Origin of the sequence: Staphylococcus equorum (assembly GCF_029531845.1) — a bacterium.
GTDB classification, from domain to species: Bacteria; Bacillota; Bacilli; order Staphylococcales; family Staphylococcaceae; genus Staphylococcus; species Staphylococcus equorum_C.
This window is the reverse complement of sequence record NZ_JAMBPV010000002.1, coordinates 115,344-230,686: the sequence shown is the minus strand read 5'-3', so window position 1 is coordinate 230,686 and position 115,343 is coordinate 115,344. Positions and strand designations below refer to the sequence as shown.

Sequence of the window (115,343 nt, the reverse complement as noted above, 5' to 3'; positions counted from 1 at the left end):
TTTATGGGCGCAGCACAAAGTTAAGTCTAATTATGAAAAATATTCACAAGTAAGATCGACAAGTGGTAAGACAGGTCAAGAAGTTGCTATAGAAATACTTCATGCAAACGGTATTTATGATGTTGATGTCGTTGAAGGAAAAGGGTTCTTAACAGATCATTACGACCCTAGAAAAAAGGTCCTTGTGTTATCACCAGCTAACTTCAGTAGACCTTCAGTTGCTGGTACAGCAATCGCAGCGCACGAAGTTGGACATGCGATACAACACGCAGAAGGTTATTTCTTCTTAAGATTCAGAACATCTTTAGTACCACTAGCTAACGTAGGTAGTTCAGTTGGCTACTTAGCAGTATTTGCAGGTATTATTTTAACTACTATGCAAAGTACTTTAGGTTCTACAGCGTTATGGATTGGAATTGCATTCATGTCTCTTGCAGTATTATTCTCTATTGTTACGCTACCCGTTGAATTTAACGCAAGTAGTAGAGCAATGAAACAAATAAAAAGCTTAGACATTGTTAATGAAAAAGAACATCGCCATGCTAAAAAAGTACTTACAGCGGCAGCAATGACTTATGTTGCTTCAACTGCAGTTGCATTAGCAGAACTTGCCAGATTTATTCTTATTGCTAGATCAAGTGAATAATAATATAAATACCCTAACATTGTTATAATGCTAGGGTACTTTTTTGTTCAAAATGACTTCCTTAGCATTTTTCATTTGAACCTCATATTAAAAAACGCTCCAAAGCCAAAATATTGCTTTCCTCACTTTTTCCAAAAAAACATGCACTACTTAATCACGCGTAATAATGAAATAAACTAATAAAACGTCCATAGTCAAATAGTAAATAATATAACGCTTAACTATTGCAGGAATAATGCATGAAGCCTAAAATTAGTCTATACTATATAAGAAACCGTTAGAATGTGAGGCGTATATGATGAAGACTATGAAAAATATGCAAACTGAAGTGGATGACTATATTGGTCAATTTAAAACAGGGTATTTCTCGCCCTTAGCTAATCTTGCGCGACTAACTGAAGAAGTTGGTGAACTAGCTAGAGAGATTAATCACTACCACGGTGAGAAAAAGAAAAAAGAGTCAGAAGCTGAAAACACAATTAAGGCAGAATTAGGCGATAATTTATTCGTTTTATTATGTATTGCTAATTCTTTAGATATAGATATGACGGAAAGTTTTGATGAAACGATGAATAAATTTAACACACGTGATAAAGATCGTTTTGAACGAAAATAATTTAACTTGAAATAGAGAGGGTGTCACACCTTATGAAAATTGGCATTACTTGTTACCCATCTATGGGTGGTTCTGGAATTATCGCCACTGAATTAGGCATAAAACTTGCCGAACGTGGTCATGACATCCATTTTATTACATCTAATATACCTTTTAGAATACGAAAACCATTACCAAACATCACGTTTCACCAAGTTGAAGTCAATCAGTATGCTGTTTTCCAGTATGCCCCTTATGATATAACCTTAAGTACTAAAATTGCAGAGGTCATCAATGAGTATGATTTAGATTTATTACATATGCACTACGCAGTACCTCATGCAGTTTGTGGTATTTTAGCAAAACATATGTCTAAAAAAGACATTAAAATCATGACTACATTACATGGGACTGATATAACTGTACTTGGTTATGATCATTCTTTAAAAAATGCAATTAAGTTTGGTATAGAAGAAAGTGATGTTGTGACGAGCGTAAGCAAGTCACTCGCGAAACAAACGAATGATATCATTGAAACGAATAAAGAAATTATTCCTATATATAATTTTGTTCGAGAAAATGAGTTTCCAACAAAACCTGATGTACAAACTGAAGAAGATCAACGATTAAAAACCTGTTATGGTATTAAACCAGACGAGAAAGTTTTAATTCATGTTTCAAACTTCAGAAGTGTAAAACGTATCGACACAATTATCGATACATTTGCAAAGGTCCATAAATCTATGCCTTCAAAATTATTATTATTAGGCGATGGTCCGGAATTAATGGATATGAAACAAAAAGCACGTGATCTAAATATTGAAGATGAAGTTCTTTTTTTAGGAAAGCAAAATTGGGTTAGTGAATTCTATCAAATTTCAGACTTAGTGTTACTATTAAGTGAAAAAGAAAGTTTTGGCCTAACATTACTTGAAGCAATGAAATCTGGTATAGTGCCAATTGGTTCAACTGCTGGCGGTATTAAAGAAGTCATTAAACATGAAGATACCGGTTTTTTAGTTGATGTAGGTGATAGTACAAGCGCAAGCGAGTATGCCTTGAAATTACTCACTGACACAAAACTTTATAAAGCAATGCAAACACGAATGCTAGCAGATGTCTCAGAACGCTTTTCTTCTGATTTAATCGCAGACCAATATGAGTATTACTACAAAAAAATGTTAGAGGATAACAATGACTAAAACATTATTCGAAGCGGCAAAGCCGATTTTAGAAACTTTACAAAACCATAACTACCAAGCATTTTATGTTGGTGGGGCAGTTAGAGATTATTTAATGCAAAAACCAATTCATGATATCGATATTACGACGAGCGCCACACCAGATGAAATTGAAACAGTATTTGATAAGACCATTCCTATTGGTAAGGAGCATGGTACGATTAATGTCGTCTATAACGGAAATCAATATGAAGTGACAACTTTTCGTGCCGAAGGTGAGTATGACGATCATCGTAGACCTAATGAAGTCTTTTTCGTAAGAGACTTATACGAAGACGTAAAACGTAGAGATTTTACAATGAATGCCATTGCTATGGATATGAATTATCAAATACATGATTACTTTAATGGTCTGCAAGATATAGAACAGCGGTTAATCAAGACAGTTGGAGATCCAGCAGAACGATTTAACGAGGATGCGTTACGTATTATTAGAGGCTTACGCTTTCAGTCACAACTGGGTTTTACTTTGGAAGCAGCCACATTTAATGGTATGCATACTCATATAGCTGATATTGCACAGTTGTCTATTGAGCGGATTGTAATTGAACTTAAGAAATTAACGTTAGGTCAATATGTAGCTCATAGTTTTAATAATTTAAAGTATTTTAATGCATTTAATTATATCCCATTTTTTAACCATTTTGACTTATCAAAATTCATATTAGAAGACTCAATGTCATTATCAATGTTTATTGCATTCTTAAAAGTACAACAACCAGATGTTAACGCACAGTTGTCAGATTTAAAAATTAGCAACAATGAAAAGAAATATATTACTAGACTTGAACGAATGATACAACAGATGCCAGAAGTCCAAAGCAAACAAAGTTTGAACTTATTTGTTTATGATTACGGAGCAGAAGATATATTACAAGTATTAAGTTATGAACGCATGCTTAATGACAACAATATTATGAAGGTGTCTCCATTTATTTTTAACAATGCTGCCATCAATGAAGTTAGCCGAAACTTACCGATTTCATCAAGAAAAGAAATGGATATAAATGGCAAAGATATATTACAAGCATTAGATAAACCAAGTGGCGCATGGCTTAAATGCACATTACGTCAGGTTGAATGTGCCATTGTGTCAGGTGAGGTCAAAAACTTTAAGCCAGAACTACTAAAGTGGGTGAAAACACATGTCTAAGTATAGTAAAGATGTTGTGCAAATGTTGTATCAACACCAACCTGATTATATATCGGGTCAGTTTATAGCGGAACAATTAACCATTTCACGTACAGCAGTTAAAAAAGTAATAGATCAACTTAAATTAGAGGGGTGTCAGATTGAATCAGTAAATCATAAAGGGCATCGCTTAATCCAATTACCTGATAAATGGTATAGTGGCATTGTCCTACCAATATTAAAAGCACAAAATGTATTTGATCATGTTGAAATATTGGAAAGTATTGATTCAACTCAACTACTAGCTAAGCAAAAATTAGTAGGTAATACAAATACGTTTCTCATTTTAAGTGATGAACAAACACAAGGTAAAGGCCGATTCAATAGACCTTGGTCATCCTCCAAAGGTAAAGGCTTGTGGATGTCTATTGTTTTACGACCTGATGTACCTTTTGAAATGATAACAAAATTCAATCTATTTATGGCGCTGGGTATAAGAGATGCAATACAACAGTTCAGTATCGATCCGGTTACCATTAAATGGCCTAATGATATTTATATAGATAAACAAAAAGTTTGTGGTTTTTTAACAGAAATGGTTGCGAATAGCGATGGCATTGAAGCGGTAATTTGTGGCATTGGTATTAACATGAATCACTTACAAGAAGATTTTAATGATGAACTACAACAAAAAGCTACAAGCGTCCGTATTCATGCAGACGAAAAAATTAACCGCTACTATTTTTTACAATCACTTGTAAGTCATATTGAATATCGATATACGCAATTTCTTACAGAACCATTTTCAACTATTCGAGAAGAATACATAGTAGCATCGAATATTTGGAATAAAACATTAAGATTTACAGAGAATGGTAAACAATTCCACGGAGAAGCACTAGATATTGATGAAGATGGGTTTTTAGTTGTTTTAGATGAGACAAACAATCAACATCGCTTAATCAGTGCAGATATAGAATTTTAACCTCGTTGAAAGGAGGAATGACAATGACAAAACCGTGTTATGCCGTTATGGATTTAGAAACAACAGGAAACCAATTAGACTATGATGAAATTATTCAAATAGGTATTACTTTTGTTCGTGAAAATAAAATAATCGGCACGTACCATTCAATGATTAAAACAGATTTAGAAATTCCTCCTTTTATACAAGCCTTAACATCAATAGAAGAAGCAATGTTAAATCAAGCACCCTATTTCCATGAAATAGCTGAAGATATCTATAAACAAATAGATGGATGTATCTTTGTGGCACACAATGTTGCTTTCGATTTGAATTTCATAAAAAAATCTTTTAAAAACTGCGATATCAAATATCGACCAAAAAAAGTAATGGATACTTTAGAATTATTTAAAGTCGCTTTTCCGACTGATAAAAGTTACCAGTTAAGTGAGCTAGCAGAAGCACATGGCATTGTTTTAAACAACGCCCACCGTGCTGACGAAGATGCTGCTACAACAGCGCAACTCATGATACTCGCATTTGAGAAATTTGAAACATTACCTTTAGATACTTTGAAACAACTATATTATTTAAGTAAAAACTTAAAATATGACTTACATGATATTTTATTTGAAATGGTACGTCATCATCAAGATAAAGCTTTAGGGGACGTATACGACCAATTCGAACAAATTATTTATAAAAAACAAAAAGATTTTAAAGCGCCTACAGTAGATTTTGATGGCACTTTGAAAGATTTATATACCTTAATTACTAAAGAACTTGATTTGACCTATCGTCCACAACAATTGTATCTATCTGAAATTATATTAGAACAGTTAATGAATAGTGAAAAGGCAATGATTGAAGCACCTCTTGGAAGCGGCAAGTCGTTTGCTTATTTACTTGCATCGTTAATGTATAATATTGAAACAGGTAAACACGTAATGATTTCAACTAATACTAAATTATTACAAAACCAATTGTTGGAAAAAGACATACCTGCGCTCAAACAAGCTTTAGATTTCAAAATAAATGCTACTTTAATAAAAAGTAAACGTGATTATATTTCACTAGGCTTAATCAGCCAAATTTTGAAAGAAGAAGCCAGTAATTATGAAGTCGGTATATTAAAAATGCAATTACTTATTTGGATTACCGAAACAGACACAGGGGACATCCAAGAATTAGATTTAAAAGGTGGACAAAAAATGTATTTCGAACAAAAACTAGAGACTTATGTGCCTGTTCGTAACGATATACATTACTTCAATTTCATTAAACGAAATGCTCAAAATATTCAAATTGGTATTACAAACCATGCGCATTTAATACATGCTGCACATGATAATTCAATTTATCAATTATTTGATGATTGTATTATCGACGAAGCACATCGTTTGCCTGACTATGCATTAAGCCAAGTAACTAATGAATTGAGTTATTCTGATATTAAATATCAACTCGGCTTAATTGGTAAGACAGAAAATGAAAAGCTCCTTAAATCTATCGATCATTTAGAACAACAAAGAATTCTTGAAAAATTAGATATACCGCCTATAGATGTTTTTGGGTTAAAAACAACAGTCAATGAGATACATGATTTAAATGAGCAATTATTTACTACCATTTTTGATATCATTCAAAGTTCTGAAGTCCATGATGATGAAGTTCATAAGCTCCATTTTGTCTATCATTTTGACGTTGCACCAATTTTAAACGATTTACATTCAATTATTCATAAACTCAATATGACATTAGAATTCTTCAATGGCATGAGTCATAAAACAATCAAGTCTGTGCGCAAACAATTACTTTATATTAATAATCGTTTTAAAGAAATTGAACATAGTTTAAAAAATAATCACACAAGTTATTTATCAATTAAAAATATAAATCAAAAATCGACGATTAGACTTAACGTGAAAGATTATGATGTTAAAGAAATATTGACGACACAAGTATTAGATAAATTTAAATCACTTACATTTATTTCAGGTACATTAACGTTTAACCATTCATTTGAAAACTTCAAACATTGGTTTAATAAGGATATTGTCTTTAATACGTATGAGATTGATTCGAAGGTAATGTCACCAAATCAAACTACCGTATTCATACCTAATGATGTCGCTTCGTATAATTATAAAAGTATTGATGATTATGTGAGTTCTATCGTTAATTATGTAATTGAGTATATTAACATTGTAGAATCTAAATGTTTAATACTATTTACAAGCTATAAAATGATGCATATGGTCCAAGAGTTATTAAATGAATTACCTGAATTTGAAGATTATGTCGTTTTAACACAACAGCAAAATCAAAATTATAAGATTGTTCAACAATTTAATAGTTTTAATAAAGCAATTTTACTTGGTACTGGTACATTTTTTGAGGGCTTTGACTTTCAATCTAATGGCATCAAATGTGTCATGATTGCTAAGTTGCCTTTTATGAATCAAAACAATACAAAATATTGGCTAATGGAATCTGAATTTGCTTCTACATTCAAAGATTATGTCTTACCTGATGCTGTAACACGTTTCAGACAGGGTCTCGGTAGATTGATACGTAGCGAAAATGATAAGGGGATTATTGTATCCTTTGATGATCGTTTAATTCGAAGTAATTATAAACAATTTTTTGAACAATCATTAGAAAGTTATCGTCAAAATAAAGGCGATATCAAACAATTTTCAAGCATACTCAAGAAATTAAAAAAAGAAGACAAACGTAATCAATAAACTCAGCACACGCAACTAGAACTTATACATCGATTTTGTTAAAATATATAAGGATAAAGAAAAGAAGACTACAATATTATTAGGAGACTGGCTATGAAGACAACGATTAAAGAAGCTAAACAATATCTTAACCAAGAAGTGACTATTGGCGCTTGGTTAACTAATAAACGTTCAAGTGGGAAAATAGCATTCCTACAATTAAGAGATGGTACGGGCTTTATGCAAGGTGTCGTAGCAAAAGCAGAAGTAGCAGAGGAAATATTTAAATTAGCTAAAGAATTAACACAAGAATCCTCCATTTATATTACTGGTGTTATATCTGAAGATGATCGTTCTGATATTGGTTACGAAATGCAAGTGAAATCAATAGCTGTAATCTCAGAAGCTCATGATTACCCAATAACACCAAAAGACCATGGTACAGAATTTTTAATGGACCATCGTCATTTATGGTTACGCTCTAAAAAACAACATGCTGTAATGAAAATCAGAAACGAAATTATTCGTGCTACTTATGAATTCTTTAATGACAATGGTTTCACAAAAATCGATCCGCCTATTTTAACAGCAAGTGCACCTGAAGGCACAAGTGAGCTATTCCATACAAAATACTTTGATGAAGATGCATTCTTATCTCAAAGTGGGCAACTTTATATGGAAGCAGCTGCAATGGCACACGGTAGAGTATTTTCCTTTGGTCCAACATTCCGTGCTGAAAAATCTAAAACACGTCGTCATTTAATTGAATTCTGGATGATTGAACCTGAAATGGCTTTTTGTGAGCATGCACAAAGTTTAGAAGTTCAAGAACAATATGTAACACATGTGATTCAATCTGTATTGACTAATTGTAAACTTGAACTTAATGTATTAGAACGTGATACATCTAAACTTGAAAAAGTAACTACCCCATTCCCACGTATCACATACGATGATGCTGTAGTATTCTTAAAAGAACAAGGTTTTGACGATATAGAATGGGGCGAAGATTTCGGTTCTCCACATGAAACTGCTATCGCTAATCATTATGATTTACCAGTGTTTATCACTAACTATCCAACAAAAATCAAGCCTTTCTATATGCAACCGAATCCAGAAAATGAAAATACTGTACTGTGTGCAGATTTAATTGCACCTGAAGGTTATGGTGAAATTATAGGTGGGTCTGAACGTATAAACGACCTTGACTTACTAGAGCAACGTATTAATGAATATGGCTTAGACGCTGAAAGTTATAGCTATTATTTAGATTTACGTCGTTACGGCAGTGTGCCTCATAGTGGTTTTGGTTTAGGCTTAGAAAGAACTGTGGCTTGGTTATCCGGCGTTGATCATGTCCGTGAAACAGCACCATTCCCACGCTTACTTAATCGATTATATCCATAATATTTAAAATAAGATAATAAGATTCACAAACAGCGTCCAGTCCACAAATAATGGCTGGACGTTTTTATAGCAATATCAAAGATGGGAGGGGTTAATTTGGATAGAGAACAATTAAAAACGAGACCTGTTGTAATTCGAAAAGAACTACTTGATCATTACAATGAATTAGGTTTAAATGAAACAGAGTTAGTGATTTTAATCAAATTATTACATGCATCTGAAACGTCTAATAAACAACCTTCAATTGAATCTTTACAGCAAGGATCTGCACTAGACTCAAGAGAAATCACTTCAATCATTCAAACTTTAATACAACATGGTTTACTAGAACTTAATGTCAATAAGGACGAAGAAGGCAAGTTTACTGAATATATGAACCTTAATCAGTTCTATGATCGATTAAGTGAAATTATGCAACAAATGAATGTAAAACAAGACGAACATGAATCGGAACTAGAGTTCAATACACTATTTCAAAAAATTGAACAAGCGTTTGGAAGACCATTATCTCCATATGAGATAGAAACATTAAATCAATGGTTAGATATAGATAAACATGATTTAAGTGTCATACAAGCTGCTTTAAACGAAGCAGAGAGCCAAAATAAAATGAGTTTTAAATATATAGATCGTATTTTACTAAATTGGAAAAAAAATAATGTGAAAACGATTGAAGATTCGAAAAAAATTAGCCGCCAATTTAACCAACCTAAAATGAAACATACAGTTAGTAAGGTCCCTAAATTTGATTGGCTGAATGGGGAGAATCCAAATGGTAAGTAATAAAAAAGCACTTGAAATGGTTGATGTCATAGCTGAGATGTTTCCAAATGCTGAATGTGAACTTGTCCATGACAATGCATTTGAACTTACAATTGCTGTACTCTTATCTGCACAAACAACTGATATTTCTGTAAATAAACTCACAAAACCTTTATTTGAAAAATATAAAACACCAGAAGATTATTTAAGTGTAGATATTTCAGAATTAGAAAATGATATACGTACAATTGGTTTATATAGAAATAAAGCCAAAAATATTCAAAAATTAAGTCAATCGCTTTTAGATAAATTTGATGGTAAGATTCCTCGAACACACAATGAGTTAGAAAGCTTAGCAGGTGTAGGTAGAAAAACAGCGAACGTTGTTATGAGCGTAGCTTTTGGTGAACCTTCGTTAGCTGTAGATACACATGTAGAACGTATCTCAAAACGTTTAGGCATATGCCGATGGAAAGATAATGTACGTCAGGTAGAGGATAAATTGTGTAAAGTAGTTCCTAGAGAAAGATGGAATAAAACACACCATCAACTCATATTTTTCGGTCGTTATCATTGCTTAGCCCGTAAACCGAAATGCGATGTTTGTCCATTATTCGAAGAATGTAGAGAAGGTCAAAAACGCTATAAAGCAAGTTTGAAAGAGGCATGAACAAAATGATTACAAAAGAAGATTTTACTAAGTTAGAACATCAATTAGATGCATTTGCGAAGGTCAAAAAACTAAAATCACCAGAAGCAAAACAATTATTAGATCAATACTTTAATATGATTCAACATTACTTTCAACAAATTAATGCTATAGAAGTCATTGATTTTAAATACTTAGATGAATATGCTGTCGTTCCAATGAACTTTGAAGAAAGATATAATTATATGATAGCTCGTAAATATCATTTTATGGGCTACAGCCAAATGAAAACATTAAAAACAGAACTTATTAAAATGAATGCATCTTATCAAATTCGTCTAAAAAATAAACGTTAAACACTAAAAACAGCGTAAGCGCCTAAACTTAGGAGGCTCACGCTGTTTTTTATACATAATTGTATATGTATACTGAATAAAAACAAAGACCCAATTTCCAATTAATATGGAAACCGGGTCTTTTAAATTTGAAATCTTGTTATTGTGTGCTATTTGAAGTAGCTGTTCCACTGCTATTTGCACTGTTAGTATTTGTACCGTTTGCATTCGTAGTGTTTGTACCACTTGTATTATTGGTATTTGTATTACCAGTGTTGTTGCTGTTCGAACTGTTACTGTTTGATGAACTATTACTTTCTGAATCAGAATCACTATCTGAATCACTGTCTGAATCACTGTCACTGCCTTGACCTTTAGGATCATTATCAGTTGTATTGTCATCAGGTTCACCTTTAACTGATAAATTATCTTTACTGTCTCCGCTAACAGAATCTGGTTTCGTGAAGTCTTTACCATCACGCGGTGAAATAGTAGACATCACATCTTCTAATAGGAATTGAGGATATTCTTGTTCATCACTTCCTACAAATGAGTTTGTTCCGCCTTGTTTAACTTCATTGAATCCCATCCATACAGACATACTGTATTTAGGTGTGAAACCGTTGACCCAAACATCTTTAGCAGCATCATCAGGTAAATTATATTGTTGGTAAGTTTGTTGTCCATACGTACCTGTACCTGTTTTAGCCCCTATGTTTACTCCAGAGACGCCGTGTCCATACGCAGAACCATAAGCATCAAATGTGCCTTTAAGCACTTCAGCTAACATATAAGAAGTAGAATCCTTCATAGCTTTTTTACTTGTATGCTCATATTCGATGACTTCGCCATCTTGTTTTTCAACTTTTTCAATTGAATGTGCATTGTTGTATTCGCCGCCATTTGCAATTGCTGCAAATGCTGATGCTAATTGTGTAGGAGAGAACTCAGATGCAGAACCACCTAGTACTTCAGAAGGTCCAATATCTCCTTCATAGTCTAATCCTACTTTTTCAGCGAATTTCTTCGGTGCGTCGTTTCCAGCATTTTCTTTAGTTGATTCCCAAGCTTTTAAGGCAGGGATGTTGAAACTTTGACGTAATGCATCATAAAGTTTAACTGTTCCGTGACTTTCCATGTCATAGTTTCTGAACGTAACACCGTCAACTTGGTATTCCTCTTCATCTTTCATAGCATGGTCAGTTGCCCAAGACATGTTTTCAATTGCTGGACCATAAGATAAGAATGGTTTTAATGACGATCCGGTAGGGTGTGCGTCTGTTGCTAAGTTTCTATCAACGACATCTTTATACTCTCTACCACCAGATATTGCAACAAGTTCACCTGTTTCACTATCTACAATAGATGAACCAACTTGTTGATCTTCATTTTTATAGTAGCTACCATTATTAATACGTTCTTGCAACGTTTCTTGAACATCTTTGTCCATATTCGTATGAATCTTAATGCCACTATTTAATACAGATCCTAAATCTTCATCTTTGAACTCTTTATTATTCATAAGTTCTGATTTTACAAAGTTAATATATGAATCATATTCTTGTTTAGAATTATCTTTGCTTACTTGTCGCTCTTCTGTAGTTCGTTGAACAAGTGTATCTTGTATTTTAGTATCTTGTGCTTTTTCTTTCTCTTCTTTAGAAATTCTACCATGATATTCCATTAGATAAAGCACAGTGTTTTTACGTGATTCCGCTTCTTTAGGATTATCATACGCATTATACGTATTTGGTACTTGTGGTAAACCAGCAAGATATGCTTCTTCAGTTAAAGTTAAATCTTTCAATTCTTTATCGAAGTAATATTTAGCTGCGGCTTTCACACCATAAACACCATCAGAATAATAGATCTTATTCAAATACATTTCGAATATTTCATCTTTACTGTACTCTTGTTCTAATCTGTATGATAAGTATGCTTCTTGTGCTTTACGTGCAATAGATTTTTTATCTGTCAAGAATGAACGTTTAACAACTTGTTGTGTTAAAGTCGATGCACCTTGTGAACCAAATCCACCAGTAACATTTTTGGCAACAGCGCCGAATAGACGTTTATAGTCAAGTGCACCATGACTGTAGAAGCGATTATCTTCTGTAGCTAATACAGCATCTTTCATTCCTTTAGGCACTTCATCTAATTCAACATGTTCCCGTCGTTGCCCGTTATCAATTGTTTTTACCAATTCTCCATCTTTATCATAAATCTTAGCTGGGATTGGGTCTTGTAATTTTGACTCAGTAAATGCTGGAGCTTTCCAAGCATAATAAGCAAATAACAAGATTCCTATTAAGGCTAAGACAATGAAGGCAATGATTAGAAAGCCAATTATCTTGATTATCGTTCGTTTAATATTCCTATTCTTTTTTTGCTCGGACTTGTCTTTCTTGTTAGATTGAGAAGCCCTTTTTTTCTCCGTCATACGCGGTCCTCACTTTCATCTAATATCAACTTATCAACAGCTTTGAGGTAATTCAATCGTGGTTGATACTGATAAGGAATATAGTAACCATTTTTTCTTACTTCTTCAACCGTTACCGACTTTTTAATGTTATTTGTATGTCTTTCCCAAAAATATTCAAATTTGGAATAGGGAAGAAGATACACTTCATCAAGCGTTTTAAATCGAATTAATAGAAATACAATTCCATTTTGTTTAAAACAAGACGCCATATGTGAAACTTGGTGTTCATGCATATTACTTAATGGAAAAGAAGTTTTATTTTTCGTTTCTTTCGCTTCAAAGTCAAGGTAATGTCCATTATAAATACCATTATAATCAGTTGTAGACGGCGTTCGGAAATAAGCCTCATTAATTACAGCCTTACTTCTCATTGGATAATGAACATTTACGATTTGAACAGGCGTTGGTTTTTTATGTATAACCGCCATTCCATGGTTCAAATAATACGTGTTCGACAGTTCGATATCACTTTCAAGTGACATACCTCTGCCACCATAGTCTATTTTACTCGTTTGACCCTTATGAGTTCGTCCGACTTGAGACTTATTTCTATTAAATGGTTTCCCATTAGGGTAATTCATTGTTTTCACCACTTTAGTTTGGAAATCAAAAACTTTTTCCATTATACCCGACTTTGGCAGATTTTTCCAAACCTTGAAATATGAATCAATGTATTTACAAATACATCAAGTACATTTTAACGTGCTTTGCTTAATTAAACAATATTTGAAACTAATTAAGGCGCTAGTATAACATAAATGTAAGTTGACGCTTTAGAAATGACGCATATTATCTTTTATGGTAAATTTATTGTGTAGGAGGAAACTTCATGCAACAGTTAATTACGAAATTATTAGATGATGTACAGCTTATGCAAGACAAATATGAATCCGTAAAAGCATCTGGCGAAGATTACGATTTTTATTCCGTTGTCGTCCCATTTACTAACAATATTGATGAATTGCTCACATCCTTTGTTCAATTTGAAACTCAAATACTTCAATTGCAATATATGAACAAACAAAAATTTGATTTATTAGTTTCTAATATAGAAGAATTATCTGTGGAGTGTCATTTCAAACGCTCAAGCAGAAAGTTATTCACAGAAAAAATAAAGGCTGTTCAATATGATTTAAGCTATATTCAAAGAAGTGGGTCATGTCTATGATAAAAACAGTTTATGTTACAGGTTATAAATCTTATGAACTTAATATTTTCAAAGACGATGCTCCAGAAGTTTCCTATTTAAAAAAATTTATCGCACATAAATTAAAACAATTGATTGAAGAAGGCTTAGAATGGGTATTAATACAAGGACAGATGGGTATAGAATTATGGACAGCAGAAGTAGTACTTGATTTGAAGGCATCACATCCAAATCTTAAATTGGGTATTATAACGCCGTTTTATGGTCACAGCGATAGATGGAATGAACAAAATCAAGCTAAATATCAAAACATTACGCAAAAAGCTGATTTTGTAGATAGTGTGTTTCATTCCCCGTACGAAGGACCTCATCAATTTAAACAGACAGATCAGTTCATGTTAGATCACACAGATCAAACACTATTAATATATGATGAGGAGCAAGAAGCCAGTCCAAAATTCTTCAAGCAAATGTTAGTTGATTTTATGGAAAAAACAAATTATACTTGTGACATTGTGACGTTCGATGAATTAACTGAGTTCATCAATGATTTACAGTGGTCTCAAGAACAAAGTTTCGAATGAGGTGGGTAAAAATGGCAGATATTTCATTGAAATTATCAGCAAAGGATATTTATGAAAAAGATTTTGAAAAAACTATGACGCGTGGTTATAGAAGGGAAGAAGTCGATGCCTTCTTAGACGACATCATAGCGGATTATCAAAAAATGTCAGACTTAGATAGTGAAGTTGTTAAGCTTTCTGAAGAAAACAACAAACTAAAAAAAGAACTTGAAGAACTTAGATTACGTGTAGCAACGTCAAGACCACAAGAAAACAAGAATTTCTCTTCCAATAGCAGTGCTGCAACTAAGAGCAATACCAACAATAACAACAACAATAATGTTGATATTCTAAAAAGAATTTCTAACTTAGAAAAAGCAGTATTTGGAAAATAGCTTGATATTAAATAATTATAGCGTGTGTTAATCGTAGATATAGTTTCATCTACATAGAACCAAGTTTTGATTTCATTCAAAACTTGGTTTATTTTGTTTGTTTAGCCATCTAAAGCATGGTATACTTTCAAAGATGGTGTTTTGGGTGATCGCTATAGCAATATAGAGGAAAGTCCATGCTCACACAATCTGAGATGATTGTAGTGTTCGTGCTTGATGAAACAATAAGTCAAGGCATTAATTTGACGGCAATGAAATAACCTAAGTCTTTTAGATACGGTTAAAATAGTTTGAAAGTGCCACAGTGACGTAGCTTTTATAGAAATATAAAAGGTGGAACGCGGTAAACCCCTCGAGTGAGCAATCCAAATTAGGTAGGAGCACTTATTTAACGGAATTCAACGTATAAATAAGACATGCTTTTTAAAAGTATGTAGACAGATGGTTACCACCAGCGTACGAGTGTCTCTAGTACACGATGGCAGTACAACGGTACAAAACATGGCTTACAGAAATATCATCACTAGACCCAAGCTCTCCCACATAGGAGAGCTTTTTTAATTTCTAAAGTTATAGATGGTATTCATTAAACTTAGTTAGGTTTATAACTTAGTACAATGTCATATCTATTTAAAAATTTTTTTGATAAAATATAAGTAAATCTTGATTTAAGAAGGAGCAAACCAATGTATCAATTATTAGCCGTATGCCCTATGGGATTAGAAGCAGTTGTGGCAAAAGAAGTTCAAGAATTAGGTTATGAAACAACTGTCGAAAATGGCAGAATATTTTTTGAAGGTGACGAATCTGCAATTGTTAAGTGTAATTTATGGTTACGCACAGCCGATAGAATTAAAATTGTAGTAGGTCAATTTAAAGCCACTACATTTGATGAGTTATTTGAAAAAACAAAGGCTTTACCATGGGAAGCAATTGTTGAACAAGATGGTAACTTCCCAGTCCAAGGCCGCAGTGTAAAATCAACATTATTTAGTGTTCCTGATTGCCAAGCAATTGTAAAAAAAGCAATTGTCGAACGTTTAAGACGTGCTTACCAAGAACGTGGTTGGTTAAATGAAACAGGTGCAAAATATCCAGTAGAAGTATCAATATTAAAAGATAATGCACTTCTTACGATAGACACTTCAGGTTCAGGATTGAATAAACGTGGTTACCGTTTAGCTCAAGGTGAAGCACCAATTAAAGAAACACTTGCAGCAAGTTTAATTCGTTTAGCGAATTGGACAGGTGATACGCCTTTAATAGATCCATTCTGCGGTTCAGGCACAATAGCGATAGAAGCTTGTTTAATCGCGCAAAACATTGCTCCTGGTTTTAATCGTGATTTTGTTTCTGAAAAGTGGGACATGATGCCTGACAATTTATATGACGAAATGAGAGACGAAGCAGACCAACAAGCTAATTACGATAGAAAGCTTGAAATTTATGCTTCGGATATCGATCCAGAAATGATAGATATTGCACGCAGAAACGCTGAAGAAGTTGGATTAGCAGATATTATTCAATTTAGCGTTAAAGATGTTAATACACTGACAATAGATACAGACGAGCCAATCGCACTTATAGGCAACCCGCCATATGGCGAACGTATTGGTGACCGTGATGAAGTAGAAGTTATGTATCGCTATATAGGAGAACTAATGCAACAGCATCCTCATCTATCAACTTATATCTTGACGAGTAGTACAGAGTTTGAACATTTAGTTAACCAGAAGGCAACTAAACGTAGAAAGTTATTTAACGGCTACATTGAATGTACGTATTATCAGTATTGGGGTAAAAGAAAACCTCAGAAATAATATTTAATGGATTGAATAAGTAGAAAGAGGTGCATCTTTTGAATACTGAATTTAAAAAGGGTATTGCATTCGCTTTTGGTGCATATATATTATGGGGCGTCCTACCCATATATTGGAATTTAATTAGAGAATTAGGCGCATTTGAAATATTAGCATATAGAATTGTGCTTTCTATGATATTTATGCTATTTGTTGTAGTGTTCACTAAAAACACTGGACCCTTTAAACGAGATGTTCATCAACTCTTTACAAATCCAATTCAACTCGTTGCTATTATTGCAGCTGGTTATGTAATTACAATTAACTGGGGCACATTCATATGGGCGGTAGCAAATGGCCATGTACTGCAAACCAGTTTGGGATATTATATTAATCCACTTGTAAGTATAATACTCGCGCTTATTTTCTTGAAAGAACGTTTTAATAAATTAGAGTGGATTGCAATCGCCTTAGCAGTTGTAGGTGTGCTTTATATGACGTTGAAAATGGGCGTCTTCCCAGGTATATCATTATTATTAGCAAGTTCGTTTGGCTTATATGGATTAATAAAAAAACTAGTGCCGATCGATGCCATCAGTAGTATTACTATAGAATGTATTGCTACTGCTCCAGCAGGCTTTATATATCTATGGTATATATGGCAACAAGGGAGTTCTTCTCTAGGAGTCAATAGTTCGTCATTTTGGTTATTGTTCTCAGGGGCGATTACAGCGATCCCGTTAATATTATTTTCAGCAGGCGCCCGTAGAATTCCATTGTCATTAACTGGCTTCATACAATACATTGCTCCAACATTGATGTTTATATTAGGGATATTCTTATTTAAAGAACCGTTTAATATTGACCAATTAGTAACATTTATATTTATTTGGATTGGCATTATCGTCTATAGTATTTCTCAATATTTTAAAATTAAGAAAGATAAAAACCCGGCAATTCGTTAACCATTAAATCTCTAGATGTTAAAAACGGTGTTAAGTAGGTACTTAATAACTGTTTAACACATCCGGGGATTTTTTTAATTTAAAACACTAGATGATATGTGTACTATCGTTCATTGCTAATACAGTAGTTAAATATAAATACATTATAGTAATCGATTAAGCACTCAGATTGTAATCGAGTATGTTTTAAGTTTAATATAAGGATAAAGAGGTTAACTATAGTACTGTGAGGATTAAGAGGGTATATGTAAAAATTTTGCTTTAGATTTTTGAAAATAGCAAGAGAGCCAAAAAATGTTTTTGATTATATAGCATGATTATTAAAACGATAAAATGATATTGGAGTGATTGGATGACAAGAGTATTAATTGTAGGGGCAAATGGTGCAGTTTCTAAAGCAGCTATTAATTCTTTTTTAGAAAACACATCCTATACCTTAAGATTATTTCTAAGAGATGCAAATAGACTACCTGATTTTGCATCAGATAGAATTCGTGTGCGAGAAGGTGACGCTACTAACTTTGATGATGTTAATCGTGCAATGGACGATGTAGATATCGTCATAGCTAGTCTATCAGGAGACCTTGATAAAGAAGCAGCAACTATTGTAAAGGCAATGCAAGCAAATGACGTGAAACGTTTAATCTTCGTAACTTCTTTAGGTATATACAATGAAGTCCCAGGAGAATTTGGTGAATGGGTTCAACAACAAATAGGTGATAGACTACCTATATATAAAGAAGCAGCTGACATTATTGAAAGTTCAGGACTAGATTATACGATTTTTAGACCAGCATGGTTAACACATACAAACGAAATTGATTATGAAATCACTAAAAAAGATGAATCCTTCAAGGGGACAGAAGTATCCAGAAAAAGTGTAGCAGCTGTAGTTGTTAATATCGCTAAAGATCCAAATCTTTATTTAAAAGAAAACATTGGTATCAATAAGCCAAATACAGATTACAGTATACCTAAAGAGAGTTAATAATAAGTAGGTGTATAATAGTTGTGAGTTAAAGAATAGACAAACTATAAATACTGAAGCGGATATATATTAAAGCATTATAAACTTTCTTATGCCGTTGTCATTCCAAATTTGTTTGGAGTGACTTTTTTATTACATGCATTTTATATTATAACAACGTATTTCAATAATCATCCTAAGTCATTAGCGTATAGTACATACGTAACATCACAATAAGTTTGATTATTGTTAATATACGATTAAAAGAAATTTAATTTCACTTACTACCTTTAGACAAACAATAATTTGTTATACAATAAGATTAATTACATATAAGTAATCAAAGGGGATACATACAATGTCTAATACTGAGCAACTCGATATTTTATATAAACTAAAAAAAGAAGTTGAAAAATCAAATAATGGACGTCTTGTCCACATTATCAATCAAGTTATTAAAAAGGTATACTTAGAACAATACACTGCAACTTTTGTAGGTCACTTCTCAGCAGGTAAATCTACATTAATCAATTCACTCTTAGAAGAAAGCATTTTGCCAAGTTCACCTGTACCAACAACAAGTAATACTGCTATCGTCTCTGTATCAGACGAACCAGGAATTATTGCAAATTTGAGTAATCAACAATATACATTATTAAATAATTACAATGAAGTTAAGCAAATGAACCGTGAAAACATAGATGTAGAATCCGTAGAAATTAAATTTCCATCAGACAAATTTAAAAAAGGATTCACGTTACAAGATACACCCGGGGTAGACTCTAATGTTGCAACGCATCAATCAAGCACAGAGGAATTTATGTATACGAGTAATGTGCTTTTTTATACAGTAGATTATAACCACGTGCAGTCAGCTTTAAATTTCCAATTTATGAAACAGTTAAATGCAGCAAATGTGCCTGTTGTATTTGTAATTAATCAGATAGATAAACATAGCGAAGAAGAAATTACATTCGAGACATTTAAAGATCGAGTAGAGAAATCAATCGCTGAATGGGAAATCGAATTAGATCAAATATTTTATGTATCAAAATATGATCATGAACATAATGAAATTAACTCACTTTCTAATTATCTAATTGAAAAAGATACACATAGAGAATCTATTGAGCATTATGTGGAACGAATTGTTAAATTCATTACCGATGAACAATTATCATATGTTCAATATGAAATTCAAGATATTTTAGAACAACTTGATATTTTTGAAGCGGATTTTGATCAAGCTTATCTTAATTTCCAACAAAATCAAGAAGTTAGTGAAGAAGCCAAGTTATTAAATAACCCTGATGAATTATATGACTTTTTAAAACAAAAGCGCAAAGATATTTTAGATAACGCATATATCATGACGCATGATACTAGAGAAAAAGTTAAAATTTATCTAGAAAGCCGCACAAAAGACTTTAAAGTGGGCGGTTTATTTAATAAAAAACAAAAGACTTTTGAAGAACAGCAAAAAAGACTCACAGCAGTTGTTGAACAACTGCAAGACAAAGTTAATCAAGAAGTCCGACAACCACTAAGAGAAGACATGTCATTTTTAACACGCTTTATAAATTCTTCAGAGGTAAATGAAGAAATTCTAAATCAGCATTATACAATACACCCAGAACTCATAACTGATTTGTACCAAATGCAGATAACGATTAGTAATCAATATGTATTAACATTTGCTGATGATTTGATGGCTTCGCTCAAAAAATTCATTGCAAAAGAATCTGATCCATTATTTAAAAAAGCAATTAACCATTCACAAGCAAATGATATCGGAACAGAACAAGAAGACGATTATAATGATTATGTGAAATTTATGGAAATGCGTAATTTGAGAGAGTCACTCGAAACACAAAACTACATGCATTATTATATTCATATGGATGACTCTTTAGATAAATTAATAGATCGAACAGAAATCAAATACACGGCACAAGACAATACTGATACTGTAAAGATGAGTAAGAGAAACACCGTTGAAACACATTACGATAACCAAGATAATACCCAAAACATCAAAAATGCACTAGAATTGATTCAAGATATCCCATTATTCGAACAAACAAAACAAGACATTGATGATACATTAACCCGATTAGAGAATAAAGTTGTTAAAATAGGGGTCTTTGGTACATTTAGTGCAGGCAAGAGCAGTTTGATTAATGCATTATTAGGTGGTTCGCACTTAGTTAGTTCACCTAATCCAACCACTGCAGCGATGACTGAATTAACTTATGGACATGAAAGTCAAATTACACTTAAATCATCTGAGCAACTTTTAGATGAATTAAATCAAGTCTTCGAAATTGAAAATAAAACATTTGATAGTATTGATACATTTTTAAGTAAAAATACAGATAAAATCAAAGCAACTTTGGAAAAGAACCAATTAGCTTTTGTAAACGCTGTTGAAAAACATTACAGCATGTATAAAAACATGTTAGAAGAAGGGCAAACGCATACTATTCCACAAGACGACATTAAAAAGTGGAGTGCAGAAGATGAGTATGCAACGTTCGTAAATACAGTACATCTTAAACTGCCAATCGATTGGTTAAAAGATAAAATTATCGTTGATTCTCTAGGCTTACATTCCAATAATCAACGTCATACGAACGAAACTGAGAAAATACTGACATCTTCAGATTTAATCTTATATGTTAGTTATTTTAATCATTCGTTTACAAACAATGACAAACGCTTTATTGAACATATGAAAGAAATGAATCAATTAAACGAAAATCAAGCCTTCAAAATGATTATAAATGCGACTGACTTAGCAGAAACTGACGAAGATTTAAATGCTGTGATAGAATATGTTGGTGATGCTTTAACTCAAGTCAACATGGATTCAGACATTTTTGCTGTTTCTAGTAGAGAAGCACTTAAGTCTAGCGATAAAGGAATCGATAAATTACAAGAGAGTATTCAACATTTTACACAAGTTGAATCTAAATATATACTCCAGCAACAAATGTTAAAACAACTCACACATATTTCTGAAGCATTTGAGCAAATGATTGAAGAAACAACGAACAATAAAGCTCAAATTGAACAACGTAAGCAAAAACTAAAAACTTATGAACAATCAACTGTGTTGAGTTATAACATATTGCAATCTGCAGAACAACGTGCGTCAAATGAAGTAGAAGATCAAATCTATCACTTAAATGAACGCTTGAAATTACAATTACAGGATGAAGTCAAATCTATTTATAATGGGCAAATGACTAAAAACAGCAATTTCAACGAAGAAAAACGACTATCTACTAAAATTTATTTAGACCAAATCCATCAACGCTTGTATTTGGAGCAATCATTACTTGTTGAACGCGTCAAAAAATATTTCCACGAACAATTGCATAATGAAATTGCACCCTTGAAACAAAAACTTGAACAATTGCATGTCTTTATCGAACCAGAATTTGATAAAAACACTATAGAATTAGATGAACCTTATTTAAAAGTTGAGTTAAGTCATATGATTGATGCATTACCTAAGTCACTTTCTAAAAAGAATATCTTGCAACCTAAAACACAAAGTGAATTACAAGAACAAATCACACAAGAAACAATCAAGTTGCTTGCACCTTGTATTGCAGATCTTAGAAAAGCTTTAAATGAAATCGTCTTGGTTATGGATGAAAATGCTGAATCAAAATTCAAGCAATTTGAAAGTGAAATTCATCGTCAAATCAAAGAATTATTATCGTTTGAAATCGATGATGTATTGATTAAGCAACTACAAGAAACGAACGCACAATTAAAAGTATTATTGTAAATAAGAAAGAGGTACACAAAATGTCTAATAAAATATTACTTATAGATGGCATGGCTTTATTATTCCGCCATTTTTATGCTACAAGTCTTCACAAGCAATTTATGCGTAATTCCACGGGTACACCTACAAATGGTATACAAGGATTCGTGCGTCACGTTTTTAGTGCAATCAATGACATACAGCCAACACATGTAGCTGTATGTTGGGATATGGGTAAATCCACATTTAGAAATGACATGTTTGATGGATATAAACAAAATAGACCTGCACCCCCTGAAGAACTTATCCCTCAATTTGATTATGTGAAAGAGGTCTCCAATCAATTTGGTTTTGTAAATATTGGCGTTCAGAATTATGAAGCTGATGACGTTATCGGAACGCTAGCACATCAATATTCTGGCGAAAACCAAATTTATGTAGTAACTGGGGATAAAGACATACTACAATGTATCAATCCAAATGTAGAAATTTGGTTAACTAAAAAGGGGTTTAGTATATATAATCGCTATACGCTTGATAGATTCCAAAGTGAATATGGTCTGGACCCTTTACAACTCATTGATGTAAAAGCATTTATGGGTGATAGTGCAGATGGTTATCCTGGCGTAAAAGGCATAGGAGAAAAGACTGCAATTAAATTGATTCAAAATTATGGTTCTGTGGAATCTGTCGTTGATGCAATAGATGAATTAACACCTGGCCAACAAAATAAAATAAATAATGATATGCAAAACTTAAAAGTTTCCAAGTCTTTAGCTAAAATACACACTGAAGTCCCATTAGATACAACAACGTTATTACAAGATATGAAATTTGGTGCTGATATCACTAAGATATTAAATATCTGTAACGAACATGAGTTATACGTATCAGGAAAATACTTGTCTACTCATTTCAGTTAAACATACCAAAAGTGGCTATTAGCAATCCATCTGGAAAGCTAGCAGCCACTTTTTGTATATTATTTTCCTTTTTTATTTTTAGTGATTTTATACAACGCATTTTTAGCATGATGATTTGCTTCCTTATTTTGATTTCTAGGAACCCATCTTATAAATAGTAAATCAAACTGTTGTTCTAATTTTAACATTTCACTGTAATAAGATTTGAATTTATTATTTTTCACGCGTCCCTTATTCAAACTATCTTCTATTAATTTTGAATCTGTATAAACTATCGCCGTCGTCACTTCGTGTTTTACAGCACATTCCAAAGCGAACACCAATGAGGCCCATTCAGCACTATGATTATCCATTATACCCAAACTAGCATCATACTGAAACCGTTCATTGTCTGTTACTATGACAACTGCACAAGCGCTTTCACCTGGATTACCGGCAGTAGCTGCATCAAAATATATTTTCGCCATAAATTCACCCACATTATTTAAGTTACTCTAATCTTATCAAAACTATTTCATTTATACTATATATGCACTAATCATATCAGTTGGAAATCCAATATTTTTCTCGTATCCTGTGTATATATTGATTTTATACTGGTCGGAATTACACGAGAAAGGTCTGATACTTTGAAAAACATGTTTATTGTACATGGTTATCAAGCACACACTCACAGTCATTGGTTTCAATGGTTAGCTAATAAAATGAAAGCGTCTGATTATGAAGTTGAAGTCATATATTTACCAGATTCAAATCATCCGGATATAGACCGTTGGCATACAGCATTACACAATAGTATGACACATAAATTGAATTCTGAAACGCTTATTGTCGCCCATAGTCTTGGAGTAGTATCCGTACTTAATTATTTATCTCAACTTTCTCAATGTCCATATATTAAAGGGTTATTTTTAGTTTCAGGCTTTAATGAAACTTTAGAGAATTTACCAGAATTAGATTATTATATTAATCAAACTGACGTCCAACTAGATCGTATTAATGCGCAACATATTGTTACAATTGGTAGTGATTATGATTCAGTTGTAGATATTAAAGCAACAGATCGATTATCTAATGCTTTAGGGACTCAAACAATTCACGTTACACATCATGGTCATTTTCTAGCTAGCGATGGGTATGAAACGTTTGAACTTTTAAGAGAACAGATTACTACTATTTTAAATCAAAAAAACTCTGAAATTGGTATTTAACCAATTTCAGAGTTTTTTTAGTAACCTTCATCTAATTTTTGTATTTTACCTTTTCGATACATAGATTTTGCCCAATAACCGAATGGCACGTTAAATATTGTAGAAATAATTTTCAACAAGTATGTTGTTATAAAGATTTCAAATACTGCTTCATTTGGCATTGTACCTAAAAACGCTATAGCTACGAATAATGCTGTATCTATAATATTACTAATGATTGTACTTCCATACGCCCTAATAATAAATGTTCTATCGGAACTAAAGACCTTTTTAATCAATGAAAATAGCAATACATCTAAATGCTGTCCAATGATATATGCGATAACAGAACCTAATGCAATTCTAGGTACAAGATTAAATATTGTATCTAATGCACCCTGAGTAGTGTCGACGGGAGATGGGGTGAAGTGTAACGATAATTGCATGACAATAATCATGACTAACGTTGAACTAAAACCTAACCAAACCGCACGCTTTGCAATTTTTCTACCATATATCTCATTCAAAATGTCAGTAGCTAAATATATCGATGCAAACATTACATTACCTAACGTTGCAGAAATAGTGAAAATATCTACTGTTTTTATTACTTGTATATTAGCGATAATTGTACCAATTGCAATCCATGCAATTAATCCTTGTTTTCCAAAAAAGCGATACATTGCGACTAATAATAAAAATGTGATTAAAAACGTTAATACACCAAAAATTTCATTAAACAATTTATATTCCTCCTAAATTTTGATGATGCGGGTGTTTAGAAACCGCATATTTAACAACTGCATTATCTTATCAGATAAATTAAAAATTGCAAGTATACTTTAAAAATTAATACACCTTATTTCTACATTAATCTCAATTGTGAATTTAATATTAAACAATCATAGTTACAAATGATATAATACCTTCAAGCGTCAAATCTTAATTTAATTAAATACTTTTATTTACAGAAACACAGGAGAGTGAAGATTATTCTAACTTATTCTGAAAAAGAAGCAATTGATGCGATAGATCATTTAATGAACACCTACTGCAATGAATGCTTGCTTAAAAATCATATCAGAAAGACTGAAGGAAAAACACAAGCACATCACTTTTGTATAAATGAGTGTTCAATTGGAAAACAAATCAAACAAATAGGAAATGAATTACAATAAGGAGGATTTATAATGGAAATTTTAAATGTAGAAGCAACACCAAACCCAAATACTATGAAATTTGTCTATAGCGTACAAGGTGGGGACACAAAACCTAATACGTATACTAAAGTAAAAGAAGGGCAACCTGAGTTTATAAATGCAGTATTAGAAGTAGAAGGCGTTAAATCTATATTCCAAGCTATGGATTTCATTTCAGTGGATAAACAAGCCGATGTTGAGTGGGATGATGTATTACCAAATATATTATCCACGTTAGAAAGAATATAAATATAATAAGGAGGTTCCTTGATGGAAATTGTTCGTGTTGAACCTACACCAAGCCCAAATACAATGAAAATTGTCTTGAGTGAGAAAAGAGAAGATAATAAATCAAATACGTATACTGCAGTTGCAGAGGGACAACCTCATTTTATTAATGATGTATTAGCAATCGAAGGCGTTAAGTCTATATTCTATGTAATGGATTTTTTAGCAGTGGACAAAAAGCCGAAATTTGATTGGGAAGATGTTTTACCTAACGTAACTGCAACGTTAAATAAAGACCAAGAAGAAATAAGTGAACCTTTGCCAGATGAGCACTATGGAGAGGTTAAGGCTGAAGTATTAAAATTTAAAGGAATCCCTTATCAAATTAAACTTACTACAAGCTCTGAAGAAAAACGCAAACAATTACCAGAAATTTATATAGATAGTATGTTAGCTGCACAAAAAGATAATGATAATATCGTCTTTCTACGTAAATGGGATGATTTAGGTGTGCGCTATGGCGATTTAGACGAGATCATTTCTGAAGTATTTGAAGAAATTACTGCTATTTATCCTGAGGTACGATTAAAAACACTTGTGCAAGAAGCATTAGCTACAGATATTGTTGTTCCAGAAAAACAATATCAACATGTTACACTTGAAGCTTATCAAGCTGCTAATGACTGGAAAGAACGGTTAAGAATGTTAAAATCCTTCCCAACACCAACTGTACAGGATTTCCCTTTATTAGGTGAAGCAGTGAGTGATGAGCAAAAAATACCATTGAGACGTGAAGCAATTGTGCTGCTTGGAATGGTGGAAGATAAAGCGGTACTACCTTATCTGTTCAAAGGACTAAATGACAAAAGTCCTGCAGTAAGACGTACAGCAGGAGATTGTTTAAGCGATTTAGGGTTTAAACAAGCGTTGCCAGAAATGGAAAAAGCGTTAAATGATCCGCAAAAAATCGTAAGATGGAGAGCTGCAATGTTTATCTTTGACGAAGGTGGCCCTGAACAACTCGAATCATTAAGAGCGCATGCAGATGACCCAGCATATGAAGTAAAACTTCAAATAGAGATGGCAATTTCTAGAATTGAAAATGGTGACGAAGCTTTAGGATCCGTTTGGAAACAAATTGCCAATAGAAACAAGTAATTTTTAATAAAAAACGAATTTAAAGTTAAATTTGAGGAGTGTTATCAATGAATGCATATGATGCTTATATGAATGAATTATCTACACAAATGCGTAGTGAATTAACAGAACATGATTTTGAAAGTTTAGAATCTGCTGAAGCAGTATCTGATTATATGAATAATGTCGCAAAAGAAGAAACGACTTTTGTAGTTATTAACTCTACATGTGGCTGTGCAGCTGGGCTTGCAAGACCTGCAGCTGTAACTGTTGTAGAACAAAATGATAAAACACCTAGTAATATAGTCACAGTTTTTGCAGGACAAGACAAGGAAGCTACTGAAGAAATGAGATCATTTATTCAGCAAGTACCATCAAGTCCATCATACGCTTTATTTAAAGGTCAGGAATTAAAACATTTTATTCCACGTGAACATATTGAAGGTAGAGATATCCAAGATATTTGTATGGATATCAAAGATGCTTTCGATGAATATTGCTAATTTCTTAATTTAATATAATCTATTGTTTTATATTAAATGATAATAGTAATTGAATCTGGATAAATGTTTCTCTAAACCAACTTACCATATCTAACTTATTATTTAAGATATGGTAAGTTGGTTTTTTAATTTTAAAAATAATGCTACTTTTTAAACGTTTTCAAAGAAATAATGTATACTTTATACAAAGTGAATTATTTTTCACACAATTAATAGTAAACTCTTTTAATTGTCGGTATTTTCCAATAAGATAAATATAAATAATAGAAAGGAGTGTGGTTGTTATGCTTAATAGTTTTGACCAATCATATCACAATCTATGCGAAGAAATTTTAGACATCGGTAAACAAAAAAATGATCGCACAAATACAGGCACAATTTCAAAATTCGGACATCAATTAAGATTTGATCTCTCGAAAGGATTCCCTTTATTAACAACCAAAAAAGTATCCTTTAAATTAATTGCAACGGAGTTATTGTGGTTTATCAAAGGTGATACGAACATTAAATATTTACTCCAATATAATAACAATATTTGGAATGAATGGGCGTTTGAGAATTATGTAAACTCGTCAGATTATAAAGGACCAGATATGACTGATTTTGGACATAGAGCACAAGCTGATGAATCTTTTAATATAATATATAAAGAACAAATGAAAAAGTTCAAACAACAGATTTTAAATAATGATGCCTTTGCCAAAAAATTTGGCGACTTAGGAAATGTCTATGGTAAACAATGGCGTGACTGGGAAGATAAAGACGGTAACCATTTCGATCAACTTAAGACTGTTATAGAACAAATCAAAAATAATCCTAATTCTCGACGTCATATTGTGTCCGCTTGGAATCCAACTGAAATAGATACGATGGCTTTACCACCATGTCATACGATGTTTCAATTTTATGTACAAGAGGGTAAATTAAGTTGTCAGCTTTATCAAAGAAGTGCAGACATATTTCTAGGTGTGCCTTTTAATATTGCTAGTTATAGTTTGTTAACGCATTTAATTGCTAAGGAATGCGGACTAGAGGTTGGTGAATTTGTGCATACATTTGGTGATGCACACATTTACTCTAATCATATCGACGCTATAGAAACACAACTGACACGTGATAGTTTTGAACCACCTCAATTAAAAATCAACAGTGATGCTTCTATTTTCGATATCAATTATGAGGATTTGGAAATTGTAGATTATGATTCTCATCCAGCAATAAAAGCACCGATAGCAGTGTAATCTACAAAAGGATTAAAATTAATCAATAGATTATTAATATTAAAAATTCAAGTTAACATTTTGGTATATTAACAATAGGGAGGAAAATTATGACACTTTCAATACTTGTGGCGCATGACCAACAACGTGTTATCGGCGTAGATAACAAATTACCTTGGCATTTACCGAATGACCTTAAACACGTAAAAAAATTAAGTACCAACAATACACTAGTCATGGGGCGCGCAACATTTGACTCTATAGGTAAACCACTTCCTAACAGGCAAAACGTCGTATTAACTAGAAATAAATCGTTTCAACACGAAGGTGTTGATGTTATTCATTCTATGGAAGATATATTTGATTTACCCGGCCATGTTTTCGTTTTCGGTGGCCAATCACTATTCGAGGAAATGATTGATAAAGTTGACGATATGTATATCACAGTAATTGAAGATAAATATAATGGGGATACCTTTTTCCCAGCTTATACATTCGAAGATTGGGAAGTCGAATCATCAGTTAAAGGGGAATTAGATGAAAAAAATACAATTCCTCATACTTTTTTACATTTAGTTCGTAAGAAAAATTCATAGGAGGACATTATGATTAAAAAGAAAATTGTAACCGATTCAACTTCAGATTTATCACATGACTATTTAGTTGAAAATGATATCCATGTTGTGCCACTTAACTTAACAATTGATGGAAAATCATATATAGATCAAGTCGATATCACTTCTGAAGCATATATACAAAAAATTCAGGATGATGCTGATGTTAAAACTAGTCAGCCAGCTATTGGTAAATTCATTGAAATGTATGATGAATTAGGCGCTGATGGTTCTGAAATCATTAGTATTCATATCACTTCGGGATTAAGTGGTACTTATCAAACTGCATTACAAGCCAGTCAAATTACTGAGAGCAATGTTACGGTAATAGACTCTAAATCTATTTCTTTTGGTTTAGGTTATCAAATTCAGCACATTGTAGATTGGAATAATGAAGGTATTGCAACTGAAAAAATAATTGAAAAATTGAATGAATTGCAAAAAAACATTAAACTTTATGTCGTTATAGGTCAACTTAATCAACTTATTAAGGGCGGACGTATTAGTAAAACAAAAGGTTTAATTGGGAATATGATGAAAATTAAGCCAATCGGAACAATTGTTGATGGAAAACTTGAAATGTTACACAATTCACGTACGCAAAATGCAAGTGTTCAATTTTTAAAGAAAGAAATAAGTCACTTTATAGGTGATAAAAATATAAAATCTATTGGTATTGCTCATGCCAATGTCATCGACTTTGTAGATAAGGTTAAAAAGCAATTTTCTGAAGAATTTAATTTCCATCATTTCGATACAAATGTAACAACACCTGTTATCTCAACGCATGCAGGTCAAGGCGCAATTGGATTAATTGTTTTAAAATCTTAATATCATCATGCCCCATATGCATTGTTACTATTATTAAGAAAATTTACAGTCATTATATTATTTATAAACAATTTGATAGCATATCTCTTAAAATAATGGTAACTTTATGACAAAATAGATATAGGAGGTATATTATGGCTTATGCGACATTAGCTGGTGGCTGTTTTTGGTGTTTAGTTAAACCTTTTACTTCTTATCCAGGTATCGAAAATGTTGTTTCTGGTTATAGCGGTGGCCATTTTGATAACCCTACTTACGAAAGTGTAAGTACGAATCAAACTGGACATGTAGAGGCAGTACAAATCACATATAACTCAGAAATTACTTCCTTCGAAAATATTTTAGATGTTTATTTCAAAACATTTGACCCAACTGATAATGGTGGCCAATTTTTTGATCGTGGTGAACACTATGAACCAGTCATTTTTTATCACACTGAGGAACAAAAGAAAGCTGCAGAAGCAAAAATACAACAATTAAATGAACAGGCTATTTTTAATAAGCCTGTAATAACACCCATTAAACCATATAAAAACTTTTATCCTGCTGAATCGCATCACCAAGATTATTATAAAAAAAATCCATTGCACTATGAACAATATCAACGTGGATCAGGACGTAAAGCATTTATAGAAAAACATTGGGGGGAACAAAATGATTAAAAAAAGCAAAGATAATTTAAATGAAATGGAATACCTAGTCACTCAAGAAAATGGAACAGAACCTCCATTCCAAAATGAGTACTGGAACCATTATGAAAAAGGCATTTATGTCGATAAAATTTCAGGAAAACCTTTATTCACCTCAGAAGAAAAATTTGAATCAGATTGTGGTTGGCCTAGTTTCTCTAAAGCACTAGATGATGAAGAAGTTGTTGAACTTGTAGATAAAACTTTCGGCATGGTACGTACAGAAGTACGTTCAGAAGATGCTAATAGTCATCTAGGTCATGTATTTAATGATGGACCGAAAGAGAGTGGCGGTTTAAGATATTGTATTAATTCCGCAGCAGTACAATTTATTCCTTTCGAAAAACTTGAAGAGTTAGGCTATGAGGATTTAATATCACATTTTGAAAAATAAGGAGCGAACAAGATATGTTTAAAAAATTATTCGGTAAAGGTAAAGAAGTCAATAAGGATAGTGCTATTTATGCGCCAATTACAGGGGAATATGTAAAAATCGAAGATATTCCAGATCCAGTTTTCGCACAAAAAATGATGGGTGAAGGTTTTGGTGTTAACCCAACAGATGGTGAAGTTGTATCACCTATCGACGGAAAAGTAGATAATGTATTTCCAACTAAACATGCTATCGGCCTAAAAGCTGACAACGGTTTAGAATTACTTGTTCATATTGGTTTAGACACAGTTCAATTGGATGGTAAAGGATTTGAAGTCTTAGTTGAAAGTGGTGATACAGTAAGCGTTGGAGATCCATTATTACGTTTTGACTTAGATTATATTAAGGAAAATGCAAAATCTGTGATATCACCAATCATTATAACAAATTCTGATAATACATCATCTCTTAATGTTGCAGATGTAAATTCTATTACTAAAGGCGAGACAAAAATCGTTGATGTGACAATGAACTAATGAAAGATCATTCATTTTATCAATTTGTGCTAACAGCAAGAGGTCGTAAAAGTGAAAAAGGTGAATTAGCAGAAGAAATTTTTGATGATTTATCTTTTCCAAGACAAGAGAAAGATTTTCATATTATATCTGATTATATAGAAACACAAGGCAATTATCCCATTTCAATGGCTGTGTTCGATGATTTATATGAAGAATATACAGAATGGCTAAAATTTTAAATCACTTAATATTTGTGTATATAGATTCAAATATATTAAAATATTATAGTGTCATATAAGTAGCTGGGATTAATCGAATATGGTTCAATCCTAGCTTTTTTATTTTAGTTGAACTTTAATAGGAATTTTTACATATGTAGTAGGAAGTGATTAAATGTCAGATCATAAAGACATACATGAGGAAAATAATAACGACAGTAATAACGATAATAATCACCAAAATAAATCTAAATTCTTAAATTTCAAACGCGGGCATTTCATTTTACTGATAATAGCTACTGTGATTATCACAACATTAATTGCTGTATTTGCAACAATCGGCGTTACTAATTGGAAAAGCGGACTAAATAGTGATCAAAGAACAGAAATGAATAAGATTCAAGAAGTTTATAAAACTTTAAACAATGAATATTATAAAGAAACAAATTCCGAAAAATTATCTGAAGCTGCTATTGATGGAATGGTTAAAGAATTAGATGACCCATATTCTGACTATATGACTAAAAAAGAAACAAAATCTTTTAATGAAGATGTTTCTGGCGACTTTGTAGGTATCGGCGCAGAAATGCAAAAGAAAGGCAATAAAATTGAAATCACCAGTCCGATGAAAAGTTCACCAGCTGAAAAAGCAGGCATACAACCTAAAGATGTTGTGACTAAAGTTGATGGAGAATCTATCAAAGGACAACCATTGGAAGCTATCGTAAATAAAGTGCGTGGTAAAAAGGGAACGAATGTTACTCTGACAATTGAAAGAGCTAATCAAGCGCACGACATTACAATTAAACGAGATAAAATACACGTGAAAAGTGTTGAATATGAAAAACAAAATGACATAGGTGTTTTTACTATCAACAAATTCCAAGATAGTACTGCAGGTGAATTAAAATCTGCTATTATCAAAGCACATAAAGATGGCGTGCGTAATATTGTTTTAGACTTACGTAATAACCCAGGTGGTTTATTAAATGAAGCTATTAAAATGGCTAATATTTTTATAGATAAAGGTGAAACCGTCGTACAACTTCAAAAAGGCGATCACAAAGAAGAGATCACAGCTTCTAATGACTCGTTAAAAGAAGCTAAGGACATGGAAGTATCAATTCTTGTTAATAAAGGCTCTGCAAGTGCTTCTGAGGTGTTTACAGGCGCTATGAAAGACTATGGCAAGGCCAAGGTTTATGGTTCTAAAACTTTTGGTAAAGGAATTGTTCAAACAACAAATGAATTCGATGACGGTTCATTATTAAAATTCACCAACATGAAATGGCTAACACCAAAATCACATTACATTCACGGCAAGGGCATTAAGCCGGATGTAAAAATTAGTGAACCAGAATACCAAACTTTAAATGTTATACCTAATGATAAAACATATGAGTTGGGTGATAATGATAAAAATGTTAAAACAATGAAGGTAGGATTATCTGCATTGGGTCATAAAGTAAATAATAACTCTAATGAATTTGATAATGCTTTGCAATCTGCTATTGAATCATTCCAAAAAGAAAATAATTTGGAAGTAAATGGCATATTCGACAAAAAAACAAATGAAAAGTTCACCCAAGAGCTTGTCAACAAAGCAAATAAAGAGGATACCGTTTTACAAAATCTTCTTAAAAAATTAAATTAACTATAGAGAGGTACTATATCTATGATTAGAATTGCTAACAAAAACGATTTATCAAGTGTACTAAAAATTGTACAAGAAGCTAAAGCAATTATGCAACAGGATAATAATAATCAATGGGATGAACATTACCCTTTGGAACAACATTTCAAAGAAGATATACAAAAAGAAACACTTTATGTACTAGAAGAAAATTCTATAATTTATGCTTTTATAGTTGTCGACCAACAACAATCAGAGTGGTATGATGAACTAGAATGGCCAATTGACAGAAGTGGTGCATATGTAATCCACAGACTTGCTGGATCATCAGCATATAAAGGCGCCGCTACTCAGTTGTTTGACTTTGCCGTCAATCTTGCACTTGACCATAATATTCACGTTATGGTGACAGATACATTTGCATTAAACAAACGTGCACAAGGTCTATTTAATAAATTTGGCTTTAATAAAGTAGGCGAGGCAGAAATTGATTATCCTCCATTTAATAAAGGAGAACCCTTTTATGCCTATTATAAAAAATTAGAAGAATAGAGGTTATAATATGACGAAAATCGCATTTACTGGGGGAGGCACTGTTGGACATGTCTCAGTCAATTTAAGTTTAATACCCACTGCCTTGGAAGCAGGTTATGAAGCCTTTTACATTGGTTCAAAAAAAGGAATTGAACGCGAGATGATTGAATCTCAATTACCTGAAATTAAATATCATTCAATTTCTAGTGGTAAATTAAGACGCTATATTTCTTGGGACAATATAAAAGACGTATTCAAAGTACTTAAAGGTATATTAGATGCGAGAAAGATATTAAAAAAAGAAAAACCTGATTTATTATTTTCAAAAGGTGGTTTTGTATCTGTGCCTGTAGTTATGGCTGCAAAATCTTTGAAAATACCAACAATAATTCACGAATCAGATTTAACGCCTGGCTTAGCTAATAAGATTTCGCTCAAATTTGCTAAGAAAATCTACACTACTTTTGAAGATACATTGCAATATCTCCCTAAGGATAAAGCAGATTTTGTCGGTGCTACAGTACGTGAAGATTTGAAAACTGGAGATAAAAACAGAGGTTATCAACTCACTGAATTTACTAATAATAAAAGAGTATTACTCGTTATGGGCGGCAGTCTAGGCAGTAAAAAATTAAATGAAATCATTCGACAAAATTTAGATGCACTTAACGAAAACTATCAAGTTGTACATTTAACTGGTAAAGGTTTGTTAGAAAAACAATTTTTAGATAAAGCAGGCTATATTCAATTTGAATTTGTGAAAGATGATTTAACAGATCTTTTAGCAATCACTGATACGGTTATTAGTCGTGCCGGCTCAAACGCTATTTATGAATTTTTAGCACTTAGAATTCCTATGTTATTAATTCCACTTGGTCTAGACCAGTCCCGTGGTGATCAAATTGATAATGCAAAGAATTTTGAATCTAAAGGTTTTGGTAAAACATTACCAGAAGATACGTTAACTGAAACACAATTAATCACACTGCTCAATGATATTGAAACAAATCGTGAATCGATAATTAAACAAATGCAAACATATAAAGAAAGCTATACGCGTCAAGATTTATTCAATAAAATTATTAATGACGCGCTAAACTAATGGGAGGTCATATGCAATGAGTCGATGGAAACGAATATCATTACTAATCATTTTCACATTAATATTTGGCATCATTGCATTCTTTCATGAATCTAGATTAGGAAAATGGATTGATAATGAAGTATACGAATTTATCTATTCTTCTGAAAGTTTTATTACGACTACTTTCTTCTTAGGCGTAACTAAGATTGGTGAAGTATGGGCGATGGTCTGTTTATCACTATTATTAATTGCTTATTTAATGCTAAAACGATTAAATATCGAGGCTTTATTTTTTGCTATTGCAATGAGTTTAACAGGCACTTTAAATCCTTTGCTAAAAAACCTCTTTGATAGAGAACGTCCAACATTGCTAAGGCTCATTGATATTTCAGGCTTTAGTTTCCCAAGTGGGCATGCTATGGGATCTGCCACATTCTTTGGCAGTACCATGTATATAGCTAATCGAGTGCTACAAGGCAAATCTAGAGCATTTATGATTGGATTATCTGCATTATTTATCATTTTAATTTCATCATCTCGTGTATATCTTGGTGTACACTATCCAACTGATATCATTGCTGGTGTTATTGGTGGCGCATTCTGTGTGGTACTATCGACGCTTATTTTAAGACATAAACTACAAGTTTAGTTTAGTGTTAATGGGCATTTATTGATAATATAGCAACAATAAGACAGCTAGTTTTATATTGTATCTCGTTTGACAGGCTACCGAAAAGTCAATGACTTTTCAGTAGGTTTTTATGGATGATTTTGTAAATAGCTTTCATAAATCTAATAGCAAAAAAACAAGCCAAACGTCAATGTTAACGTTTGGCTTGTTTTTTTGCTATTAGATTTATAACGTATCTTGTTGCCTTTTTGTGTCAAAATTTATTATAAAAACCGATTTTACAAAGTAAAACCGGTTTCTATATTCACGTTGTCTCGCAACGTTAGTCTTTTACGGGCATATAAAAGGGGATATTTCTGAAAATGATCAATCCAATAAGATCGAAATTCGTGTGGGGGGAATGTCTTATGTTTGGAATTGATAATCATTTTCAATTACATTATACAACACTGAGAATTATTGTCAATTAGAATTGTTATTTTTTTATATCTTCTTATATTCATCAAAACTCAACAACCTTCAAAACGGCCAAATGGCAGGATATAATCTGACTTATCATTTTAAATATCTCTCGTATATAAGCAACAAATATTATACAATTATTAGTAATAACTTCCTACATTGTGTATTTTCATTTAAAATATAATTTGAGGTGCAACTTATGACAAAAATATTAATAGTAGAAGATGAACAAAATCTTGCTCGCTTTATAGAACTTGAACTTCAACACGAAAATTACACTGTAGATATAGAATACGATGGACGTCCTGGTTTAGAAAAAGCATTATCAAATAACTATGATCTTATACTTTTGGATTTGATGCTACCAAATATCAATGGCTTAGAAATCTGTCGTCAAATTCGTCAAAAGCAAACTACGCCAATTATTATTATTACTGCTAAAAGTGATACATACGATAAAGTCGCAGGATTAGATTATGGCGCTGACGATTATATTGTTAAACCATTTGATATAGAGGAATTGCTGGCTAGAATACGTGCTATGCTACGTAGACAACCACAAAAGAATGTCATTGATATCAAAGGTATCATTATAGACAAAGACGCTTTTAAAGTCACTGTAGAGGGCGAATCATTAGATTTAACGAAAACAGAATATGATTTATTATATTTACTTGCTGTTAATAAAAATCATGTTTTACAAAGAGAACAAATTATCACTGATGTCTGGGGATATGATACTGAAGTTGAAACGAATGTTGTGGATGTTTATATTCGTTATTTAAGAAACAAGCTCAAACCCTATGGTAAAGATAAATACATCGAAACAGTTCGTGGCGTAGGCTATGTGGTTAGACAATGAAGCAAAGAAAATTAAAAACAAAATGGATGATGATTACAACAACAATAACGTTTTCAACGATATTTATTTTTAGTTTGATTATTATATTCTTTTTAAGCAATAGTTTACGTCACAATGAATTTACTGAGGCAGAACGAAGTGCCTCAGATATCGTGAACCTTTTTGAAACCAAGCAAATTGAAGATATTACGCCCTTAGATTTAAATGCTTCTTTAGGCAACTTTCAGAAGGTGATACTTTACAATGACAACGGGCACAAATTAATGGAGACTTCAAATGATAATACGATAGGTTATACACCGAATTTTGCGCCTAAAGATGCGAATCAAGCTTCAATTAAAAATCATCATAATACGGAATATTTAACTATTACGCAACACATCGATTCTCAAAGCTTCAAAGGGTATAGTGTCATCGTCCATTCATTAGAAGACTATAATACACTCGTAAACTCTTTATATTTTATTGCGCTTATTTTCGGCATCATTGCAACGTTTATCACTGCGGCTGTAAGTTACTTTTTTTCTTCACAAATTACAAAACCATTAATATTGATGTCTAACAAAATGCAACAAATACGTAGAGATGGTTTCCAAGAAAAAGTAGAGTTAAGTACAAACTACGAAGAAACAGATAATTTAATCGTTACTTTTAACGAAATGATGTTCCAATTAGAAGAATCTTTTAATCAACAAAGACAATTCGTTGAAGACGCTTCTCATGAATTACGTACCCCATTGCAAATTATCCAAGGTCACTTAAATTTAATTCAACGTTGGGGGAAAAAGGATGCAGCAATACTCGAAGAATCTTTAGATATTTCCTTAGAAGAAATGATGAGAATTACAAAATTAGTAGAAGAGCTTCTCTTACTCACTAAAGATAATAACAATAGTCGAGATGGAGAAATCGAAAATGTGGACATAAATCAAGAGATTACTTCTCGTATTAAATCTTTAAAACAATTACATCAGGACTATAAATTTGAATTTGAGGCTTATCCTAAGCCACTTAACATTAAAATAAACCGTTACCAATTAGAACAAATATTAATTATTTTCATTGATAACGCTATGAAATATGATCAGCATAACAAACATATTCATATTCAAACCAATCTTAGAAACAAACAAATTTCTATTGAGATAACAGACCATGGCGTTGGTATTCCAAAAGAAGACATTGAATTTATCTTTGACCGTTTCTATAGAGTCGATAAATCACGTTCACGTAAATTAGGTGGAAATGGACTCGGCCTATCTATTGCTAAAAAAATAATTGAATTGAATCATGGCACCATTCAAGTTGAAAGTGAAATAGGTGAATATACAACTTTTAAAATCACTTTTTAACACGTAAAATCTAGCATTTAAAAAGTTTAAATTTAGCAAAATATGCGCTACATTATTATATGTATTACAAAAGTAACAGAATCTATTTAATTTAGGTTCTGTTTTTTCATATAAGTAGGCTATTGGTACTTTAATTTGCGCCTGTTTAATGCTATTATTGATTTGTAAGCGTTTCAACTATTTTGTGGAGGGTGTAATATGAGCAACGAAAGACAGGTTTCCGAGGCACCTGTAAATTTCGGGGCAAATCTTGGATATGTTTTAGATTTATATGACGTATATCTAAATGATCCGACTTCAGTCCCTGAAGATTTGCAAGTCCTATTTAGTACTATCAAAAACGGTGAAGCTAACATCGTAACAAATACTGAAGGTCAAAGTAATGTGACTAAAGGTGATAGCACAATCAAACGTGTTATGCGCTTAATAGATAATATCCGCCAATATGGGCATTTATTAGCAGATATTTATCCAGTCAATAGACCTGTAAGAGAAAATGTTCCAAAGTTAAACTTTGAAGATTTCAATTTAGACAAAGAAACACTTGAATCTATTTCTGCAGGTATTGTATCAGAGCATTTCAAAGATATTTATGACAATGCTTATGAAGCTATTGTACGTATGGAAAAACGTTACAAAGGACCAATCGCCTTTGAATACACGCATATCAACAACAATAGAGAACGTGTATGGTTAAAACGCAGAATTGAAACACCGTACAAAGCAACTTTAAATGACAATCAAAAAATTGAACTTTTTAAAAATTTAGCCCATGTTGAAGGTTTTGAAAAATATCTACATAAAAACTTTGTAGGTGCAAAGCGCTTTTCAATTGAAGGTGTAGATACATTAGTCCCAATGTTACAGCAAACTTTAAAACTTGCGAGTGACGAGGGTATTCAAAACATTCAAATTGGTATGGCTCACCGTGGGAGATTAAACGTACTCACACATGTTTTAGAAAAGCCATATGAAATGATGATTTCTGAATTTATGCACACAGATCCAATGAAGTTTTTACCAGAGGATGGAAGCTTAAAATTAACTTCTGGTTGGTCTGGTGATGTTAAATATCACCTTGGTGGCGTGAAAACGACAAGTTCCTATGGTAGTGAACAACGCATTTCATTAGCTAACAACCCAAGTCATTTAGAAATCGTAGCACCTGTTGTTTTAGGTAAAACACGTGCAACACAAGACAATACAGATAAACCCGGCGCAGTAACAACTGAATTTGAAAAATCTATGCCAATATTAATTCACGGTGATGCAGCTTATCCTGGTCAAGGCATCAACTTTGAAGCAATGAACCTAGGTAGTCTTGATGGTTATTCTACTGGCGGAACATTACATGTTATTACAAATAACCGTATTGGCTTTACAACAGAACCTGAAGAAGGGCGTTCTACAACATACTCTTCAGATGTTGCTAAAGGTTATGATGTGCCGATTATGCATGTTAACGCAGACAATGTTGAAGCAACAATCGAAGCAATTGAAATTGCTATGGCTTTCAGAAAAGAATTTCATAAAGATGTTGTTATTGACTTAGTTGGTTACCGTCGATATGGTCATAATGAAATGGATGAACCATCAATCACAAACCCACTACAATATCATGAAATACGTAAACATGACTCCGTTGAACTTTTATACGGAAGACAACTCGTAGATGAAAATATTATTACAGAAGACCAAATGAATAATATTATGGATGAAGTACAGAAATCATTACGAGCTGCTCATGACAAAATTGATAAAGACGATAAAATGGATAATCCAAATATGCAAAAACCAGATGATTTGGCAGAACCAATTCAAAGCCAAGATACAGAATTGAGTTTTGAACATCTAAAAGAAATTAATGATGCGCTACTTACGTACCCTTCAGATTTCAATGTCTTGAAGAAACTTAATAAAGTATTAGACAAACGTAGAGAGCCATTTGAAAAAGAAGATGGATTAGTTGACTGGGCTCAAGCAGAACAATTAGCTTTTGCGACAATCACTCAAAATGGCAATCCAATACGCTTAACAGGACAAGATAGCGAACGTGGTACTTTCAGTCATCGTCATGCAGTATTACATGACTCAGAGACTGGTGAGAAGTATACACCGTTACATCATGTACCTGATCAAAAAGCGACGTTTGAAGTACGTAATTCACCGTTATCAGAAGCTGCAGTAGTTGGCTTTGAATATGGTTATAACGTTCAAAACAAATCATGTATGACAATTTGGGAAGCACAATATGGTGATTTTTCAAATATGTCTCAAATGATTTTTGATAACTTCTTATTTAGTTCAAGAGCTAAATGGGGCGAACGTTCTGCTTTAACATTATTGTTACCTCATTCATTTGAAGGACAAGGACCAGAACATTCATCTGCACGTTTAGAAAGATTCTTGCAGCTCGCAGGAGAAAATAATGCGACAATCGTTAATTTATCTAGTTCAAGTAACTATTTCCATTTATTACGCGCACAAGCTGCTACATTAGGTACAGAATCTATGAGACCTTTAGTAGTAATGTCACCGAAAAGCTTATTACGTAATAAAACAGTAGCAGATCCTATTAGTAAATTTACTACGGGCAAATTTGAAGCGATTTTACCAGAAGAACATAAAAAAGACGCTGTAAGAAAAGTTATTTTAGCTTCAGGAAAAATGTTTATTGATTTAAAAGAATATTTGGCTAAAAATCCAAACGATTCTATATTAGTTGTTGCAGTAGAAAGACTTTATCCATTCCCTGTAACAGAAATCGAAGCATTGTTAAATGAATTGCCGAATTTAGAAAACGTAGCTTGGGTACAAGAAGAACCGAAGAACCAAGGCGCATGGTCATTTGTTTATCCATATCTAAAAGAATTAACTACAGATAAATACGATTTAAGTTATCATGGTCGTATACAACGTTCGGCACCAGCTGAAGGTGATGGTGAAATCCACAAACTCGTTCAAAATATGATACTCGAACAAAGTACAAAAATTAACTAGGGGGAAGTCAAGCATGCCAGAGGTAAAAGTTCCAGAATTAGCAGAATCCATAACAGAAGGTACCATTGCAGAATGGTTAAAACAAGTAGGCGATAACGTAGATAAAGGTGAAGCTATCGTTGAATTAGAAACAGATAAAGTAAACGTTGAAGTTGTTTCAGAAGAAGCAGGTGTTCTTCAAGAATTACTTGCAAATGAAGGCGATACAGTTGAAGTAGGTCAATCTATCGCTGTCGTTGGAGAAGGTAGCGGAAGCAACGCTTCTGAAACACCAGCTAAACAAGATGACGCTAAAGACGATTCAGCATCAGAAAAAGCTCAACCACAACAATCTGAAACGCAAAATGATAAATCAGAAGAAAAAGAACAAGATAACGGACAACGTGTTAATGCAACACCATCAGCACGCAAATATGCTCGTGAAAAAGGTATCGACTTATCTGAAGTAGCAGCACAATCAAATGATGTTGTAAGAAAAGAACATGTTGATCAAAACCAAAATCAAGCAAGCTCAAAACAAGCAGCACCAGCCGCTAAAGAAGAAGCTAAAAAACCGGCACAACAAAACCCATCAAAACCAGTAGTTAGAGAAAAAATGTCTCGTCGTAAGAAAACAGCTGCTAAAAAATTATTAGAAGTTTCTAATAATACAGCTATGTTAACAACATTTAACGAAATCGATATGACGAATGTGATGAATTTACGTAAACGTAAAAAAGAACAATTCATTAAAGACCATGATGGTACTAAACTTGGTTTCATGTCATTCTTCACAAAAGCAGCTGTTGCAGCTCTGAAAAAATTCCCGGGTGTAAATGCTGAGATTGACGGCGACGATATGATCACTAAACAATTCTATGATATCGGCGTTGCAGTATCTACTGATGACGGTTTACTTGTTCCTTTCGTAAGAGACTGTGACAAGAAAAACTTTGCTGAAATCGAAGAAGAAATTGGTAATTTAGCTAAAAAGGCACGCGATAAAAAACTCGGCTTAGACGATATGGTAAATGGTTCATTTACAATTACTAATGGTGGTATCTTTGGTTCAATGATGTCTACACCAATCATCAATGGTAGCCAAGCTGCTATTCTAGGCATGCACTCAATTATTACACGCCCGATTGCTGTCGATGCAGATACAATTGAAAACCGCCCAATGATGTACATTGCATTAAGCTATGACCACAGAATCATTGATGGTAAAGAAGCAGTAGGATTCTTAAAAATGATCAAAGATTTAATTGAAAATCCAGAAGATTTATTATTAGAATCATAATCCACAACACAAAATAGTTTATTAATCCCAATACAACGGCGTTTAATGTCGTTGTATTTTTTTGAGATTTAAATTGCGCTAAAAATAAGGACACCATGTAACATAACTAGCTGTAGCGTGTCGACAAAGTCTCTGACTTTGTTGGCATTTTTTTGTGAACACTTTCCACGGGCGCAGTCGCATCTTAATCAAACACATAAAAATATCGAGTTTAGTCTCAATATCTAAAATGTACTTTCTTCAATAAAAAAACCGCTCATTAATCGCCACTGTCAAAAATCAATTGACCTTTGATAATAAGAAATAGGATCAGCATTTGACCAACTATATACTTACGCAGAAAACCTTGAAATAGAATACTATGATTTAAAAAGTGGATTAGAAGTAAAAAGCGCATTGAGCAATTAGAGTTAAATACAGACTTAAATAAAAAAATATACAGGATATGCTAGAAAAAGTGTTTAATATCTATAACATTATTTCATCTACACTATTAAAAACAGAAACTAAGAACACAGGCAATAAAATAAATAATCATGGCATCACGTATGTTGCATTAGATAATTGGTTAATTTTAATGGTTTGTATCGTTTTATGTATATTTGTTTCTACAAAAGCTAGCAATAAATTGTAAAAAACATCTTACATTTAAGAAAAAACAAGCGTTTAAACAGTAGATTTCTGATAACTAAATGCACTTTTTCACATTTCACTTATCTAGCCAGTTTTGCGGGGTCCGAGAATGAGTATTGAGACCTATTTAGTATCAAACAAGAAAACGCCCTAAAAACATGCTTAAAATGGAATATGCGCACTGTATTATCTCTCATTGATTTGATTTAACTTATAAGTGTCTCTGAAGATAGCGATGTATGTTGTTAGATTAATAATGAATAATCATGTTAAATCGAACTGGTAAATTATTTTCATTTGAGTAAAAATGGAACATATTAGCGTTAAATTTAATAGATTCGTCTTTATGAACCGTATAGTTATCTCCGTCCAATTTAAGTGTAAGTGTACCTTCATAAACTGTTATGTACTCTATAGATCCAGAACCATGAGGTGAATCTTTCATAAGCCCTTCAGGGTCTATAATCACCATATGACTCTCAAATTTTTTCTCAATATCAAATTTAAAAAATGGATATACTTTATATTTATTATCTTCTGAAGTTAGAGGATTTAACTCATTTATTGATATTTTTTTAATGTTGTCTATATTTTCTTGTGTAAGTTCTGAGAACGAAACTTTTAAACCGTTAGCAATTTTCCATAATGTTGTAATCGATGGAATAGATTCTTTACGTTCAATTTGTCCAAGCATCGTTTTACTTACTTCAGTTAAAAATGATAAATGTTCCAATGAATAACTATTTTGTTTTCTATATAACTTAAGATTTTCAGCAATAATATCATTAATTTCTTTCATAGATCTTTCCACCTTTATTTTCTAATATAACGCAAGAAATATTCATAAAAAATGATAATACGTTATAACGTCATTATACACGTTATAACGTATTATGCGAGAGGGGAGGCAGTAAAATGCTTTCATATCAGCATCATTCTCACTATTGAGTAATTTAAATAATTGGGGTTTTAAAACATAAAACAGTAAATTTCATGTTTTTAAGCTGTAGTAACTACGATACTTATATTTATTTAAATGACTACAACTCATTATCCTGTTCCAACAACCAACTTATTATATTAACTTTTGTTCATTCAAATCATCATTTTCAACAATTAAATATTGTTTGTGCATAATCCTAATTAATTAAAATTAAAAGTTTTTTCGTGATTCTTCTTGCCATTAAAAGTCCTCCTTAAATAGATTTACAATCTAAGAAACTTCTATATTAAGAGGAACTCTCTACTACATAAACACTTTAATTTTTGACATGTTTTTGATAATAATCACGTGGACTGCATCCATAAGACGTTTTAAATCGTCGATAAAAGTTAGAATAATCACTAAAACCACATAGGTTGGCAACTTGTTGTGGGCTCTCTCCATTTTTCAACATACGTTGCGCATTTTGCAATCGTTTTTGCAATAAGTAACGATAAGGTGGATAACCTACAAGGCGGGTGAAATGCTGATTAATTTTATAACGACTTACATAAAATTTCTTTTCAAGATCTTCTAATGAAATAGGGTTTGCGTAGTGTAACTCCATATAATCTAATACTTGTCTTACTAACTCTGATTCCGGATCATCTATTACTGATACTTGTTCATTAGCAATAGATACTCTATTTAAAAGTATGAAAAATTGGGTGAGTAATGCTTCTTCCGCTAATTTCTTCCCAAACTTTTGACTATCTTGTTCGTTAATTAAACCCTGTAACAAATAATATAATTCTCTTTTTTGTGATTCTGACAATTGCAGTAAATTTTTAAAGTTTGGTGATTTCGTCTCAAAGCATGCACTTAAATCACATGTATCTGTAGACAACGATTCTAATAAATGTGCATCAAACCTTAATCCAATACGTTCAGCATGTCCGTCCATTTGTTCATTTAATTGATGAAACTCATATGGTGTAATCAACAATAAAGAACCTACGTCTAGCTGATATTTTCTACCTTCAATGGTATATAACATATTACCTGACAGTGAAAAGAAAATTTCATAATGGTCGTGATAATGTAATTCATTGCCAAAGTGACCATCACTTATCCTATGCCATGCTGCATACTCTCCGTCAAAAGGTAACGATATAGAATCAAATTTAAACTTAATATCTTCATTATCTTTCATTTAAATACCTCCCACTCAAAAAACAATCTTTTTCCCTTTATTTACAATGTTGTTAATTTCCACTCATTATATAATTAAATTATAACACTAAAGTAATATTAAATTGAAAGGATGATTTATATGACTGAACCACAAATTGGAGTTCAAATGATGATGCTTAAAGATAAGGTAGCTGAAGAAGGGATATACAACGTTTTAAATAAAGTAAATGAACTTGGATATCATGCTGTTGAAGTATCTCAAATAGAAATGACAGCACATAATATTACTGAAATGCAACGTGCGATTAAGGATTTTGGTATGAATATCGCTGCAATGTCTTGTGGTGTTGAAGATATTTCTGCAGAACAAAAATATCCAGGTGATACATTGCAAAATGATTTCGATAAAATTGTAGCAGATTGTAAAGCAGTAGATTGTACAATTCTACGTATTGGTATGCTTCCAATAAATTATATGGGTTCTAAAGAAAGTACCCTTAAATTTGCTGAAATATGTGAAGACTATGCTAAACGCTTGAAGGAACATGGCATTGATCTTTACTATCATGCACATAACGTAGAATTTGTTCGTTATAATGGAGAACTCATGTTAGATTTAATGCGTGATAATACTGAACATTTAGGGTTTGAATTAGATATACATTGGATTTGGCGCGCTGGTATAGATCCAGCTAAATTTATACCAACATATGCAAACCGAATTCGTGCCATTCACTTAAAAGATTATCGCATTGGAGAAATTGACTGGAACCAATATCCTGGAGAAGGTGTTGAGAAGGTATATTATATGTTGCATATGATTACACAATTCGCTGAGCTTGGTGAAGGAACTTTACCTTTAAGAGAGATTATAGAATCTGGTCTTGAAAGTGGCAGTGAATACTTCTTTGTTGAACAAGACGAATTATACGGTGCCGATCCATATGATTGTTTAATCACAAGTCGTGACCACTTATTTGATTTAGGTTATAAAACATGGTTTTAATTTAAATTATTAGTCTATTTACACCTCGATAGGTGCTTTTTAAAGAAGATAAATGAAAGCGATTGCAATTCATTAATTTTATAAAACTAAAATTATATTTATTAAAAATGGAGGTATTTTTATAATGAAAAACATCGCAATATCAGGGTTTGCTGATGAAATATCATCAGAATTAGAAACCCAGTTAAAAACTGTCAGTGAATTAGGCATGCGCTACATCTCACTCCGAGGCGTTGATGGTGAAAACATTAGCAAATACTCTGTGGAAAGCATACAAAAAGATGTGTTACCAAGGTTGAAAAAATGGAACATTAGTATATCATCTATTGGCTCGCCAATAGGTAAAATTTATATTAATGATGATGATGCTTTTGAAGCACAATTAAAAACATTAAAGACATTATGTGAAATATCAAACACTTTAGATTGTAAATACATTAGAATATTTAGTTTTTATATACCAAAAGAAGATGATTTTGATGCTTATGAAAAAGAAGTCATTGCTAAGTTAAAGCAATTTGCTGAAATTGCTGAACAACATAACGTAATTTTACTTCATGAAAATGAAAAAGATATCTTTGGAGATATTGCTCGACGTTGTAATGTCATTTTAAATGAAGTGGGTTCAGAACATTTTAAAGCAATCTTTGATTTTGCAAATTTTGTTCAGTGTGACGAGGATCCACAAGCATGTTATGAATTATTGACCCCACATATTGAATATATTCACATTAAGGATGCTATATATGAAGATAGTATCAATGTATTGTGTGGCACAGGCGATGGTCAAATTGAATCGATACTTAAACAAGCAATCAACAGTGGCTACGAAGGATTTTTAACACTAGAACCTCATCTCGTTGTATTTGACTCACTTAAAGATTTAGAGCTTGAGCATTCAACAGAAACAATCCAAAATACAGTAGCTAAAGACGGCGCTGAAGGATACAAAATGCAATATGAAGCATTACTAGAAATACTGTCTAATATTGAACAAGAGGAGAATGTATAATGGAAAAAGTTCGCTTGGGAATAATTGGTTTAGGTGCACAAGGAGGCACTTATGCAGGTTTTATTAATAGTGGAAAAGTAGACAAAATAGAAATTGGCGCAATTTGTGACATTGATCCTGAGAAAAAGGCGTTAAGTGCTGAAAAATATCCAAATGTGACATTTTATGAGAACTATATTGATATGTTAGAAAGTGGCGATGTAGATGCTGTCGTAACAACAGTGCCGCATTACCTACATACAGAAATAGGAAAAGAAGCATTATCTAGAGATATTCATGCACTTTTAGAAAAGCCTGCAGATATCTATGCTGAAAAAGTTAAAGAAATCAGTGATTTAGCAGCCTCTAAACCGCAATTAACGTTTGGTATTTTCTTTAATCAAAGAACCAATCCTTTATACCAAAAAGTTAAAGCATTAATTGATGATGGTGAAATTGGTAATATTCGTCGTACAAATTGGATTATTACTACTTGGTGGCGTCCACAAGCATATTATGATCAAAGTTCTTGGAAGGCAACTTGGGATGGAGAAGGCGGCGGTGTTTTAGTAAATCAAGCGCCACACCAAATTGATTTACTCCAATGGTTATGTGGATTACCTGAAAAAGTATTTTCAAATGTTAAATATGGTTATCAAAGAGATTTAAATGTCGATGACGATGTAACAACTATATTAGATTATGGCAACGGCGCAACGGGTGTATTTATTACATGTACACATGACATTATCGGAACAGATCGCTTAGAAATCACCGGAGACAAAGGAAAAATATTAGTAGAAGATAGTAAAAAAATTACACTGACTCGCTTAAAAGAATCAGAAACCGATATGAACCGTAATATGTCTTGGGAAGATGCTGCCAAAATTTTCACAGGTAATGGTTTTGACGATATCTATGATCAAGAAACGTTTGAATTTGAAAGCGTTTGGGGTCAACAACACATTAGCGTATTAGAAAACTTTGCCGCTAATATAATTGATGACACACCATTAATTGCTCCAGGCAGTGACGGCATTAACGGAGTTAACTTTGTGAATGCTATTTATCTTTCAAGTTGGTTAGGTAAAGAGGTAGCGCTTCCAGTAGATCCAGCAGAATTTGAAAATGCATTACAAGAAAAAATTCAATCTGAAAAATAAATTAACTCATAAATGCAGAAATAAACGGAGATGGTCATGTGCTTAAAATTGGAATTATTGGACTAGGTGATATCGCTCAAGTACATATTCAAGCGATTAAAGATAATCCAGATGCTCAATTAGTAGCAATTTGTGATGAAAATGAATTATTTAAAGATAAAGTACCTCATATTCATTTTTATAAAGATTTAAACGAAATGTTAGATTCAGAAACATTAGATTGTGTTCATATTTGTTTACCACACTATTTACATCTATCAGCAACAACGACTTGTGTCGAAAAAGGCGTTCATGTGCTTCAAGAGAAACCACTTGCAATTAATGCCAAAGAAGGTCTTGAATTAGTGAAATTAGAACGCAGGTACCCAGAAATAAAAATTGGCATTTGCTTTCAAAATCGTTATAATGATACCTTTCAAACACTACAACAAATCGTCGAAAGTGGTAAATATGGCAAAGTCATTGGCGTAAAAGGACTAGTAACTTGGTTTAGACCCGAATCTTATTATACAGAGAAACCTTGGCGCGGTAAGATGGATACTGCTGGTGGTGGCGTGTTAATCAATCAGGCCATCCATACACTAGATTTAATGCAATTACTTTGTGGCAAAATCTCTTCTATTAAAGGCAATGTCTCGCAACTATTAGATTACGATATTGAAGTAGAGGATACCGCAGCCGCCCATATGGAGTTTGAAAATAAAGCGAATGGTATGTTTTTCGCTACAAATGCCAGCATTGGAAATTCTAGTGTTGAGCTTCAAGTCATCTTCGAAAAAGAAAAATTCACAATTAAAGATAATATTCTGACACGTGTGAATGAAGATGGTTATAAAATACAAGTTATAGAAGATTCTAAAGCACCTAAAACAAAATCATATTATGGGCCAAGTCATGGTAAGCTGATCAATCAATTTTATGACTGCATACACTACGATACACACAATTATGTACATGCTGAAGATGCTCTTGCATCAATTGCTATGATAGATGCAATTCAAATGTCTTCTGAATCAAATCATACCGTACAATTTACAAGTGATTAAACTTTCACTTTCATAAAGATGAAGTGGATAATATATTAAGAGCAAGAGACATAAATACAACATGTTATTTAGTAAATATGAATTAGATATTACACGCTAGCTGTCTGATATCTAGTCATACTTGGGAGTGGAAAGACGGAATCAAATTTAATTTCGTCTTTCCACTTCTTTTTGACGTACAATATTTCGAAAAAATCTAATTTATCATTACACATATTAATTGTTTTTTTAATTACGTTTCACTACAATCAGTATATATCCTAATGAATGAAGGTGCATTTTATCAACAATAATAGCAAAATATTATTAGATTTAGCTGTAACTTTAGATGGGTTTATAGAAGGACCGAATGGTGAAATTGATTGGTGTATTATGGATCCAGAAATGAATTTCAATACATTTTTAAATCAAATCGATGCTATTATTTATGGAAGAAAAAGCTATGATTTATGGGGAAGGTTTCAACCTCAATCAGCTGACAATAACAGTGAAGAGCAGTTCATGTGGGAAAGTATTCATCGCAAAAGTAAATATGTATTTACACATCAGCATATTCCAAATCAAACTACTACTGAATTTATTAATAATACTGACATGACCAGAGCAGTAGAACAAATCAAATTAGCTCATACGAATGACATTTGGTTATATGGTGGATCTAGTATTATCACCTCATTTATAGAAAATAATCTAATTGATGAGTATCGTTTATCTATTCATCCTGTAGTGTTAGGTGCTGGAAAACCATTATTTGAAAATATTAATCAGAGATTGAACTTGTCATTGTTAAAAACGAATACTTTTCAAAGTGGGGTCGTACAGCTCATTTATGGCAAAGTTAACTAATGAACTAATTAAAAAATTGATTTAGCTACAAAACAAGGGATATCCCAATACATTGGAGTATCCCTTGTTTTAATAAGCATGTTCTAATATAAAGAAGTTTACTTATACAGTATTAATAAACTATCCGATATTTTGTATTTAATTATCAATTCTTTAAGCTATATACACGAAAAGCTCGATAATAGCGATAATTAAAAATACTAAGAAAACTACGCCATAGATATTATTTTTCTTAACACTTTTAGCATCAGCATTTTTTTGCTTTGCTTTATTATTTATATTCGAAAAGAAAGTAATTCCAGAATACACTGCTATAAGTACAGTGATACCAAATACTACCCATACAGTTAACATTTTAAAACCTCCTTCTAATTCAATAAATCTATTTTCTAATTTGTCATGAAAAATAATAAATCACGATATATATACATTTTAATACATTTTCCTTATTCGTCCAATGTATAATCGTTATAATTTTGTAAAACCATTATTCATCATACAAATAATACTTAAAGTAAGTTATAATTAGTTGAAAAGATATGAATAGAGGGGTTAATATAATGAATGGTCTTAGAAGTGTTACTACAGGGACAAATGATTTAGAAAAAACTAAAACTTTATTTAATGGTATACTCGGACTCAATGTAGTAAACAAAGGGCAAGCGCTACGTTTTGGAGATGCTGAACTTAATTCTGGAACACGTTTACATTTTGTAGAAATACCTAACTATATTAACAATAATAATCATATAGAAAATATTGGCTTGCGTGTACCCAGTGATGAAGGCCTGGATGAGTATAAATCAGTATTAGACAATCATCAAATTAACCACGGTGGCATAACCGATTTAAATGGTCATAAATATTTTGATTTTAAAGACCAAAATAATCAAACTTTTAATATTTATTCCAATGAGCATAATACTGGAGCACCATTAGGTATGCCTACATTTGAAAGTACTGTGAATCCATTACACCAAATCCAAGGATTAGGGCCTGTCATCTTGAAAGTTAATGAACTCATATTAACGCAATCTATTTTAACAAAAGTTTTTGGTCTCATACATTTTGCTGAATATGCACCGACAGATGATGCCGATTATAAAGTGCAGGTCTTTCGTATAGGTGACGGCGGGCTAGGTGGCGAACTACATATCTATGCTGCAAAAGATGAAGTGAAAGTGCCTGAACATGGTATAGTTGAACAAATTGAATTTGCTACTGAAACAAAAGCACATTTTCAAAATGCATTGCAACAACTTGAAGTCATTGGGATTCCTTATCAAACATTAGATCAAGATGGCGAACGTTCTTTAAGAATTAGTGAAAAAAGCGGCTTCACATTTATATTAACTTTAGAAACAAAACAATAAAGAGAGGTTTTTACAATTATGTTACATGAAACTTGGAAAACAAATACACCTATAAAAAAAGTCGAAGTTGAACATGCGGAAGCGAAAAAATTCACAGTATCTGATATGCTAACAGTAGGGAAACAATATGACGTTATCAATGAAACAGAAGAATATTATCAAATCGTAGATAACTCTGGTTTAGTTGGCGGATATTTTAAAGAATATTTTAAAGAAGTATAACCTTTTAATTATATCGTATTGAACCATTAAAACAACGCACAATTCCTCGCAATCTATTGTGAGTTTATAAATTTACTTATTAAAATAGGGCTAGGGCAAAATATGATAACGTATTCTTGCCCCAGTCTATTTTTAATGATTTTTAATAATTATCAGACAAACATGTAAATGCAAAAGGAGACGTAATAAATGACAAACGCACAATATTTCAATAAAGACGAAACTGTCTTTAATGATGCCAAATCATTAATGCAATTAAATAAAAATATACTATTAAAAGGGCCAACTGGTTCTGGTAAAACAAAGCTCGCTGAAACGTTAAGTGAAACTTTAAATAGACCGATGCACCAAATTAACTGTTCAGTCGATTTAGATGCAGAAAGTTTATTAGGTTTTAAAACAATACAAACAAATGACAATGGATCACAAGAAATTGTTTTTATAGACGGACCTGTCATACAAGCTATGAAAGAAGGGAATATTCTTTATATCGATGAGATCAACATGGCGAAACCAGAAACGCTTCCTATACTGAATGGTGTATTAGACTATCGTAGAAAATTAACAAATCCATTTACCGGAGAAGTTGTAAGTGCAGCACCTGGTTTTAATGTGATTGCAGCTATAAACGTAGGATACATTGGCACCTTACCAATGAACGAAGCATTGAAAAACCGTTTCGTTGTTATTGAAGTAGATTATATTGATGGTGATATTTTAAGTGATGTTATTAAAACCCAAAGCCAGTTAAAAGACGATGCTGTTATCCAGAACATTATAAAATTCAATGAAGATTTGAGAACAATGACAAAACAAGGTCAAATTTCTGAAGAAGCAGCAAGTATTCGAGCACTTATAGATTTGAGTGATTTAGCAACAATCATGCCAATAGAACGTGCGATACAACGTACGATTATAGATAAATTAGAAGACGAACGTGAACAACAAGCAATTAAAAACGCAGTAGAATTAAACTTTTAGTGAGGGATAATCATGAGTGATCGTTTTATAAAATTTAATGACGAACAACTTGATGCAAAGCAAGTCATGATGCTACAAGATTTAGCTCGTCTTTTACTGAAAAATGAACAAGCACATGTTAAAATTCAAAAATTTCCATATTATGATCCAATCAATCATACGTTAATTACAAGTTCATTTTGGTCACACAGAAGTAAAGAAATAGAATCCACAGGATTAAAATCAGATGTATTACTTGCTACTTATGGTTATCAAATGATGGATGAGAAGATTGTAAATGAAGTCATTCATAATCGTGAGTTTCAACACCCTAAATTCTTCCAGCAACTTTTCAAATTATTAGAGGACAAACGTGTCTTAAATACCATAGTACAATTACGTCCATCGACAAAGCCTACGATTCAAATACGTAATGAAATCAGATTGAATTATACTCAGACACAAATCAAAGTTTATAAAACCAAAACAACTTTTACAGACTTACTATTTTTATATTTAGAAGCATCTTTTTTAACAGAAAATTTTTATGATGTGCCACAAATCCACCCTCAAATTGATGATGTTTTAAATCACATGTATCAATATTTGCCTAATTTCTTCTATAATGAAACGTCTGAAGATAACATGTATTTAGCTGAACGTATCATGTATCAAATTGATGATATTTTAAAAGAAGATATGTTGAACGAATATTATCATTTACCGAAAAAAGTTTATGAAGCCATACAAGAACTTAACTTTGAGGATTTAACGAGAACTGATGCAAGTAACTCAGATGGACAGTCTGAAGAACAAAATGATGAAGAAGTTGTAAGCGAAGATATGGAGTCTAATAACCAAGATAGTGCGTCAAAAGGTGGCGCTTATTTAGAAATGGAATTGCATGAAGGTGAGAATAGCGATGTCATGGGTGATAATGATACTGCACGCGAAGGTGATGCGAGCGATGACATGACTGATATGCAAACTAAAAAAGGTAAAGGGTCTACTGATAATGTGGAAGATGATGAAGGTGGTTCTGTCGGCCATAATCAAGTGTTTGCACTCAAAGGTATCAATCAAAATGTGGAGATTAAATGGAATGTTCCAGACATAGAACCACAATATATCAATGATTACCATGATGTTGAATCTGAAGTACAATTTGAAACAAAAGATTTAATTCAAATTATAAAGAAAACAATCGATAGGGAATATCAAGATGAACGTCGTAATTTAACTAAAGGAAGACTACAGAAGAATCTACTTAATTGGTTTATTGATGATCAATATAAGTTGTTTTATAAGAAACAAGACTTAAGTCAATCCTTTGACGCTACATTTACATTGTTAGTGGATGCATCTGCAAGTATGGAAGATAAGATGGAAGAGACTATCAAGGGTGTTGTACTATTCCATGAAACTTTGAAATCATTAAATGTTAAACATGAGATACTTGCATTTAACGAAGACGCGTTCGACGCTGATGACGCAAATCAACCTAATATTATTGACGAAATCATTCCATACGACCGCTCAATTTTAGAAAAAGATGGACCAAGAATTATGGCCTTAGAACCTCAAGATGATAATAGAGATGGCGTAGCAATTAGAATAGGAAGTGAACGATTAATGCGTCGTTCTCATAATCAGCGCTTTCTAATTGTATTTTCAGACGGCGAACCTTCAGCATATAATTATAGTCAAGATGGTATCTTAGACACTTATGAAGCTGTCGAAACTGCTAGAAAAATGGGAATTGAAGTATTCAACGTGTTTTTAAGTCAAGATTCAATTACAGAAGACATCGAGCAAACGATTCACAATATTTATGGTCAGTATGCCATTTTCGTAGAAGGTGTTGAAAATTTACCGAGTCATTTGTCACCATTATTAAAAAAACTTTTATTAAAATCTTTTTAGCTAGACTAATTTTTATAAATAAATCGCTATATATTTAAATATTCTGAAATTTATATAGACGGCATCTAATTAAACGTGATAGAATAGGTAATATTATTTTATTGGATTAAAAGGAGAACGTCATATGAATAAAAATACATGGATTATAGGCTTCACATTGTTTGCAATGTTCTTTGGCGCTGGCAACCTTATTTTCCCACCTAATTTAGGTTTAGATAGCGGAGAATATTTCTGGCCATCCATTCTAGCATTTGCATTAACTGGGATTGGACTACCGTTATTAGGCGTGGTTGTGGGCGCATTAGATAAACAAGGCTACATCGGTTCCTTAAATAAAATATCACCGAAGTTTTCAGTTGTATTCTTAGTAATAATATACCTAACAATAGGCCCATTATTTGCGATTCCACGTACAGCATCAACATCATTTGAGATGACTGTTACACCGATTGCACATACAAATAGTAATTTAGCATTATTTATATTTACAGTTATTTATTTCTTCATTGTATTATATTTATGTATCAATCCTAGTAAAATGGTTGATCGTATCGGCTCATTGCTAACACCATTGCTACTTGTTACTATTTTAGCGATGATTATAAAAGGATTTATAGATTTTGGTGGTAATGCACCAAGTCAATCTGCAGAAGCGTTTACTTCTGGCTTTGCTGGATTTTCACAAGGGTTTACGAACGGTTATTTGACGATGGACGCTATTGCGGCAATTGCCTTTTCAATGATTGTAGTTAACGCTGTGAAAGCAACAGGCGTTACAAACGCGAATAAAATCTTTAAACAAACATTGCTAGCTGGTCTAATCGCTGCGATTGCTTTAATGTTTATCTATATTTCTTTAGGTTTTATAGGTAATCACATGGATGTATCACAAGAAAAAATTGCTAGTTTAACAGCAAAAGATCAAAATATAGGTACATACTTATTAACTACAATGGCAGACGTAGGCTTTGGAACTTTTGGTAAATATTTATTAGGTATCATTGTTGCACTTGCGTGTTTAACTACTGCATGTGGTTTAATCGTTTCAGTGTCAGAGTATTTCCATAGAATTTTACCAAAAATTTCTTATAAAATTTATGTAATTGGATTTACACTAATTAGTTTTATATTAGCAAACCAAGGTCTAAATTCAGTAATTACAATGTCTGTACCAGTACTTAGTATTGTATATCCAGTAGCAATTACTTCAGTATTTCTGATATTGATTGCACGTTTTGTACCAACTAAACCAATTGCACAACAAATTCCAGTTGCGATTGTTTCTATTGTTTCAATATTAAGTGTAGTACATACACAAGGTTGGGTAAAAATGAGCTTTATTGATAGCTTACCACTAAAAGACTATTCATTAGAATGGTTCCCAATTGCTGTAGTCACTACAATCATAGGTTATATTGTAGCTACTATGGTTAAAAATCAAAAGCCTATCGTTTATGAAAAAGATTAAAAGTTCATTTAAGTATATTCTGCTCAATGTTTAAATGCATCGTTTTTGTAATGATAAAAACCCTTCAAAGTAGTCACTTAAAAGTGATAGCTTTGAAGGTTTTTTTTATGTGTAAAACTTTTATTTTGCTGTTGAAAATCTTTATTTAAATAAAAAATCATTAAAAATATCTTTTTTAAGATATAGAATTTTCCAAGTACGTTATTAATATAAAATAATTTAATCTTAAAAATTATAACTATTTTGCAAAGTACAATTGATTACTAAGAAAAAGTGGGATATAATCTTAACTTCAAGTGTTTCGTCAGTGGCAATAGTAAGTCTCTTGTCACTATCATAAATAGACTTACATATTTTTATTAAAGGTGTTAGGTATACGTATTCATTTTCATACTTATCATCCTGAACTCTAAAACAGTATTCACTGATATTGGTAAACCATTCGATGAATACTGAAAAAGCTAAACTATTTATTATAAAAGACTTAATATAGAAAAAAAGAGAGAACGTAAAAAGAGGAGTAGAATAACATTAAATTTTCTTATTGGAAAGATAAACTAGATTGGCCGGTGTTTCTTATTAGCGGTGGCGTACTTGTATTATTTGTAATTATGTCATCACTATTTACAACAGCAACTTCGGATTTCGTGCAAACAGGCTTTGAACTTTCTATTAAATATTTTGGTGCATTTTGGCAAGTTTTATTATTAGCAACATTTGCGGTAGGTGCTGTTTTAGCTTTTTCAAAGTATGGTCGTGTGAGACTTGGAAATGCTTCTAAACCTGAAATGGGTTACTTCAGATGGGCAGCAATTGTAATTACTTCAGGATTAGGCGCAGGTGCTATATTTTGGGCCGCTGCTGAACCTATGTATTATTTTATTGATGTCCCACCAACTATGGATCCAAGTATCAAAGATAGTAGTGCAGCTGCTATACCTGCAGCAATGGCACAAAGTTTCACATCGTGGGGCTTCACGGCATGGGCTGTTTATGGTGCTGTAAGTGGTATTATTATCATGTATGCACATTATAATAAAGGCATGAAAATGCGTCCACGAACAATTTTATACCCAATATTTGGTGAAAAGATTGAACATACAAAGACTGGCTCAATGATAGATGTCTTTTGTATTTTAGGCGCTGTAGCTGGGACAATTGGCACAATAGGATTTTTTGGTTTTCAATTTAGTTACTGGTTACATAGTATTTTTGGTGTTCCAGATAATATCATAACTCAAGTCTTATCAGTTGCGGGACTTATGATCATTGTATCTATTTCTGCTACTACAGGTATAGATAAAGGCATACAATTTCTTAGCAAGCTAAATATATGGTTAGCCATTGCGCTTGCTGTATTTATATTATTAATTGGCCCAGGTGGTTTTATTATTGATACATTCATTTCTTCTTATGGTACGTATATCACTAATTTCTTAGAAATCAGTACATTTAGAGGTGATAATCAATGGGCCGGTGCATGGATGCTTTTCTTCTTTGGTTGGTTTATAGGTTATGGTCCTTTAATGGCTATGTTAGTAGCCCGTGTATCCAAAGGTCGTACAATCAGAGAAATTTTCATACTTGTTTCAGTCGTAGCAGCTGTCGTTTCTCATTTTTGGTTTTCTATTTTAGGTGGAAGTGGTTTGTTTTATGAATCTAAAAATAATGGTTCAATTAGTGGTCCTTTATCTGAAAATGGTTTACCAGCAGCAGTTATTTCAATCGCTACACAATTACCTTTAGGCAATGTGTTAGTTATAGCTTTACTCATTTTAACGCTTATATTTGTTATAACAACTGCCGATACAATGTCATATTCAATTTCTATGTCAGTTACTGGCGAAGGAGATCCACCGAAAATTATAAGATTATTCTGGGTTGCCATTATGGGTGTAATCTCAATTATTCTTATAAATATTGGTGAAGGTAGTATTAGTGCAATACAGTCCTTTATAATCGTGACGGCAGTACCTATATCGATTATCATGCTTCCTGTTGTTTGGACGGCGCCAAAAATTGCGCACAAACTTGCTGTTGAACAAAATATAGTAAGTACTCAGTCCACTGACACAGTAGCCAATACAGAAATTTTAAATGAAATATCAGCAAGTCAACATACAGAAGAAGACACTAAGAATTAAATAGAACGATTAGAATAAAACCTCTAATCTCAATATAAAATACCATTCTATTGGTTTAAACCAATAGAATGGTATTTTTTAGTTCATATAGAAAAACTAGATGGGGCAGGGATAAGAAACCAAATTTTGATTTTCTCTCCTGACTCCATCTACTTTATTTGTTCATAAAAATCTTATGAACATTTTATTTATTATCTTTCATATCTAACAATTGGTTTTGTAATTCTGATTCAAGCTGATTTAATTCTGTTTCTGCTTGTTTACGTTTAGTGCGGCCTTGTTCTTGAATTTGAAGTGTCTGTTCAATTGTTTCGATAATATCATTTTGTGTTGTTTTTAGTGTCTCGATATCTACGACACCACGTTCATTTTCAGTAGCTGTTTCTAATGCATTTTGTTTTAATAATTCAGAGTTTTTTAACAGTAAATCATTCGTAGTATCTGTAACGGCTTTTTGAGCTGATACAGCATTACGTTGTCTCATCAATGTTAACGCAATTGACATTTGATTTTTCCATAATGGAATACTCGTTAAAATTGAACTTTGAATTTTCTCAGCAAGTGCTTGGTTTACGTTTTGAATCATACGTATTTGTGGTGCTGTTTGAATTGCAATTTGTCTTGATAACTGCAAATCATAAATACGTTTATCTAAACGATCTATAAATTGTTCCATATCAGATGCTGCTTGCACATCCATTTGATTGCCTGTCGATTTTGCTTGTGATCTTAGTTTAGGTACTTCAGTTTGTTGAAGGGCGTGCTGTTTCTTTTTTGCTGCTTCGATATATAAAGACAATTCTTCAAAATAATCTTTATTCATATTGTATAATTCATCTAACATATCGATATCTTTTTTTAAGTTATTTTTATGCTTGTCTAACTCGATTGAAATACGGTCGATTTGCGAACCTACAGACTGCATTTTCGAAAAGATTTCATTAACAGATGCTTTCGTGCGTTTAAATATGCGTTTCAACTTAGATTGGTTTTCTGGGTTAAGTTCTTCAGGATTAACTGACTTTAATTTGCTCATTAAACCATTCAGAGATTCACCCACAGGTCCTACGTCCGTAGTATTAACTTCATTTAAAATACGGTGTGAGAACTGCGACATATTTGATTGTGCTTGCGTACCATAATTTAATAAACCATCATTATCCATTGGCTTTATTTGTTCGCTCAACTTATCGATTTTTTGTTGTTCCTCTTGAGTATATTGCGTTTTATTATTGATTATTTCATTTTGATTAGCTGACTGTTCATCAATATATTTGTCCAATGGATGTGAACTTAAAAAGTCTTGTTCTTTAGCCATTCAATTTCTCTCCATTCTTAATTCTATGTTATTTATGTCTTTTCTGTTCCATTTTGTTTAATTCCATCTCTATATCTAGCTGGCTATAGTCTTCGTTATTAATTCTCTTCAAGTCAGCAACTAAAGTTCTTTTCACTTCGTCTAAAGTAATTCTTGTTTGTTCTAATTTTTGTTTTTCTTCTTTAGATTTTTTAGGTGACTTAGATAATCTTGTATATGCTTCAATTAAATTCAATGCATTATCAATATGTGAATAGAAGAAACCTTCTACTTTGAAAAATGAACCTGGTTGTTGTTTCACTGCAAAATAAATTGCACGAGAAATTCGGTATATTTCATTCACTTGTCTAAAATCTTTTATTGATCTCACGTTTACAAATGTTTTCAAAATTCTTCTAATCTTATCTTGTGCATTGTTTAACTGACTATTTACAAAATGATAATCACGACGTGACAGGCCAATTTCATTTAAATATTTTCTAGAAGTTAAACGTTGAGTAGGGAAGTAAATTGCCAAAAACGTTACCGCAGAAATAAGAAAATCAAATATAACATAAATATCTAAAGCAAAAACGCTAGTAAACCATGCGATAACTGCTACTGGAAAAGCTATGATTGTCCCAAAAATACGAGAAATAGTATATCTCAAACTTCATCTTCCTTTATATAGTTTTAAAATCCTTTAATGATTCATCAATATTTAATTCTTCTATTGTATAATCTTCAACATGCGAGGCAGGTGACGCACCTTCTATAACTGCATTTATAAATGGAGTTAATGCTTCTTCGTTACCTTGTGCATAAATATCAACATAATTATCAATATTTTCTACTGTACCCACAATATTATACTTTCTAGCTATCTTCTGTGTATAGTATCGAAAACCAACACCTTGTACCATTCCAAATACTTTAACGTGTTTGCACTGCATATTATCACCTCTTAGTAGTATTATACGAAATTTTAGGCTACAAAACTAATATTTACGTTTGAGCAATGTATGTATATAGGCCAAAAGTATGAGTCAGATAACTTGATTTTGTATATTATCTAGTTAAAATATTACACATAGACAAATTGTGCGACTCTAATTAAATTATATAAAGTATATAACTAGTTCTATTCATATCTATTTATAAACGTGGGGGATTCTATTTAGAGTGAATGTATGAAGACCATACATAAGTATAATCAACTTGTTCTATTTAGCTTAAAATTTAGAACACGCTATTTAAATGTTTTGAAAATATTTTTGAGCTGACTATGAAAGGGTGAAATATAATGTGGACAGTTGCAAAAATTCGAGCTGACTATGAAGGCTGGTGGTTATTTAGTGACTGGACTGATCATATCGTAGAACAACATAATTTTGAGACATATAACGAGATGCTAAGCCAATATCAATCAATCATTTTAAAATGTAAAAAGGATTATGATAACTATTTAATTGGTAAATATAATATTCATGCGTTTTATAATAATTGCGATTTAGGATTTTGTGAAGATTGCGATGAAGATTTACAAATATTCTATAGTTTTATTGTTTTAAATAATAATGAAGTATATTATAAATTACCTATTGTTGAATAAACAGTTTATTCAGATTTGTATTGCAATTTTATTTAAATTGCTTTATACTGTTATTCAAGCAATTGTTTTATTCCATATTGCAAAGAATATTGTAATAACAGACTTGAACTGTGAAATTGTATTTTTTGTAATATGCGAATAACGCATATTGAATGAATATTAGTCTTGGAGGTTTCACAGTTATGAAACAAGGTACAGTAAAATGGTTTAACGCCGAAAAAGGTTTTGGTTTTATCGAAGTTGATGGAGAAAACGACGTGTTCGTACACTTCTCAGCAATTAACCAAGAAGGATACAAATCATTAGAAGAAGGTCAATCAGTTGAATTTGAAGTAGTTGAAGGCGACCGCGGTCCTCAAGCTGCAAACGTTGCTAAACTATAATATAGATTTCTATATTGACTTTACGTAAAAAGAACCTTGTCAAAGGTTCTTTTTTTTATATATAGGCGCCTTTACATTTTCAATATGTTAGGGCGCCTTAATGCATGCGACAAGCATGTAAACCTTTATTTCCGTCGATTAAATCGAGTTAGGCTTTCTTAATGCATGCACAAAGCATGTATACTGCTAATTCTTTTCTAGATTATTTCCAACATGTTATGACGCCTTAATTCATGCGTAAGGAATGTAAACTTTTATTTCCGTCGATAAAATCGAGTTAGGATTTTTTAGTGTGCAATACACATATATTCATTCAATACAGGTATTTATAGAGCTTTCATTTATAATTATGCCCAAATAATCCTGAACTTTATATTGTTCAGTTAACGCGCTTAAAATGCCATTTTGAAAATACATAAAAAAAGGTTGTTAACACGCCCAATAGGGAATAGCTAACAACCTTTTTCTTATAAATCCATTTATTTTGTATCATTAATGATTAATTGACGTAATGATTGACGCTTAATAACTTCTCTTGCTTTCCCATCTTTTAAGAAAAATACAGACGGTTTTTGCATTTGATTATAATTTGATGCCATTGAATAGTGATAAGCGCCGGTTGATAATATGGCTAAATAATCGCCACGTTTAACTGTACTAGGTAATTGTGCATCTTTGATAATAATATCACCAGATTCACATAATTTACCTGCAAGCGTTACAGTTTCATCCTTCGGATCATTTCTATTTACCAATAAAGCTTCATACTTCGCATCATATAGAGAGGTGCGAATATGATCACTCATGCCACCATCGATTGACACATATTTGTTTACATTAGGAATGTTTTTGATTGTACCTACTTCATATAAAGTAATACCTGCTTCACCAACAATTGAACGTCCAGGTTCTATACCAATTTCTGGAATAGGGTAATCAGCTTCTTGCGCTATCGTTTTTATTGCTTCAGTTATTTCTGCAATACCATCTTCGATAGGGAAGCTCACATCACCTTCAACATACTTAATACTAAAGCCGCCGCCTAAATTAATCAATTCTATTTGAATATCATTTTCTTTCAACCATTGAATAACTAATTTAGTTGTTTCAATCATCGCTTCAGTACCTTCAATTTGCGAACCTACATGGAAGTGAACACCTTTAAGATTTAAGCGCTTAGCATCTTCAACTTTTTTGACACCTTCAATCGCTAAACCATGTTTGATAGACAAACCAAATTTACTATCTTCTTGTCCCGTTTGGATAAATTCATGTGTATGTGCTTCAACTCCAGGATTTAACCTTAATACTACATTTACTTCTTCACTTGCATAACGATCAATAAGATCAATTTCTTCTAAAGAATCGATAACGATATAACCCACTTTACTTTCTAAGGCATATTGTATTTCACGTTTCGTCTTATTGTTACCATGAAAATGTATATGTTGTGCATCAAAACCAGCAGCTAATGCTGTGTATAATTCACCTTCAGACACTACATCTAATTCGAGCCCTTCTTCTTCTACTAATTTAACCATTTGTAAACAAGTAAATGCTTTAGAAGCATATGAAATATTATAGTTTAATCCGCTCTTTTGAAAAGCTTCGTGAAAACGTCTCATTTGCGTTCTAATTTGCGTTTCATCATAAACAATCGTAGGTGTCCCAAAACTTTGTGCTATCGTTTTAAGGCTCGTCCCTCCAATTGTAAGCTCTCCATTATCTTTGTATTCTACTACCATAATTTATCTATACTCCTTTATTAGTGAGTCATGATTCATCGCGCTTAATTGTTCCGAATTCGCGCCCACACCTTTAAATGTGAATTCATCTACGCGTATATCGTTATTATATAGTATCACTTCATCTTGTGCACGCACATTGTTATCTACTTCTACAAACATATGGCTCATCATTAACGCGCGTATAGGGTAGCGTTTGCCATTAATCAATGCTTCATGTTGAGCTCTTAATTTAAGTATACCATCGCCATAACCAACATCTACGACCGCTAATCTTGTTTCATCTTGTGTAGCTTCAAAAGCAAAACTATATCCACAATAATCTCCTTGATTAACTTCGCGTACTTGAATGACATTACCTTTAACAGTCAATGATTGTTTAATTACTGTTTCATCTACATCACTATATGGTCTTGAACCATACAAAGCAATACCAACACGTGCGTGCGTGTGACGAGGGAAAACGCCATCCTCTCGATAATAACTTGCACTATTTTGTGCATGAATTAGACCAAATTGATAGCCCTCAGTTAATAATGTATCTACAACTTCTAACCATGCTTTTCGCTCATTTTCATAATCCGGCACATCAAATTCGTCTGCATATCCAAAATGTGTCCATAAGCCAGTTATTATCATACGCTGTTCATTTTTATTTTGTGCATGATGTACAAGGACTTCTCTCATTTCTGCAATTGATTTTAACCCTGACCGATGTAATAAATTTTCATATTCTAAATGAACTTGAATATCATATAAATCTTCTACATATTCATAATAGAAGTCTAGAGAAGGTAAAGTCATCTGAATATCATATGCGCGCACTTTATCGAACTCATAAACAGCATTCATTAAAAATATCGTAGCGTCTGGCACAAGTTTGCGAATGCGGATTGCTTCTCTCAAAGAAGTTGTACTAAAAGTTTGAATACCAGCTTTTTCGAATTGTTGAACAGCAAATTCTAATCCGTAATGGTATGCATTATTTTTGACTACTGCCATTAGTTGGTTGTCTTGCACTACATTTACTGCATTTTCATAAAATTTTTCTGTATCTACTGACCAAATGGCTGTCATTGTACACGCACCTCGCTGTAGGATTTTAATAGTTGTTCATAATAATCTGCTATACGTACGAGCATATACTCATTAAAATTTAAATGTGAAGTGTGTAAGCCAGTTACATAACCCTTAGTTTCATCGCGCACGCCAACAAATACAAAATAACTCGGCGCAAGTTGACTATAAAAACTAAAATCTTCGCCAAATAAATAAGGCGTAGGTTTATCTATAATTTCAAAATCTGCATTTTCTAATCCATGTTCAACATGTTTACGCAGAAGTGGATTATTATAAGTAGGTGGGTATCCTTCTTCAAACTTCACTTCACATTCTACATTAAATAATAAGCTTACACTTTCAGCAATTTTAACCATTTGTTGTTTCACAATTTCCAAGTCCTGAACATCGTATGTTCTGATTGTGCCTTCTAAATAGCCATGACTTGGCACGGTATTAATCGCTTCTCCAGCTTCAAAATGACCCATATGGACAATATTTCGTTTTAAACCATTCAAATGATATTGCTGAATTTGACCTACTTGGCTTAATACATGTTGTAACGCTTCTCCACATGAATGTCCTTGTTCTTTATCCGCCACATGGCTAGAAAGACCATTTAAATAAAATCTATACTCAGTAGCACTTGCTGTTATTTCTTCATCTCGTATAACAACTTTGCCTTCATTTTCAAAAGGCATGACATGAATACCAAATACGGCTTCAATATCATAATTTTTAAAAGCACCAGCACGAATTAATCGATTTGCGCCACCACCTGTTTCTTCAGCGGGCTGAAAAATAAAAACAATACTTTGCGGTAATGTCCCTTGGTCGACCATCGCTTTACATCGTTTAACAAACAGCATTAGTGCAGTAGTGTGGCCATCATGTCCACAAGCATGCATCACATTATCCGTTAAACTTCTGTAAGCTACATCGTTTTCTTCAAAAATTGGTAATGCGTCAATATCTGCACGATAAGCTATCGTGTGTTCACCGTTCCCAGGTAAATAAGCTACTAATCCTGTATCAAGAGGGCGTTCATAACTGATACCTAATTCATCTAAGTATGTAGCAATATAGGTAGTCGTTTCATACTCATGTAAACTTAACTCTGGGTTTTGATGCAAATGACGTCTATGTGTTGTTACGAATTCTAATTCATTCATTTAAAATCAAATCCTTCTAGTTTTATTAATTAAATTCAATCTTCATTCTAAAGTATTGTATTTATATGTATAAAAAATTAAAAAAATGAGGAGGTAAGACGGACTCATCAATGTATAATGGATAGCAACTTTTTTTAAAGTTATAAACGCTATCATTAATTACATCTTGTCTCGTCTTAAACCTCCTACATTAATTTTTATAAGTGTTCGTACTAAGAAGTATAGTCATAATGATGCTTGAGCTTTAATCAACTTAGTACAAGTGAAAATAGCATGAAATTAAGATTTAGTCATTCAATTTTCTTAAAGCTGAAACGATTTCACGTTTTGAATCTTCAACTTCACTTGTTTGTTTAATTACTTTAGCAGGTGTCCCTGCTACAACTGATCCAGCTGGCACATCTTGAGTTACGATTGCACCTGCAGCCACAATAGAACCTTTGCCAACACGAACACCTTCAAGAATAACTGCATTCGCACCTATAAGAACATCATCTTCGATTACTACTGGTGAAGCGCTAGGTGGTTCAATCACACCAGCTAATACTGAGCCTGCACCAACGTGCACGTTTTTACCAGTAGTTGCACGGCCACCAAGTGTTGCATTCATATCTACCATTGTACCTTCACCAACTACAGCACCAATATTAATAGTTGCACCCATCATGATTACTGCGCCGTCTTCAATAATAGCTTGTTCACGAATGAACGCACCTGGTTCAATACGTGCATTTGTGTTAGTTAAATCTTTTAATGGAATTGCAGAATTACGACGATCCATTTCAATTTCTATAGCATCAATACTAGATTGATTTGCTTCATAAAATGTTTTCCAATCATCCGCTTCACAGAATACAACTTTTGAATCAGGTGAACCAAATACTTTAAAACTATCAGGGAAGGTTACATTTTCAAAATTTCCGTTAATATAAACCTTTAGTGGTGTAGATTTCTTTGCATCACTTATATATTTAATAATTTCTTCTGCCGTTAAATGTTGTACCATAATTTAATACGCTCCTTAGTTTTTATAGGTTATCAAATGTATAAAAGTCATTTGCCTTATTAATTAATTTTTCTGCTGCACCGATTGCACCATTTGCAAAAATATCTTTTGACTGTGCTCGATGCGTAATTTCTATTGTCTCATCAGTACCAGCAAATAGCACGTCATGTTCTCCTACAATCGTACCACCACGAATAGAGTGAACACCAATTTCTTCTTGCGTGCGTTTTTCAGTGTTCTCGTGTCTATCATATACCGGTTTAGATTTTTCTCGCAAGTCATCAATCACATCATATAATTTTACTAATGTACCACTTGGTGCATCCACTTTTTTATTATGATGTGCTTCTGTAAGTTCAATGTCGAAATCTTGTAATAAGGGTACTGCTGCTTCTAAAATTTTAGTTAAAGCATGTACACCATAACTCATATTCGCACTGAAAAAGACTGGCATTTGATCACTTAATGCTTTAAGTTTTTTGCTTATTTCTTCTTTTTCACCAGTAGTTGCAATCACCAATGGTAAATTAAAGTCTTCATCCAATAATGGCAATAAGAGTTCTGGATTAGAGAAATCAATTGCAACATCTGCTTCTTTAGCATCTGCAATACGTTCAAAAGTAGGGTACGGATACGTTTTCGTAGCATCTCGTACAATCACACCAATTATTTCATGTCCTTTTGCTTCAGCTAATCTTGCGACACGTTGGTTCATCGCACCATAGCCAATCAATACTATCTTCATGCTTTGTCACCTGCTTTAAATTGTTCGTACGCTTTTTCTAACGTTTGACGGTCTTCATCTTCTAAAGGTACAAGTGGTAGACGTACCTCATAATTCCCAAAACCTTCCACCGCCGTTAATGCCTTCACTGGAATAGGGTTCACATCCACTGCTAATGCATCTAACAATGTTTGAATCGGTTGGAATTGTTTTTCAATATTTTCTCCGTTTTGTTTAGCGTCGTATAATGCTTGAAAAGATTTAGGAATCACATTAGCTACTACTGAGATAACGCCATGTCCACCTTTATTAAAATACTCAACTACATTATCGTCATTACCACTATAAAGTGTGAATTCATTTAAGTTGATACGCGCTTTTACTTCTTCTAAATAATCAAAATCGTTGGTTGCATCTTTTAATGCAATAATATATTCATTCTTACTTAAAGTTTCAACTGTATCTGGTTCTATAGTCATATTTGTACGAGAAGGCACATTGTATAACACAACTGGTAATTTAACTTCATCTGCTATCTTAGTAAAATGAGCAATTAAACCACGTTGATTCGTCTTATTGTAGTAGGGAGTAATCAGCATAATTGCATCTGCACCAATATCTCTAGCACGTAGTGAAGCTTGAATCGATTTTTGTGTATTATTCGTACCTGTGCCAGCAATTACAGGAACGCGTCCATCTACATATTTTACGACTACTTCTAATATCTGATCTTTTTCCTCATCAGTTAATGCTGGGTTCTCAGCTGTAGTACCATTTACAACGATCGATTTCACATCATTTTCAATTAAATATTCCAAATGTCTTCTAAGTGCATCATAATCTACTTCATTGTGTGTAAAAGGTGTTGTTAAAGCGACACCTACGCCTTCAAAAATATGTCCCATATTATTTTACTCCTTTCAAGCTCATAACTTGTTCAAGTATTTGCACTGCATTCAATGCTGCACCTTTCAATAAGTTGTCAGAAGTACACCATACATGGAATGTATTATCTAATGTTTCATCACGGCGAATACGTCCTACGAAGATTTCATCTCTGTCTGTAGAATTGATTGCTAATGGATATACATTGTTTTGTGGATCATCTTCAAGTACCACACGATCATCATTTTCAAATAATTCTTGAATTGCACTTACTGTAGCTTCTTTTTCTAAAGTTACACTCATGTGAACACTGTGACTGTCTTGGACTGGCACACGTACACAAGTAGCAGTAACTTTCAAATCATCATCTTTTAAAATTTTACGTGTTTCGTCTATCATTTTTTGTTCTTCTTTTGTATACCCATCTTCAAGGAATGTATCTATATGAGGTAGTACATTATTATAAATAGGGTGTGGATATGCTTCTGGCGCTTTACCATTTGCTCCCTCTGCTAAATCTTGTTTACCTTTCACCCCAGAACCTGAAACTGCTTGGTATGTCGTATATGCAACACGTTTCAAACCAAATTGTTCTTGTAATGGTTTAAGTGGTACAACTGATTGTATTGTTGAACAATTGGGGTTTGCTATAATTTTTCTATCTAATACAGGTTCGTTAACTTCTGGAACGATTAAGTCAACACCTTCAGTCATTCTCCATTGACTTGAATTATCAATGACAATTGCACCCGCTTGTTCAAAGATAGGGGAGAAGTGCTCACTTGTGCTTCCACCAGCACTCATTAATACATAATCAAACGATTCTTTAGCTGCTTCTTCTGTTAACTCTCTAACAGTGTAGTTCTCACCTTGAAATTCAATGTTTTCACCTGCTGAGCGAGCTGAGGAGAATAATATTAACTCATCAAAAGAAACTCCTTTGCGATCTAATGTTTCCAACATTTTTCTTCCTACTAAACCTGTTGCGCCTGCCAATGCTAATTTTGTCATATACCTTACACTCCATTTTTATTATTTTAATAAATCTTAATTATATTCCGAAAATTCAGATATCAAAAGCTTGATAAAGGGTTCGAACAGCTCGTTCACCATTCTCAGTATCTATCACACATGAAATGCTTATTTCTGATGTTGTAGTTTGATAAAATGAAATATCGTTTTCAATTAAAGTAATGAATGCTTTTGATGCTACACCAGAAATATCTCGCATGCCAGAGCCAATTAAAGAGATTTTAACGTATTCTTCGTTAATCTTGAAGTCTAATGCACTAAATTGTTCTTTTAAAGTTTCTAATATGGTTGATATCTGAAAAGCATCTGTATCTTTAATAGTAAAGGACATTTGCAATCCTTCCAAATTAATAATCTGAGATATCATATCAACATTTACTGAACCTTCTTCTAATTGAGTAAATAGCTCAGTAAGTAATCTATTATCTGGTAGAGGATAGCTGATTGTAACGTGCATCATATGCGTATCTAACGCCACACCTGTGACTGCTTTTTTTTCTAATAATTCTGCTTGTGACATAATCCATGTTCCTTTCACATTTGATAAAGTTCTTCCTAGATAAAGTGGAATATTATAGTTGTTTGCTAATTCGACGCTTCTTGTTTCTAACACGCCTGCACCTAATGCACTCATCTCCATCATTTCTTCATATGAAACGTATTCAAGTCGCTTTGCATCTTTATATAATCTCGGGTCTGTAGCATAGACACCATCGACATCAGTATAAATCTCACATGCCGTGTCATTGCTTGCAGCTAAGGCAACAGCAGTAGTATCTGAACCACCTCGACCTAATGTCGTCACTTCAAATGATTCATTAATGCCTTGGAAGCCGGCAACTACTAACACTTCATTTTCTGTAAATGCACTTTCGAACGTATCAGGGTTAATTTCTGCTATTCGGCTTTTCAGATGATGTCCAATTGTCTTAATACCAGCTTGATATCCAGTCATCGCCTTAGCGTTCACTCCGATATCATTTAAAACCATAGATAAGTAAGAAACTGTCTGTTGTTCACCCGTTGTTAATAATAATGCAAGTTCTTGTTCTTTGGGATTTGTAGTCAATGCAGAGACGTTAGCCATCAGCTCATCTGTTGTTTTGCCCATGGCACTTACAACAACAATAAGTTGTTCATCTTGCTCAACTCTCATTTTTAACATTTCCGCTATATTTTTTATTTTTGTAAAATCACTTACTGAAGAACCTCCAAATTTCAAAACACTTCTGTTCAATTCTATATCCTCCTCAATCAATAGGGGAGAATCACAGTATTAAAAAAAGAACAAGTTCGGAATGCGAACTTGTTCTATAATTTATATACAAGTGATGCACTCCATTATCTTACAATAATGACAGACTCTTAGCTCTTAACCATAAAGTCCAACGTGTTATAAGCTGCTATTATAACTATTTCGGCATCTCACCCTTTCAAAATTAGCTGCTAGCAGGCAGGTTCTTCTAATATTTACTAATGATTGATGCGCCTCATCAAAACCATATTTAATTTTTGTTTGTTTATGATTCATATTATACATATGCTTATATGTACTGTAAACCGCTTTTATAAAGTTTTTTAAATTTACTGAAAAATACAACATTTTATTCATACATTTTACGTTATAAGTGTAAAAATAATTAAAACTATTTAATGACACTTAAATTGTTTATTTTTTAAAATTTTAAAATTCTTCATATATTGCAGGGTCTTGCCCTTTTAATCTGCCATCTTTTTGGGATAAGTTGTTTATCTTTTCTACATCTTCAACTGCTAAGTTAAAATCAAAAACATTTAGATTCTGAATTTGTCTCGTGATAGAGGTAGATTTTGGAATCGGCACGACACCTAATTGAATGTGCCATCTTAATATAATTTGAGGTATTGTCTTATTATACTTTTCCGCAATTACAGCGATATCTTTATCTTTTATTACTTCAGATGCACGACCTAATGGACTCCATGCTTCTGTAATAATACCTTTTGTAGCATTATACTCAACCATATCTTGTTGATTAAAGTAGGGGTGTAGTTCAATCTGATTCACAGTAGGTAAGACACCAGTTTCTTTTTCTAATTTTTCAATGTGTTCTGGTAAGAAATTACAAACACCAATAGATTTAATGAGTCCTGCTTTTTGGGCATCAATCATCGCTTTCCAAGCTTCAACATATTTATTATGTCTTGGATTTGGCCAATGAATTAAATATAAATCAATATACTCAACATTTAATCGATAAATAGATTCTTGTATAGCTGTTAATGCTGCATCATAGTCTTGATAACGACCTGGCAATTTTGAAGTTACAATGATTTGATCTCTTGAAACATGACTTCGTTCAATTGCTTTACCCACTGTCCCTTCATTTTCATAGTTATATGCAGTATCTAATATTCTGTATCCTTGATTTAATGCATTAACGATTGCATGTACACCTTGCGCACCATTTAATTTATATGTACCGAAGCCAATTTGTGGTAAAAGTTGACCATCAATCATATTTAAATTTTCCATTAAAATAATTCCTCCGTTCATTTGAATTAATTATGATTATATAATTCAAAAATTCATTTTGAAAGTAATTAGCCCAAACAGTGGGGCGCTTCACTCTAAATCAGATGAATAAAACAAATGAAAAAGACACCTCTAATGCTGTAAAAGCATTAGAGGTGTCTACATTTTAAGAAGAGTATGCTACATATTAAATAGAATACTCTTCTTATTTATTACGTTACATTTAAATCAATAATACAATGTTATTATTTTAATACGCCAGTTTCTTCTAAATATGCTCTATAAGTCGTTTCTTTAGAAAGACCACCAGTTGGATTTAAATCGATGACACGGTTTGCAATCGTATTGATGAATTCAAAGTCATAAGATGTAAAGATAATAGAACCTTTGAATGATTTCAAGCCATCATTAACTGCAGTAATACTTTCTAAGTCTAAATGGTTTGTAGGTTCATCTAGTAGTAACACGTTAGAACTAGATAACATCATTTTACTTAGCATACAACGTACTTTCTCTCCACCAGATAAGACGCTCGCTTTTTTCTTAACTTCTTCACCGCTAAATAGCATACGTCCTAAAAAGCCACGTAAAAACGTCTCTGTTTGTTCGTCCTCAGGTGCATATTGACGTAACCAGTCAACTAAATTCGTATCTACACCTTCGAAATAGAATGAGTTATCTTTAGGTAAGAAGCTTTGAGAAGTTGTTACTCCCCATCTCACTGTACCTTCATCTGGTTCCATTTCCCCAGCTAAGATTTTAAGTAATGTTGATTTAGCGAATTCACTATCACCAACTAATACAGCTTTATCATTAGGGTCCATTGAGAATGAAATATTGTCTAATACTTTTACGCCGTCAATTGTTTTAGAAACATTGTCTACATGTAATAAATCATTACCAATTTCACGTTCAGGTGTGAATTTCACAAAAGGATAACGACGAGAAGAAGGTTGAATATCATCAATCTCGATTTTTTCTAATTGTTTCTTACGACTTGTTGCTTGTTTTGATTTAGAGGCGTTTGCAGAGAAACGTGCCACGAAATCTTGTAATTCTTTAACTTTTTCTTCTTTTTTCTTGTTTTGATCTTGAGCCATTTTCATAGCAAGTTGACTTGATTGGTACCAGAAATCATAGTTACCAACAAACAATTTAATTTTCCCATAATCTAAGTCAGCAATATGCGTACAAACATTATTTAAAAAGTGTCTATCATGAGACACAACAATAACTGTGTTTTCAAAATTAATTAAGAAATCTTCTAACCAGCTTATTGCAGGGATATCTAAACCATTGGTAGGCTCATCTAATAATAATACGTCAGGTTTACCAAAAAGACTTTGTGCTAATAATACTTTAACTTTTTGATTGTTTTCTAATTCTGACATTGTTTTATCTTGTAGGTCTGCTTTGATACCTAGACCAGAAAGTAGGGTACCCGCATCTGCTTCAGCATTCCAGCCGTCCATTTCAGCAAATTCGCCTTCTAGTTCTGCAGCTCTAATACCATCTTCATCACTGAAGTCTGGTTTCATATAGATTTCATCTTTTTCTTTCATTACTTCATATAAACGTTCGTGTCCTTTAACAACAACATCAATTACACGTTCATCTTCAAATGCAAAGTGATCCTGTTTTAAAACTGCTAAACGTTCGTCTTTCCCCATAGAAACATGACCAGTTTGAGCATCTAATTCACCCGATAAAATCTTTAAAAACGTTGATTTACCTGCGCCATTAGCTCCTATTAATCCATAACAATTGCCATCTGTAAATTTAATATTTACATCTTCAAATAATTTACGATCACCAAATCGTAAACTTATATCAGTAACTTGTAACATGCATTTACTCCTTTTCGTTATCCTTTTCGTTAATCTACCGGACAAATTATAACACACTTATCAACTTGTTTCGACCATTCTCGATGTAGTGATGCTAGTTTCTTCATAGCATGTTATAATAAATAAGAATAAATCTGTATGTACGAAGGAGAAAAGTATGGCCCAAGATGAAAAAGATATTGTAGGTTCTATAGAATTTCTTAAAGTTGTTGGATTAGAAGGTTCAACATATAAGTTAAAAGGACCAAACGGAGAAGAAGTTAAACTCAATCAATCCGAAATTAAAGATGAAGACGAATTAAACATAGGGGAAGAATATAGTTTCTTTATTTACCCAAATAGATCAGGTGCATTATTTGCTACGCAAAATATGCCTGATATAACAACTGATAAATACGATTTTGTAAAAGTATTAAAAGTTGATCGTGATGGCGCGCATGTCGATGTAGGTTTACCAAGAGAAGTGTTAATACCTTGGGAAGATTTACCAAAAGTTAAATCAGTTTGGCCCGTACAGGGTGACGAGTTATTCGTCACGTTACGTATTGATAGAGATAACAATATGTTCGCGCGTTTAGCAACAGAAACAATAGTAGAACAAACGTACAAGGCTGTATTCGATGATGAATTAAAAAATAAAATTATTGAAGCAAGACCATATCGTTTATTACGAATCGGCAGTTTCTTATTATCAAAAGATGGTTATAAAATCTTTGTTCATGAAACAGAGCGTAAAGAGGAGCCACGTCTTGGTGAAAATGTAAAAGTGCGTATTATTGGTAAAAACGATAAAGGTGAATTGAATGGTTCCTTTTTACCACTTGCACACGAAAGACTTGATGATGATGGTCAAAACATCTTTGACTTACTAGTAGAGTATGATGGGGAACTACCTTTCTCAGACAAATCAAGTCCAGAAGCAATTAAAGAAATTTTTAATATGAGTAAAGGTTCATTCAAGAGAGCTATCGGACACTTATATAAAAACAAAATTATCACGATAGACTCTGGTAAAATTGCTTTAACTAAAAAAGGTTGGGAAAGAATAGAAAAGTAATTCCTTCTATTATAAAGTGGCTTTTTTATCTAACCTGTTTAATAGCAATAATGTCCACTATTTATAGAATGAATTGGACTTCAAAATATAGTTCTCAACAAATCAATCCTGAAATCACTATTTTTATTTAGTGATTTCAGGATTTTTTCTTTATTTATATTACAATTTCAGGCTTGTTTGTAATATTTTTTCTAGAAAAACCTTATATTATCAACGTTTATAAGTCATTATTTTATAAATTCATAGCTATTATAAATTTTGTAAAAAGAAGCCGTTTTATCTTAACGAAACATTTACATTATCTATATTTGTAATTAATAAATTGTGTGTAATATAGGTACTGTAAGAAACACATATAACTTTTAAGGGTTATTTATTTATTTATTAGGAGGATGTTTCAATGAAAAAATGGCAAGTATTTGGAACTACAGTAATCGGCTCTTCACTTTTATTAGGCGCTTGTGGCGGCGGAAATGCTGGATCTGGCGGCGGCGAAGGCGAAGTTAAAGGCGATGGTTCATCAACAGTAGGCCCAATCATTGAAAAATTAAACGAAAAATTTGCTAAAGAAAATTCAGATGTTACAGTTTCATCTGGTACATCTGGTACAGGTGGCGGATTCGAAAAATTCATTTCAGGAAACACTGATTTTTCAAACGCATCTAGACCAATAAAAGATGAAGAAAAGAAAAAACTAGAAGATAAAGGTATTAAATATAATGAATTCGAAGTTGCAAAAGATGGCGTAACAATCACAGTTAATAAAGAAAACGATTTTGTAGACGAATTAACTAAAGATCAATTGAAAGATATTTATTCTGGCGAAGCAAAATCATGGAAAGATGTTAATCCTGAATGGCCAGATAAAGAAATCAAAGCATTTTCTCCAGACCAATCACATGGTACTTACGATTTCTTCACAGAAGAAGTTATGGATGATGGAGACATCAAAGCAGAGAAAAATGCTGATACAAACGTAATAGTTCAATCAGTTCAAAAAAATGAACAAGGTATTGGTTACTTCGGTTATAACTTCTACGAACAAAATAAAGATAAATTAAAAGAAGTTAAAATCAAAGATGATAGCGGTGAAGTTACTAAACCAACTAAGGAATCAATTCAAGATGGTTCATATGCTTTAAGTAGACCATTGTTCATTTATACAAATGAGAAAAAATTAAAAGAAAATGAAGGATTCCAAGATTTCATGAACTTTATCTTTGAAGACAAAGGGAAATCAGCTGAAGAAGCAGGATTTGTTGCTCTACCAGAAAAAGATTATCAAAAACAACTAGATGAATTAAAAGAAATTACTGGTAAAGATAGCAAAGACAAAGAAGAAGATAAATAAACATAGCTGTAAATCTTAAAGGTCGGGATTCTGGATTAGAAAACAAAGTGGCAATGGGAATAATGTCCACTTTGTTTCTCTATTTCTAAATATCCCAACCTTTTTTAACAATTTCGGGAGTCTATACGAAGGAAGGATATTAACATGGCGAATAAAAACCGCTCCGTAAGCGAAATGATTGAAAAAAACAACGCCAATAAGAATGGTGCAAGCGATAAAATTGTTCCTATTATTTTAGGTACAATAGCAATTTTTTCTATCTTAGCGACAATCGGTATTGTAGTCACATTATTAACAGAAACAATCACGTTCTTCACACGTGTTCCTATTACAGAATTTCTTTTTACGATGGAATGGAAACCATTCTCATCTGATCCTAAATTTGGAATTTGGCCATTAATTTTAGGTACATTGAAAATAACTGTAATTGCTACAATAGTAGCAGTGCCATTAGGTCTGGGTGCAGCACTTTACTTAAGTGAATATGCTTCGGCACGTGCTAAAAGTATTATCAAACCTATATTAGAAATATTATCTGGTATTCCAACGATTGTATTCGGTTTCTTTGCTCTAACATTTGTTACACCGTTAATACGTGGAATCTTTCCAGAAATAGGTAGTTTCAACTCTATTAGTCCAGGTCTTGTAGTTGGTGTAATGATTATTCCATTAATATCAAGTATGAGTGAAGATGCAATGTCATCTGTACCAAATAAAATGCGTGAAGGTGCATTAGGTTTAGGTGCTACAAAATTTGAAGTAGCAACTAAAGTCATTTTACCAGCTGCAACATCAGGTATTATGGCCTCTATTGTATTAGCGATTTCACGTGCAATTGGCGAAACTATGATCGTATCTCTTGCTGCAGGTAGTACCCCATCTGCATCGCTTGATATAACAGGATCTATTCAAACAATGACAGGTTATATCGTTCAAGTAGCAACAGGTGATGCAACATTTGGTACTGATACTTACTATAGTATTTATGCAGTAGGGTTCACTTTATTCTTATTCACGTTAGTAATGAATTTGATTTCTCAATGGATTACGAAACGTTTCAGAGAGGAGTATTAATATGACTGAAACAAATAAAAAAATACTTGTAGATCAACAAACAGTTGAAAAGAAACTCTCTGGGAGGTTAACGACAAATAAAGTTAATAAGTGGGCTTTCTTTGGCTGTACAATGATTGGTCTACTCGTATTAGCTGCATTACTCATTGATACACTTATAAAAGGTGCTGGACACTTAACTCCATCATTCTTCACTAATTTTTCATCATCAACACCATCTATGGCAGGAATTAAAGGCGCATTTATCGGTACAGTATGGTTAATGGTTACTATTATCCCGATAACAATTACTTTAGGTGTTGGTACTGCAATTTATTTGGAAGAATATGCTAAAGAAAATGCACTTACAAATTTTATTAAGGTAAGTATCTCAAACTTAGCTGGCGTACCTTCAGTCGTATTCGGTTTACTCGGTCTTACAATTTTCGTAAGAGGTATGGGTATTGATTCAATTGCACTCGGCAACTCTGTTTTAGCAGCTGCATTAACAATGTCGTTACTTATCTTACCGGTAATTATTGTAGCTAGCCAAGAAGCAATTAGATCCGTACCGCCTTCAGTAAAAGAAGCTTCTTACGGATTAGGTGCCAATAAATGGCAAACAATACGCCGTGTTGTGTTACCAGCTGCAATTCCTGGTATTTTGACAGGTTTCATCTTAGCACTATCTCGTGCGTTAGGTGAGACAGCACCATTAATTTTAATTGGTATACCAACGATTTTATTACAGTTACCATCTACAATATTCGATCAATTTCAAGCGTTACCAATGTCAATTTATAGCTGGACAAAATTACCACAGGCAGAATTCCAAAACGTTGCATCGGCAGGAATTATCGTACTACTCGTTATATTATTATTAATGAATGCAGTAGCGATATTCTTAAGAAATAAATATAGTAAAAAGTACTAGAATTAAGACACGATAAATATTATTTAACAAGGCTAGTAAATGGGAATGTGCTAGGATTTCAGTAAAATCTTAGCATCTAGCCTAAAAAAAGGAGTTTTAATTATGAATAAACAAATTATAGATAATAACGATACTAACGATACATTAAAAGCACATACTGACCGTAATGACTCACCAATAGCTACTATTGAGCCAAATCATTCAGACAATAAAATTCCAGATAACCAAAAGAAAATTGTCTATTCAACTAAAAATCTTGATTTATGGTATGGCGAAAATCATGCATTAAAAAACATTAACTTAGATATTTTAGAAAATAATGTAACAGCGATTATTGGACCATCAGGTTGTGGAAAATCAACATACATTAAAGCATTAAATCGTATGGTTGAACTTGTACCATCTGTTAAAACTGCTGGTAAAATCATGTACCGCGATAAAAATATTTTCGATAATAAATATTCAGTTGAAAAATTGAGAACAAATGTAGGGATGGTATTCCAGCAACCAAATCCATTTCCTAAATCAATTTATGATAATATAACTTATGGTCCTAAAATCCATGGTATTAAAAACAAAAAAGTTTTAGATGAAATTGTTGAAAAATCTTTACGTGGCGCTGCAATATGGGATGAATTAAAAGATGACTTAGACAAAAACGCTTATAGTTTATCAGGTGGACAACAGCAACGTGTTTGTATTGCACGTACATTAGCTATTGAACCAGATGTTATATTAATGGATGAGCCAACGTCAGCTTTAGACCCAATATCAACATTAAAAATAGAAGAGCTTGTTCAAGAGCTTAAAGAAAAGTATTCAATCATCATTGTTACGCATAATATGCAACAAGCTGCTCGTGTTTCTGATAAAACTGCTTTCTTCCTTAACGGCTATGTTAATGAATACGATGACACTGATAAGATATTCTCTAATCCTGCAGATAAACAAACTGAAGATTATATCTCAGGTCGCTTCGGTTAATCTATGGCAACAATTAGACATAAATATGAAGGCCAACTAGACGGACTTATTAAAGATCTACGTCGACTTGGTCTTTATGTATATCATAATATAGAATTCGGACTAACGTCGTTAAGTGAAGAAGATCGTAATTATGCTAGACAAACCATAGCCAAGGATAAAGAAATCAATGAGCAAGAAACTGCAATTAATGAAAAAGTAATTTTGCTTATCACTAAGCAACAACCGATTGCTACAGATTTACGTTTAATGATGGCCGCTTTAAAAATTGCCACTGATTTTGAACGTATAGGGGACAATGCAGCAAGTATAGCGAAAATTAGATTACGTGCAAAAATTATTGATGAATATGTACTGACGAGACTCAACACTATGGGCAAACTTGCGCTCTTAATGTTAAAAGACTTAGATGATGCAGTAAAAGATAATGATATTACCTTAATAAAAGAAATCATTGATCGTGATAAAGATATTGATGATATCTATAAAAACATTGTGAATACAACTTATTTAATAGATAATGATCCTTTCGTTGCAGGTCAAGCACATTTAGCTGCAAGACATTTGGAACGCATTGGAGATCATATTTGCAATATAGCAGAGAACATCTATTTCTTTATTACTGGTGAACGTTATGAATCCTATAATAAATAAACAAGATGCAAATAATAAAAGCACAATGGCTTTATAAAGCCATTGTGCTTTTTTAGTTTTAATTTTATAAAACGTTATTTATTTTCAATTTCATCAGTCAATGTTTCTAATTCATCAACAAGTTTACCGATATACCCAATTGTTGATTTTAATGGTTGTTCAGTGCGGATATCAATACCTGCAATTTCGGCTAAATCTACTGGTGATTTACTACCTCCTGCTTTCAATGTATCTAACCAAGCATCAACAGCTGGCTGTCCTTCATTTTGAATGCGTTGAGACATCACTGTACCAATCGTTAACCCCGCTGAATACGTATATGAGTATAATCCCATATAATAGTGTGGTTGTCTCATCCAAGTTAGCTCTGTGCCTTCTGTAAGTTTCACACTTTCTCCAAAAAATTGACTATAGACATCTAACATAATGTCATTAAGTACTGGTGCAGTTAATGATTCGCCTTGATCGACTTTATTATAAACTTCACGTTGAAAAGCAGCTTCAAGTAAATGCGTAACCATATTATGATAATACGTTCTTGAAATAATAGAACCTGTTACCCAACGTTTAAATTTAGCATCATTACTATTTTCAAATAAGTAGTTCGCCATAAGCATTTCATTCATAGTAGAAGGTGCTTCTACAAAATACATCGAAGCCTCTGATTCTAAATAATTTTGATGTTTTTGTGCTAAAGTGAAGTGTCCAGCGTGACCTAATTCATGCGCTAAGACAAAGGTTTCAGTCATTTTACCAGTCCATGATATAAAGACATATGAGTGTGAAGCATATGGACTCGCACAATAAGCACCTGTTTCTTTGCCTTTGTTTTGTGCAAAATCTATCCATCTATCTTCATAAGCAGCTTCAACCATTTTCAAGTAATCTTCACCAAGTACATTTAAAGCACCATAAATATATTGTTTAGAATCTTCTATTGAAATTTCTGGCTCGTAATTTGGATCAATAGAAACCTTTAAATCTTCAAAATGCATCACATCTAAACCATGGACATGTTTAACTAATTTCGCATATTTTTGCATAATGGGTGCCAAATCACTCATAATCACATCAATTTGTCTGTTAAACATATCTCGTGTCACTTCTTGATCTTGTAGTAAATAATCTATAACAGAATCGTATCCTCTTAAATCTGCTTCAATTTTCTCTTGTTGCACTTGCATATTATATGTTGCTGCTGTCGTATGCTGATACTTACTTAGTGCATTACTAAAATGTTTAAAACTTATTCTTCTAAACGCTTCATTTGCGTTATCTTCATATTCATTTTCAAAAGTAGCATAATCTAAAGGGTATGTTTGATAGTCGTATTGGAATGATTCAAAATCAATATCTAACATTTTTGTAGTTCCATAAAGTTCAAAAGCACTCTCAAAAGTAGGGGACAAACTTGCTAATACTTTTTCAACTTCTGGAGATAATTGATGTGCTTTATTCGCTTTTAATTTCGCTAAAAAATGTGGATACTTCGATGTTTTAATAAGTTGTTCAAGTGTTTGCTCAGATAGTGCTAATATTTCTGAAACTACAAATGAAAGTTCACTAGCAATTTTCCCATAAGATGTAGACAATTTTGAACTTAATGTCTGTGCATGTTCATTAGCTGTGTCAACGCTCAATCTTAACTCGGCATAATTTGCCATTCGATCTAACTGGATTAATAGTTCAGTATATACATCTAGTGCATCCTCAATGATATCCACTTCATTTAAGTGCTCTGTGTATTGTTGATTAAACGCCTTAGCTTGGTCTAATGTATCATTCAATGTGCTATAAAATGCATCATCAGAACTAAATAAGTTAGTTACGTCCCATGTTTCTTCAATTGGAACATTATTTCTAAATGGTAATGTTTCAGCCATATAATCTACTCCTCTACATATATATTATATTCACAGCTAATTATACATGAATGACCCTCATAAATGATAACCGTAAGTTTATCTATGTTAAAAGTGGGGAACAGTAAAGAAAATTGGATTGACACGTATTTTGTATTAATTTAATATAAAATTATACTGCTCAAGACTGAATGTATTTATATAGAAAATATAGTATGATATATATAATGTAAGTAAAGTATAAATATTAAATAAAAAGGAGTGGAATAAATGACTATTTTTGATATGCCTAATTTTTTATGGATTACTGTAGTTGCTGTCATATTAGTAACAGTATTTTGCAATCTTGTCTTAAATAAATGGTTTACTGCACCAATCTTAACATTAGTAGTATTAGCAATATCAGCATTTTTAATACCAAATTTCCAAGACATTACATATGAACCTTTATTAGGTTTTGCTGCGTTTATGACCATATTAAGTTTAATTCTAAGCTTTGTAATATGGTACATGACACGTAACTGGAGACGTAAACGTCGCGAAAAGAAAGCTAGAAAAGAAATACGGAAACGCGGTGGCATCCCGAAAGATGAATTAGAAGATTATAAACAAAAATAAAAAATGAACTGTAGCTATAATTTAAGTTACAGTTCATTTTTTATTTATATCCTTAAGTTCGAGTTGATGAATTGATAGCATCATTTAATTATTTTAAGCAAAGTCTTGAAATATGGTATTAATAATATGTTATCAAAAAACGAATCACAACATATAAGAAGTATAGACGTATAGACTCATATAGTAATTAAAGTACAATAGTAGCAAGTTATTTGAAGTTATAAATATGTAATGTAATACCATGCACAATAGACAATAAGTAAATACATCAAAGTAATTGAAAGAATGATTAAGTTAAAGAACATATATAACGTAATAGGTAGTTGATTATATTTAGAGGCTTTTCTTCCAAAACCCATTAACTTCCTATAATATATATTATGTAAACTAAAAAGTGAATTTTAAAAGTTACTTGTCTATATAGTGATTTTTACATATTTACTACGTATTAATTATTTACTGCTTTTTAATCTGTCTTTTTCTTTTACAATCATTACTTTACGTCATTGAGCGTATATTAGATACTTATACATCTATTATTTAGTATTTTATTCTAATGGAACTTACAAACTTCTATAGTAAATTACATATACTAACATTATAACCTAAATTCACAATTTCATGTGTATTCACATGGATACATACCAACAAACATTAATTTAAATGCTCAGAAATCATCTTCTCAGCGTCATGGTTTTTAATGGTCTTAGAACTTTACGAATAAACAACGCTTAATGCTTTAATTCTGCTATTTCTTGTGTATCTTTCATTTTATAGCAATCCTTAGAAAAAAGGTCTTTTATTTAAACCATATACTTATAGGGTTACATAACATAAATATAGGAACCTATTAAAAACGTGTTCTTTTCTGATATTTGGGTATATACTATTTAGAGAATCATTTAGGAGTGAAATTTATGCAGGAACGTTCCCGAATCAAATGGTCGAGTTTAGTGATTGGCGTCATTTTTCTAATTATTGGCGTGTTTATTTTAAGTTTTCCTGAAGAAAACTTATTCGCCATTACATGGCTCATAGGTCTACTATTTATTATTAACGGTTTTTTAGAAATTTTCGTTCGTCGTGTAATGAAAAAATCAAATAAAAATGCCTCAACCATGGTACTTGTACTTGGTATAATTAATATTATTTTAGGATTGTTGATTTTATTTAATATCGTTACAAGTACCACATTTATTGTTTATTTATTTGCTATTTGGTTTATTATAAATGCGTTATTTAATATGTTTACAGTAACGCCACTTGAAAAATCAAATAAAGGTTTTCATATTGTATCTGTTATTTTGAACATTATTACGATTATTTTCGGTATTATTTTACTGTTTAACCCACTTATGGCGGCAATTCTAGTTGCTATCTTTATGAGTGCTGTGTTCTTTATTATTGGTATCACTTATATTATTAGAGCGTTATCTTAATGATCTGTAACTTGCAAATAAATGATTAAAATAGGCGTGTATTTGAAAAATTATGCCAAAAAGCGCATTGCAAATCAACTTGCAATGCGCTTTTTACATATTTATAATCATTTTATATATTACTTTAAGTATGTTATAAAAATGAATTTTACTATAAAATTATTATAGTGTACGGTTATTGCATTACTAAAATCCTATGCTATACTAAAAAATGTGGAGAACAACAAGAATTAACATCTCAGACTCTTCCACATTTTAGTTCATCGTTATATTGGTATTGCCATCCTAATATAACTAACTTCAGAACGAAAGAAAGCATACTGATTAGGGCTTACATACCAGTATGCTTTCTTTTTTTTATGCTATTTTTTAACCTTTTTTCTAACATTATTCAATGTATTAAATAACCAATATTTTGTTTTCTTAATTGGTTTATAAAAGTCACCGATTAATTCTTCGATTTGTACATTAAATCCACGTTTAAAGCGATATACGCCATAATCTTCACTATTTTCAGTGAAATCACCTGATAAACCATAGAAATTATAGCGACCATAACCATTGTCAAAACAATAATTCAACATGAACCAGTGCATCATATAAGGCCCCATATATTGATTGTACTTTTCTGATGAACCACCAGAAAAGTAGTTTACTTCATAGGCATTTGCAAAATAAACACCAGCAGCTAAATTTAATATAGCGCCATCTGTTAATCTTAATTCACTTGCATGCATTAACTCTTTTTTATCATGCTCTATTTGTTTATCCAGTTCTGTAATTTTCTTCAATTGTTTATCTGATTTATTTTCATTCTGCATGATTTGATCTCTTCGCGATTCTTTATCATTAATACTTTCTTGCGTATTTTCAATATATTCATCTAAATCTATATATGCTAAAGGTATTAAGGCCTTATCACCATAATTATCAATAAAATTATAGAAATATTCATCTGTTTTAGATACGAAGCCAGCACGTTTTTCAGTTTCTCGATAAAGTTCTAAGAAAAGGTCAAATTCATCTCTATTTAACAACCTAACTTTAACACCAAAATTAATTGCTTTATTGATATTACGTTTTCTTTGGCTATCAAATTGTTTTTTTAGAGAAGCTGGTGTTTGTCCATCTAAGTTCAATACACCCATCCATCTTACTTGGCTAGATGTATCATATTTAGTCGTAAAACCATGATGTGTATAACCATGAGATTTAAATAAATTGACTAATGCATCATTCTTATCTGGTTCTGGTAATGGATTGATATCTTTATCGTATATTTGATAAATCCAGTATGGGTCCATTTTGACATATAGACAATTATGGTGTTGAAGATAATTGTCTAATTCACGTAAATAGAAATCTACTAAACCTAAATCATTGTAATCCATAACTGGACCACGATTAGAATAATAAACATAGCTCCCCATTGTAGGAATTTTAGAGAAAAGACTAGCAGCAATAACCTGATTGTCGTCATCTTTTAAGCCTAATAGTACAACTTGAAATCCATCTTTTTCTCTTGTCGCAATATTTTCTTTTACTTGAAAGTAATGACTCTCTAATGCTGGGTTTTGTACAAAATTGTCATACTCTTTGACGGTTAACTCTGTAAATTTCATTCTAGCTTAGTTCCCTTCTATAATTTATGTCTACTTCTTAATATCTTTTAATTTTTTTAATGTCGTATAAATTTTGTACATTGGCTTATTAATAGGTTTTACAAAATCCCCAACGTATTCCACTACTTCGGCATTAAATCCTTTTTTGAATTTCACTACGCCTGCATCTTCCGCGTCTTCTGTGAAATTACCGCTGATACCGTAGAAGTTATATCTATCAATATTATGGTCAATTGCGTAATTAATCATCGTCCACTGAATCGCATAACTACCAGCAAAGTGTCTAAATTCATTTGAAGTACCACCTGCATAGTAAACCACTTCATAAGGGTTAATAATAAAGTAAGCTGCAGAAATTGGTAATTCATTACCATGTTCAGCCTGTAGCGATTGCGCTTCTTCAATTTTTTGTTGATTTGCAATAAGCTGTTGTTCTAAATTATCTCTCTTATTATAAGCTTTTTTATTTTCAGGACGTTTTTCTATATCTTTAATCGCCTTGTTAATATCTTTGCTTAAGATTTCACGCTCTGATTTTAATTCTTCTATATATTCATCAAAATCCATATAAGCTAATGGTACCAAGATACGATTCTTATAATATCTCAATCTATTATAATAAAAGCTATCTTCCCTATCATCAAATTCTTTTGATTCAGATGTATCTTCCATAAACGAACGGAAGATTGGTAAATCGTCTTCTTCTAAAAATCTTACTTTAACGCCATTTTTTTGAACTTTTTTTGTATTACGTTTACGTAAACTATCCATACCGTTAAGTACATCTTTAGCTGTTTTACCTGCTAAATCTAGTACAGAATGGTATCTAATTTGAAGAATTGGATCAAAACCAGTTAAAAACCCTTGGTGTTTGTATCCTAATTGTTTCATTTTATCGAAAATCCAGTCATGACCAGCATTTTCTAATACTTCTCCATCATGATTACGATATTGATAAGCTAAATAAGGATCGACTCTTAAATGTAAACCTTTATGTTTTTTAACATATTTAGTTAATTCATTAAAAAAGTAATGAACAAGTTCTTTATTTTCAAAATCGATAACAGGTCCTCTGTTTGTATAAAAATATTTAAAAAACTTCATTACTGGTACTGCAGTAAGTAAACACGCTGCAATGACTTCATTTTCATTGTTTTTAATACCAACTAAGTGTGTTTCTGTACTTTCTGCAATTTTCAATTCGTAGTTTCCTACCATTTGTGTAAAGTGACTATTTGGCATATTATCTGTAAATGTACCAAACTCTTTAGCAGTTAAATTCGTAAATTTCATTTTGTATACTCCTATTTGTTTATAATTCTTTTTTATTCGAGTTTAATCTTCAATCTTGATTATTATACAATAACCATTTATAAAACTAAATCAATAGCATATATAAATTCATTATACATGAACTTTATGTATGACTTATTATATCACTACTTTTATTTTAACAAAGAATAAGCAATTAAACACATTTGCCCATAGTTATAACAACAAAAACTGGAAAACTTATTAAGTTTTCCAGTTTTTGTTATGATTTGAGACATGAGGACTTAACCATCATCTCTCAAATCTCTGTTTTAATTTAAAGCGTCTCGTAATGTTTCACCTATTGCTACGCTTGATTGTGGATTTTGGCCTGTAATAAATTGATTATCTATTTCAACATGTTCAGTGAAGTTGTCCTGAGCTACAAATTTAACGCCTTGATTTTCTAATTCCGTTTGAGTTAAGAAAGGTACTTTTTCCTCAAAGCCCATAGCACGTTCTTCTTCATCTGTAAATGCAGTTAACGTCACACCCTTCACTAGGAAGTTGCCTTTCTTATCTTTAGCACCAACAAAAGCACTCGGCCCATGACATACAGATGCAATGACTTTATCATCTGCTTTAAAGTCAGCAAGTACTGAAGCTAACTTCTGATTATGCGCAAAATCAAATACAGTGCCATGACCTCCTGGTAAATATACGGCATTGTATTGACTTACATCTACATCTTCTATACTTGATGCTGATTTTGTTTGATCAACAAATGCTTTATATTTATTAAGCTCATCATTCTGTGTTGAATTGGGATCTAACGGGACTTCCCCACCATTTATTGTAGCGATATCCACATTAATATTTGCTTCTGTTAATATATTATAAGGTTCACTTGCTTCTTCTAACCATAATCCTGTTGGTGTACCATCTTCAAATTGATTTACACTTGTTATAATAAACAAGACTTTTTTAGTCAAATTATGTCACCTCTTTTTAAAAATAAGAGAATTGTTATATTGAATTCATTGAAATTACATTATTTAAATTATATGTCATGCACTTCAACGATATATTCTCTCTTAATAGACTACCCCTAATTTCAATCTCTTACACACACATTGCTTTATTCACTTTTTTTATCGAGCGCATTTCTAATGGAATTAAAATAATTGACTATGTCTACTGTTGAATCTTGTGCTAATCGTTTTACAATTTCGCTACCTATTACAACACCATCTGAAGCTTCTATGATGTCTGATACATGTTCTGGTGTACGAATACCAAATCCTGCAACGACAGGCACGTTGGAAATTGATTTTATATGTTTAATTCTATCTTTTAATTCAGGATGGAACTTACCATTCTCTCCTGTTGTCGCATTCATTGTTACTGTATAAATAAATCCTTCTGCATCTTTGGCGATTTGATTACTACGTTCTTCAGACGTCGTCATAGCGATTAATGAAATAATATTTACTTTTCTATCAGGATGACGTTCTTTTAATTGTTGAACAAGTTCATGAGGCAAATCAGGAATGATTAAACCATAAACGCCTGCTTTTTCACAAGCTTTAAAAAATGCATCTTCTCCGTAAAAATTAATAATATTATAATAAGTCATTAATACATATTTACTTGATATTGAGTCACGCTGCTCAGTAAGTTGATCTAAAATATACTGAATATTGACGCCTTCTTCTATGGCTTCGCTACCAGCGTCCATAATGACCGGTCCATCAGCCACTGGGTCTGAAAATGGTACACCTACTTCAACAATATCAGCACCTGCGTCACTGACTGTCTTAAGATTTTCAATAAAAGATTTATTACCCATAATATATGGAATAAATAGTTTACGCATTAGAATCACCGCCTTGTTTCATATAATTTCTAATTGTTTCCATATCTTTATCGCCACGTCCTGAAACTGTAACAACAAGAATTTCATCTTTACTCATCGTTGGTGCTAATGTTTCTACATAGCTTAATGCATGCGCACTTTCTATAGCTGGAATAATACCTTCAGCTTTTGTAAATCTAACTAAAGCATCCATGGCTTGTTTATCACTTGCAGTTGCGAACTTCACTCTGCCTATATCGTGATAATACGAATGTTCTGGCCCAACCCCAGGATAATCTAAACCTGCAGATATAGAATGTGCTTGTTGAATTTGACCATTTTCATCCTGGATGAGATACATTTTAGTACCGTGTAATATGCCTTCTTTACCTTTGTTAATTGCTAGCGCGTGTCTATCCGTATCATAACCTTCACCTGCAGCTTCTACACCATATAAATCCACATCATCTTGAATGAATGGATAGAATGTACCAATGGCATTAGATCCACCACCAACACAAGCTACAATTGCATCTGGTAAACGTCCTTCTTTTTCTTGAATTTGTGCTTTGATTTCTGTACCTATGATTTTTTGTAAATCTCTTACAATGGTTGGGAATGGATCTGGTCCTAAAGCTGAACCTAATAAATAATGCGTATCATCTACATGACTTACCCAGTATTGTAATGCTTTATTCACCGCATCTGATAATGTACCTTGTCCTTCAGTTACAGATTCAACTTTCGCGCCTAACAATTCCATTCTAAATACGTTTAATGATTGTCTTTTAATATCTTCTTCACCCATAAAGACTACAAGTTCCATATCAAATAATGCAGCAACCGTCGCACTCGCAACACCATGTTGACCTGCGCCTGTTTCAGCAACAAGTTTATTTTTACCCATTCTTTTGGCTAATAGTGCTTGGCCTAATGCATTGTTTATTTTATGCGCACCAGTGTGATTTAAATCTTCACGTTTTAAATAAATTTTTGCTCCACCAAGGGCTTCTGTATATGAGTCAGCATATGTCAATGGCGTTTCACGACCTACATAGTCTTTAAGGTAACCATCTAATTCTTCTTGGAATTTAGGGTCTGCTTTGGCTTCTTGATAAGCTTGTTTCAATTCTTGAATTGCTGGCATTAACGTTTCTGGTACATATTGACCACCGTAAGTACCGAAGAAACCAAATTCATCTGCTTCTGTTTGTATGTTTTTATCCATAATTAATTTGCTCCTTTTACGAGTTTAATAATTGCTGTCATTTTTTCCATGTCTTTTTCATTATTTGTTTCTATACCACTAGCAATATCATAACCTTGATGTGTTAAGTCTAAGGCTGCTACGGCTTGAATATTGTCATAGTTCATACCGCCTGCGATTAAATAGTTAACATTTTTTATCGTTTTTAAAATTTCCCAATTATATGCTTCACCTGTACCACCATAAGACTTCGATGGTGTATCAATAATAAACATATCTACATCATCTTTATAGTAATCAATAGCTGTCGTTAAAGTTTGTTGGTCTGTTGCGGGTAAAGCTTTGATAACTTTAATGTTCGGATTACTTTTCTTAATAAAATGCACAGTTTCTAACGGTTCATTACCATGGAGTTGAATTGTTGAAATCTGCGTCTGCGCTATCAAATTGGTAATCGTGGCATAATCTGGATCGACAACGATGACTACTTTTTCTTTATCGTCAGGTATAACTTCAGTTAATTGTTTAATGGTTGGAATATCTACATATCTTTTACTCTTTAGAAAATGAATAAACCCCATCGCATCAATATTTAAGTCTTTTGCTTTGTTTACATCGGTTAATGTGCGGAAACCACAAAACTTTAACTTCATCGTTGTACCTTATCTAATTTTAGACCTGGTAAGAATTGACTTAAGTCATCACATTTCATTAATGATTCACCAATTAATAAACCATCTATACCCGAATCAACGATATTTTGAACATCTTGCTCATCTTTGATACCACTTTCTGAAATATAGTAATAACCCGTTTTTTTATCTTCCAAAATCTGATTTGTATGCAAGACGTCAGTAATGAAACGTTTTAAGTCTCTATTATTCACGCCGATAATTTTCGGATCTAATTTATATGCACGTGCCAATTCTTCTTTATCATGAACTTCTACGAGCACTTCTAAATTTTGCGATGTAGCGTATTTATATAGTTCTCTTAATTCTGGGTCAGTCAAAACGTTAACGATGAGTAATATAATAGAAGCGCCTGCTTTTTTAGCAACATCAATTTGAATGGGGTCAACTACAAAATCTTTGCATAATACTGGTAATGATGTTTCTGTTGTCAATGCTTGTAAACGTTCATAGCTACCACCAAAATAGTGTTCATCAGTTAATATAGAAACTGCATTCGCACCATGCGCTTCATAATCTTTCACTTGTTGCGCTAAGTCTCTTGCTGGTAATCCATCAAGTGTTGGACTTTTAGATTTAATTTCAGCAATCACCCCAAGTTGATTTGAATCGTCTAATTGTGATTGGAATGTTTTTTTATGTGAAATATCCACTGTTTCTAATGTTGATAATTTATCTTCATAATACCCTTGTTCTAGTAAACCTCGTTTATATGTTACAATCTCATCCAATATAGTCATACGTTTTGCCTCCCATTTTATTATATTGCTCTAAAGCTTTACCACTTTCTATTAATGCTTGCGCTGCTTTCACACCATCTTCTATTGTTTCAACTTTTTCCGCTACATATAGTGCGATGCCTGCATTCAAGATAACAACATCTCTCTTAGCACTATGATCTGTTCCATTTAATATATGCTTTGTTATTTCTAAGTTATCTTGTGGCGTGCCTCCAACAAGTGCTTCGTTTGGCGCATAATCTAAGCCAACATCTGTAGCATTCAGCGTATACTGTTTAATTTCTTCATTTGCTGTTACTTCATAAATAATATTGTCGCCAGATAATGTAGCTTCATCCATACCATTTGCACCATATACAACGATTGCTTTTTTGCGTCCTAAGTCGGCTAAGGTTTGTGCAATTTTTTCTAATTTTGATGTTTCATAAACGCCCATGACTTGATAATCCAATTTAAAAGGATTAATGATTGGCCCAGTGATATTAAATATCGTCGGATTACTGATACCTTTTCTTACTGGTTGAATATTTTTCATTATAGGATATGTTTCAGTAGCATTTAAAAAGACCAATCCATTGTTATCTAATTGTTTCGGAGTTTCATCAACAGTGCTTGTCTTGATAGCCATTGCATTTAACAAATCCGTACTCCCTGATGACGAAGTGACACTCTTATTACCATGCTTAATTACGGGTACACTTGCACTAGCAATAACAAAAGATACGGTTGTAGAGATATTAAAACTATTTGATTTATCTCCACCCGTGCCACAAACACACATACCATTAGGATAGTATGGTTGTTCAGGATACATAGAATGAATTAAGCTATTTGAAATATAAGTTAACTCCTCTTGTGTTGTTTCTTTTTCAGAAAACGTTTCAAGTAACTCGATTTTTACGCTGTCTTCTAAGTTTTTAGAAATAAGTAATTCTATAAATTCATTCATTTGTGCTTGGTTAAGTGGCTTATATTGTTTTAATTGTGTTTGTAGCTCCATCTTCTGTTACCTCCTTCATTATGTTTAAAAAGTTATTAATGATTTGTTTACCATGTGCCGTAGCAAATGACTCTGGGTGATATTGAATGCCATAATGTAAAAATTGTGTATGTTCAAATGACTGTATGCAATCTTCTGTTTGTGCCGTTATTGTTAATGTTTCAGGTAGCGTTTGAGGATTACTCATCAATGAATGATATCGCATAATTTCTGAATATTCTGGAATATCAGTGTATAACAAAGTTTCTTTTGTGATACGCATTTGGTCTTTTTTACCATGCTTTATATAATCACATTGGATTACATCGCCACCATGATAACAAGTTAATGCTTGCGACCCTAAGCAAACGCCTAAAATCGGTTTATTTTTATAATGATCAATGATTTGCATTAAATCGTCTGTATCTAATGGATGGCCAGGACCTGGTGAAATGATTACTCCGTCGATGGCCAGATTATAGATAGATGGATCATCCGGATATTTAATCATCACTTCTTCTTTCTGTGCAATCATATCTACTAAGTTATAAGTAAATGAATCATAATTATCAACTATAAGTATCATGGTGACACCTCCAATAAGCTTTTAGCTTTCAATTTAGTTTCTTCGAGTTCTTTTTCTGGTATTGAATCATAAACCACACCACACCCTGCTTCTACATTTATGTGCGTATCATCAATCATCATTGTGCGAATCGCTAATGCGAAATCTAAGTCGTGATTACAATTAATATAACCAATACCACCACTATACACGCCACGTTTCTGTGGCTGCACTTCATAAATACGTTGAATCGCTCTTAGCTTTGGCGCACCCGATACAGTACCTGTCGGTAATAAACTTGCAATCACTGTCATCGGTGAATAATTGTTTTTAAGCTTTCCAGTAACTTCACTAACGATATGCATCACATGTTCATAACGTTCAATCGTCATTAATTTTCCAATTATCGAAGTGCCTGTTTCACTAACACGGTGGATATCATTTCTACCCAAATCGACGAGCATACTATGTTCGCTTAATTCTTTTTCATCGTTTTTTAAACTTGCTTCGTTTGCTTGGTCCTCTGCTTCAGTAGCACCTCGTTTTATCGTTCCAGCAATTGGATTAGTCACTACGGTTTGTCCTTTTACTTTTACAAAGCTTTCCGGTGAACTACCAACGACAATCGGCTGATCCATATTCAAGTAATACATATATGGACTTGGATTTTGACGCTTTAAATTTTGATAAAGTTGATAAGACATGGCTTGTAATTGTTGACCAAAATGATGTTCGTAACTATAAACAATAGATGGTACAACTTGGAACATATCACCTTGTTGAATAAGTGACTTCATTTTGCTAATTGTATTAATAAACTGTTCTGGTGCTATATTTGATTGTATATCTTTTTCTGTACCTTTATGTTCAAGCTCAGAAGGATAAATCGTAATTTGTTTTAATTCTTCTACACGTTTTGCCACGCGTGCTTTTAATTGCTCGTCATTTTCTTGGGAAAATAAATTTGTAGCAATAACGTATAAATGCTCTTTGTAATGATCAAATATATAAGCATCTTCAACCATATGAAACTTAGCATCATGTTGTGGATGATCTTCAAGATTGATTTGCTTTAGTACTGGGAATTCATGTCTTACTAAATCAAAACTACATGACCCTACAAAACCAGAAATAAAAGGTAATAACGCTAATGCTTCGTCTTCAATTTCTGCTTTATATTGATCAATTAAATCTTTCATTTTTTTATAAGGTTGCTCATGTTCTACTTTGTTTTCTTCTGGTGTACATACAGTCATTGTTTCATTATCCAACGTGATTGAACCGTAAGTATCGAAAATCACTATAGAATAACGCCCTTTTAGTTTCGATTGTTCTGAACTCTCTAATACGATTTTATTTTCTTTCAATCTTGCTAACGCTTCTGGTGTTACTTCTGCATTTAATCTTTGATATTGCACTTTCATTTTATTTTCCTCCTCATAAAAAAATCAGCGTCCTTAAACATTGTTAAGGACGCTGACGCGCGGTACCACCTAAATTAGTAGATATATACTTGCTTTGATCTACTCTCTCATTGATTTATTCATTTGTTATCCAACAAAACCCAATTTCAGTATATGTAGGTGTTAGTTTCCATCAACTACTAACTTTCTGCTTGCTACCTTTACATTACTTACTTCATTTTGCTTTCTTATTTTTTGGTATATAAAAAACACCACACTAACGTATATCTGTAAGGACGCGTTACCGTGGTGCCACCTTAGTTAACAAATTATTTGTTCACTTTAAATATTATAATTTTTAATTACATTTAAAAGCCCAATTCACATTATATGCAGTGCTAATTTCCATCAACCATTAGCTTTCTTCTTGCTACATGTCATATATGCTACGTTATCTTCCAAATGGCAACCTAAGCTGCGAAAAGTAATTACCTAGTATGCTACAAGGATATTTTCAATTTGTCAACATTTGAATTTATATTAATCACTTTTTACTTTAAACGATGATTATTGTTGAGATCATTTTGGTTATACTTTTTGAAGTTGGTTATGAATACATAGCCCCCAATGAGTAGCATTAAAATAGGCACAATAATAATGACATATATCGTCAAATTCCCAAAAAAGTTAGTGAAAAATGCTAAAGCAAAAATGAGTAATAATATTAAAATCAAAAAGTTTAAGCCTAGTGTTTTTTTCATTAGATATCTACCTTACTTAAAAAACAAAGATAACATTCAAGCTTATTTTTATCATAGCTTATCATCTTTGTATATGGAATTTGCTGAATTTCTATTTCTTTTTTTGTGATATTTCATGAAAATCAATGGTTTATTATCCATGAATTCGATGTTTAATCAACATAAATATAATATTAGCGTCGGCTATCTCTCAGGCATCAATATGACGTAGAGAGGAAGTGCATATTAATGATCAAAGCTCTTGTTCATACCATTATCACAGTAATTAGTGATTGCATCGTTACCTTATTTGCGTATTGGTTACGTAATCGTAATGACAAGTAAAAGGAGACATTAACCACACCAAAAACCCCCTCGCTACCACCAATAGCGAGGGGGGGTGCATTCAATGCACGAAACTCTTGTTAAATATATTATAACATCATATATAGGGGCATTGCAAAGTTAAATAGATAATCTAGGGTTCAATATATTTATGATTGAATCGGTGCTAAACAATAAGCATGTAACAATGCTTGTGTCGCTTTTAATGAATCAATATGCGTACGTTCTAGTGCATGTGATGATTCGATACCTGCACCGAATAAGCCATGTTTTATATCTGCACCTGCTTTTAATGCTGCTGAAGCGTCAGAACTATAATATGGATAAATATCAACTTTGTATGGAATTTTATTTGTTTTACATAGATTTACGAGTTGTTCACGTAATGCCTTATGATATGGGCCTGATGCATCTTTAGCGCAGATAGAAACCGTATATTCATCTGAAGCTTGACCGTCCCCTAAAGCACCCATATCGAATGCAATAAATTCAACAATATTTGATGAGATTGAAGCATTGGCACCATAGCCTATTTCTTCATTGTTAGAAATGTAAAATTGGATCGTATGCGGTAATTTGAGATTTTCTTTTTTAACTGTTTTTAAAAACTCTATAATCATGGCAACACTTGCTTTGTCATCTAAATGACGTGATTTTATAAAACCCGAAGATGTGACTTGTGTTCTAGGATCAAAACTTATAAAATCTCCTACCTCGATACCTAATTGTTCTGTATCTGCTTTTGTATTCACCTTTTCATCTAATCTTACTTCCATATGGTCTATGTTTCTAGGCTCATTATCATTATTACGATATACATGTACGCTTGTTTCATGTAGACATATTGTCCCTGTGAAGATCTGTCCTGCAGAAGTTTCAATTTCGCAATATTCCCCTTCTATTGCGTTATAACTAAAGCCACCAATTAAATCTAATGCTAAACGGCCATCTTCTTTAATTTCTTTTACCATTGCACCTAATGTATCCACATGGGCTGTAATACATTTATGGTCTTGATCATTCTCACCTTCTACAGTAATAATCAACGCACCTTTGTTAGTAATATGAGTCGCATAACCTAACTTTTCAACTTCATCTTTAACGTATTTAACTGCCTTTTCTGCATGCCCTGAAGGACTATTAATATTCGTTAATGCTTGAATTGTCGTAAAAATGGATTCTGTCATACTATCCCCTCCTTATATGTATATCTTTAGTTTAACTGTTATTTTCTAAAATTGGTAAGATTCCGAATAGAAATCCCTCTTTGATAGCAGTGATGCTTAGGTGTGTATTAAAAAATTTAACTACATCTAATAATAAATAGATGTAGTTGCTTAAAATTAAATAAAAGACTGTAGTAACATAACTACAGTCTTTTATTTATCCAGAGAAGCACAATTTTTTAATTCAAGTCATCCTTATATTTATTTAATTCCTTTTTTATCTCCATAGGTCTTTCATTATAATCTATCAATGTCTTTATTATCACATTGGTGAACTTTGCTGTTGCAATGCTTGTTCCCCAAAAATAAGAATACCCCTTTGGAACACCAAATAAATTAAAATAATCATTTTTTAAGTATCTAGGAAACGTAGAAACAACTAAATGTTGTTCAATACTTGTATAGTCAACAATACTCTCGATATCTCCCCCAAATATAGAATATGCATCTTTTACTTCTTTTGAGTATGAGGCAATATTTCCTTCTATGTCTCTAGCAGTAACTAGATATATATAGTCTTTGCTGTTTTTGAAAATATTTTCTTCTTGATTGTCGTTACCTGTTGAAGCTACTATAATAATATTCTTACCAAAAGCTATACGTATTAGTTGTTCAATTTGATTTTTTTGTTTTTTTGTAACATTTGATTTTTTAATTGAAAGACTGAGATTTATGATACGAACTTTTAAAGTAATGGCATATTCAAGCGCTTCAATAAAACTAGCAATTTCAAATTTAATATTGTTTGTAATTTTACAAATTATTAATTCTAATTTTTTAAACTCAGGTATAAACAACTCATTATAGATTATTACTCCCGAGACACCTGTGCCGTGACCACTATTATCAATTATTGAGTCATCAACAAAACTTTTAGATAAACTAAAATTAATATATGTTTTCAACTTATCATGGTAGCCATCAATACCTGTATCTAATATTGCTACTTTCATCATATATTCTGCTCTAAGTAACTTTCCAAAAATACTTGCAGCTTGTTCAGTTCACTATGCTTGTTTATGTCTACTTTCAAGATTTTATCTATGATTTTCTCATCATTTTCGAACCATTCTTTATTATCATGATATAAATTATTTAAGTCCGTATTTATTTGCGCTATTTTTTTAAATTTCTTTTTTATTTTTTTTACTAAAAAGTATTTTTTGGTTTCTTCTTTTATAACCATATAAAGGTCCATTATAATTTCCATGAATATCATACCTCCGTTATTCAAAACGATTTTGACTATCAATAAAAAGTTTATATAACTTATGTGAATTATATAATTCATGATGGCTTCCTAACCCAGTTATAGAGCCATTTTCCATGAATACGATTCTATCTACATTTTTTATTGTCGACATTCTGTGAGCTATAATTAAACAAGTTTTATTTCTCATAAATTTAGTAATATTAGCTACCAAAATATTTTCAGTTTGACTATCCAAATTGGATGAAAATTCATCTAGCAAGAAAATATTACTGTCTTTCATCATAGCTCTTGATAACGCAATCCTTTGTCTTTGCCCTCCAGATAAAAATATTCCATTTTCACCTGTTGCAGTCAAAAAGTTTTTGGGAGAGTTGCTAACTGTTTGTATTAAATCTGATTTATTACAAATAGTCTGAATTGCATCAAAACACACTATGCTTTTTTTACCATAAATAATGTTATCTAATATGGTCCCACTCATTATATTGTTTTCTTGAGGAACATAACTTATGGTGTTTCTCCAATCAATTATATTAATATCTTTTATATTTTTATCACCATAAATGATTTCACCTGTGTAATCTTTATAAATGCCTAAAATCAAATCAAAAAGTGTTGATTTACCTGAACCTGATGGTCCAACGATAGCAATTGTCTCTCCTGGTTTTATTGTTAAATTAATACTTTTTAGTATTGGAGTTTTATCAAATTTAAAAGTCATATTTCTGATTTTCAATTCTTGTAAATCTAATTGAACCTCATGAAACAATATTTTTTCGGTTTCTAAATTATCATCAGATAGCAACTCATTAATTTTTTCATTGGCACCTCTTACTTTTTGCACTTCATTGTATAAAGTTGTAAATGAAATAATAGCTGGGATTACCTGTAATACATAATACAATATTGCGATAAATGTACCAGTACTAAGTGTGCCATTACTGATTCTAAATGTTGCATATCCTACAATGAATAATATCGTTCCTATTGTAACCAATGACATGATTGGTGCTATTACAGCTTTGACCTTTGCATCTTTCAACTCTACTTCAAGTATTTTCTCCATTATTTTATTAATCCTTTTATACTCATAGAATTCAAATGTATAAGCTTTCACCAACTTTATATTCGTCAAAACGTTATTTAACTTAGACGTAAAAATTGATAATTGATCTTGAAGTTTTAAGGATATTTTATATGTAATATTTCCGATTGGGAATATTATTAAGCAAACCATTGGGATAATTGCAACAGTTATAAACATGATTTTATAGTCCAAAATAAATAACATAATGAGTGCACCTAAAAAGGCTAAAGAATAATTTAGTGCATTTGGTATGGTATTAGTAAAAAAATAATTAAGTTCTTCAATATCATTTTTAAGTCTACTAATTATTTCTCCACTTTCATATTTATAAATAGTTGCTAAATCTAATTTCAAAACATTTTCCCAAATACGACTTCTAATTTTCAACATAGATTTACTACCAATATATTTAAATAAATATAAGGAAATTGATCCTAAGATTGCGCTGCTTATAAATAAAACTATAATTAAAATTATATCTAAAGACTCCAATCCCGTCCTTTGAAATTGGTCTATTATTGCTTTTAAGTATATAGGCATTATTAAACCTAACAGTGTTGATATTATCGATATTATTAAACTTAATGCAAATAACTTTTTTGAAATTGAGGCTAATCTTATTAAATTAGTTATTTTCATTTTTATCACATGATTAGATCAGACAACTTAACATGATCTTTTAGCCCAAAATATAAATCAATCACAAAATAGATGCCTAGTGATCCTGTTAAAAAGTTGTTCTTGTCTATATAATATCTCCTTCCTCTATATTCTTCGCAATCTCTAAATTTATAAATGTTATTATCATCATAGTCGTCCATTAATTTCTCGAAATAAATGTCGGATAATTCTGACATATTAAATTGTTTGAAATTTAACAGTTGTAGTAATACACCTGATTTCCCATGACATATTGAAGGCGAGGGTAATAACTCATATTTATCTTTTAAATTGTCAAAAAATTTATTACTTATGTTTATATAGCTCTTATTTTCTATATGTTTTGCCGATTTATAAAAAGTTTGAGTCATAATTAAATCACCATAACACCAAGTGTAATTAGGTGAATCATAAATTTTCTTATTACCACTGTAAAACTTTTTAAGCCATGAATAACTACTTTCACTATAAAAATTAATTACGAATTCACATATTTTTTCAATTACTTTTTTTGTCTCTTTCTTTTCAAAGATTTCATAGTATTGATTTAACGCGTTTAGTATTCCCATAATCCCATGACTATGCGAAAAATTGATAAGCCCATTTTTTGTTGGCTTGTACTTGTTTTTTTCTTTTTCAATATAAAAGGGTAGATCTTCTATATTTCTAAAATCATTATAATTAAAATAACTTTGTAAGCATTGAGCAGTTTCATGGATTATTTCACTATTATGAACATATTTTCTAACAGAACTATTTATATAACATTTTAGTATTCCGCTCAACCCACTTATCAAATCATAATCATAATCATAATCATTAACTTTTTTCTTAATTTTATTTATGTAACATTGCTTTATCTTATTGTATGTCTTTTTCTCTAAATAAGGCAGTATTCCTTGTATTAGATTATCGTACCTTTTATCATTTGCTGATATAGATAACGTGTATAATATTCCAGCTATACCACTAAATAACCCAGGATTATCAATCTGATTTATAACTTTCCTATTTATCCTCCCTTTTAGTAACTCATGTATTTCTAACTCATAATTACCTTTTTCATTCAATTGTCTATTTCTCATTAAAATGATCCATGGCAAGATACCATTTGCCAGAGTGAAATAATCTGGATGATAATACATTTCGGTTATTATCTTCGGGTTATCATTTATATTATTATAATAAATTTCGTCAAAACCTATTAATGGATATTTTATTTTTTCGAATTTTTCCATTTGTAGTATACCTCTTTTAAATATATATATATGCATTTATTTATATATTCTTCGGTTTGATTATCAATACCTAAGCGATTATAAGACATGTGAATAAAACTAAATACAATATTTAAAAAGTATGGCGTTTGTAATATATTTTCAAGTCCTTTATTAAATTCTCTAATATCTTCTATAATCATACTTTTCCCAAAAATCTTATCTATTAATAACTTACTTATTCTAAATTCATCATTATTTTTAATCCACTTTCTGTAAAATTTAAAGTCCTTTTTATTCAATTTTGTTTCTAATAAATTATAAATTCCATTCACTTTATATTCTTCGTAAAATGAAATTATATAATTTAAACCTACTGCAAATGCTAATTGTTCTTTATTTTTCTCTTTGATTAGCTGCAATGCATTTTTTGAGTCTTTTTTAAATATTTCTTCAGCAGTTTCAATTTTGTTAATTCCACCATATCTCTCAATTTCTCTTTCATAATTTACTATCTCAATCTTTTTCACATAATCTAAATGATTTAAATAAGTTATTATTTTCAAATTTTCCATTATGTTTTCAGAGGATGAGATTATACGCAATCTAATGTGAGGTAATGGGTCGTGGTATTGTATGAAGAAGTAATCTGATATTTTCTTTTTGGTGAAGTACATTTGGAGTTCAGTTAATAGTTCATCAGAATATCCTGAAATAAAGTATATTTTAAGATAGAGTAGTCCATCGTTAATTGTCAGTACTCTATTTTCATAATCTTTATATTCATTAAAAAGGTTAATTTCACTTTCTTTATTCTTATCTTCATCTACTATATTTACAGGAACAATAAATTCATACTCACTATATTTACTTTTATTGTTTACAAGATGGTTAGCTTCTTCAAATTCTATATACTCAACTTTACCTTTTAATTCTTTTTTTAATATAATTTTAGAATAATCTGCTTCGAGGTCTAGTAATATAAAATTATCAAATTGAACTAAAGTAACAAAACGATCCATAAATCCGCAATTATATGCTTCAATAATTTTTCTATAAGAATTATTCTCTGATTTGAACTTCCATTTTTTTAATCTTAAAACTATATTTTTATATGTAATTCTTGGGAAATAAACAAAATTTTCTAAATCTTCATTGTTTATTGGATAGCATTTAACATAATTATTCTCAGAACTATCTAGCAAAAACCGACATATGCTTGGTGCACTTGAGTTATAGTTCAACATATTATTTGTTAGTAAATGTACTTTCTTCTTCTCGGTAGTATCATAAATGTTTATTTCTCCCTTTTCATTACAATATACTGAAATATTATCAAGTTTATTATTATTTTCAAAAGAATTAAAGTATAAATTTTCTGGGGACACCTTAGGAGTTTTCGTTACATTTAATGCTTTAAAATCTATGGGTTTGAACGAAACACCATATTTAATATTATTAGGAAATATACTATCTAAAATCGTCTTTTTATCTATGCATAGATCTTCATTTAATTCTTTGAAATACTTTAAGAACCTCCCAAAAGTTTTATGTGATTCATTTGTAATAATATTTCCAGATGGAAAAATAGTTCTATTACCTATTTCATCTTCATAAATTTTAAAATAAAGGTCAAAACTTGCTGGTGATGGATAATTAATATTTTTTATATTATAAAAATCACTGATATCAACACTTTCTTCTCGTTCTCTATTGATACTAAAAGCTAAGTCTGTTAATAAATTATTTCTTCTTTTTATTGAGCCGTTATTTTCTACTCCTAAGTGCTTAGTTTTATAGGCTAAATTCTTGATATTAACTCCAACATTAACACCATATTTTTCCATAAAATCTTTATTATAATTATTACTCACTTCCCAATGATTATTTAGAAAATAGTAAACCTCAGCAATTTCTTTTATTTCTTTCTTTATAGAAGAATTTAAATTCACATCAGTATTTAAAATTGAATCCACTTGTAAAGGTAAAATTTTAGGTATTAACTGTTGAGATTCTTCTACAATTTTGATGTATTCGTTCACATTAAAACTCTGTTTTTCTATAATCCAAAGTAAGTCATTTAAAATATTTAAATAAACCTCGGATGTTTCAGATTTTCTCAAAAGATATTTTAGTTTTTCAATGTTTATGTTGTTAAAGTTGCTTTTTTGTAATTCAGTTATTATAAATCCTTTTTTTACCATATCTTTAAGATAATTCATTAAAATGTTCTCTGTAATATTTATTTTGTTAGATTTAAGTGTATAAAATAATTCATTAAAACTTCTTTCTTCGTTCAGATATTCTAATATAAAGTTATTTAATGTATTATTGTTAATGTGTATAGAAGTGTTTCGTTTTTTTTCGCCTGGAACAAAATAATTAGATATTGTTTTCTTTTTTATATCAATTTTTTTATTACATTTAAATGATAAATATTTAATCATATTAGTGGTATACAGAACCTGAGAGATCAGACTCTCTAGCCATTCTTCACTTATTTTATAAATAGGTTTTAAATTAAATTTTTGATTATTGCTTTTTGTATTAACATCAAATTTTGTAATTGAAAATCCAGAAAACAATCCAAAGGGAGTACTTCGAGTACACATCCTTATATAATATTTGATTACACTATTATGTATATCTTTTATAGCCTTAGAGTTTTTCTTTTCTATATTTGCACAGGATTTATATAGTTCTATTGATGCTATAGCAATAGCTTCTTTAAATCCAGGCGTGCTCCATATTCTTTTTATTTGGTTTTTTAGACTCATTTCCACAAAACTTTCATCTGATAATAATAAACTGTCTGAAATGTTAAATGCTGATTTTCTGATCATTAAATAATCACTTATACATATCATAAAAGTCATCCTTACTCAGTTTTTTGTAACGAGGGGCTATATTTTTGAAAATTAATTCAATATTGAATTATCTTGCAAAACAAACTGAAGTACAGTTACATGTACATGAGCCTCGGCACGTAATCTTTGTGATAAATCTCCTTGTAGTCGTAATGGTTTTAGTATCCATTTCACCAAACATTTCTTTTTCAACGTCTTTAATTTCTTTCTCTTCAAAATCTAACTTAAAATCTTCTATTTGGATATTGTCGAAAGTAGTTTCAAATTTTAATTTTTTCATTTTTTACCTCCGTTGCCCCTCTTATTCCAATTATACAATATCATTTTTTGAAAAAATATTTTTTTGAAGAATGTTATAAATTAATAGTCTCAATTCATAAAAGACCCCTTTACTTTTAATATGAAACTTTATTGCGATCAAGAGACACTAAAAAAATCATACTTTGTACATTTAAAACACAAGTAACTTATATTTTTGTCACAGTTTAATAGCCTTTACTGAAGTCTACTTGATTTGATAATGTTTCATCTCTTTCTATATTCTCTAATGTGTTACAGAAGCATGAAATAGCATCATCTAAATCTGTTAATGCTGAAATATGTGGTGTTATCGTAACATCTTCCCTGTGCCATAACTCTGATGATTTTGGTAACGGCTCTGACTCAAAGACATCTAATACTGCATGTCTGACTTTTCCAGAATCTAGTGCATTTATAAGATGCTTTGTATCAACCCCCTGCCCTCTACCAACATTTATAAAATAAGCATTATCTAAACATCTAAAGATTTGTTCATTAAATAAGTTTTCAGTTCGTTGTGTTAACGGTAAGGTACTAATAATATAATCCGATTGTTCAATCAATGGTTTCGATGATTCTAACCTATTTACTTGCTTAAAGTATTGTTTATTTTCACCGCTACTTGAAATGCCATACACAGTTGTGCCAAATCCTGATAAAACTTTTGCTATTACTTTTCCAGTTTCACCAGTGCCGAATATCGTTATCGTTTGATCTTTCAAGGCAGCTGGGGCTTTAGGTGACCAGAGTTTATCTTTTTGTTGTGCCTGAAGTAATTTGTGATGTTGCAAGTCTTTTAATATATAACTCAAACAATATTCACTCATCTTTTCTCCAAAGTCACTCACAGTTCTAGTTAACGTTGTATTTGATTTTTCCCAACCATCTATTGATAGAAAATTATTTACGCCAGCATTAAACGCATGGGTCCACCTTACCTTAGAAGGATGAAATGCATTACTAGGAGCAAATCCTACATAAGCATCTGCCCATTCCATATCATCTTCTGAAATCATGTCAGTCGATTGAAAACGCAAACTATACTTTTCTAAATGCAGCAAATATTGCTGAAAAGCAGATTCATATTGACCGGCAACCAAAATATTTTGTATATTCAATTCCACCACTCCTATATAATTTAAATAATTTTTATTTCGGTTTTCTTTTTTCATATATAAAACTTTATTGAATTATCTCATATCATTTCATCATACAAAGTATATCTCAATTCATTAAATTATAGCTTGCTTAGTAAGTTAAATCTTCATTTTCAGAGTTTATGCATATTGCGAAATAACATTTGCTGCTTTACAATGTTACTATTCTGAAAATTTTGATAGAGGTGATTCGCACAATGAAACAAATTCTTTTCGTTGGCTTAGGTCTTATTGGCGGAAGTCTAGCGAGTAATTTAAGATATTATCATGATGATATAGAAATCACAGCTTTCGATGCAGATACCTCTCAATTAGATAAAGCTTTATCTATTGGTATTATTGATTTTCAATCGACAGATTATAAATCGAGCGTTGAAAGTGCAGATATCATCATTTACGCAACACCGGTACAACAAACGATAAAATATTTACAAGAGTTACCAAACTATCATATGAAAAAGAATGTGATTATTACAGATACTGGCAGTACAAAGTCAACCATCCAACAATATGAACAACTTCTTTTATCACACGATATCCATCTGATTGGTGGCCATCCTATGGTTGGTAGTCATAAGTCAGGTGTATTAAATGCTAAAAAACACTTATTTGAAAATGCATTTTATATACTCGTTCATAACGAATCAGCTAACGACGCAGCTTTTGAAGAAATTCAAAGTTTGCTAAAAACTACAGATGCGAAGTTTATTTCTATAACTCCAAAAGAACATGATTTCGTGACGGGCGTTGTAAGTCATGTCCCCCACATCATTGCTTCGAGCTTGGTACATTTAAATGCCAAACATGCCGATAAATCTACCCTTATAAAAACACTTGCAGCTGGTGGCTTTAGAGATATCACAAGAATTGCGAGTGGTAGCCCTGTTATGTGGCGAGATATTACGATTGAAAATAAAAACACTATCCTAACTATTTTAAATGAATGGAAAACACAAATGGAAGATGTTATTGCTCTCATTGAGCGTGATAGCTCTGATGACTTATATAATTTTTATAATGATGCTAAAATATATCGTGATGAACTTCCCCTTAAATCACAAGGCGCGCTATCTATTGAGTATGATCTATATGTGGATATTCCGGATAAATCGGGTATGATAAGCAAAGTTACAAATATCTTGAGTTTACATAATATTTCTATAAGCAACCTAAGAATTTTAGAAGTACGCGAAGATATTTATGGTGCATTACGTATTAGTTTTAAAAACCCAGAAGATCGTAAGAAAGGTGCTGAAGCACTAAGCGATTTTGATACTTATATAGCCTAGTAAAAACGGTATGTGACCTTCATTAATGCTGTACTTAAAGTATTAACCAAGAAATAATTATATTTAAACCGAAATTTTATTTTGAAATGCTTAAGAGACTCCTGTTTGAACAGGAGTCTCTTTTAAATATGTGTGCTGATAAGCATGAATTGTGTTAATAATTTTGATCTGAAAATCTAAGCTTATCTGCGCTTTCAACAATAGATAATTCTAATTTTTCTCTGTTAATTTATATATTTTAAACACTCAATAATTCGCTTATTGTTATTTTCCAACGTTTGAGAACCTCTTCAAATCCATGTATTTCAACAGTTATACCTGAAGTAATATCTGCATATTTTGCTCTATCTTCTTTTACATTTTTGGTAAATGCATCAAAACCTATTCTTGAGAATTTTTCATTAGATATAGATAGCAATAATTTTGTATCAAGTTCAAAATAAAAAACCTTATTATTGTGGACAATTACAAGACTCGCCTTACCAATTTCAGATAAACTATTTGCAGTTTGTGTGTTTGGCCACAAAGCAATCCTAATATGCTCACTGTCTGTGGCAACAACTTCACCAACACTTACCATTGCTGTATGAGGATACCCCTCATTAGTAATAGATTGTAACATCATAGCAACATCCTTTTTTTCATCTAAATATTTGCCATCTAACAAACTTTTAATTTGTTCAGGTATTTTCATTACGCGCACTCCTTTCTGACTTATTTATTGGTTAAATCAGGAATTGGTGGAATTTGAGCTAAGTTATCAAATTCAGTTGGTTTTAATTTAAAACGAGAATCATATTTCTCAGGATTTGTAATATTTTCACCTTCAGTGTTTCTCCATGAAAAAGTGCATGTGTTACAAATATATACTTCCCAAGCGTCATCTTTAGGTGCTTTAGTCAATAATTCTACTTCTTTTGAATCACATCTAGGACAAATCATATTAATCTTCCTTTCTCTTTACTAGGTTACCTAATTTTTCCATCCATTCATCTGCTTTTTCTGGTGTGCCAAGCAACTCAGTATCACGACCAACATCAGCGCCTACTGGTGTTGTAGCATCTACAACAAGTTTTGTATGCATACCTGCAGGCTCTGAAGAAGGATCTAACGGCATACCTGGCGCATATGGCACCTTAAATACATCTTTATCTGGTCTAACTCTTGTTGTTAAAGCCCACATAACTTGTTCAAGATTAAACGGATCTACAAATTCGTCTACTATAATTGCTATTTTAGTATATGGCATACCATGTGGTGTAGAGAGTAAACGCATCGCTACAGCTTTGCCATAGCCACCAAGTCTTGATTTAGTAGAAACAATCGTACCAATACCATGTGTATACATTGCATTAACTGCTTCTACCTCAGGGAAGTCTCTTTTTAATTGTTTATATAATGGTAAACTTGTGTTCAATGCCATCAGATAATCAATTTCTGTCCAAGGCATACCTAAGTATAGATTTTCAAATATTGGGTTATTTCTATGTGTTATTTTGGTGATTTTTATTGTAGGTTGTTTTCTTGAACCTGAATAACTACCAGGGAATTCGCCAAATGGCCCTTCAATTTCACGTTTACGTGGCTCAATATAGCCTTCCAATACAATTTCACTTCGTGCAGGAATATCTAAATCTCCATATTCACTTTTGGTTAACTCTATTGGTTCACCTTTTAAAGCACCAGCAAAGTCATATTCAGACTGTACATACTCTATTGGCGTACTAGCCATAAAACTCAGAACAGGGTCATTGCCTAGGCAGATTGCGATAGGTAGCGGTTCATTTTTTTCTTCTGCATGTTGTAAATGTACAGCAATATCATGGAAAGGTAATGGTTGAATACCTACTTTATCTTTTCCTTTTACTTGGACACGATATGTTCCAGCATTTTGTTCTTCATAACTGTCTGGTTTATTCGGATCTTTACTGACGATTAATGCTTTTGACAAATAATATCCAGCATCAAATTCATTTATTCTAAATAATGGTAATACATCAAATAAGTTAATTCCGTCTTCTTCAGAAATTATATTCTCTTTTACTGGTGCGTTTTTTGCGTCTATCCATTTAGGTTTAATTGGATATTGATCCCACTTTTCTTTTAATGCAAAGAATTGGTCTTTAGTAGGAGTGTTTTTAGGTAAACCAAGCATTAATGCATGGTTTTGCCAACTTCCGTGTACATTTAGTACTACAGGTGTGTGATATCCTTTAATATTTTCTACTAAAACTGCCGGACCGTTTTCCATATCAGGAGCTGTACGGCCAATTGCGCTTAAATCAGGTTCTGGCATAACTTCATCTTTCACTCTTATTAATTGTTTCTCTGACTCTAACAAGTCTAGAAAACCTCTTAAATCTTTGTAAGCCATTCGTTTCGCTTCCTTTCTTAACAATTAACATTTTTTTGTTCTTGCTTCGTAAATCCTGTCCAGACTTTTTCTTGTGGTAATTTATCTATTCCAAATTGTGAAATAAGACGATAAACAATATGGTTCACCATATCGTTTAAATCTTTTGGATGATTATAAAAAGCAGGCATAGGAGGGAAAATCGTTATTCCCATTTGTGACAATTTAAGCATATTTTCTAAATGTATATTATTTAGAGGCGTTTCTCGGGTCATTAGTACGAGTCTTTTTCTTTCTTTTAACATAACATCTGCAGCCCGAGTGATAAGATTATCCGCCAAACCCATACTTATAGAAGCTAATGATTTCATACTACATGGGGCTACAATCATGCCATCCACATTGAATGAACCACTTGAAATAGCTGCGCCTAAATTTTTAGGTGAATAATAATAATCTGCAAGTTCACGAACTTCGCTTACACTATAATCAGTTTCTTCTGTAATAGTAGTTATTGCCCACTGTGACATTACTAAGTGTGTTTCAACATTTTTTGTATCACGTAAAATTTCTAAAAGACGAATACCAAAAATAGCTCCCGTCGCCCCAGAAATACCGATAATTAATTTCATTATTTATCCCTCCTCTCAACTACTAGTATAAAGCTGTTTGATGTAATACAATAAATATATATTAAATATTATTTTAATACTTATAAGGTATATAAGGAGAGGGATATATGGAGTTACGACATTTACGTTATTTTTTAGCGATTGCTGACGCTGGTAGTATCACAAAGGCCGCTGAGTCATTACATATTGCTCAACCACCATTAAGCAGACAACTTAAGGATTTAGAAAATGAGTTAGGATTTAATTTATTCGAAAGAAACAAAAAGAAGAAGGTGAAACTTACTGCACAAGGAGAATTTTTTCAAGAAAAAGCAAAACATATTTTAAATACTGTTAATGATGCAGTGAATGAAACACAAGAATTCAATGAACAAGTGAATCTTAAACTTGCTATAGGTACAACAATTTATGGTTCACAAACAATGTTTAAACAAATTGAATTATTTAAAAAGAAAAATGATAATATGCGTTTTAACATATGGGAATCTGATAGCATTAGCTTAATTCAATTATTAAAAGAAAGAAAAATAGATGTTGCATATATAAATGAATCATTATTTGATAATGACATTGTCACAAAAACTATTATTAATGATTATTGCGTTTGTATCCTCCCTAACAATATCTTTGAACATATCGCAGTTACAGAAATTTCTATAAAAGAATTATCACAGCTACCATTAATTTTATTAACTTCAAATACCTTTTCAGGACTATATAGACAAATTATAAACACTTTTAATGAGCAACAGTTAAACATTAACATTTTATGCGAATGTCATGATTCCTCAATGTTAATTCAATTATTATCTAGAGGATTTGGTGGAACTATTCTTCCAGCGTCTTCAATAACTGAAGAAATCTATAAAGAATATACTATTTTACCAATAATAGATAATCCGTGGATTTTTCAAACAAAACTTGCTTGGCGTAAAGAAGGATATACCCCAAAAATCGCTAATGATTTTATTGAAAAGGCCTTAATTATTTAAAATACTAATATACTTACTTTATTAGTAGGAGCTGGGGCACTAAATCTCAGATAACTAAAAAAATGATGATTTCTACGATTAATGAAGTAGAAATCATCATTTTTTTAGTTATTATCTATTTTAGTAACTCGATGAACTACTATTCCCTTATATTTATCGCAATTAATGCCAGCCTTCATTTTTGTTTAACTTTAGGTATCCCTGTACTGATTTTGTAACGTTCTGACGCCCGACAAAATAGTATGAGTGAGCAATTACATGCTCGAGCTACGCCTTCTAGGAAATCATGCACGTTCAAAACTTTACATCTTATGACCTGCCATGAGTCCTAGACGGCCGTGTTTTGTACCTGCATCTGTATAAGATACAGCTTTAGATACGATGCCTCGACCGAACTTCTGATGTAAGGCATCAATGGTTGTCGCTAATTTTTCATTTCTTTTTCTTTCATATTCATCTATAAACAGGTTTAACTGTCTGTCTTTTTCATCTATAAATTTTGTTAATGAAACACTTACTGTTCGAAATAACATAGTATGATCACATAATTTATCTGCAAAATGTTCAACGACTTTATAAATTTGCTCTTCCAAATTCGTCGGATCCTGTAGGGTGTATTGTTTATTAACACTACCTTCATCACTATAACCAAATGAAAAATGGATCGTTTTTGCTAATTGGTTTCTTGCCCTAACACGACTAGCAACGTCTTCAATCAACTCACGCATGACAACCTTAGCTTCTTCATAACGATAATCGCGCATCAGTATTTGACTTTTACAAATCGATGGATTCATTACTTCATATTTATCTCTTACTCTACTTTGGTCTATGCCATTCGCATGTAAATGCAAATCTACGCCTACAACCCCTAAATCTCTCTTTAAATATTGATAAGGATAATTTGCTAAATCGCCGATAGTGAAAATGCCTCGTTTATTCAATTTAGCTTCTGTTTTTCTACTAATACCCCAAAATTCACTTAACGGTTGAATAGGCCAAAGTTTATTCGGTACATCTTGGTAACGCCACTCTGCAATTAAGCTTGAAGCGTGTTTCGCTTCTACGTCCATCGCAATCTTACTTAAAAGCATATTTGAACCAATACCAATAGAACAGTTAATCCCTGTTTCTTCTTCGATTTCACATTGCAGCTTTTCACAAAATGAATGAATCGTAGTACTAAAACGGTGATAGCTATCCGTAACATCCATAAAAAATTCATCGATACTATATTGATGTAGATCTTCCGGCGCTACATAACGTAAAGCAATTTTTGATATTGCTACAGACACTTCCAAATATTTTCTCATACTCGGATTAATAATATATATGTCGCTTCTATGTGGTATTTCGAATAGTCTCGACCCAGTTTTAATCCCTAGCGCTTTCAAAGGGCCTGTGGCAGCTAAAACAACTGATCCTTGTCTCTTCGTATCGGCAACAACGGCTAATTTCTCCTTCATTGGATCTAATCCTTTTTGAATACAAGACACACTTGCAAAAAAACTCTTTTGGTCTATACACAATACATCTCTTTCTTCCACTAGATTATAATCATACATATCAAATAACCTCCCTCAATTAATTCTATTATATACGAACGTTTGTTCTCTTTCAATACTAAAGGGAACAAACGTTCTTTTTATATTATTTTTAGAATTGTGAGAATTTTCATGATATAATATGTTTAAATTGTTTTAGGAGGAAATATACATGCCAATCGTTAATGTAAAATTATTAGAAGGTCGTTCAGACGATCAACTTAAAGATTTAGTCTCTGAAGTAACACAAGCTGTAGAAAAAACTACAGGTGCTAACAAAGAAGCAATTCAAGTCGTTATTGAAGAAATGAAAGCATCACACTATGGTGTTGCCGGCGTTAGAAAATCCGATCAATAATATCAAACTAAATTTATACGTATAGAGAACGTAAACAAACCAAACGTTAATAGATAGCGTTTGATTTGTTTTTATATTTAACATCATTTTTTTAGTAATGTTCTTTTTCTATGATACTAGAAACACAACAACAATTTAATTCATCTATGCTATTTCTTAAAATCAAGGCAGTAACTTATACTGACTCCTATGGGAAAAGTACGAGCCGAAAACTACAGGGTGAGGCTGTGCCCGCAGAAAATATGCACAAAAACTGCCAACAAAGACTTTACTGACAAAACAAAGATAGACAATCATAAAAATGACTGTCTATCTTTTTATAATTACCACACATGGCAACTGACTTATATTATTCGTTTAAAAACTTCTGAACGTCTTCTTTATTTTTCGCTTTATCGATTTCTAATGCACTACCATCACCAAATGTTTGAATATCTTGGTAACTTCCTTCGACAGGCAATGTTAGAGAGTCTACGTTTTTATCGCCTCGAATACCAAAATTTAAGCCTGCCTGCATAATTGCAGAATCTGGCATGTTCGTATTCAAGTAACCTCTTAAAATACCAGCTACACGTGGCAATTTAGGAAGTGTATCGATACTTGCAAGTTCTCCTTTGAGTGCTTGCATCACTTGTTGTTGTCTGCGGACACGACCAAAGTCGCCTTCAGCATCATGTCTAAACCTAGCATAACCTAAAAGCTCTTTACCATTTAATCGATGGTGCCCTTCTTTCAGTGATACGCCTATATTTTTTGACATATCTTTTTCTACATCTATAGGTACACCGTTAGGTTCTAGTTCATCAATCATTTTTTCAAAACCAGTAAAGTCTAAAATAGCATAATACTCAGGATCTACGCCTAAGTTTTTCTTCAGTGTCTTTCTCATTAATTCTGGACCACCTATAGAATATGCAGAGTTAATCTTATGCTGCCCATTTCCCGGAATATCTGCATATATATCACGCATAACAGACATCATTTTCAGCTTCTTATTCACAAAATCATATTGAGCAATCATAATAGAATCTGTTCTGGAAATACCGCCTTGCTCCTTATCTGCGCCTAACACCATGACTGTAATCTTACCGTCATTTTTTTGAGCACCGTTAAATTCATGCTGTTTCAGTGTTTTACCATGATCTTTAGCATATTCAATACCTGAATTATACCCATGAATCGCATAACCAATCACTATCGCCAATAGGATAATGATAATTAAAATAATGAAGGGAAGTTTTCTAATCCGCTTCTTTTTCACCCTCCGTAAAGGTGCTTGTGTTGTTTCTTCGTTCGCATCTAATGTACTTCTTTTTTTGTACTTATTCATTATTATCAACCTTATATCTTCAAAATTGCACTTCTATGTACTATAATTAACATATATTAAAGTTATATAAAAAGAGTATAAAAATCAAGTAAAATCTTAATATATGGTACTAAGGTCTAATACAGAAAGGGTGTTAAGCATGAATATAAACAAAGCATACTTCGCTGGAGGTTGCTTTTGGTGCATGGTCAAGCCTTTTGACACGTATGAAGGTATTGAACAAGTAACTTCTGGTTACATGGGAGGAACTGTTGATAATCCCTCATATGAACAAGTCAAAACCGGTAACACTGGGCATTTTGAAACTGTCGAAATCGAATATGATGTCGCTCTGTTTTCATATAATAAATTATTAGAAATTTTCTTTTCTGTAATAGATCCAACTGATGAAGGTGGACAATTCCAAGATAGAGGCTCGCAGTATAAGACAGCTATTTTTTATTCTAATGATAATCAAAAAGAAGTAGCTGAAACGTATATCGAAAAATTAAAACACACGCTTAATAGAGACAAGGCAATTGCAACTCAAATCTTGCCCGCTTCTATATTCTATAAAGCTGAAGCAGAGCATCAGGAATTTTATAAAAAGAATCCGGAACGTTACGCTGAAGAACAAAATGATCGTCAGAATTATAAACAATAACGAATCAATCATAAAAGCCGGAGCATATCTTCTATGCAATCCGGCTTTTTATACTATATGAGTTCACTTATTAATCATGCTATAGCGCTATAAGCTATTTTCACTACTACTTTTGTTTTTTCATTTCTAATGGAATCTTATTCTTCTTCTCTACTTTCTTGCCGTTGTGTATATCTATTACTGTTTTCAAACTTTCTTTCCCCATCAAATCAGGTTGTTGCGCGACCGTAGCATATAATTTACCTTTATCTACTGATTTAATCGCATCTTCATTACCATCGAAACCAATGACTTTTATATCTTTGCTGCCAACCGCTTCTATTGCGCCTAATGCCATTTCATCATTTTGTGCAAAGATTGCTTTAATATCTGGATGTGCTTGAATAATATTTTGAGTTACGTTCAATCCTTCTGTTCTATTAAATTTTGCACTTTGTTTAGATACCACGTCAAGTGAATCATCTGCTACGTTATGAAACCCTTTACCACGTTCTCTTGTAGCACTTGCCCCAGGAATACCTTCTAACTCTGCAACTTTAGTATCTCCCCCAAATTTATCAACGATTAGGTTTGCAGCCATTTCCCCACCTTTAACGTTATCTGAAGCAATAAATGAAGCGACTTCCCCTTTAGCAACTTCTCTATCTAAGGTTACTACTGGTATATTCTGATCATTAGCAATTTGTATACTACCAGAAATTGCATCTGAGTCTGTAGGATTCACAATAAGATAATCTACATTTTGTTGTATTAAATCATCAATATCATTTGCTTGTTTTGCTGCATCATCTTGCGCGTCTGCAAACTTCACTTTAACGCCTTGTTTATTTGCCTCGTCTTCTATACCGTCTTTAATTTTCACAAAGAAAGGATTGTTTAACGTTGAGATACTTACACCGATGACAATATCAGATTTTTTCTTA

General features: G+C 32.1%; 111 protein-coding genes, 1 other RNA gene and 1 riboswitch (2 of these 113 cut by a window edge). Of the genes, 66 read left to right on the top strand and 46 right to left on the bottom strand.

Annotation, left to right across the window (positions count from 1 at the left end; all coding sequences use genetic code 11):
• From M4L39_RS03385 to M4L39_RS03340, 10 genes are all read left to right on the top strand, one after another.
• Positions 1–646, top strand: the 3' portion of a protein-coding gene (locus tag M4L39_RS03385; protein WP_002512429.1) for a zinc metallopeptidase. It extends 50 nt beyond the left edge of the window; the window shows 646 of its 696 coding nt (coding positions 51–696); its start codon lies beyond the left edge, outside the window; the stop codon is at positions 644–646.
• Between the two features lie 298 nt (positions 647–944).
• Positions 945–1,262 carry a nucleotide pyrophosphohydrolase gene (locus M4L39_RS03380; protein ID WP_277580754.1) on the top strand — a complete coding sequence of 106 codons (318 nt, stop codon included), beginning with the start codon at positions 945–947 and terminating at the stop codon, positions 1,260–1,262.
• A 32-nt stretch (positions 1,263–1,294) separates the two neighbouring features.
• Positions 1,295–2,443, top strand: a complete 1,149-nt coding sequence (bshA, locus tag M4L39_RS03375) for an N-acetyl-alpha-D-glucosaminyl L-malate synthase BshA (RefSeq protein ID WP_277580753.1) — start codon at positions 1,295–1,297, stop codon at positions 2,441–2,443.
• Positions 2,436–3,635: a CCA tRNA nucleotidyltransferase gene (locus M4L39_RS03370; RefSeq protein WP_277580752.1), complete on the top strand. Its 1,200-nt coding sequence runs from the start codon at positions 2,436–2,438 to the stop codon at positions 3,633–3,635. The genes bshA and M4L39_RS03370 overlap by 8 nt, the downstream gene beginning before the upstream one ends.
• Positions 3,628–4,599 carry a biotin--[acetyl-CoA-carboxylase] ligase gene (locus M4L39_RS03365; RefSeq protein ID WP_277580751.1) on the top strand — a complete coding sequence of 324 codons (972 nt, stop codon included), beginning with the start codon at positions 3,628–3,630 and terminating at the stop codon, positions 4,597–4,599. Before M4L39_RS03370 ends, M4L39_RS03365 begins: the two co-directional genes overlap by 8 nt.
• 23 nt (positions 4,600–4,622) lie before the next feature.
• Positions 4,623–7,325, top strand: coding sequence for a helicase C-terminal domain-containing protein (locus M4L39_RS03360; protein WP_277580750.1), 2,703 nt, complete (start codon positions 4,623–4,625; stop codon positions 7,323–7,325).
• A 93-nt stretch (positions 7,326–7,418) separates the two neighbouring features.
• Positions 7,419–8,711, top strand: coding sequence for an asparagine--tRNA ligase (gene asnS, locus M4L39_RS03355; RefSeq protein WP_277580749.1), 1,293 nt, complete (start codon positions 7,419–7,421; stop codon positions 8,709–8,711).
• Positions 8,712–8,807: 96 nt separating this feature from the next.
• A complete protein-coding gene (locus M4L39_RS03350) occupies positions 8,808–9,494 on the top strand; it encodes a DnaD domain-containing protein (protein ID WP_277580748.1) in 687 nt (228 codons plus the stop codon).
• Positions 9,484–10,143 (top strand): endonuclease III, encoded by a 660-nt coding sequence (nth, locus tag M4L39_RS03345; protein WP_277580747.1) that lies wholly within the window; start codon positions 9,484–9,486, stop codon positions 10,141–10,143. The genes M4L39_RS03350 and nth overlap by 11 nt, the downstream gene beginning before the upstream one ends.
• Positions 10,144–10,148: 5 nt before the next feature.
• Entirely contained in the window at positions 10,149–10,478 is a 330-nt protein-coding gene (locus tag M4L39_RS03340) for a YpoC family protein (RefSeq protein WP_277580985.1), read from the top strand.
• Positions 10,479–10,617: 139 nt separating this feature from the next.
• On the opposite strand, the gene M4L39_RS03335 is transcribed toward M4L39_RS03340, so the two are convergent.
• A complete protein-coding gene (locus tag M4L39_RS03335; protein WP_277580746.1) occupies positions 10,618–12,897 on the bottom strand; it encodes a transglycosylase domain-containing protein in 2,280 nt (759 codons plus the stop codon).
• Positions 12,894–13,520 (bottom strand): Holliday junction resolvase RecU, encoded by a 627-nt coding sequence (recU, locus tag M4L39_RS03330; protein WP_277580984.1) that lies wholly within the window; start codon positions 13,518–13,520, stop codon positions 12,894–12,896. The genes M4L39_RS03335 and recU overlap by 4 nt, the downstream gene beginning before the upstream one ends.
• A gap of 248 nt (positions 13,521–13,768) precedes the next feature.
• On the opposite strand from recU, the gene M4L39_RS03325 reads away from it, so the two are divergent.
• The 9 genes from M4L39_RS03325 to M4L39_RS03285 all read left to right on the top strand — a co-directional run bounded on the left by M4L39_RS03325 (position 13,769) and on the right by M4L39_RS03285 (position 23,476).
• Positions 13,769–14,107, top strand: coding sequence for a DUF1798 family protein (locus M4L39_RS03325; RefSeq protein WP_277580745.1), 339 nt, complete (start codon positions 13,769–13,771; stop codon positions 14,105–14,107).
• The gene (locus M4L39_RS03320; RefSeq protein WP_277580744.1) at positions 14,104–14,670 is read left to right on the top strand and encodes a DUF1273 domain-containing protein; all 567 of its coding nucleotides are present in this window, start codon (positions 14,104–14,106) and stop codon (positions 14,668–14,670) included. Before M4L39_RS03325 ends, M4L39_RS03320 begins: the two co-directional genes overlap by 4 nt.
• Before the next feature lie 11 nt (positions 14,671–14,681).
• Positions 14,682–15,044: a DivIVA domain-containing protein gene (locus M4L39_RS03315; RefSeq protein WP_277580743.1), complete on the top strand. Its 363-nt coding sequence runs from the start codon at positions 14,682–14,684 to the stop codon at positions 15,042–15,044.
• Between the two features lie 137 nt (positions 15,045–15,181).
• An RNA gene (gene rnpB / locus M4L39_RS03310) (RNase P RNA component class B) lies at positions 15,182–15,558 on the top strand.
• A gap of 172 nt (positions 15,559–15,730) precedes the next feature.
• A complete protein-coding gene (locus M4L39_RS03305; protein ID WP_277580742.1) occupies positions 15,731–16,864 on the top strand; it encodes a THUMP domain-containing class I SAM-dependent RNA methyltransferase in 1,134 nt (377 codons plus the stop codon).
• Positions 16,865–16,902: 38 nt separating this feature from the next.
• Positions 16,903–17,808, top strand: coding sequence for an EamA family transporter RarD (gene rarD, locus M4L39_RS03300; protein WP_277580741.1), 906 nt, complete (start codon positions 16,903–16,905; stop codon positions 17,806–17,808).
• 352 nt (positions 17,809–18,160) lie between these two features.
• The gene (locus M4L39_RS03295) at positions 18,161–18,796 is read left to right on the top strand and encodes an SDR family oxidoreductase (RefSeq protein ID WP_277580740.1); all 636 of its coding nucleotides are present in this window, start codon (positions 18,161–18,163) and stop codon (positions 18,794–18,796) included.
• 337 nt (positions 18,797–19,133) lie between these two features.
• Positions 19,134–22,574, top strand: coding sequence for a dynamin family protein (locus M4L39_RS03290; RefSeq protein WP_277580739.1), 3,441 nt, complete (start codon positions 19,134–19,136; stop codon positions 22,572–22,574).
• 20 nt (positions 22,575–22,594) lie between these two features.
• Positions 22,595–23,476: a 5'-3' exonuclease gene (locus M4L39_RS03285; protein ID WP_277580738.1), complete on the top strand. Its 882-nt coding sequence runs from the start codon at positions 22,595–22,597 to the stop codon at positions 23,474–23,476.
• A 59-nt stretch (positions 23,477–23,535) separates the two neighbouring features.
• Here M4L39_RS03285 and M4L39_RS03280 read toward each other — a convergent pair whose 3' ends face one another.
• A complete protein-coding gene (locus M4L39_RS03280) occupies positions 23,536–23,943 on the bottom strand; it encodes a ribonuclease HI family protein (protein ID WP_277580737.1) in 408 nt (135 codons plus the stop codon).
• A gap of 162 nt (positions 23,944–24,105) precedes the next feature.
• Between M4L39_RS03280 and M4L39_RS03275 the strand changes: the two genes are divergently transcribed.
• Positions 24,106–24,687, top strand: a complete 582-nt coding sequence (locus M4L39_RS03275; protein WP_277580736.1) for an RBBP9/YdeN family alpha/beta hydrolase — start codon at positions 24,106–24,108, stop codon at positions 24,685–24,687.
• Between the two features lie 17 nt (positions 24,688–24,704).
• On the opposite strand, the gene M4L39_RS03270 is transcribed toward M4L39_RS03275, so the two are convergent.
• Positions 24,705–25,409 carry a queuosine precursor transporter gene (locus M4L39_RS03270; RefSeq protein WP_277580735.1) on the bottom strand — a complete coding sequence of 235 codons (705 nt, stop codon included), beginning with the start codon at positions 25,407–25,409 and terminating at the stop codon, positions 24,705–24,707.
• Positions 25,410–25,649: 240 nt separating this feature from the next.
• Here M4L39_RS03270 and M4L39_RS03265 point away from each other — a divergent pair, with 240 nt between their 5' ends.
• The 20 genes from M4L39_RS03265 (at position 25,650) to M4L39_RS03170 (ending at position 43,667) form a co-directional block, all read left to right on the top strand.
• Positions 25,650–25,844 carry a zinc-finger domain-containing protein gene (locus M4L39_RS03265; RefSeq protein ID WP_277580734.1) on the top strand — a complete coding sequence of 65 codons (195 nt, stop codon included), beginning with the start codon at positions 25,650–25,652 and terminating at the stop codon, positions 25,842–25,844.
• Positions 25,845–25,856: 12 nt separating this feature from the next.
• Positions 25,857–26,114: a NifU N-terminal domain-containing protein gene (locus M4L39_RS03260; protein WP_277580733.1), complete on the top strand. Its 258-nt coding sequence runs from the start codon at positions 25,857–25,859 to the stop codon at positions 26,112–26,114.
• Positions 26,115–26,135: 21 nt separating this feature from the next.
• Positions 26,136–27,251 carry a conserved virulence factor C family protein gene (locus M4L39_RS03255; RefSeq protein ID WP_277580732.1) on the top strand — a complete coding sequence of 372 codons (1,116 nt, stop codon included), beginning with the start codon at positions 26,136–26,138 and terminating at the stop codon, positions 27,249–27,251.
• Between the two features lie 47 nt (positions 27,252–27,298).
• Entirely contained in the window at positions 27,299–27,733 is a 435-nt protein-coding gene (brxA, locus tag M4L39_RS03250; protein ID WP_277580731.1) for a bacilliredoxin BrxA, read from the top strand.
• Between the two features lie 284 nt (positions 27,734–28,017).
• Entirely contained in the window at positions 28,018–28,974 is a 957-nt protein-coding gene (locus tag M4L39_RS03245) for a thymidylate synthase (protein ID WP_277580730.1), read from the top strand.
• Positions 28,975–29,063: 89 nt separating this feature from the next.
• Complete coding sequence (locus M4L39_RS03240; RefSeq protein WP_277580729.1) at positions 29,064–29,549, top strand: dihydrofolate reductase; 486 nt, start codon at positions 29,064–29,066, stop codon at positions 29,547–29,549.
• A gap of 9 nt (positions 29,550–29,558) precedes the next feature.
• The gene (locus M4L39_RS03235) at positions 29,559–30,398 is read left to right on the top strand and encodes a DegV family protein (RefSeq protein ID WP_277580728.1); all 840 of its coding nucleotides are present in this window, start codon (positions 29,559–29,561) and stop codon (positions 30,396–30,398) included.
• A gap of 134 nt (positions 30,399–30,532) precedes the next feature.
• Positions 30,533–31,060: a peptide-methionine (S)-S-oxide reductase MsrA gene (gene msrA, locus M4L39_RS03230; RefSeq protein WP_277580727.1), complete on the top strand. Its 528-nt coding sequence runs from the start codon at positions 30,533–30,535 to the stop codon at positions 31,058–31,060.
• The gene (msrB, locus tag M4L39_RS03225) at positions 31,053–31,481 is read left to right on the top strand and encodes a peptide-methionine (R)-S-oxide reductase MsrB (protein ID WP_277580726.1); all 429 of its coding nucleotides are present in this window, start codon (positions 31,053–31,055) and stop codon (positions 31,479–31,481) included. Before msrA (M4L39_RS03230) ends, msrB begins: the two co-directional genes overlap by 8 nt.
• 14 nt (positions 31,482–31,495) lie before the next feature.
• Positions 31,496–31,996 (top strand): PTS sugar transporter subunit IIA, encoded by a 501-nt coding sequence (locus tag M4L39_RS03220; RefSeq protein WP_277580725.1) that lies wholly within the window; start codon positions 31,496–31,498, stop codon positions 31,994–31,996.
• Entirely contained in the window at positions 31,996–32,217 is a 222-nt protein-coding gene (locus M4L39_RS03215; RefSeq protein ID WP_277580724.1) for a YozE family protein, read from the top strand. The genes M4L39_RS03220 and M4L39_RS03215 overlap by 1 nt, the downstream gene beginning before the upstream one ends.
• Positions 32,218–32,371: 154 nt before the next feature.
• Positions 32,372–33,850 (top strand): S41 family peptidase, encoded by a 1,479-nt coding sequence (locus tag M4L39_RS03210; protein WP_277580723.1) that lies wholly within the window; start codon positions 32,372–32,374, stop codon positions 33,848–33,850.
• A 21-nt stretch (positions 33,851–33,871) separates the two neighbouring features.
• Positions 33,872–34,381, top strand: a complete 510-nt coding sequence (locus M4L39_RS03205; RefSeq protein WP_277580722.1) for a GNAT family N-acetyltransferase — start codon at positions 33,872–33,874, stop codon at positions 34,379–34,381.
• Positions 34,382–34,391: 10 nt separating this feature from the next.
• Positions 34,392–35,465 (top strand): undecaprenyldiphospho-muramoylpentapeptide beta-N-acetylglucosaminyltransferase, encoded by a 1,074-nt coding sequence (locus M4L39_RS03200; protein ID WP_277580721.1) that lies wholly within the window; start codon positions 34,392–34,394, stop codon positions 35,463–35,465.
• A gap of 16 nt (positions 35,466–35,481) precedes the next feature.
• The gene (locus M4L39_RS03195) at positions 35,482–36,096 is read left to right on the top strand and encodes a phosphatase PAP2 family protein (RefSeq protein ID WP_277580720.1); all 615 of its coding nucleotides are present in this window, start codon (positions 35,482–35,484) and stop codon (positions 36,094–36,096) included.
• Between the two features lie 643 nt (positions 36,097–36,739).
• Complete coding sequence (locus M4L39_RS03190) at positions 36,740–37,402, top strand: response regulator transcription factor (RefSeq protein WP_277580719.1); 663 nt, start codon at positions 36,740–36,742, stop codon at positions 37,400–37,402.
• Entirely contained in the window at positions 37,399–38,754 is a 1,356-nt protein-coding gene (locus M4L39_RS03185) for a HAMP domain-containing sensor histidine kinase (protein WP_277580718.1), read from the top strand. Before M4L39_RS03190 ends, M4L39_RS03185 begins: the two co-directional genes overlap by 4 nt.
• Positions 38,755–38,952: 198 nt before the next feature.
• Positions 38,953–41,754 (top strand): 2-oxoglutarate dehydrogenase E1 component, encoded by a 2,802-nt coding sequence (locus tag M4L39_RS03180; RefSeq protein ID WP_277580717.1) that lies wholly within the window; start codon positions 38,953–38,955, stop codon positions 41,752–41,754.
• A gap of 13 nt (positions 41,755–41,767) precedes the next feature.
• A complete protein-coding gene (sucB, locus tag M4L39_RS03175) occupies positions 41,768–43,033 on the top strand; it encodes a dihydrolipoyllysine-residue succinyltransferase (RefSeq protein WP_277580716.1) in 1,266 nt (421 codons plus the stop codon).
• 445 nt (positions 43,034–43,478) lie between these two features.
• Positions 43,479–43,667, top strand: a complete 189-nt coding sequence (locus M4L39_RS03170) for a hypothetical protein (protein WP_277580715.1) — start codon at positions 43,479–43,481, stop codon at positions 43,665–43,667.
• Between the two features lie 249 nt (positions 43,668–43,916).
• On the opposite strand, the gene M4L39_RS03165 is transcribed toward M4L39_RS03170, so the two are convergent.
• Positions 43,917–44,465 (bottom strand): helix-turn-helix domain-containing protein, encoded by a 549-nt coding sequence (locus M4L39_RS03165; RefSeq protein ID WP_277580714.1) that lies wholly within the window; start codon positions 44,463–44,465, stop codon positions 43,917–43,919.
• Positions 44,466–44,925: 460 nt separating this feature from the next.
• A complete protein-coding gene (locus M4L39_RS03160) occupies positions 44,926–45,801 on the bottom strand; it encodes an AraC family transcriptional regulator (protein WP_277580713.1) in 876 nt (291 codons plus the stop codon).
• Between the two features lie 120 nt (positions 45,802–45,921).
• Between M4L39_RS03160 and M4L39_RS03155 the strand changes: the two genes are divergently transcribed.
• From M4L39_RS03155 to M4L39_RS03135, 5 genes are all read left to right on the top strand, one after another.
• Entirely contained in the window at positions 45,922–46,788 is an 867-nt protein-coding gene (locus M4L39_RS03155; RefSeq protein WP_277580712.1) for a sugar phosphate isomerase/epimerase family protein, read from the top strand.
• 124 nt (positions 46,789–46,912) lie between these two features.
• The gene (locus M4L39_RS03150; protein ID WP_277580711.1) at positions 46,913–47,800 is read left to right on the top strand and encodes a sugar phosphate isomerase/epimerase family protein; all 888 of its coding nucleotides are present in this window, start codon (positions 46,913–46,915) and stop codon (positions 47,798–47,800) included.
• Positions 47,800–48,942, top strand: a complete 1,143-nt coding sequence (locus M4L39_RS03145; protein ID WP_277580710.1) for a Gfo/Idh/MocA family protein — start codon at positions 47,800–47,802, stop codon at positions 48,940–48,942. Before M4L39_RS03150 ends, M4L39_RS03145 begins: the two co-directional genes overlap by 1 nt.
• Positions 48,943–48,980: 38 nt before the next feature.
• The gene (locus tag M4L39_RS03140) at positions 48,981–49,988 is read left to right on the top strand and encodes a Gfo/Idh/MocA family protein (protein WP_277580709.1); all 1,008 of its coding nucleotides are present in this window, start codon (positions 48,981–48,983) and stop codon (positions 49,986–49,988) included.
• Between the two features lie 267 nt (positions 49,989–50,255).
• Entirely contained in the window at positions 50,256–50,834 is a 579-nt protein-coding gene (locus tag M4L39_RS03135) for a dihydrofolate reductase family protein (protein ID WP_277580708.1), read from the top strand.
• A 153-nt stretch (positions 50,835–50,987) separates the two neighbouring features.
• Here the strand turns inward: M4L39_RS03135 and M4L39_RS03130 are convergent, their stop codons facing one another.
• Entirely contained in the window at positions 50,988–51,188 is a 201-nt protein-coding gene (locus M4L39_RS03130) for a Mid2-like cell wall stress sensor domain protein (RefSeq protein ID WP_277580707.1), read from the bottom strand.
• Positions 51,189–51,394: 206 nt separating this feature from the next.
• On the opposite strand from M4L39_RS03130, the gene M4L39_RS03125 reads away from it, so the two are divergent.
• From M4L39_RS03125 to M4L39_RS03100, 6 genes are all read left to right on the top strand, one after another.
• Positions 51,395–52,207, top strand: coding sequence for a VOC family protein (locus tag M4L39_RS03125; RefSeq protein WP_277580706.1), 813 nt, complete (start codon positions 51,395–51,397; stop codon positions 52,205–52,207).
• 18 nt (positions 52,208–52,225) lie between these two features.
• Positions 52,226–52,429: a DUF6501 family protein gene (locus tag M4L39_RS03120; RefSeq protein ID WP_277580705.1), complete on the top strand. Its 204-nt coding sequence runs from the start codon at positions 52,226–52,228 to the stop codon at positions 52,427–52,429.
• Positions 52,430–52,618: 189 nt separating this feature from the next.
• Positions 52,619–53,410 carry an ATP-binding protein gene (locus tag M4L39_RS03115; RefSeq protein WP_277580704.1) on the top strand — a complete coding sequence of 264 codons (792 nt, stop codon included), beginning with the start codon at positions 52,619–52,621 and terminating at the stop codon, positions 53,408–53,410.
• Between the two features lie 12 nt (positions 53,411–53,422).
• Complete coding sequence (locus tag M4L39_RS03110) at positions 53,423–55,312, top strand: vWA domain-containing protein (RefSeq protein ID WP_277580703.1); 1,890 nt, start codon at positions 53,423–53,425, stop codon at positions 55,310–55,312.
• 124 nt (positions 55,313–55,436) lie between these two features.
• Positions 55,437–56,780, top strand: coding sequence for a branched-chain amino acid-like transporter carrier protein BrnQ3 (brnQ3, locus tag M4L39_RS03105; protein ID WP_277580702.1), 1,344 nt, complete (start codon positions 55,437–55,439; stop codon positions 56,778–56,780).
• A gap of 611 nt (positions 56,781–57,391) precedes the next feature.
• The gene (locus M4L39_RS03100; protein ID WP_431197625.1) at positions 57,392–58,924 is read left to right on the top strand and encodes a BCCT family transporter; all 1,533 of its coding nucleotides are present in this window, start codon (positions 57,392–57,394) and stop codon (positions 58,922–58,924) included.
• 184 nt (positions 58,925–59,108) lie between these two features.
• Here M4L39_RS03100 and M4L39_RS03095 read toward each other — a convergent pair whose 3' ends face one another.
• The 3 genes from M4L39_RS03095 to M4L39_RS03085 are packed head-to-tail and all read right to left on the bottom strand — an operon-like array spanning position 59,109 to position 61,174.
• Positions 59,109–60,242, bottom strand: coding sequence for a toxic anion resistance protein (locus tag M4L39_RS03095; protein WP_277580701.1), 1,134 nt, complete (start codon positions 60,240–60,242; stop codon positions 59,109–59,111).
• Between the two features lie 28 nt (positions 60,243–60,270).
• Positions 60,271–60,891 (bottom strand): 5-bromo-4-chloroindolyl phosphate hydrolysis family protein, encoded by a 621-nt coding sequence (locus M4L39_RS03090; RefSeq protein ID WP_277580700.1) that lies wholly within the window; start codon positions 60,889–60,891, stop codon positions 60,271–60,273.
• 13 nt (positions 60,892–60,904) lie between these two features.
• On the bottom strand, positions 60,905–61,174 hold the full coding sequence (locus M4L39_RS03085) for an acylphosphatase (RefSeq protein WP_277580699.1): 270 nt from the start codon (positions 61,172–61,174) through the stop codon (positions 60,905–60,907).
• A 350-nt stretch (positions 61,175–61,524) separates the two neighbouring features.
• On the opposite strand from M4L39_RS03085, the gene msaA reads away from it, so the two are divergent.
• Both msaA and M4L39_RS03075 read left to right on the top strand, forming a co-directional pair.
• Positions 61,525–61,833, top strand: a complete 309-nt coding sequence (gene msaA, locus M4L39_RS03080) for a regulatory protein MsaA (protein ID WP_277580698.1) — start codon at positions 61,525–61,527, stop codon at positions 61,831–61,833.
• A 182-nt stretch (positions 61,834–62,015) separates the two neighbouring features.
• Complete coding sequence (locus tag M4L39_RS03075) at positions 62,016–62,216, top strand: cold-shock protein (RefSeq protein WP_057512167.1); 201 nt, start codon at positions 62,016–62,018, stop codon at positions 62,214–62,216.
• A 479-nt stretch (positions 62,217–62,695) separates the two neighbouring features.
• Here M4L39_RS03075 and lysA read toward each other — a convergent pair whose 3' ends face one another.
• The 10 genes from lysA to M4L39_RS03025 form a co-directional block, all read right to left on the bottom strand.
• Positions 62,696–63,961 (bottom strand): diaminopimelate decarboxylase, encoded by a 1,266-nt coding sequence (lysA, locus tag M4L39_RS03070; protein ID WP_277580697.1) that lies wholly within the window; start codon positions 63,959–63,961, stop codon positions 62,696–62,698.
• A 3-nt stretch (positions 63,962–63,964) separates the two neighbouring features.
• Positions 63,965–65,038 carry an alanine racemase gene (locus tag M4L39_RS03065; protein ID WP_277580696.1) on the bottom strand — a complete coding sequence of 358 codons (1,074 nt, stop codon included), beginning with the start codon at positions 65,036–65,038 and terminating at the stop codon, positions 63,965–63,967.
• Positions 65,035–66,192, bottom strand: coding sequence for a M20 metallopeptidase family protein (locus M4L39_RS03060; protein ID WP_277580695.1), 1,158 nt, complete (start codon positions 66,190–66,192; stop codon positions 65,035–65,037). Before M4L39_RS03060 ends, M4L39_RS03065 begins: the two co-directional genes overlap by 4 nt.
• A gap of 286 nt (positions 66,193–66,478) precedes the next feature.
• A complete protein-coding gene (gene dapD, locus M4L39_RS03055) occupies positions 66,479–67,198 on the bottom strand; it encodes a 2,3,4,5-tetrahydropyridine-2,6-dicarboxylate N-acetyltransferase (protein ID WP_277580694.1) in 720 nt (239 codons plus the stop codon).
• A 22-nt stretch (positions 67,199–67,220) separates the two neighbouring features.
• Positions 67,221–67,943, bottom strand: coding sequence for a 4-hydroxy-tetrahydrodipicolinate reductase (gene dapB / locus M4L39_RS03050; RefSeq protein ID WP_277580693.1), 723 nt, complete (start codon positions 67,941–67,943; stop codon positions 67,221–67,223).
• Positions 67,940–68,827: a 4-hydroxy-tetrahydrodipicolinate synthase gene (gene dapA / locus M4L39_RS03045; RefSeq protein ID WP_277580692.1), complete on the bottom strand. Its 888-nt coding sequence runs from the start codon at positions 68,825–68,827 to the stop codon at positions 67,940–67,942. Before dapA ends, dapB begins: the two co-directional genes overlap by 4 nt.
• 1 nt (position 68,828) lies before the next feature.
• Entirely contained in the window at positions 68,829–69,818 is a 990-nt protein-coding gene (locus tag M4L39_RS03040; RefSeq protein WP_277580691.1) for an aspartate-semialdehyde dehydrogenase, read from the bottom strand.
• A gap of 55 nt (positions 69,819–69,873) precedes the next feature.
• On the bottom strand, positions 69,874–71,076 hold the full coding sequence (locus M4L39_RS03035) for an aspartate kinase (protein ID WP_277580690.1): 1,203 nt from the start codon (positions 71,074–71,076) through the stop codon (positions 69,874–69,876).
• A gap of 86 nt (positions 71,077–71,162) precedes the next feature.
• A riboswitch (Lysine riboswitch) is annotated at positions 71,163–71,341 on the bottom strand.
• A 182-nt stretch (positions 71,342–71,523) separates the two neighbouring features.
• Positions 71,524–72,354, bottom strand: a complete 831-nt coding sequence (locus tag M4L39_RS03030; protein ID WP_277580689.1) for an aldo/keto reductase — start codon at positions 72,352–72,354, stop codon at positions 71,524–71,526.
• Positions 72,355–72,599: 245 nt separating this feature from the next.
• Positions 72,600–74,201, bottom strand: coding sequence for an ABC-F family ATP-binding cassette domain-containing protein (locus M4L39_RS03025; RefSeq protein ID WP_277580688.1), 1,602 nt, complete (start codon positions 74,199–74,201; stop codon positions 72,600–72,602).
• 157 nt (positions 74,202–74,358) lie between these two features.
• On the opposite strand from M4L39_RS03025, the gene cvfB reads away from it, so the two are divergent.
• The 6 genes from cvfB to phoU all read left to right on the top strand — a co-directional run bounded on the left by cvfB (position 74,359) and on the right by phoU (position 80,234).
• Entirely contained in the window at positions 74,359–75,258 is a 900-nt protein-coding gene (gene cvfB, locus M4L39_RS03020; protein WP_277580687.1) for an RNA-binding virulence regulatory protein CvfB, read from the top strand.
• Between the two features lie 400 nt (positions 75,259–75,658).
• A complete protein-coding gene (locus tag M4L39_RS03015) occupies positions 75,659–76,609 on the top strand; it encodes a PstS family phosphate ABC transporter substrate-binding protein (RefSeq protein WP_277580686.1) in 951 nt (316 codons plus the stop codon).
• 144 nt (positions 76,610–76,753) lie between these two features.
• Positions 76,754–77,683, top strand: coding sequence for a phosphate ABC transporter permease subunit PstC (pstC, locus tag M4L39_RS03010; protein WP_277580685.1), 930 nt, complete (start codon positions 76,754–76,756; stop codon positions 77,681–77,683).
• A 1-nt stretch (position 77,684) separates the two neighbouring features.
• A complete protein-coding gene (pstA, locus tag M4L39_RS03005) occupies positions 77,685–78,596 on the top strand; it encodes a phosphate ABC transporter permease PstA (protein WP_277580684.1) in 912 nt (303 codons plus the stop codon).
• A 99-nt stretch (positions 78,597–78,695) separates the two neighbouring features.
• On the top strand, positions 78,696–79,580 hold the full coding sequence (gene pstB / locus M4L39_RS03000; RefSeq protein WP_431197626.1) for a phosphate ABC transporter ATP-binding protein PstB: 885 nt from the start codon (positions 78,696–78,698) through the stop codon (positions 79,578–79,580).
• A gap of 3 nt (positions 79,581–79,583) precedes the next feature.
• Entirely contained in the window at positions 79,584–80,234 is a 651-nt protein-coding gene (gene phoU / locus M4L39_RS02995; RefSeq protein WP_277580682.1) for a phosphate signaling complex protein PhoU, read from the top strand.
• 74 nt (positions 80,235–80,308) lie between these two features.
• Here phoU and pepF read toward each other — a convergent pair whose 3' ends face one another.
• The gene (gene pepF, locus M4L39_RS02990) at positions 80,309–82,117 is read right to left on the bottom strand and encodes an oligoendopeptidase F (RefSeq protein WP_277580681.1); all 1,809 of its coding nucleotides are present in this window, start codon (positions 82,115–82,117) and stop codon (positions 80,309–80,311) included.
• A gap of 249 nt (positions 82,118–82,366) precedes the next feature.
• Between pepF and M4L39_RS02985 the strand changes: the two genes are divergently transcribed.
• Both M4L39_RS02985 and M4L39_RS02980 read left to right on the top strand, forming a co-directional pair.
• The gene (locus tag M4L39_RS02985; protein WP_069815677.1) at positions 82,367–82,714 is read left to right on the top strand and encodes a hypothetical protein; all 348 of its coding nucleotides are present in this window, start codon (positions 82,367–82,369) and stop codon (positions 82,712–82,714) included.
• A gap of 917 nt (positions 82,715–83,631) precedes the next feature.
• Entirely contained in the window at positions 83,632–84,153 is a 522-nt protein-coding gene (locus M4L39_RS02980; RefSeq protein WP_277580680.1) for a DUF308 domain-containing protein, read from the top strand.
• A 362-nt stretch (positions 84,154–84,515) separates the two neighbouring features.
• Here the strand turns inward: M4L39_RS02980 and M4L39_RS02975 are convergent, their stop codons facing one another.
• The 10 genes from M4L39_RS02975 to M4L39_RS02930 all read right to left on the bottom strand — a co-directional run bounded on the left by M4L39_RS02975 (position 84,516) and on the right by M4L39_RS02930 (position 94,488).
• Positions 84,516–85,775, bottom strand: a complete 1,260-nt coding sequence (locus M4L39_RS02975) for an aminoacyltransferase (protein ID WP_277580679.1) — start codon at positions 85,773–85,775, stop codon at positions 84,516–84,518.
• Positions 85,776–85,805: 30 nt separating this feature from the next.
• Positions 85,806–87,068: an aminoacyltransferase gene (locus M4L39_RS02970; protein WP_277580678.1), complete on the bottom strand. Its 1,263-nt coding sequence runs from the start codon at positions 87,066–87,068 to the stop codon at positions 85,806–85,808.
• A 290-nt stretch (positions 87,069–87,358) separates the two neighbouring features.
• A complete protein-coding gene (locus M4L39_RS02965; RefSeq protein WP_277580677.1) occupies positions 87,359–88,018 on the bottom strand; it encodes a type 1 glutamine amidotransferase domain-containing protein in 660 nt (219 codons plus the stop codon).
• Between the two features lie 146 nt (positions 88,019–88,164).
• Positions 88,165–88,902 carry a tryptophan synthase subunit alpha gene (gene trpA, locus M4L39_RS02960; RefSeq protein WP_277580676.1) on the bottom strand — a complete coding sequence of 246 codons (738 nt, stop codon included), beginning with the start codon at positions 88,900–88,902 and terminating at the stop codon, positions 88,165–88,167.
• Complete coding sequence (gene trpB, locus M4L39_RS02955) at positions 88,895–90,109, bottom strand: tryptophan synthase subunit beta (protein ID WP_277580675.1); 1,215 nt, start codon at positions 90,107–90,109, stop codon at positions 88,895–88,897. The genes trpA and trpB overlap by 8 nt, the downstream gene beginning before the upstream one ends.
• Before the next feature lie 2 nt (positions 90,110–90,111).
• Positions 90,112–90,741, bottom strand: a complete 630-nt coding sequence (locus M4L39_RS02950; protein WP_277580674.1) for a phosphoribosylanthranilate isomerase — start codon at positions 90,739–90,741, stop codon at positions 90,112–90,114.
• Positions 90,738–91,520 (bottom strand): indole-3-glycerol phosphate synthase TrpC, encoded by a 783-nt coding sequence (gene trpC / locus M4L39_RS02945; RefSeq protein ID WP_277580673.1) that lies wholly within the window; start codon positions 91,518–91,520, stop codon positions 90,738–90,740. The genes M4L39_RS02950 and trpC overlap by 4 nt, the downstream gene beginning before the upstream one ends.
• Complete coding sequence (gene trpD, locus M4L39_RS02940; protein ID WP_277580672.1) at positions 91,504–92,520, bottom strand: anthranilate phosphoribosyltransferase; 1,017 nt, start codon at positions 92,518–92,520, stop codon at positions 91,504–91,506. Before trpD ends, trpC begins: the two co-directional genes overlap by 17 nt.
• A complete protein-coding gene (locus M4L39_RS02935; protein ID WP_277580671.1) occupies positions 92,489–93,085 on the bottom strand; it encodes an anthranilate synthase component II in 597 nt (198 codons plus the stop codon). Before M4L39_RS02935 ends, trpD begins: the two co-directional genes overlap by 32 nt.
• Positions 93,082–94,488, bottom strand: coding sequence for an anthranilate synthase component I (locus M4L39_RS02930; protein WP_277580670.1), 1,407 nt, complete (start codon positions 94,486–94,488; stop codon positions 93,082–93,084). Before M4L39_RS02930 ends, M4L39_RS02935 begins: the two co-directional genes overlap by 4 nt.
• A 968-nt stretch (positions 94,489–95,456) precedes the next feature.
• Between M4L39_RS02930 and M4L39_RS02925 the strand changes: the two genes are divergently transcribed.
• Complete coding sequence (locus M4L39_RS02925; protein WP_277580669.1) at positions 95,457–95,552, top strand: type I toxin-antitoxin system Fst family toxin; 96 nt, start codon at positions 95,457–95,459, stop codon at positions 95,550–95,552.
• Between the two features lie 149 nt (positions 95,553–95,701).
• Here M4L39_RS02925 and M4L39_RS02920 read toward each other — a convergent pair whose 3' ends face one another.
• From M4L39_RS02920 to M4L39_RS02885, 8 genes are all read right to left on the bottom strand, one after another.
• The gene (locus tag M4L39_RS02920) at positions 95,702–96,739 is read right to left on the bottom strand and encodes a M42 family metallopeptidase (protein WP_277580668.1); all 1,038 of its coding nucleotides are present in this window, start codon (positions 96,737–96,739) and stop codon (positions 95,702–95,704) included.
• Positions 96,740–96,957: 218 nt separating this feature from the next.
• Positions 96,958–97,734 carry a S8 family peptidase gene (locus tag M4L39_RS02915; protein WP_277580667.1) on the bottom strand — a complete coding sequence of 259 codons (777 nt, stop codon included), beginning with the start codon at positions 97,732–97,734 and terminating at the stop codon, positions 96,958–96,960.
• On the bottom strand, positions 97,731–97,988 hold the full coding sequence (locus M4L39_RS02910; protein WP_277580666.1) for a hypothetical protein: 258 nt from the start codon (positions 97,986–97,988) through the stop codon (positions 97,731–97,733). The genes M4L39_RS02915 and M4L39_RS02910 overlap by 4 nt, the downstream gene beginning before the upstream one ends.
• Positions 97,989–98,004: 16 nt before the next feature.
• A complete protein-coding gene (locus M4L39_RS02905) occupies positions 98,005–99,717 on the bottom strand; it encodes an ABC transporter ATP-binding protein (protein WP_277580665.1) in 1,713 nt (570 codons plus the stop codon).
• A gap of 5 nt (positions 99,718–99,722) precedes the next feature.
• Entirely contained in the window at positions 99,723–100,976 is a 1,254-nt protein-coding gene (locus M4L39_RS02900; protein ID WP_277580664.1) for a lanthionine synthetase LanC family protein, read from the bottom strand.
• Complete coding sequence (locus tag M4L39_RS02895; RefSeq protein ID WP_277580663.1) at positions 100,955–103,798, bottom strand: lantibiotic dehydratase; 2,844 nt, start codon at positions 103,796–103,798, stop codon at positions 100,955–100,957. The genes M4L39_RS02900 and M4L39_RS02895 overlap by 22 nt, the downstream gene beginning before the upstream one ends.
• A gap of 91 nt (positions 103,799–103,889) precedes the next feature.
• The gene (locus M4L39_RS02890) at positions 103,890–104,102 is read right to left on the bottom strand and encodes a hypothetical protein (protein WP_277580662.1); all 213 of its coding nucleotides are present in this window, start codon (positions 104,100–104,102) and stop codon (positions 103,890–103,892) included.
• A gap of 205 nt (positions 104,103–104,307) precedes the next feature.
• Positions 104,308–105,246 carry a D-2-hydroxyacid dehydrogenase gene (locus M4L39_RS02885; RefSeq protein ID WP_277580982.1) on the bottom strand — a complete coding sequence of 313 codons (939 nt, stop codon included), beginning with the start codon at positions 105,244–105,246 and terminating at the stop codon, positions 104,308–104,310.
• Between the two features lie 230 nt (positions 105,247–105,476).
• On the opposite strand from M4L39_RS02885, the gene M4L39_RS02880 reads away from it, so the two are divergent.
• A complete protein-coding gene (locus M4L39_RS02880; protein ID WP_277580661.1) occupies positions 105,477–106,568 on the top strand; it encodes a prephenate dehydrogenase in 1,092 nt (363 codons plus the stop codon).
• Between the two features lie 238 nt (positions 106,569–106,806).
• On the opposite strand, the gene M4L39_RS02875 is transcribed toward M4L39_RS02880, so the two are convergent.
• From M4L39_RS02875 to M4L39_RS02860, 4 genes are read right to left on the bottom strand one after another with little or no spacing between them, the layout of a single operon-like run.
• Positions 106,807–107,262 carry a pyridoxamine 5'-phosphate oxidase family protein gene (locus M4L39_RS02875; RefSeq protein WP_277580660.1) on the bottom strand — a complete coding sequence of 152 codons (456 nt, stop codon included), beginning with the start codon at positions 107,260–107,262 and terminating at the stop codon, positions 106,807–106,809.
• 20 nt (positions 107,263–107,282) lie between these two features.
• Entirely contained in the window at positions 107,283–107,510 is a 228-nt protein-coding gene (locus tag M4L39_RS02870; RefSeq protein ID WP_069815714.1) for a non-oxidative hydroxyarylic acid decarboxylases subunit D, read from the bottom strand.
• Between the two features lies 1 nt (position 107,511).
• Positions 107,512–108,942: a non-oxidative hydroxyarylic acid decarboxylases subunit C gene (locus M4L39_RS02865; RefSeq protein ID WP_277580659.1), complete on the bottom strand. Its 1,431-nt coding sequence runs from the start codon at positions 108,940–108,942 to the stop codon at positions 107,512–107,514.
• A 17-nt stretch (positions 108,943–108,959) separates the two neighbouring features.
• Entirely contained in the window at positions 108,960–109,553 is a 594-nt protein-coding gene (locus M4L39_RS02860; RefSeq protein ID WP_277580658.1) for a non-oxidative hydroxyarylic acid decarboxylases subunit B, read from the bottom strand.
• 107 nt (positions 109,554–109,660) lie between these two features.
• On the opposite strand from M4L39_RS02860, the gene M4L39_RS02855 reads away from it, so the two are divergent.
• Positions 109,661–110,545: a LysR family transcriptional regulator gene (locus tag M4L39_RS02855; protein ID WP_277580657.1), complete on the top strand. Its 885-nt coding sequence runs from the start codon at positions 109,661–109,663 to the stop codon at positions 110,543–110,545.
• Between the two features lie 302 nt (positions 110,546–110,847).
• Here M4L39_RS02855 and M4L39_RS02850 read toward each other — a convergent pair whose 3' ends face one another.
• Complete coding sequence (locus M4L39_RS02850) at positions 110,848–112,110, bottom strand: Y-family DNA polymerase (RefSeq protein ID WP_277580656.1); 1,263 nt, start codon at positions 112,108–112,110, stop codon at positions 110,848–110,850.
• A 151-nt stretch (positions 112,111–112,261) separates the two neighbouring features.
• Between M4L39_RS02850 and M4L39_RS02845 the strand changes: the two genes are divergently transcribed.
• A complete protein-coding gene (locus M4L39_RS02845; RefSeq protein WP_002507674.1) occupies positions 112,262–112,447 on the top strand; it encodes a 2-hydroxymuconate tautomerase in 186 nt (61 codons plus the stop codon).
• Positions 112,448–112,796: 349 nt separating this feature from the next.
• Here the strand turns inward: M4L39_RS02845 and M4L39_RS02840 are convergent, their stop codons facing one another.
• Positions 112,797–113,777, bottom strand: a complete 981-nt coding sequence (locus tag M4L39_RS02840) for an LCP family protein (RefSeq protein WP_277580655.1) — start codon at positions 113,775–113,777, stop codon at positions 112,797–112,799.
• Between the two features lie 139 nt (positions 113,778–113,916).
• Between M4L39_RS02840 and msrA (M4L39_RS02835) the strand changes: the two genes are divergently transcribed.
• Positions 113,917–114,420 carry a peptide-methionine (S)-S-oxide reductase MsrA gene (msrA, locus tag M4L39_RS02835; RefSeq protein ID WP_277580654.1) on the top strand — a complete coding sequence of 168 codons (504 nt, stop codon included), beginning with the start codon at positions 113,917–113,919 and terminating at the stop codon, positions 114,418–114,420.
• A gap of 106 nt (positions 114,421–114,526) precedes the next feature.
• Here the strand turns inward: msrA (M4L39_RS02835) and M4L39_RS02830 are convergent, their stop codons facing one another.
• Positions 114,527–115,343, bottom strand: the 3' portion of a protein-coding gene (locus M4L39_RS02830; RefSeq protein WP_277580653.1) for a D-ribose ABC transporter substrate-binding protein. The gene runs 98 nt beyond the window's last position; 817 of the gene's 915 nt are visible here — the last part of the coding sequence; its start codon lies off the right edge, out of view — the gene reads right to left on this strand; the stop codon is at positions 114,527–114,529.

Bases quoted from the DNA above. Each gene is read 5' to 3' on its own strand.
- M4L39_RS03015 (WP_277580686.1), top strand. From the start codon at position 75,659: ATGAAAAAATGGCAAGTATTTGGAACTACAGTAATCGGCTCTTCACTT.
- M4L39_RS03075 (WP_057512167.1), top strand. From the start codon at position 62,016: ATGAAACAAGGTACAGTAAAATGGTTTAACGCCGAAAAAGGTTTTGGT.
- M4L39_RS03325 (WP_277580745.1), top strand. From the start codon at position 13,769: ATGCAACAGTTAATTACGAAATTATTAGATGATGTACAGCTTATGCAA.
- M4L39_RS03065 (WP_277580696.1), bottom strand. From the start codon at position 65,038: ATGACAGCCATTTGGTCAGTAGATACAGAAAAATTTTATGAAAATGCA.
- M4L39_RS03195 (WP_277580720.1), top strand. From the start codon at position 35,482: ATGAGTCGATGGAAACGAATATCATTACTAATCATTTTCACATTAATA.
- M4L39_RS03200 (WP_277580721.1), top strand. From the start codon at position 34,392: ATGACGAAAATCGCATTTACTGGGGGAGGCACTGTTGGACATGTCTCA.
- dapA (WP_277580692.1), bottom strand. From the start codon at position 68,827: ATGGGACATATTTTTGAAGGCGTAGGTGTCGCTTTAACAACACCTTTT.
- M4L39_RS03370 (WP_277580752.1), top strand. From the start codon at position 2,436: ATGACTAAAACATTATTCGAAGCGGCAAAGCCGATTTTAGAAACTTTA.
- M4L39_RS02880 (WP_277580661.1), top strand. From the start codon at position 105,477: ATGAAACAAATTCTTTTCGTTGGCTTAGGTCTTATTGGCGGAAGTCTA.
- M4L39_RS03205 (WP_277580722.1), top strand. From the start codon at position 33,872: ATGATTAGAATTGCTAACAAAAACGATTTATCAAGTGTACTAAAAATT.
- M4L39_RS03100 (WP_431197625.1), top strand. From the start codon at position 57,392: ATGTCATCACTATTTACAACAGCAACTTCGGATTTCGTGCAAACAGGC.
- trpA (WP_277580676.1), bottom strand. From the start codon at position 88,902: ATGCGTAAACTATTTATTCCATATATTATGGGTAATAAATCTTTTATT.
- M4L39_RS03030 (WP_277580689.1), bottom strand. From the start codon at position 72,354: ATGGAAAATTTAAATATGATTGATGGTCAACTTTTACCACAAATTGGC.
- brxA (WP_277580731.1), top strand. From the start codon at position 27,299: ATGAATGCATATGATGCTTATATGAATGAATTATCTACACAAATGCGT.
- M4L39_RS03290 (WP_277580739.1), top strand. From the start codon at position 19,134: ATGTCTAATACTGAGCAACTCGATATTTTATATAAACTAAAAAAAGAA.
- brnQ3 (WP_277580702.1), top strand. From the start codon at position 55,437: ATGAATAAAAATACATGGATTATAGGCTTCACATTGTTTGCAATGTTC.
- M4L39_RS03280 (WP_277580737.1), bottom strand. From the start codon at position 23,943: ATGGCGAAAATATATTTTGATGCAGCTACTGCCGGTAATCCAGGTGAA.
- M4L39_RS02845 (WP_002507674.1), top strand. From the start codon at position 112,262: ATGCCAATCGTTAATGTAAAATTATTAGAAGGTCGTTCAGACGATCAA.
- M4L39_RS02950 (WP_277580674.1), bottom strand. From the start codon at position 90,741: ATGAAGTTAAAGTTTTGTGGTTTCCGCACATTAACCGATGTAAACAAA.
- M4L39_RS03240 (WP_277580729.1), top strand. From the start codon at position 29,064: ATGACACTTTCAATACTTGTGGCGCATGACCAACAACGTGTTATCGGC.
- bshA (WP_277580753.1), top strand. From the start codon at position 1,295: ATGAAAATTGGCATTACTTGTTACCCATCTATGGGTGGTTCTGGAATT.
- M4L39_RS03305 (WP_277580742.1), top strand. From the start codon at position 15,731: ATGTATCAATTATTAGCCGTATGCCCTATGGGATTAGAAGCAGTTGTG.
- M4L39_RS03040 (WP_277580691.1), bottom strand. From the start codon at position 69,818: ATGACAAAATTAGCATTGGCAGGCGCAACAGGTTTAGTAGGAAGAAAA.
- M4L39_RS02915 (WP_277580667.1), bottom strand. From the start codon at position 97,734: ATGATGAAAGTAGCAATATTAGATACAGGTATTGATGGCTACCATGAT.
- M4L39_RS02840 (WP_277580655.1), bottom strand. From the start codon at position 113,777: ATGAATAAGTACAAAAAAAGAAGTACATTAGATGCGAACGAAGAAACA.
- M4L39_RS02895 (WP_277580663.1), bottom strand. From the start codon at position 103,798: ATGATCAGAAAATCAGCATTTAACATTTCAGACAGTTTATTATTATCA.
- sucB (WP_277580716.1), top strand. From the start codon at position 41,768: ATGCCAGAGGTAAAAGTTCCAGAATTAGCAGAATCCATAACAGAAGGT.
- pstA (WP_277580684.1), top strand. From the start codon at position 77,685: ATGACTGAAACAAATAAAAAAATACTTGTAGATCAACAAACAGTTGAA.
- M4L39_RS03145 (WP_277580710.1), top strand. From the start codon at position 47,800: ATGGAAAAAGTTCGCTTGGGAATAATTGGTTTAGGTGCACAAGGAGGC.
- phoU (WP_277580682.1), top strand. From the start codon at position 79,584: ATGGCAACAATTAGACATAAATATGAAGGCCAACTAGACGGACTTATT.
- M4L39_RS03160 (WP_277580713.1), bottom strand. From the start codon at position 45,801: ATGAAAGATAATGAAGATATTAAGTTTAAATTTGATTCTATATCGTTA.
- asnS (WP_277580749.1), top strand. From the start codon at position 7,419: ATGAAGACAACGATTAAAGAAGCTAAACAATATCTTAACCAAGAAGTG.
- trpD (WP_277580672.1), bottom strand. From the start codon at position 92,520: ATGGAGCTACAAACACAATTAAAACAATATAAGCCACTTAACCAAGCA.
- M4L39_RS03285 (WP_277580738.1), top strand. From the start codon at position 22,595: ATGTCTAATAAAATATTACTTATAGATGGCATGGCTTTATTATTCCGC.
- nth (WP_277580747.1), top strand. From the start codon at position 9,484: ATGGTAAGTAATAAAAAAGCACTTGAAATGGTTGATGTCATAGCTGAG.
- M4L39_RS03165 (WP_277580714.1), bottom strand. From the start codon at position 44,465: ATGAAAGAAATTAATGATATTATTGCTGAAAATCTTAAGTTATATAGA.
- M4L39_RS02925 (WP_277580669.1), top strand. From the start codon at position 95,457: ATGATCAAAGCTCTTGTTCATACCATTATCACAGTAATTAGTGATTGC.
- M4L39_RS02970 (WP_277580678.1), bottom strand. From the start codon at position 87,068: ATGAAATTTACGAATTTAACTGCTAAAGAGTTTGGTACATTTACAGAT.
- M4L39_RS03235 (WP_277580728.1), top strand. From the start codon at position 29,559: ATGATTAAAAAGAAAATTGTAACCGATTCAACTTCAGATTTATCACAT.
- M4L39_RS02850 (WP_277580656.1), bottom strand. From the start codon at position 112,110: ATGTATGATTATAATCTAGTGGAAGAAAGAGATGTATTGTGTATAGAC.
- M4L39_RS03085 (WP_277580699.1), bottom strand. From the start codon at position 61,174: ATGCAGTGCAAACACGTTAAAGTATTTGGAATGGTACAAGGTGTTGGT.
- M4L39_RS02920 (WP_277580668.1), bottom strand. From the start codon at position 96,739: ATGACAGAATCCATTTTTACGACAATTCAAGCATTAACGAATATTAAT.
- M4L39_RS02890 (WP_277580662.1), bottom strand. From the start codon at position 104,102: ATGAAAAAATTAAAATTTGAAACTACTTTCGACAATATCCAAATAGAA.
- M4L39_RS02930 (WP_277580670.1), bottom strand. From the start codon at position 94,488: ATGAAAGTGCAATATCAAAGATTAAATGCAGAAGTAACACCAGAAGCG.
- dapD (WP_277580694.1), bottom strand. From the start codon at position 67,198: ATGGTACAACATTTAACGGCAGAAGAAATTATTAAATATATAAGTGAT.
- recU (WP_277580984.1), bottom strand. From the start codon at position 13,520: ATGAATTACCCTAATGGGAAACCATTTAATAGAAATAAGTCTCAAGTC.
- pstC (WP_277580685.1), top strand. From the start codon at position 76,754: ATGGCGAATAAAAACCGCTCCGTAAGCGAAATGATTGAAAAAAACAAC.
- msaA (WP_277580698.1), top strand. From the start codon at position 61,525: ATGTGGACAGTTGCAAAAATTCGAGCTGACTATGAAGGCTGGTGGTTA.
- pepF (WP_277580681.1), bottom strand. From the start codon at position 82,117: ATGGCTGAAACATTACCATTTAGAAATAATGTTCCAATTGAAGAAACA.
- cvfB (WP_277580687.1), top strand. From the start codon at position 74,359: ATGGCCCAAGATGAAAAAGATATTGTAGGTTCTATAGAATTTCTTAAA.
- trpC (WP_277580673.1), bottom strand. From the start codon at position 91,520: ATGACTATATTGGATGAGATTGTAACATATAAACGAGGTTTACTAGAA.
- M4L39_RS02875 (WP_277580660.1), bottom strand. From the start codon at position 107,262: ATGAAAATACCTGAACAAATTAAAAGTTTGTTAGATGGCAAATATTTA.
- M4L39_RS02870 (WP_069815714.1), bottom strand. From the start codon at position 107,510: ATGATTTGTCCTAGATGTGATTCAAAAGAAGTAGAATTATTGACTAAA.
- M4L39_RS03130 (WP_277580707.1), bottom strand. From the start codon at position 51,188: ATGTTAACTGTATGGGTAGTATTTGGTATCACTGTACTTATAGCAGTG.
- M4L39_RS03110 (WP_277580703.1), top strand. From the start codon at position 53,423: ATGAGTGATCGTTTTATAAAATTTAATGACGAACAACTTGATGCAAAG.
- M4L39_RS02855 (WP_277580657.1), top strand. From the start codon at position 109,661: ATGGAGTTACGACATTTACGTTATTTTTTAGCGATTGCTGACGCTGGT.
- M4L39_RS02985 (WP_069815677.1), top strand. From the start codon at position 82,367: ATGACTATTTTTGATATGCCTAATTTTTTATGGATTACTGTAGTTGCT.
- M4L39_RS03315 (WP_277580743.1), top strand. From the start codon at position 14,682: ATGGCAGATATTTCATTGAAATTATCAGCAAAGGATATTTATGAAAAA.
- M4L39_RS02910 (WP_277580666.1), bottom strand. From the start codon at position 97,988: ATGGAAATTATAATGGACCTTTATATGGTTATAAAAGAAGAAACCAAA.
- M4L39_RS03360 (WP_277580750.1), top strand. From the start codon at position 4,623: ATGACAAAACCGTGTTATGCCGTTATGGATTTAGAAACAACAGGAAAC.
- M4L39_RS03180 (WP_277580717.1), top strand. From the start codon at position 38,953: ATGAGCAACGAAAGACAGGTTTCCGAGGCACCTGTAAATTTCGGGGCA.
- M4L39_RS03115 (WP_277580704.1), top strand. From the start codon at position 52,619: ATGACAAACGCACAATATTTCAATAAAGACGAAACTGTCTTTAATGAT.
- M4L39_RS03210 (WP_277580723.1), top strand. From the start codon at position 32,372: ATGTCAGATCATAAAGACATACATGAGGAAAATAATAACGACAGTAAT.
- M4L39_RS02935 (WP_277580671.1), bottom strand. From the start codon at position 93,085: ATGATACTTATAGTTGATAATTATGATTCATTTACTTATAACTTAGTA.
- msrA (WP_277580654.1), top strand. From the start codon at position 113,917: ATGAATATAAACAAAGCATACTTCGCTGGAGGTTGCTTTTGGTGCATG.
- M4L39_RS03135 (WP_277580708.1), top strand. From the start codon at position 50,256: ATGAAGGTGCATTTTATCAACAATAATAGCAAAATATTATTAGATTTA.
- M4L39_RS03185 (WP_277580718.1), top strand. From the start codon at position 37,399: ATGAAGCAAAGAAAATTAAAAACAAAATGGATGATGATTACAACAACA.
- M4L39_RS02860 (WP_277580658.1), bottom strand. From the start codon at position 109,553: ATGAAATTAATTATCGGTATTTCTGGGGCGACGGGAGCTATTTTTGGT.
- M4L39_RS03245 (WP_277580730.1), top strand. From the start codon at position 28,018: ATGCTTAATAGTTTTGACCAATCATATCACAATCTATGCGAAGAAATT.
- M4L39_RS03025 (WP_277580688.1), bottom strand. From the start codon at position 74,201: ATGTTACAAGTTACTGATATAAGTTTACGATTTGGTGATCGTAAATTA.
- M4L39_RS02865 (WP_277580659.1), bottom strand. From the start codon at position 108,942: ATGGCTTACAAAGATTTAAGAGGTTTTCTAGACTTGTTAGAGTCAGAG.
- M4L39_RS03365 (WP_277580751.1), top strand. From the start codon at position 3,628: ATGTCTAAGTATAGTAAAGATGTTGTGCAAATGTTGTATCAACACCAA.
- M4L39_RS03095 (WP_277580701.1), bottom strand. From the start codon at position 60,242: ATGGCTAAAGAACAAGACTTTTTAAGTTCACATCCATTGGACAAATAT.
- M4L39_RS03220 (WP_277580725.1), top strand. From the start codon at position 31,496: ATGTTTAAAAAATTATTCGGTAAAGGTAAAGAAGTCAATAAGGATAGT.
- M4L39_RS03150 (WP_277580711.1), top strand. From the start codon at position 46,913: ATGAAAAACATCGCAATATCAGGGTTTGCTGATGAAATATCATCAGAA.
- M4L39_RS03380 (WP_277580754.1), top strand. From the start codon at position 945: ATGAAGACTATGAAAAATATGCAAACTGAAGTGGATGACTATATTGGT.
- lysA (WP_277580697.1), bottom strand. From the start codon at position 63,961: ATGGTAGTAGAATACAAAGATAATGGAGAGCTTACAATTGGAGGGACG.
- M4L39_RS03255 (WP_277580732.1), top strand. From the start codon at position 26,136: ATGGAAATTGTTCGTGTTGAACCTACACCAAGCCCAAATACAATGAAA.
- M4L39_RS03125 (WP_277580706.1), top strand. From the start codon at position 51,395: ATGAATGGTCTTAGAAGTGTTACTACAGGGACAAATGATTTAGAAAAA.
- M4L39_RS02905 (WP_277580665.1), bottom strand. From the start codon at position 99,717: ATGAAAATAACTAATTTAATAAGATTAGCCTCAATTTCAAAAAAGTTA.
- M4L39_RS03295 (WP_277580740.1), top strand. From the start codon at position 18,161: ATGACAAGAGTATTAATTGTAGGGGCAAATGGTGCAGTTTCTAAAGCA.
- M4L39_RS02980 (WP_277580680.1), top strand. From the start codon at position 83,632: ATGCAGGAACGTTCCCGAATCAAATGGTCGAGTTTAGTGATTGGCGTC.
- M4L39_RS03335 (WP_277580746.1), bottom strand. From the start codon at position 12,897: ATGACGGAGAAAAAAAGGGCTTCTCAATCTAACAAGAAAGACAAGTCC.
- M4L39_RS03060 (WP_277580695.1), bottom strand. From the start codon at position 66,192: ATGAATGAATTAGAATTCGTAACAACACATAGACGTCATTTGCATCAA.
- M4L39_RS03170 (WP_277580715.1), top strand. From the start codon at position 43,479: ATGCTAGAAAAAGTGTTTAATATCTATAACATTATTTCATCTACACTA.
- msrB (WP_277580726.1), top strand. From the start codon at position 31,053: ATGATTAAAAAAAGCAAAGATAATTTAAATGAAATGGAATACCTAGTC.
- dapB (WP_277580693.1), bottom strand. From the start codon at position 67,943: ATGAAGATAGTATTGATTGGCTATGGTGCGATGAACCAACGTGTCGCA.
- M4L39_RS03190 (WP_277580719.1), top strand. From the start codon at position 36,740: ATGACAAAAATATTAATAGTAGAAGATGAACAAAATCTTGCTCGCTTT.
- M4L39_RS03260 (WP_277580733.1), top strand. From the start codon at position 25,857: ATGGAAATTTTAAATGTAGAAGCAACACCAAACCCAAATACTATGAAA.
- M4L39_RS03120 (WP_277580705.1), top strand. From the start codon at position 52,226: ATGTTACATGAAACTTGGAAAACAAATACACCTATAAAAAAAGTCGAA.
- M4L39_RS02900 (WP_277580664.1), bottom strand. From the start codon at position 100,976: ATGGAAAAATTCGAAAAAATAAAATATCCATTAATAGGTTTTGACGAA.
- M4L39_RS02975 (WP_277580679.1), bottom strand. From the start codon at position 85,775: ATGAAATTTACAGAGTTAACCGTCAAAGAGTATGACAATTTTGTACAA.
- M4L39_RS03215 (WP_277580724.1), top strand. From the start codon at position 31,996: ATGAAAGATCATTCATTTTATCAATTTGTGCTAACAGCAAGAGGTCGT.
- msrA (WP_277580727.1), top strand. From the start codon at position 30,533: ATGGCTTATGCGACATTAGCTGGTGGCTGTTTTTGGTGTTTAGTTAAA.
- M4L39_RS03155 (WP_277580712.1), top strand. From the start codon at position 45,922: ATGACTGAACCACAAATTGGAGTTCAAATGATGATGCTTAAAGATAAG.
- trpB (WP_277580675.1), bottom strand. From the start codon at position 90,109: ATGGATAAAAACATACAAACAGAAGCAGATGAATTTGGTTTCTTCGGT.
- M4L39_RS03340 (WP_277580985.1), top strand. From the start codon at position 10,149: ATGATTACAAAAGAAGATTTTACTAAGTTAGAACATCAATTAGATGCA.
- M4L39_RS03320 (WP_277580744.1), top strand. From the start codon at position 14,104: ATGATAAAAACAGTTTATGTTACAGGTTATAAATCTTATGAACTTAAT.